The organism is Metapseudomonas cellulosilytica (assembly GCF_049334135.1).
Classification (GTDB): domain Bacteria; phylum Pseudomonadota; class Gammaproteobacteria; order Pseudomonadales; family Pseudomonadaceae; genus Metapseudomonas.
This window is the reverse complement of the sequence record NZ_JBHZGN010000012.1, coordinates 1-111,669: the sequence shown is the minus strand read 5'-3', so window position 1 is coordinate 111,669 and position 111,669 is coordinate 1. Positions and strand designations below refer to the sequence as shown.

At 64.7% G+C, this 111,669-nt stretch carries 105 protein-coding genes (1 of these 105 only partly in view); 38 read left to right on the top strand and 67 right to left on the bottom strand.

Annotated elements, in window-relative coordinates:
* On the top strand, window positions 1-172 hold the 3' portion of the coding sequence (locus ACFW0H_RS16825) for a CDGSH iron-sulfur domain-containing protein (protein WP_422915010.1). It extends 89 nt beyond the left edge of the window; 172 of the gene's 261 nt are visible here — the last part of the coding sequence; the start codon falls outside the window, past its left edge; it ends in the stop codon at window positions 170-172.
* Between the two features lie 171 nt (window positions 173-343).
* Complete coding sequence (locus ACFW0H_RS16820) at window positions 344-661, top strand: YqfO family protein (protein WP_422915009.1); 318 nt, start codon at window positions 344-346, stop codon at window positions 659-661.
* A 93-nt stretch (window positions 662-754) separates the two neighbouring features.
* Here ACFW0H_RS16820 and ACFW0H_RS16815 read toward each other — a convergent pair whose 3' ends face one another.
* A complete protein-coding gene (locus tag ACFW0H_RS16815; protein ID WP_422915008.1) occupies window positions 755-1,627 on the bottom strand; it encodes a helix-turn-helix domain-containing protein in 873 nt (290 codons plus the stop codon).
* A gap of 148 nt (window positions 1,628-1,775) precedes the next feature.
* Between ACFW0H_RS16815 and ACFW0H_RS16810 the strand changes: the two genes are divergently transcribed.
* Window positions 1,776-2,681: a DMT family transporter gene (locus ACFW0H_RS16810; protein WP_422915007.1), complete on the top strand. Its 906-nt coding sequence runs from the start codon at window positions 1,776-1,778 to the stop codon at window positions 2,679-2,681.
* The gene (locus ACFW0H_RS16805; protein ID WP_422915006.1) at window positions 2,678-2,998 is read left to right on the top strand and encodes a cupin domain-containing protein; all 321 of its coding nucleotides are present in this window, start codon (window positions 2,678-2,680) and stop codon (window positions 2,996-2,998) included. The genes ACFW0H_RS16810 and ACFW0H_RS16805 overlap by 4 nt, the downstream gene beginning before the upstream one ends.
* A 26-nt stretch (window positions 2,999-3,024) precedes the next feature.
* Here the strand turns inward: ACFW0H_RS16805 and ACFW0H_RS16800 are convergent, their stop codons facing one another.
* The 16 genes from ACFW0H_RS16800 to yaaA all read right to left on the bottom strand — a co-directional run bounded on the left by ACFW0H_RS16800 (window position 3,025) and on the right by yaaA (window position 22,795).
* Window positions 3,025-3,393 (bottom strand): hypothetical protein, encoded by a 369-nt coding sequence (locus ACFW0H_RS16800; protein WP_422915005.1) that lies wholly within the window; start codon window positions 3,391-3,393, stop codon window positions 3,025-3,027.
* Window positions 3,394-3,493: 100 nt separating this feature from the next.
* Window positions 3,494-4,324, bottom strand: coding sequence for an SDR family oxidoreductase (locus tag ACFW0H_RS16795; protein ID WP_422915004.1), 831 nt, complete (start codon window positions 4,322-4,324; stop codon window positions 3,494-3,496).
* Window positions 4,325-4,470: 146 nt separating this feature from the next.
* Entirely contained in the window at window positions 4,471-4,935 is a 465-nt protein-coding gene (locus ACFW0H_RS16790; protein WP_422915003.1) for a multidrug transporter, read from the bottom strand.
* Between the two features lie 78 nt (window positions 4,936-5,013).
* Window positions 5,014-6,456 (bottom strand): mannose-1-phosphate guanylyltransferase/mannose-6-phosphate isomerase, encoded by a 1,443-nt coding sequence (locus ACFW0H_RS16785; RefSeq protein WP_422915002.1) that lies wholly within the window; start codon window positions 6,454-6,456, stop codon window positions 5,014-5,016.
* A gap of 136 nt (window positions 6,457-6,592) precedes the next feature.
* The gene (locus tag ACFW0H_RS16780) at window positions 6,593-7,237 is read right to left on the bottom strand and encodes an alginate O-acetyltransferase AlgF (RefSeq protein ID WP_422915001.1); all 645 of its coding nucleotides are present in this window, start codon (window positions 7,235-7,237) and stop codon (window positions 6,593-6,595) included.
* 58 nt (window positions 7,238-7,295) lie between these two features.
* The gene (locus tag ACFW0H_RS16775; protein WP_422915000.1) at window positions 7,296-8,444 is read right to left on the bottom strand and encodes an alginate O-acetyltransferase; all 1,149 of its coding nucleotides are present in this window, start codon (window positions 8,442-8,444) and stop codon (window positions 7,296-7,298) included.
* Window positions 8,445-8,456: 12 nt separating this feature from the next.
* Window positions 8,457-9,950: an MBOAT family O-acyltransferase gene (locus ACFW0H_RS16770; protein WP_422914999.1), complete on the bottom strand. Its 1,494-nt coding sequence runs from the start codon at window positions 9,948-9,950 to the stop codon at window positions 8,457-8,459.
* Window positions 9,951-10,143: 193 nt separating this feature from the next.
* The gene (locus tag ACFW0H_RS16765; RefSeq protein ID WP_422914998.1) at window positions 10,144-11,241 is read right to left on the bottom strand and encodes a mannuronate-specific alginate lyase; all 1,098 of its coding nucleotides are present in this window, start codon (window positions 11,239-11,241) and stop codon (window positions 10,144-10,146) included.
* A gap of 14 nt (window positions 11,242-11,255) precedes the next feature.
* Window positions 11,256-12,674 carry an alginate O-acetyltransferase gene (locus ACFW0H_RS16760; protein ID WP_422914997.1) on the bottom strand — a complete coding sequence of 473 codons (1,419 nt, stop codon included), beginning with the start codon at window positions 12,672-12,674 and terminating at the stop codon, window positions 11,256-11,258.
* A gap of 11 nt (window positions 12,675-12,685) precedes the next feature.
* A complete protein-coding gene (gene algG, locus ACFW0H_RS16755) occupies window positions 12,686-14,245 on the bottom strand; it encodes a mannuronan 5-epimerase AlgG (protein ID WP_422914996.1) in 1,560 nt (519 codons plus the stop codon).
* A gap of 29 nt (window positions 14,246-14,274) precedes the next feature.
* The gene (locus tag ACFW0H_RS16750) at window positions 14,275-15,720 is read right to left on the bottom strand and encodes an alginate export family protein (RefSeq protein WP_422914995.1); all 1,446 of its coding nucleotides are present in this window, start codon (window positions 15,718-15,720) and stop codon (window positions 14,275-14,277) included.
* A gap of 15 nt (window positions 15,721-15,735) precedes the next feature.
* Window positions 15,736-17,109: an alginate biosynthesis TPR repeat lipoprotein AlgK gene (gene algK, locus ACFW0H_RS16745; RefSeq protein WP_422914994.1), complete on the bottom strand. Its 1,374-nt coding sequence runs from the start codon at window positions 17,107-17,109 to the stop codon at window positions 15,736-15,738.
* Window positions 17,110-17,122: 13 nt separating this feature from the next.
* On the bottom strand, window positions 17,123-18,283 hold the full coding sequence (locus ACFW0H_RS16740) for a PilZ domain-containing protein (protein ID WP_422914993.1): 1,161 nt from the start codon (window positions 18,281-18,283) through the stop codon (window positions 17,123-17,125).
* A gap of 29 nt (window positions 18,284-18,312) precedes the next feature.
* The gene (gene alg8 / locus ACFW0H_RS16735) at window positions 18,313-19,794 is read right to left on the bottom strand and encodes a mannuronan synthase (RefSeq protein WP_422914992.1); all 1,482 of its coding nucleotides are present in this window, start codon (window positions 19,792-19,794) and stop codon (window positions 18,313-18,315) included.
* A gap of 61 nt (window positions 19,795-19,855) precedes the next feature.
* On the bottom strand, window positions 19,856-21,166 hold the full coding sequence (gene algD / locus ACFW0H_RS16730; RefSeq protein WP_422914991.1) for a GDP-mannose 6-dehydrogenase: 1,311 nt from the start codon (window positions 21,164-21,166) through the stop codon (window positions 19,856-19,858).
* Between the two features lie 849 nt (window positions 21,167-22,015).
* On the bottom strand, window positions 22,016-22,795 hold the full coding sequence (gene yaaA / locus ACFW0H_RS16725; RefSeq protein WP_422914990.1) for a peroxide stress protein YaaA: 780 nt from the start codon (window positions 22,793-22,795) through the stop codon (window positions 22,016-22,018).
* Between the two features lie 407 nt (window positions 22,796-23,202).
* Between yaaA and ACFW0H_RS16720 the strand changes: the two genes are divergently transcribed.
* The 5 genes from ACFW0H_RS16720 (at window position 23,203) to ACFW0H_RS16700 (ending at window position 27,002) form a co-directional block, all read left to right on the top strand.
* Window positions 23,203-24,594, top strand: coding sequence for a PhoH family protein (locus ACFW0H_RS16720; protein WP_422914989.1), 1,392 nt, complete (start codon window positions 23,203-23,205; stop codon window positions 24,592-24,594).
* A gap of 82 nt (window positions 24,595-24,676) precedes the next feature.
* Complete coding sequence (gene moaC / locus ACFW0H_RS16715) at window positions 24,677-25,150, top strand: cyclic pyranopterin monophosphate synthase MoaC (protein ID WP_422914988.1); 474 nt, start codon at window positions 24,677-24,679, stop codon at window positions 25,148-25,150.
* A complete protein-coding gene (locus tag ACFW0H_RS16710; protein ID WP_377693613.1) occupies window positions 25,150-25,398 on the top strand; it encodes a MoaD/ThiS family protein in 249 nt (82 codons plus the stop codon). Before moaC ends, ACFW0H_RS16710 begins: the two co-directional genes overlap by 1 nt.
* A gap of 1 nt (window position 25,399) precedes the next feature.
* A complete protein-coding gene (moaE, locus tag ACFW0H_RS16705; RefSeq protein ID WP_422914987.1) occupies window positions 25,400-25,849 on the top strand; it encodes a molybdopterin synthase catalytic subunit MoaE in 450 nt (149 codons plus the stop codon).
* A gap of 376 nt (window positions 25,850-26,225) precedes the next feature.
* Complete coding sequence (locus ACFW0H_RS16700; protein ID WP_422914986.1) at window positions 26,226-27,002, top strand: ABC transporter substrate-binding protein; 777 nt, start codon at window positions 26,226-26,228, stop codon at window positions 27,000-27,002.
* A gap of 281 nt (window positions 27,003-27,283) precedes the next feature.
* On the opposite strand, the gene ACFW0H_RS16695 is transcribed toward ACFW0H_RS16700, so the two are convergent.
* The 4 genes from ACFW0H_RS16695 to ACFW0H_RS16680 all read right to left on the bottom strand — a co-directional run bounded on the left by ACFW0H_RS16695 (window position 27,284) and on the right by ACFW0H_RS16680 (window position 31,488).
* Complete coding sequence (locus ACFW0H_RS16695; protein WP_422914985.1) at window positions 27,284-28,045, bottom strand: amino acid ABC transporter ATP-binding protein; 762 nt, start codon at window positions 28,043-28,045, stop codon at window positions 27,284-27,286.
* A gap of 10 nt (window positions 28,046-28,055) precedes the next feature.
* Complete coding sequence (locus ACFW0H_RS16690) at window positions 28,056-29,153, bottom strand: amino acid ABC transporter permease (RefSeq protein WP_422914984.1); 1,098 nt, start codon at window positions 29,151-29,153, stop codon at window positions 28,056-28,058.
* 10 nt (window positions 29,154-29,163) lie between these two features.
* Window positions 29,164-30,351 (bottom strand): amino acid ABC transporter permease, encoded by a 1,188-nt coding sequence (locus tag ACFW0H_RS16685; protein WP_422914983.1) that lies wholly within the window; start codon window positions 30,349-30,351, stop codon window positions 29,164-29,166.
* 108 nt (window positions 30,352-30,459) lie between these two features.
* Complete coding sequence (locus ACFW0H_RS16680; RefSeq protein ID WP_422914982.1) at window positions 30,460-31,488, bottom strand: amino acid ABC transporter substrate-binding protein; 1,029 nt, start codon at window positions 31,486-31,488, stop codon at window positions 30,460-30,462.
* 475 nt (window positions 31,489-31,963) lie between these two features.
* On the opposite strand from ACFW0H_RS16680, the gene ACFW0H_RS16675 reads away from it, so the two are divergent.
* The 4 genes from ACFW0H_RS16675 to rhlB all read left to right on the top strand — a co-directional run bounded on the left by ACFW0H_RS16675 (window position 31,964) and on the right by rhlB (window position 36,951).
* A complete protein-coding gene (locus ACFW0H_RS16675; protein ID WP_422914981.1) occupies window positions 31,964-32,623 on the top strand; it encodes an alpha/beta hydrolase in 660 nt (219 codons plus the stop codon).
* A gap of 451 nt (window positions 32,624-33,074) precedes the next feature.
* Window positions 33,075-34,013 carry a GGDEF domain-containing protein gene (locus tag ACFW0H_RS16670; protein ID WP_422914980.1) on the top strand — a complete coding sequence of 313 codons (939 nt, stop codon included), beginning with the start codon at window positions 33,075-33,077 and terminating at the stop codon, window positions 34,011-34,013.
* A 209-nt stretch (window positions 34,014-34,222) separates the two neighbouring features.
* The gene (locus ACFW0H_RS16665) at window positions 34,223-35,380 is read left to right on the top strand and encodes a dipeptidase (protein WP_422914979.1); all 1,158 of its coding nucleotides are present in this window, start codon (window positions 34,223-34,225) and stop codon (window positions 35,378-35,380) included.
* Between the two features lie 98 nt (window positions 35,381-35,478).
* Entirely contained in the window at window positions 35,479-36,951 is a 1,473-nt protein-coding gene (gene rhlB / locus ACFW0H_RS16660; protein ID WP_422914978.1) for an ATP-dependent RNA helicase RhlB, read from the top strand.
* Window positions 36,952-37,203: 252 nt separating this feature from the next.
* Here rhlB and ACFW0H_RS16655 read toward each other — a convergent pair whose 3' ends face one another.
* From ACFW0H_RS16655 to ACFW0H_RS16630, 6 genes are read right to left on the bottom strand one after another with little or no spacing between them, the layout of a single operon-like run.
* Window positions 37,204-38,535, bottom strand: coding sequence for a DUF58 domain-containing protein (locus ACFW0H_RS16655; protein WP_422914977.1), 1,332 nt, complete (start codon window positions 38,533-38,535; stop codon window positions 37,204-37,206).
* Window positions 38,532-39,560 (bottom strand): AAA family ATPase, encoded by a 1,029-nt coding sequence (locus ACFW0H_RS16650; RefSeq protein ID WP_422914976.1) that lies wholly within the window; start codon window positions 39,558-39,560, stop codon window positions 38,532-38,534. Before ACFW0H_RS16650 ends, ACFW0H_RS16655 begins: the two co-directional genes overlap by 4 nt.
* A complete protein-coding gene (locus tag ACFW0H_RS16645) occupies window positions 39,557-40,858 on the bottom strand; it encodes a DUF4350 domain-containing protein (RefSeq protein ID WP_422914975.1) in 1,302 nt (433 codons plus the stop codon). Before ACFW0H_RS16645 ends, ACFW0H_RS16650 begins: the two co-directional genes overlap by 4 nt.
* On the bottom strand, window positions 40,855-42,438 hold the full coding sequence (locus ACFW0H_RS16640; protein ID WP_422914974.1) for a DUF4129 domain-containing protein: 1,584 nt from the start codon (window positions 42,436-42,438) through the stop codon (window positions 40,855-40,857). Before ACFW0H_RS16640 ends, ACFW0H_RS16645 begins: the two co-directional genes overlap by 4 nt.
* Window positions 42,425-43,405 (bottom strand): stage II sporulation protein M, encoded by a 981-nt coding sequence (locus ACFW0H_RS16635; RefSeq protein ID WP_422914973.1) that lies wholly within the window; start codon window positions 43,403-43,405, stop codon window positions 42,425-42,427. The genes ACFW0H_RS16640 and ACFW0H_RS16635 overlap by 14 nt, the downstream gene beginning before the upstream one ends.
* A complete protein-coding gene (locus ACFW0H_RS16630; RefSeq protein WP_422914972.1) occupies window positions 43,402-44,136 on the bottom strand; it encodes an RDD family protein in 735 nt (244 codons plus the stop codon). The genes ACFW0H_RS16635 and ACFW0H_RS16630 overlap by 4 nt, the downstream gene beginning before the upstream one ends.
* Window positions 44,137-44,456: 320 nt before the next feature.
* On the opposite strand from ACFW0H_RS16630, the gene sbcB reads away from it, so the two are divergent.
* A complete protein-coding gene (gene sbcB / locus ACFW0H_RS16625) occupies window positions 44,457-45,887 on the top strand; it encodes an exodeoxyribonuclease I (RefSeq protein WP_422914971.1) in 1,431 nt (476 codons plus the stop codon).
* An 84-nt stretch (window positions 45,888-45,971) separates the two neighbouring features.
* Here sbcB and mvaT read toward each other — a convergent pair whose 3' ends face one another.
* Complete coding sequence (gene mvaT, locus ACFW0H_RS16620; RefSeq protein ID WP_422914970.1) at window positions 45,972-46,352, bottom strand: histone-like nucleoid-structuring protein MvaT; 381 nt, start codon at window positions 46,350-46,352, stop codon at window positions 45,972-45,974.
* Between the two features lie 324 nt (window positions 46,353-46,676).
* Here mvaT and purU point away from each other — a divergent pair, with 324 nt between their 5' ends.
* Genes purU through ACFW0H_RS16605 form a run of 3 tightly spaced genes read left to right on the top strand, consistent with a single transcriptional unit; the run spans window position 46,677 to window position 48,187 of the window.
* Window positions 46,677-47,528 (top strand): formyltetrahydrofolate deformylase, encoded by an 852-nt coding sequence (purU, locus tag ACFW0H_RS16615; protein WP_422914969.1) that lies wholly within the window; start codon window positions 46,677-46,679, stop codon window positions 47,526-47,528.
* Between the two features lie 48 nt (window positions 47,529-47,576).
* A complete protein-coding gene (locus ACFW0H_RS16610; RefSeq protein ID WP_422914968.1) occupies window positions 47,577-48,002 on the top strand; it encodes a CBS domain-containing protein in 426 nt (141 codons plus the stop codon).
* 11 nt (window positions 48,003-48,013) lie between these two features.
* Window positions 48,014-48,187 (top strand): hypothetical protein, encoded by a 174-nt coding sequence (locus tag ACFW0H_RS16605; RefSeq protein WP_422914967.1) that lies wholly within the window; start codon window positions 48,014-48,016, stop codon window positions 48,185-48,187.
* Between the two features lie 236 nt (window positions 48,188-48,423).
* On the opposite strand, the gene ACFW0H_RS30165 is transcribed toward ACFW0H_RS16605, so the two are convergent.
* A complete protein-coding gene (locus ACFW0H_RS30165; protein ID WP_459077310.1) occupies window positions 48,424-50,301 on the bottom strand; it encodes a methyl-accepting chemotaxis protein in 1,878 nt (625 codons plus the stop codon).
* Between the two features lie 126 nt (window positions 50,302-50,427).
* Here ACFW0H_RS30165 and ACFW0H_RS16590 point away from each other — a divergent pair, with 126 nt between their 5' ends.
* On the top strand, window positions 50,428-51,921 hold the full coding sequence (locus ACFW0H_RS16590) for a helicase HerA-like domain-containing protein (protein WP_422914966.1): 1,494 nt from the start codon (window positions 50,428-50,430) through the stop codon (window positions 51,919-51,921).
* 270 nt (window positions 51,922-52,191) lie between these two features.
* Here the strand turns inward: ACFW0H_RS16590 and ACFW0H_RS16585 are convergent, their stop codons facing one another.
* The 8 genes from ACFW0H_RS16585 to ACFW0H_RS16550 form a co-directional block, all read right to left on the bottom strand.
* The gene (locus ACFW0H_RS16585; RefSeq protein ID WP_422914965.1) at window positions 52,192-53,664 is read right to left on the bottom strand and encodes an inorganic phosphate transporter; all 1,473 of its coding nucleotides are present in this window, start codon (window positions 53,662-53,664) and stop codon (window positions 52,192-52,194) included.
* A 155-nt stretch (window positions 53,665-53,819) separates the two neighbouring features.
* On the bottom strand, window positions 53,820-54,017 hold the full coding sequence (locus tag ACFW0H_RS16580) for a hypothetical protein (protein ID WP_069082487.1): 198 nt from the start codon (window positions 54,015-54,017) through the stop codon (window positions 53,820-53,822).
* Between the two features lie 302 nt (window positions 54,018-54,319).
* Window positions 54,320-55,741: a GntR family transcriptional regulator MpaR gene (gene mapR / locus ACFW0H_RS16575; protein ID WP_422915089.1), complete on the bottom strand. Its 1,422-nt coding sequence runs from the start codon at window positions 55,739-55,741 to the stop codon at window positions 54,320-54,322.
* Window positions 55,742-55,822: 81 nt separating this feature from the next.
* Window positions 55,823-57,238 carry a cytochrome c oxidase accessory protein CcoG gene (gene ccoG / locus ACFW0H_RS16570; protein ID WP_422914964.1) on the bottom strand — a complete coding sequence of 472 codons (1,416 nt, stop codon included), beginning with the start codon at window positions 57,236-57,238 and terminating at the stop codon, window positions 55,823-55,825.
* 269 nt (window positions 57,239-57,507) lie between these two features.
* A complete protein-coding gene (locus tag ACFW0H_RS16565; protein ID WP_422914963.1) occupies window positions 57,508-57,681 on the bottom strand; it encodes a hypothetical protein in 174 nt (57 codons plus the stop codon).
* Between the two features lie 44 nt (window positions 57,682-57,725).
* A complete protein-coding gene (gene nudE / locus ACFW0H_RS16560) occupies window positions 57,726-58,310 on the bottom strand; it encodes an ADP compounds hydrolase NudE (RefSeq protein WP_422914962.1) in 585 nt (194 codons plus the stop codon).
* Between the two features lie 101 nt (window positions 58,311-58,411).
* Entirely contained in the window at window positions 58,412-59,542 is a 1,131-nt protein-coding gene (locus ACFW0H_RS16555; protein ID WP_422914961.1) for a helix-turn-helix transcriptional regulator, read from the bottom strand.
* A 114-nt stretch (window positions 59,543-59,656) separates the two neighbouring features.
* Entirely contained in the window at window positions 59,657-60,703 is a 1,047-nt protein-coding gene (locus ACFW0H_RS16550) for a Rieske 2Fe-2S domain-containing protein (RefSeq protein WP_422914960.1), read from the bottom strand.
* Window positions 60,704-60,884: 181 nt separating this feature from the next.
* On the opposite strand from ACFW0H_RS16550, the gene ACFW0H_RS16545 reads away from it, so the two are divergent.
* From ACFW0H_RS16545 to ACFW0H_RS16520, 6 genes are all read left to right on the top strand, one after another.
* Window positions 60,885-61,070 carry a hypothetical protein gene (locus ACFW0H_RS16545; RefSeq protein ID WP_422914959.1) on the top strand — a complete coding sequence of 62 codons (186 nt, stop codon included), beginning with the start codon at window positions 60,885-60,887 and terminating at the stop codon, window positions 61,068-61,070.
* Window positions 61,071-61,081: 11 nt separating this feature from the next.
* Window positions 61,082-62,008: an alpha/beta hydrolase gene (locus tag ACFW0H_RS16540; protein ID WP_422914958.1), complete on the top strand. Its 927-nt coding sequence runs from the start codon at window positions 61,082-61,084 to the stop codon at window positions 62,006-62,008.
* Between the two features lie 11 nt (window positions 62,009-62,019).
* On the top strand, window positions 62,020-63,108 hold the full coding sequence (ribB, locus tag ACFW0H_RS16535; RefSeq protein WP_422914957.1) for a 3,4-dihydroxy-2-butanone-4-phosphate synthase: 1,089 nt from the start codon (window positions 62,020-62,022) through the stop codon (window positions 63,106-63,108).
* Window positions 63,109-63,110: 2 nt separating this feature from the next.
* Window positions 63,111-64,322: an NADH:flavin oxidoreductase gene (locus tag ACFW0H_RS16530; RefSeq protein WP_422914956.1), complete on the top strand. Its 1,212-nt coding sequence runs from the start codon at window positions 63,111-63,113 to the stop codon at window positions 64,320-64,322.
* A gap of 166 nt (window positions 64,323-64,488) precedes the next feature.
* Window positions 64,489-64,866: a hypothetical protein gene (locus tag ACFW0H_RS16525; RefSeq protein WP_422914955.1), complete on the top strand. Its 378-nt coding sequence runs from the start codon at window positions 64,489-64,491 to the stop codon at window positions 64,864-64,866.
* Between the two features lie 41 nt (window positions 64,867-64,907).
* Window positions 64,908-65,468: a nuclear transport factor 2 family protein gene (locus ACFW0H_RS16520; protein ID WP_422914954.1), complete on the top strand. Its 561-nt coding sequence runs from the start codon at window positions 64,908-64,910 to the stop codon at window positions 65,466-65,468.
* Here ACFW0H_RS16520 and ACFW0H_RS16515 read toward each other — a convergent pair.
* From ACFW0H_RS16515 to ACFW0H_RS16495, 5 genes are all read right to left on the bottom strand, one after another.
* Window positions 65,465-66,853 carry a DUF1329 domain-containing protein gene (locus tag ACFW0H_RS16515; RefSeq protein ID WP_422914953.1) on the bottom strand — a complete coding sequence of 463 codons (1,389 nt, stop codon included), beginning with the start codon at window positions 66,851-66,853 and terminating at the stop codon, window positions 65,465-65,467. The genes ACFW0H_RS16520 and ACFW0H_RS16515 overlap by 4 nt on opposite strands.
* Window positions 66,854-67,649: 796 nt before the next feature.
* A complete protein-coding gene (locus tag ACFW0H_RS16510) occupies window positions 67,650-69,206 on the bottom strand; it encodes a DUF1254 domain-containing protein (RefSeq protein WP_422914952.1) in 1,557 nt (518 codons plus the stop codon).
* A 342-nt stretch (window positions 69,207-69,548) separates the two neighbouring features.
* Window positions 69,549-70,541 carry a 5'/3'-nucleotidase SurE gene (gene surE, locus ACFW0H_RS16505; RefSeq protein ID WP_422914951.1) on the bottom strand — a complete coding sequence of 331 codons (993 nt, stop codon included), beginning with the start codon at window positions 70,539-70,541 and terminating at the stop codon, window positions 69,549-69,551.
* A gap of 114 nt (window positions 70,542-70,655) precedes the next feature.
* Window positions 70,656-72,032 carry a DUF1329 domain-containing protein gene (locus tag ACFW0H_RS16500; protein WP_422914950.1) on the bottom strand — a complete coding sequence of 459 codons (1,377 nt, stop codon included), beginning with the start codon at window positions 72,030-72,032 and terminating at the stop codon, window positions 70,656-70,658.
* Between the two features lie 23 nt (window positions 72,033-72,055).
* Window positions 72,056-73,693: a DUF1302 domain-containing protein gene (locus ACFW0H_RS16495; RefSeq protein WP_422914949.1), complete on the bottom strand. Its 1,638-nt coding sequence runs from the start codon at window positions 73,691-73,693 to the stop codon at window positions 72,056-72,058.
* Between the two features lie 235 nt (window positions 73,694-73,928).
* On the opposite strand from ACFW0H_RS16495, the gene ACFW0H_RS16490 reads away from it, so the two are divergent.
* The 4 genes from ACFW0H_RS16490 to ACFW0H_RS16475 all read left to right on the top strand — a co-directional run bounded on the left by ACFW0H_RS16490 (window position 73,929) and on the right by ACFW0H_RS16475 (window position 78,463).
* Window positions 73,929-75,680 (top strand): FAD-binding protein, encoded by a 1,752-nt coding sequence (locus ACFW0H_RS16490; protein WP_422914948.1) that lies wholly within the window; start codon window positions 73,929-73,931, stop codon window positions 75,678-75,680.
* A gap of 52 nt (window positions 75,681-75,732) precedes the next feature.
* Window positions 75,733-76,569, top strand: coding sequence for an SDR family NAD(P)-dependent oxidoreductase (locus ACFW0H_RS16485; RefSeq protein WP_422914947.1), 837 nt, complete (start codon window positions 75,733-75,735; stop codon window positions 76,567-76,569).
* 37 nt (window positions 76,570-76,606) lie between these two features.
* Window positions 76,607-77,485, top strand: a complete 879-nt coding sequence (locus ACFW0H_RS16480) for an SDR family NAD(P)-dependent oxidoreductase (protein ID WP_422914946.1) — start codon at window positions 76,607-76,609, stop codon at window positions 77,483-77,485.
* A 72-nt stretch (window positions 77,486-77,557) separates the two neighbouring features.
* A complete protein-coding gene (locus ACFW0H_RS16475; protein ID WP_422914945.1) occupies window positions 77,558-78,463 on the top strand; it encodes an NAD-dependent epimerase/dehydratase family protein in 906 nt (301 codons plus the stop codon).
* Window positions 78,464-78,820: 357 nt separating this feature from the next.
* On the opposite strand, the gene ACFW0H_RS16470 is transcribed toward ACFW0H_RS16475, so the two are convergent.
* The 3 genes from ACFW0H_RS16470 to ACFW0H_RS16460 all read right to left on the bottom strand — a co-directional run bounded on the left by ACFW0H_RS16470 (window position 78,821) and on the right by ACFW0H_RS16460 (window position 81,121).
* Window positions 78,821-79,414: a nuclear transport factor 2 family protein gene (locus tag ACFW0H_RS16470; RefSeq protein ID WP_422914944.1), complete on the bottom strand. Its 594-nt coding sequence runs from the start codon at window positions 79,412-79,414 to the stop codon at window positions 78,821-78,823.
* Between the two features lie 10 nt (window positions 79,415-79,424).
* Complete coding sequence (locus tag ACFW0H_RS16465) at window positions 79,425-80,198, bottom strand: SDR family NAD(P)-dependent oxidoreductase (protein WP_422914943.1); 774 nt, start codon at window positions 80,196-80,198, stop codon at window positions 79,425-79,427.
* Between the two features lie 170 nt (window positions 80,199-80,368).
* Entirely contained in the window at window positions 80,369-81,121 is a 753-nt protein-coding gene (locus ACFW0H_RS16460) for a helix-turn-helix domain-containing protein (protein ID WP_422914942.1), read from the bottom strand.
* Between the two features lie 434 nt (window positions 81,122-81,555).
* On the opposite strand from ACFW0H_RS16460, the gene ACFW0H_RS16455 reads away from it, so the two are divergent.
* A complete protein-coding gene (locus tag ACFW0H_RS16455) occupies window positions 81,556-82,218 on the top strand; it encodes a dihydrofolate reductase family protein (protein WP_422914941.1) in 663 nt (220 codons plus the stop codon).
* A 77-nt stretch (window positions 82,219-82,295) separates the two neighbouring features.
* Here the strand turns inward: ACFW0H_RS16455 and ACFW0H_RS16450 are convergent, their stop codons facing one another.
* From ACFW0H_RS16450 to ACFW0H_RS16415, 8 genes are all read right to left on the bottom strand, one after another.
* Window positions 82,296-82,940 (bottom strand): hypothetical protein, encoded by a 645-nt coding sequence (locus tag ACFW0H_RS16450; protein ID WP_422914940.1) that lies wholly within the window; start codon window positions 82,938-82,940, stop codon window positions 82,296-82,298.
* Between the two features lie 335 nt (window positions 82,941-83,275).
* Window positions 83,276-84,166, bottom strand: coding sequence for an EamA family transporter RarD (gene rarD / locus ACFW0H_RS16445; RefSeq protein ID WP_422914939.1), 891 nt, complete (start codon window positions 84,164-84,166; stop codon window positions 83,276-83,278).
* Window positions 84,167-84,203: 37 nt separating this feature from the next.
* Window positions 84,204-85,145, bottom strand: a complete 942-nt coding sequence (locus ACFW0H_RS16440) for a LysR family transcriptional regulator (RefSeq protein ID WP_422914938.1) — start codon at window positions 85,143-85,145, stop codon at window positions 84,204-84,206.
* Between the two features lie 288 nt (window positions 85,146-85,433).
* A complete protein-coding gene (locus ACFW0H_RS16435; protein WP_422914937.1) occupies window positions 85,434-86,333 on the bottom strand; it encodes a hypothetical protein in 900 nt (299 codons plus the stop codon).
* Window positions 86,334-86,615: 282 nt separating this feature from the next.
* Window positions 86,616-87,629 (bottom strand): alpha/beta hydrolase, encoded by a 1,014-nt coding sequence (locus tag ACFW0H_RS16430; RefSeq protein WP_422914936.1) that lies wholly within the window; start codon window positions 87,627-87,629, stop codon window positions 86,616-86,618.
* Window positions 87,626-88,081: an organic hydroperoxide resistance protein gene (locus tag ACFW0H_RS16425; protein WP_422914935.1), complete on the bottom strand. Its 456-nt coding sequence runs from the start codon at window positions 88,079-88,081 to the stop codon at window positions 87,626-87,628. The genes ACFW0H_RS16430 and ACFW0H_RS16425 overlap by 4 nt, the downstream gene beginning before the upstream one ends.
* Window positions 88,082-88,287: 206 nt before the next feature.
* On the bottom strand, window positions 88,288-88,689 hold the full coding sequence (locus tag ACFW0H_RS16420) for a helix-turn-helix domain-containing protein (RefSeq protein WP_422914934.1): 402 nt from the start codon (window positions 88,687-88,689) through the stop codon (window positions 88,288-88,290).
* A 164-nt stretch (window positions 88,690-88,853) separates the two neighbouring features.
* Window positions 88,854-89,540, bottom strand: coding sequence for a hydrolase (locus ACFW0H_RS16415; protein WP_422914933.1), 687 nt, complete (start codon window positions 89,538-89,540; stop codon window positions 88,854-88,856).
* A 259-nt stretch (window positions 89,541-89,799) separates the two neighbouring features.
* Between ACFW0H_RS16415 and ACFW0H_RS16410 the strand changes: the two genes are divergently transcribed.
* Window positions 89,800-90,261 carry a RidA family protein gene (locus ACFW0H_RS16410; RefSeq protein WP_422914932.1) on the top strand — a complete coding sequence of 154 codons (462 nt, stop codon included), beginning with the start codon at window positions 89,800-89,802 and terminating at the stop codon, window positions 90,259-90,261.
* 20 nt (window positions 90,262-90,281) lie between these two features.
* Here ACFW0H_RS16410 and ACFW0H_RS16405 read toward each other — a convergent pair whose 3' ends face one another.
* Window positions 90,282-91,250, bottom strand: coding sequence for a LysR family transcriptional regulator (locus tag ACFW0H_RS16405; protein WP_422914931.1), 969 nt, complete (start codon window positions 91,248-91,250; stop codon window positions 90,282-90,284).
* A 443-nt stretch (window positions 91,251-91,693) separates the two neighbouring features.
* Here ACFW0H_RS16405 and ACFW0H_RS16400 point away from each other — a divergent pair, with 443 nt between their 5' ends.
* Window positions 91,694-92,158: a BRO-N domain-containing protein gene (locus tag ACFW0H_RS16400; protein WP_422914930.1), complete on the top strand. Its 465-nt coding sequence runs from the start codon at window positions 91,694-91,696 to the stop codon at window positions 92,156-92,158.
* Window positions 92,159-92,353: 195 nt separating this feature from the next.
* Here the strand turns inward: ACFW0H_RS16400 and ACFW0H_RS16395 are convergent, their stop codons facing one another.
* The 5 genes from ACFW0H_RS16395 to ACFW0H_RS16375 are packed head-to-tail and all read right to left on the bottom strand — an operon-like array spanning window position 92,354 to window position 95,964.
* Window positions 92,354-93,130, bottom strand: coding sequence for an SDR family NAD(P)-dependent oxidoreductase (locus tag ACFW0H_RS16395; RefSeq protein ID WP_422914929.1), 777 nt, complete (start codon window positions 93,128-93,130; stop codon window positions 92,354-92,356).
* An 11-nt stretch (window positions 93,131-93,141) separates the two neighbouring features.
* Entirely contained in the window at window positions 93,142-93,897 is a 756-nt protein-coding gene (locus tag ACFW0H_RS16390; RefSeq protein ID WP_422914928.1) for an SDR family NAD(P)-dependent oxidoreductase, read from the bottom strand.
* 26 nt (window positions 93,898-93,923) lie between these two features.
* Window positions 93,924-94,688 (bottom strand): SDR family oxidoreductase, encoded by a 765-nt coding sequence (locus ACFW0H_RS16385; protein ID WP_422914927.1) that lies wholly within the window; start codon window positions 94,686-94,688, stop codon window positions 93,924-93,926.
* Window positions 94,685-95,542, bottom strand: coding sequence for an SDR family NAD(P)-dependent oxidoreductase (locus ACFW0H_RS16380; protein WP_422914926.1), 858 nt, complete (start codon window positions 95,540-95,542; stop codon window positions 94,685-94,687). Before ACFW0H_RS16380 ends, ACFW0H_RS16385 begins: the two co-directional genes overlap by 4 nt.
* On the bottom strand, window positions 95,539-95,964 hold the full coding sequence (locus ACFW0H_RS16375) for a nuclear transport factor 2 family protein (RefSeq protein WP_422914925.1): 426 nt from the start codon (window positions 95,962-95,964) through the stop codon (window positions 95,539-95,541). Before ACFW0H_RS16375 ends, ACFW0H_RS16380 begins: the two co-directional genes overlap by 4 nt.
* 181 nt (window positions 95,965-96,145) lie before the next feature.
* Between ACFW0H_RS16375 and ACFW0H_RS16370 the strand changes: the two genes are divergently transcribed.
* A complete protein-coding gene (locus tag ACFW0H_RS16370) occupies window positions 96,146-96,625 on the top strand; it encodes a nuclear transport factor 2 family protein (RefSeq protein ID WP_044871850.1) in 480 nt (159 codons plus the stop codon).
* A gap of 18 nt (window positions 96,626-96,643) precedes the next feature.
* Here the strand turns inward: ACFW0H_RS16370 and ACFW0H_RS16365 are convergent, their stop codons facing one another.
* Complete coding sequence (locus tag ACFW0H_RS16365) at window positions 96,644-97,603, bottom strand: GlxA family transcriptional regulator (RefSeq protein ID WP_422914924.1); 960 nt, start codon at window positions 97,601-97,603, stop codon at window positions 96,644-96,646.
* 98 nt (window positions 97,604-97,701) lie between these two features.
* On the opposite strand from ACFW0H_RS16365, the gene ACFW0H_RS16360 reads away from it, so the two are divergent.
* From ACFW0H_RS16360 to pbpG, 3 genes are all read left to right on the top strand, one after another.
* A complete protein-coding gene (locus tag ACFW0H_RS16360) occupies window positions 97,702-98,142 on the top strand; it encodes a thioesterase family protein (RefSeq protein WP_422914923.1) in 441 nt (146 codons plus the stop codon).
* Window positions 98,143-98,154: 12 nt separating this feature from the next.
* A complete protein-coding gene (locus ACFW0H_RS16355; protein ID WP_422914922.1) occupies window positions 98,155-98,541 on the top strand; it encodes a DUF488 domain-containing protein in 387 nt (128 codons plus the stop codon).
* Between the two features lie 165 nt (window positions 98,542-98,706).
* A complete protein-coding gene (gene pbpG, locus ACFW0H_RS16350; protein WP_422914921.1) occupies window positions 98,707-99,603 on the top strand; it encodes a D-alanyl-D-alanine endopeptidase in 897 nt (298 codons plus the stop codon).
* A gap of 83 nt (window positions 99,604-99,686) precedes the next feature.
* On the opposite strand, the gene ACFW0H_RS16345 is transcribed toward pbpG, so the two are convergent.
* The 4 genes from ACFW0H_RS16345 to ACFW0H_RS16330 form a co-directional block, all read right to left on the bottom strand.
* Entirely contained in the window at window positions 99,687-100,952 is a 1,266-nt protein-coding gene (locus ACFW0H_RS16345) for an MFS transporter (RefSeq protein ID WP_422914920.1), read from the bottom strand.
* A gap of 52 nt (window positions 100,953-101,004) precedes the next feature.
* The gene (locus ACFW0H_RS16340) at window positions 101,005-102,078 is read right to left on the bottom strand and encodes a sugar phosphate isomerase/epimerase family protein (RefSeq protein ID WP_422914919.1); all 1,074 of its coding nucleotides are present in this window, start codon (window positions 102,076-102,078) and stop codon (window positions 101,005-101,007) included.
* 117 nt (window positions 102,079-102,195) lie between these two features.
* Window positions 102,196-103,692 carry a MocR-like pyridoxine biosynthesis transcription factor PdxR gene (gene pdxR / locus ACFW0H_RS16335; protein ID WP_422914918.1) on the bottom strand — a complete coding sequence of 499 codons (1,497 nt, stop codon included), beginning with the start codon at window positions 103,690-103,692 and terminating at the stop codon, window positions 102,196-102,198.
* A gap of 696 nt (window positions 103,693-104,388) precedes the next feature.
* Complete coding sequence (locus tag ACFW0H_RS16330) at window positions 104,389-105,315, bottom strand: LysR family transcriptional regulator (protein WP_422914917.1); 927 nt, start codon at window positions 105,313-105,315, stop codon at window positions 104,389-104,391.
* Between the two features lie 119 nt (window positions 105,316-105,434).
* Between ACFW0H_RS16330 and lysA the strand changes: the two genes are divergently transcribed.
* Both lysA and zapE read left to right on the top strand, forming a co-directional pair.
* Window positions 105,435-106,673 (top strand): diaminopimelate decarboxylase, encoded by a 1,239-nt coding sequence (gene lysA, locus ACFW0H_RS16325; protein WP_422914916.1) that lies wholly within the window; start codon window positions 105,435-105,437, stop codon window positions 106,671-106,673.
* Window positions 106,674-106,912: 239 nt separating this feature from the next.
* Window positions 106,913-108,019: a cell division protein ZapE gene (gene zapE / locus ACFW0H_RS16320; protein WP_422914915.1), complete on the top strand. Its 1,107-nt coding sequence runs from the start codon at window positions 106,913-106,915 to the stop codon at window positions 108,017-108,019.
* Window positions 108,020-108,028: 9 nt separating this feature from the next.
* Here the strand turns inward: zapE and ACFW0H_RS16315 are convergent, their stop codons facing one another.
* Window positions 108,029-108,514: a GlcG/HbpS family heme-binding protein gene (locus ACFW0H_RS16315; RefSeq protein WP_422914914.1), complete on the bottom strand. Its 486-nt coding sequence runs from the start codon at window positions 108,512-108,514 to the stop codon at window positions 108,029-108,031.
* A gap of 288 nt (window positions 108,515-108,802) precedes the next feature.
* Between ACFW0H_RS16315 and ACFW0H_RS16310 the strand changes: the two genes are divergently transcribed.
* Complete coding sequence (locus tag ACFW0H_RS16310) at window positions 108,803-109,186, top strand: hypothetical protein (RefSeq protein ID WP_422915088.1); 384 nt, start codon at window positions 108,803-108,805, stop codon at window positions 109,184-109,186.
* Between the two features lie 60 nt (window positions 109,187-109,246).
* Here the strand turns inward: ACFW0H_RS16310 and ACFW0H_RS16305 are convergent, their stop codons facing one another.
* Together ACFW0H_RS16305 and ACFW0H_RS16300 are read right to left on the bottom strand one after the other, a co-directional pair.
* Entirely contained in the window at window positions 109,247-109,966 is a 720-nt protein-coding gene (locus ACFW0H_RS16305) for an EthD domain-containing protein (protein WP_422914913.1), read from the bottom strand.
* A 206-nt stretch (window positions 109,967-110,172) separates the two neighbouring features.
* Window positions 110,173-111,300 (bottom strand): LLM class flavin-dependent oxidoreductase, encoded by a 1,128-nt coding sequence (locus ACFW0H_RS16300; RefSeq protein WP_422914912.1) that lies wholly within the window; start codon window positions 111,298-111,300, stop codon window positions 110,173-110,175.
* Window positions 111,301-111,669 lie beyond the last annotated feature (369 nt).

Below are 111,669 nucleotides of genomic sequence, written 5' to 3'. Positions count from 1 at the left end.
CGATTGCCCATCTGGTTGCCCCGACGGCCTGGCCCTGACCGTCCGCCGCGAACAGCGCCTGCTGCTCTGCCGCTGTGGCCAGTCCGCGCGGCTGCCATACTGCGATGGCAGCCACAGCCCGCCCACCGCGACCTTCGGCCAGCGCTGGCGGCGATTCTGCAAAGGTGAGTAGGGCGTCTCACTTATCGCCAGTTTGACTGGACCCGTGGAGAACGCTTTTCTGAGTCGCGGGTCCATATCGCGGTGTGTGAACGGCGCCGCGGCAAGTTTGAAATCAAAGTGCCACTATTCTTGGCGTCCTTGCCGGGCCTGATCCAGTCATCCGATTCATGCGGAGAACCTGATGTACAAGCTGTGCTTCTACGTTCCGGAAAGCCATCTGGAACCCGTGAAAAAGGCCGTGTTCGCCGCAGGCGGCGGGCGCATTGGCGCCTATGACAGCTGCTGCTGGCAGGCTCTTGGCCAGGGCCAGTTCCGTCCGCTGGAGGGCAGCAAGCCCTTCCTGGGGCAGACCGGGGCCGTGGAGCACGTGGCCGAGTGGAAGGTGGAGATGGTGGTGGCCGACGAACTGATCCATGAGGCGGTCAAGGCGCTGAAGAAGGCCCATCCCTACGAAACCCCCGCTTTCGAGGTCTGGCGCCTCTCCGACATGGTGTTCTGATTACCCGGTCTTGCTGTGGCCAGGTGGTCTTGGGGCCGAGCGCGGTGAACTCCGCTGGTGGGCTGAAGCCCACCCTACGATTGCAGTCCCTGATCAGCGCAGTGCCGCCCTGAAAGTTCCGGGTGAGCCGCCCAGCGCCGCGCGGAAGCGGTTGCTGAAGTGGCTGGCACTGGCGAAGCCGCAGGCCAGGGCGATCTCCCCCAGGGGCAGCGCGGTATCCCGCAGCAGCGTGCGCGCCCGCGCCAGGCGGCGCGCAAGTACGTACTGGTGCGGCGGCATGCCGAAGCTTTCGCGGAACATCCGCGCGAAGTGGTACTCGGAAAGTGCGGCGAAGGCCGCCAGTTCGCCCAGGCTGACGGGCTCCGCCAGGCGGTTCTCGATGTAGTCCACCAGGCGCTTGCGCAGCGCCGGCGCCAATCCGCCTTTCAGTCGCAAGCCATCGCGCAGCCCAGCCTGGGTCAGCAGGCTGTGGTGGATCATTTCATGGGCCAGGCTCGAGGCCCGCAGGCGCTCGGCGGGCTCATCCCAGTCCAGGCGAATCAGCTGGTGGAAGTTTCGTGCCTGCTGCGGATCGTCGAGGAAGGTCAGCTCGCGCAACTGCAACTCACGGGGTTCGCGATCCAGCAGGGTAACCGCGGCTTCGGCGAAGTGCTCGGCGCTGAAGTAGAGGTGGACCAGGCGGATCTCGCCGTTGATCACCCAGGACGATTCGTGGCCAGCCGGCAATACGCACAGCTTGTCCGGCGCGCCCTTGGTGCCCGGCTGCTCGCGGCGGTAGGTACCGGTACCGCCGGCCAGGTAGCAGGACAGGGTGTGGACCTTCGGCCCATGGTAATCCCGCGCATCGTGGTGATTGCTCCAGAGCGCCGCGCCCAGGCCATCGCCCAGCTCAGCACTGTGCTCCAGGCGAGCATTGGGCGAACTGCTGAGGGATTGGAAGACCTGATTCTGTTCGAGTAGCGACATGGCAGGAGCGGGCCGTTGTGCAAGTGGGGTTCATGCTAGCGCGGGTGCGCGGGGCTGGGCAGTGCTCCGACGAGATAAGCGCAAGTTTGTGCAAGCGGGCCGGCAGGGGCGGGCGGAGACTGATTCCATTGCAACCGGAGTCGCCCTGATGAACCTCTCCCTCTACCTGCTCACCGTCCTGATCTGGGGCACCACCTGGATCGCCATCAAGTTGCAGATGGGCAGCGTCGCCATTCCCGCGTCCATCGCCTACCGCTTCGCCCTCGCCGCTGCCGTGCTGTTCGCCCTGTTGCTGCTCAGTCGTCGCCTGCAGAAGCTCGACGGCCGCGCCCAACTGATCTGCCTGGCCCAGGGCCTGTGCCTGTTCTGCGTCAACTTCATGTGCTTCTACACCGCCAGCCAGTGGATTCCCAGCGGGCTGATCGCCGTGGTGTTCTCCACCGCCACCCTGTGGAACGCCCTCAATGCGCGGATCTTCTTCGGCCAGCGCATCGCCGCCAATGTGCTCGCCGGCGGCGGTCTCGGCCTGCTGGGGCTGGCGCTGTTGTTCTGGCCGGAGCTCTCGCACCATACCGCCAGCCGCGAAACCATCGTCGGCCTGGGCCTGGCCCTGCTGGGCACGCTGTGCTTCTCCGCCGGCAACATGCTGTCCAGCCTGCAGCAGAAAGCCGGCCTCAAGCCACTCACCACCAACGCCTGGGGCATGCTTTACGGCGCCCTGTTGCTGAGCGCCTGGTGCCTGGCCAGCGGCACGCCCTTCGCCATGGAATGGAATGCACGCTACGTCGGTTCGCTGCTTTATCTCGCCATTCCCGGTTCGGTGATCGGCTTCACCGCCTACCTGACCCTGGTGGGGCGCATGGGACCGGAACGCGCGGCCTACTGCACCGTGCTCTTCCCCGTGGTGGCGCTGAACATCTCGGCCTTCGCCGAAGGTTATCAATGGACCCTGCCGGCGCTGCTCGGCCTGGCCCTGGTGATGGCCGGCAACCTGCTGGTGTTTCGCAAGCCCAGGCCGGCGGCCCAGGTTGTCGCGACGGCGGGTCGCGCATGAGCGCCGGTCGCGTGGTGCGCAGCCGCGACTTCACGGCGGAACGGGCCTGGGGCGCGCTGGATATCGCCAACCTGGACGGCACCACCGTGCGCCTGCACTGGACCGACCAGCCCTATGTCTGGCACGTGAATGACGGGAGCGAAGTCTTCGCCGTGCTGGATGGCGAGGTGGAGATGCGCTACCGCGAGGCGGGTGAAGAAAGGCGCGTGCTGCTGGGCGTGGGGGACATCTTCCATGCCGAGGTCGGCTGCGAACACGTCGCCCATCCCCGTGGCGCGGCACGCATCCTGGTGGTGGAGCGGGAAGGGAGCGTCTAGCCGCCGCGCCGATTCCCGATCGTCGCTCAGTGGAGCTTCGCGAAGAACCGCTCCGATAGCAGCACGGCGGCCAGCACCGGATAGCACAGGTAATGAACCAGGAACAGCAGGACGCCCATGGGGCTGGGGGTGTCCTGCAGCGTCATCATCGCCAGCAGCCCGAGGTACAGCAGCCCGAGCAGGCCGCCGTAGGCGAGGACGATGCGCCAGCGCTCGCCTGGAGCCGGGGCGCGGCGCTGGATCAGGCGGAAGGCCAGGGCCAGCAGGGCCGCCGTGGCGGCGGCGATCAACAGGGTGGCGAGTATCCCGCCGAACTTGACGAAGCTGCGCAGCAGGACATTCAGGATTGTGGCCAGGACCACGCCGCCGATGGCATAGCGCATGGGGAGTGACATGGATTATTCCTCGGGGCCCGACAGATGGCGTTGTAGGATGGGTGGAGCAACGCGATACCCATCGACCGCCCCTGATGGGTATCGCTGCGCTCCACCCATCCTACAGGTTCACGCCGAGGCCGAAGCGCTTCTTCAACACCCGGTCCAGCAAACTCCTCGGCACCCAGCGCGCCAGCAGGGGCAGGGCGCGGCTGCCGTTGCCGATGCGCACCAGCGCCGGACGGGGTTTGCGTTGTACGGCGGCGAGCAGGGCGCGGGCGAAGTCATCGGCCGGGGTGGGGTTGTCCTGGGAGGCGCGGGCCCGGGCGCGGATGCCTTCGCGCAGGGGCCACCAGGGCGAGCCTTCGGCGATCAGGGCTTCGGCCTCGCGGCTGGCGTTGGCGCCGAAGCTGGAGGCGATGGCGCCGGGCTGTACTTCCATCAGCTCGATGCCGAAGGGCGCCAGCTCCAGCCTGAGGGCGTCGGAGAGGGCGTGGACCGCGGCCTTGGATGCGCAGTAGGCCCCGGCGAAGGGGGTGACCAGGATGCCGGACACGCTGCCGATGTTTACCACCAGGCCACGGCGCTGGCGCAGCAGCGGGAAGCAGGCACGGGTCAGGTCCACCAGGGCGAAGACATTGGTTTCGAACTGCTTGCGTAGCGCGTCGGCACCACCGTCGAGCAGGGGCCCCATGGCGCCATAGCCGGCATTGTTCACCAGCACGTCGAGACCACCTGCCTCGCGCTCCAGGCGCTGGGCCATGGCGGCGACGGCGGCCTGGTCATTCACGTCCAGCTCGACGGCGATAAAGCCGGCGGCGGCAAGCTCTGCGAGGTCCTGCGGCTTGCGGGCGGTGGCCCAGACGCTGTAGCCGGCGGCGTTGAAGGCGTCGGCCAGGGCGCGGCCGATGCCGCTGGAGCAGCCGGTGATCAGGGCGGTGGGAGTAGGCATCTCGAGTCCTTTGCAGAGGTGGCGTCCGGTTGCCCTCTCCCCCGGCCCCTCTCCCTGAAGAGGAGAGGGGAGACAAGCGATCCGTGCGGCACGGACAACTCCCTCTCCCGCTTGCGGGAGAGGGCCGGGGAGAGGGTGCTTCTTGTTCAGTCGACGAATTTGCCACGCAGATTGGCGGCGCGAAACTCCAGGGATTGCGCACGATAACCCTGGCGAATGGGCGGCAGGGGCAGGCAGTCCTGCCATTGCGCGCCGGGCTGCAGCTCGGCCGGGCCGAGGTAGCGTGGGTGGTCGTAGCTGGGCTGGGCCAGGTTGATGGTGTCGCCGGGGCGGAAGGCCTGCACCTGCCAGGCGAAATCACGCAGGGTGGCGTCGCCGCCATTGCGCACCCGGATGGCCAGCGGGCGGTCGGCGGGGCAGTTCTCGGGGGTGTAGTTGAGCTGGACGTCCAGGCGGGCGAAGCGACGTTCGACACCGCGTTCCTCCCAGAGCACCCAGAGCGCGATGAGGCCTACGCCGAACACCGCCGCGAGTGACAACGGCAGGGCCTTGGCCGGGTAACGCAGCAGCAGGATCAGCCAGGTGAGGGCGAGGATGGCGCCGATAAGCATGGAAAGACCTCCTTGAGGCCCTCCATGCTAGCGCAAGCACGTGGCCCGGTATTGCACCGGGCCGCGCGATGCGGTCTTTCAGCGGGCGATGCTGACCACGTTGTCGGCTTGCGGCGCGCGGCCGTAGACGTCATCCAGGCGCTCGATGTCGTCTTCGCCCAGGTAGCTGCCGGACTGTACTTCGATGATCTCCAGCGGGATCTTGCCCGGGTTGGCCAGGCGGTGCACGGAGGCGATCGGGATGTAGGTGGACTGGTTCTCGGTGAGCAGGAATACCTTGTCGTCGCAGGTCACCTGGGCGGTGCCGGAGACCACGATCCAGTGCTCGGCGCGGTGATGATGCATCTGCAGCGAGAGCTGTGCGCCGGGCTTGACGGTGATGTGCTTGACCTGGAAGCGGCCGCCCATGTCCACCGAGTCGTAGGAACCCCAGGGGCGGTAGACCTGGCAGTGGTTCTGGGTTTCGTTGCGGCCATCGGCGTCGAGCTTGTTGACCAGCTTCTTCACGTCCTGCACGCGGTCCTTGTGGGCGATCATCATGGCGTCCTTGGTCTCGACCACCACCACGTCATCCAGGCCGATCACCGACACCAGCTTGCCGTTGCCGTGCACCAGGCAGTTATGGCTGTCCTGCACCACCACGTCGCCCTTGGTGACGTTGCCGTCCTGGTCCTTGTCGTGCACTTCCCAGATGGAGCTCCAGCTGCCGACATCGTTCCAGCCGGCGGAAAGCGGCACCACGCAGGCGCGGGCGGTCTTCTCCATCACCGCGTAGTCGATGGAGTTGTCCGGGCAGCAGGCGAAGGTGGCCGCGTCGATGCTCACCGCGATGCCGTCGCGCTTGCTGCGCTCCAGGGCCAGCAGGCAGGTGTCGTAGATGTCCACGTCATGATGCTTGAGCTCTTCCAGGAAGCGGCTGGCGCGGAACAGGAACATGCCGCTGTTCCAGAAGTAGTCGCCGGATTCCACATACTGGCGGGCGCGGGCCTCGTCCGGCTTCTCGACGAACTGGGCGACACGGCTGATGCCATCGGGCAGGGCGGCGTCGGCCTTGCTGCGGATGTAGCCGTAACCGGTTTCAGGGCGCTCGGCGGGGACGCCGAAGAGCACCATCTCGCCCTTCTCGGCGGCGATGGTGGCCAGCGCCAGGGCCTGCTGGAAGGCCTTCGGGTCGCGCAGTACGTGGTCGGCCGGCATTACCAGCATCAGCTCGTCACGGCCCTCGGCCACCAGCTGCATGGCGGCCATGGCCACCGCCGGAGCGGTATTGCGGCCGAAAGGCTCCAGCAGCATGGACTGGGCCTGCAGGCCGATGGCGTCCAGCTGCTCCTGGACGATGAAACGGTGGTCCTGATTGGCCACCAGCACGGCCGGCTGCATGCCTTCGAAGTTCAGGCGCTGCAGGGTCTGCTGGAACAGGGTCTGCTCGCCGGTGAGGGCGAGGAACTGCTTGGGATATTGCTTGCGCGAAAGAGGCCAGAGGCGAGAGCCGCTACCGCCAGAGAGGATCACGGGAATCATGGGTGTTTCTCCTAACTCATTCATGGGTTTTGGGCACTGCTTCCATCGATCACATTTCTTTCTTTCCCGCCCTCTGCGTGGCGGGTAATGACCGGCGCGGTTCGGCCCGCGCCGGTAACTGCTCGGTTGCCGCGTCTCAGGATTCGGCCGGGCGCTTGACCCAGACCGGCGAGAACTTGCCGCCGCTGCCGGTGATGTACAGGCACACCACTTCGCCGCGCTGCAGGGAGACCGGCTTGAGGTCGCTGACCTTGCGGTCGCCGTCGAACAAGGCGAGGCCGACTTTCACCGGGTTGATTTCGCGCTCGCCGCGACCCTGCGGGGCCACGCCCTCGACCACCGGGGTCTTGCCGTCGGCGGTCTTCAGGGTGAGCTTGGCGTCTGACAGGTTCTGCACGCGCAGCAGGGCCTTCTGCTTGTTCTTGAAGGCCGGTTCTTCAACCAGCTGCGGCTCCTTGCCGGCCTGGTTGACCAGGGTGTAGTAGTGGTCGGCCTCCAGCTTCACCGCGAGGCTGCCGGTGCCTACCTTGGCGCTGTAGTTGCCCGCCGGGAGGAACTTGAAGTCACTGGAGCCCAGCGGCGGCACGTCGGTCAGCGCCGTGTTGCCGACATTGACGCTGAGTTCGCTGCTGCCGGCGTTATAGGCGCGGACGAAGGCAGATCCCTTGGGCGCTTGCGGGCCGTACAGGCCGCCTTCATCGGCGTTCGCCTGGAGGGCGCCGAGGCCGAGGACCAGGGCACAGGCGTACGACGTCCAGCTACGGTTGTTCTGTCGTTTCATGGGGTGTACCTCCATCATTTCTCTTGAAAAGGGCGTGATCGCCTTGTGTGGTAACGCTTCAGTTGCCCGACCGTGCGGCCAGGCGTTGGTCACCGGCCGCGCCCTTGCGCAGGCCGGCGACCCATTCGGGGTCGAAGTCGGACAGGTCGCTCTGCATCGGCAGGTAGCGTTCGGGGAATTCCCAGATCACCAGTTGCGGCGGGGCATCCTTCAGTTCGTCACTCTTCAGGTACTTGAGCATCGGCAGGATCGGCCCATGGCCATCCTCGGCGTGGTTCACCAGGTCGCGCTGCAGGGCCTGGCGCAAGGCACCGGCGAAGTTCCAGCGGTCGTTGGCGCTATAGCTGGTGCCCACCAGCACCACCGGTACCTCGCTCTCGCCGAACAGGGCGTCGTCGCCCGCGCTGCCGTCGTCCTGGCTGCGGGTGGCGCGCTTCTGCAACTGGTCCGGGGCCGGCATCAGGTTCTCGAACAGCGGGTCCAGGGGCAGGAAGCGGGTCAGGTCGCCCTTGTAGGCATCCTCGCCCTGGGTCTCGGTTACGAACTGCTGCGGGGCGCCGCGCAGGTCGAAGGTCTGGCTCACGGTCCGGCCCAGGCGCCCGGCCGCCACCTCGGCGCCCAGCGGGGTCCAGTGGGTGTCGGTGCGCAGGAAGACCTGGCCCTGGTTCTTGGCGTCCTCCAGGGTGGTGAGCAGGTCGGGGGCGCTGATCCCGGCCTTGAGGGCCGAGTCGCGGAAGCGCTGGTAGAGCTCCTGGCGCAGGGCGCTGGGAGTGGCCTGGCCCATGTGCTCCGGGTAGATCCGCGACTTGGCCGGGATGATCGCCAGCACCAGCTGCACGTCACGTCGCGCCAGCTCGTCGCGCACGCCCTGGATCAGCGCCAGGTTGTCGTCCATGTGCCGGCTTTCGTCGGCCACCGGGTCGAACTCCTCGTCCGAGTAGAGCCAGCCATCCTGGCCGATGACCACGCCCTGGCGGCCTTCGCCGAACAGTTTGAAGTCCACCAGCGCCCAGAGGTTGGTGCCCAGTTGCTTGACCGGGAACTCCTCGTCGTAGTGCTTCTCGAAGGCGTGGGTCAGCTTGCCGTCCAGCACGCTGGTTTCCTGGGCCACGGAGAAGCCGAAGAAGGCGCGCATGGACCAGAGGCCGAGGGCCAGCAGCAGCCCGCAGAAAAGCACGATGTAGAGCAGGTTCAGGGTTCTGTTCATGGTCGGCTCCACTCAGAACTGGAAGTACAGGAAGGGCGAGAAGCTCTGCGCCGAGAGCTTCAGCACCGCGGCGGCGAACAGCAGGAGCACGGCGGCGTGGAAGGCCAGTGCGCCGATCTGGATGCGGGCGCGGGGCAGGGCGGCGCTGCCATCGGCATTGATGGCGATGCCGTCGTCGTCCTCGCGGGCGCGGGCCTTGGGGGCTCCGGCCAGGGGTTGGGCATGGAACTGGCGGATGCCGAAGACGGCCAGCACCACGTAGGCCAGCACCAGGGTGGCGATCTGCAGGCTGGTGAGCTGGGCGCGGTTGAGCTCGGAGAGCTGCCAGTCGCCGAAGCTGAACATGGCGGCGTACATGCGCCAGGCGACGTCCAGGTTCTCGGCGCGGAAGATCACCCAGCCGATCACCACCAGCAGGAAGGTGAAGGCCCACTTCAGCGGGTTGATCACCCGGGGCGCGGCGTTCACGCCCAGGGCGCGCTCGATGGCCAGCCAGGTGCCGTGCCAGGCGCCCCAGATGATGTAGGTGAAGTTGGCGCCGTGCCACAGACCGCCCAGCAGCATGGTGAGGAACAGGTTGCGGTAGGTCTGGAAGGTGGTGCCACGGTTGCCGCCCAGGCTGATGTACAGGTAGTCGCGCAGCCAGGTGGACAGGCTGATGTGCCAGCGCCGCCAGAACTCGGTGATGGACTGGCTGACATAGGGCTGGTTGAAGTTCTCCATGAAACGGAAGCCCATCATCAGGCCGAGGCCGATGGCCATGTCGCTGTAGCCGGAGAAGTCGAAGTACAGCTGCGCGGTGTAGGCCAGGGCGCCGAGCCAGGCGTCACCCGTGGTTGGGTCGGAGAGGGCGAAGCAGTGGTCGGCGATGGGCGCGATGCTGTCGGCGATGAAGACCTTCTTGATGAAGCCCTGCATGAAGCGCGTGCAGCCTTCGGCGAACTTGTCCACCGTGTGGGTGCGGTGGTTGAACTGGTCCACCAGGTCCTTGAAACGCAGCACCGGGCCGGCGATCAGATGCGGGAAGATCGCCACGAAGGCGGCGAAGTCCACCAGGTTGCGGGTGGCCGGGGTGTCGCCGCGGTAGACGTCGATGATGTAGCTGATCGACTCGAAGACGTAGAAGGAGATCCCGATCGGCAGCAGGATATGCGTGAGCACGAAAGGCTCCATGCCGAACGAGGTGACGATGGCGTTGAGGCTGTCGACGCCGAAGTTGGCGTACTTGAAGTAGCCGAGGACGCAGAGGTCCACCACCACGCCGAGGATCAGCCATTTCTGCGCCGTCTTCGTGCGCACCCCGGCCGCGCCGATGCGCAGGCCGATCCAGTAGTTGAATACCGTGACGGCGGCGAACAGCGCCAGGAAGTCGATGCGCCACCAGGCATAGAAAATGTAGCTGGCGACCAGCAACAACAGGTTTCGATAGCGTGTCCCGACCAGGTAGTACATGCCGAGGAAGATCGGCAGGAACAGGAACAGGAACACGTTGGAAGAAAAGACCATCCGAGTCTCTCCATTGAACGTTTGATATCAGGCCCGCCGTGTGGGCGGGGGCGAATGTCTCCCCTCTCCCTCCGGGAGAGGGGTCGGGGCGGGCCGCGTTCGGGTGAGGGATGCCTGGCTCCGCGCGGAGTCCGACTTCCCCCACCCCAACCCTCCCCCGGAGGGAGAGGGGGCTGTCCGTGCCGTGGTCGACCTAGCTCTCTCCTTTCTTCTTCGGATGGAACACCTGGGTCACGTCGCCGCCGAGGCGGAAGCTCTTGTAGGGGCCCATCTCGTCCTTCCATTCGAGGGTTTCGGCGGAGCAGCGGTAGAGCGAGCACCAGGGCTCCAGCCAGGAGAACTTGCTGTGTTTCTTCAGCTCGCTCATGTCCTGGTCCTTGCCGGTCTTCCTGTCGAAGTCCTCCTGGTCATCCACGCCGGCGATCACCTTCTCGCCGAGGCGGCGCAGGGCACCGTGGTTCTCTTCGCGCAGGTCCACGCCGTTGGCCTGGGCGAAGCTGGCGATCATGGCCAGCGGCGGCAGGCTGTAGTTGTGGTAGGCGAGGGCGCGCTGGCGGCGCTTGAGCTCGTTGGGCAGGAAGCCGTCCTTGTCCACCTGGCCGGCGGCGACGCGGAACTGCGCCACCGACCAGTCGAACAGGTCCTTGCGGTCGGTCGCCACGGCGGTGGCCATCACCGACCAGGCGGCCCAGTAGGAGTGGTTGTTGATCTGCTTCAGCGGCAGGTCGCTCCAGTCGTGGACGACCTGGTCGCCCAGGCGCGAGAACCACGACTCGATCACCCGGGTCTGGCTCTGGTAGGGCGCCAGGGGCCGGGAGTCGGAGAACTTCAGGCGCAGGTAGGCCGAGGCCATGCTGCCCAGGGCCCATTTGCGCATGGACTTGCCGGTGTGGTTGTACTCGGTGCTTTGCAAGGCGTTGGCCTGGGCCCAGCTGCCCAGCCACTGCAGGGTGCATTCGAGCTGGCTGCGCTGGCCCTTGCGCATGTACTCCATGACCATCTTGCTGACGCCGCGCTCCATCTCGGTGATGGTTGCGGTCTTCTCGCGAAAGGCCTTCTCCGCCGCCGGGTTGAGGGTGGCGCGCGCCTTGTCGGAGCCTTCGTATTTGCTGCGGAACTCCAATTTGTCGGTGTAGGGCGCGGGCGGCGCCTTGCAGCTGCCACCGGACTTGGCGTCGGTGACCACGGGCGCGAAATAGCCCTTTGGCGGCACCAGGTCGGCGGCGTGGGCCTGTCCGGCGAGCAGGATGCCCGCGAGCAGCGGAGCGATCAGCCAGGGTCTGGTGTTCATGGGTTCCTCCTTCCTCACTCGGCTTTCGCCGTGAGGTTGCCTCCGCCCTTGCCGGGACGTGCGCAGAGGCTCACCTCGACGCTGAGGTCCTGGGGCATGGGTTCGGGGCTGTGGATTTCCAGGGAGAGCATGTTCAGATCCGCCCAATCCGCTTCGTTGCGCAGCTCGAAGGCGTAGCGCCCGCCGGTGTCGATCCGGTCGCTCTGTTCGAGCTTGAAGTTCTCGCGGCGGCCGTTGAGGTACCAGACGGTGGTCTTGAGCTCATGCACCGACGGATCGCTGAGGCGCAGGTCCACCTGGTAGTCGCGGCCGCGCAGGTGCGAGCCATCGCTGTTGACCAGCACTTCGTTGGTGCCGGGCTTGAGCTTGACCTTGTTCTTCAGCACCGTCGGGCGGCCTTCGCAGCCGTTGTTCACCATGGGCACCGCCTGGCGGTAGAAGCTCGCCTGGGCCATGTCGTAGTGGGTGGCGAATTCCCAGATCAGCACCTTGGGCGGGTTCTCGTGGAATTCCTTGCTGCTCATGTACTGCATCAGTGCGCTGTCGAAGCCGCCGCCGCTGACCGCCAGGTTGAGCACTTCGGCGCCGCTGTACTGCTGCAGGAAACCGGCGAAGTTGTAGGCCGGGCCGCTGTTACTGGTGCCCACCAGGGCCACCTTGGGATTGGACTCGTCGCCGAACAGGCTGTCGCCACCGCCGCTGCCCGCCGCCTCGGTCTCGTAGCGGTCGACGTACTGGGTGGCGTAGCCGGTGCCGCAGAACTGGGCGGCGGTCTTGTGGAGGGTGCCGGCCTTGGGCAGCAGGCCGACCACCTTGCTCTGGTACTCCTGCTTCGGGATGTCGTCGAAGCCGGGGATCTGCTTCAGGGTTTCGGCCACCAGCTTGGCGGTACGGTCGGCGCCGGCCGGAGTCCAGTGGTGGTCGGCCTTGAAGTAGTAGTCGGTGGCGACGCCTTTCTCGTCGAACAGCGGCGAGAGGTCGGTGACCCAGATGCCGGCCTTGCGGAACTGGTCCACGGCGGCCAGGTAGTTCTTCCTGGCCAGCTCGTAGTTGAAGTGGGCCTTCTCTTCAGGGGTGAGCTTTTCGCGGTTCACCAGGCCGCGGGTCGGTTGGTAGACCACCATCAGCTCGACGCCCCTGGCCTTCAGTGCGTCGTGCAGGCGCTTCAACTGGTTCCAGCCATAGGCCGTGGTGCCGAAGTCGGTGCGCAGGTCGTACTGGGTACGGAACATCCAGTCGCCCTGGCCCTGCACCAGGGTGGTGAAGAAGCTCAGGTACTTGGTGTTGTAGTTGGCCGGATTCTGGGCCGCGGCGCAGAGCGGAGCGGTGCGCTGCACGCTGTATTCGGGCGCCGCCTGTACGCCCTGGGCGGCTGCCAGCAGGCCGGCGGCCAGGGCGGAAGGGGTGAACCACTTGCGGGAAAGTCTTTGCATGATCGGGTACCTCAATCCTGGAGTTCGGCCTGGGTTTCGATGGGGTCGATCAGCACCGCCTGCTTGCGGCGCACCATCAGGTCGAGGATTTCTTCCTGCTTTTCGCCGAGGACGCCGGCGAAGCTGATGCCGGTGGACTTGCTCGGCGCGAGGAGCTCGACGTTGTAGAGTTCGACCGACAGCGGCGAGTCGATGGACAGGGGGCTGGAGCCGTTGCCGGCAAGCTTGCCGCCCACCAGGATCAGCGAGACCTTGGTATCGAAGGGGTCGAGCTTGATGTTGCGGTCGGTGTTGGAGAGGTCTTTGATGTGGCCGTATACGCCGGTCAGGCCGTTGGCGGCCGAGAGGTTCTCGTAGAGGCGGATGTTCACGCTGTTGCGCACGCGGATGCCGTGGCGCTGGTTGCCGAGGATCTTGTTGCCCCAGATCAGGTTGTTCGAGCTTTCGTAGACGGTGATGCCGTCGGAGTGATTCTGGTAGACCTCGTTCCAGGCCACGAGATTGTTCACCGAGCTACGGTCGATGACGATGCCCGAGAGCTTGTTGTCGAAGGTCTTGTTGTTGACTATCCAGCTGTCGTCCACCTCGCGGGAGATGATGATGCCGTGCTTCTTCTTGGTCCCGAAGACGGTGTTCTCGGCGATCAGCAGGCGGCGCGAACGGTCGTGGGGGTCGATGCCGTAGACGATGTTGTCGCGGTAGGTGTTGCCCCTGATCACCACGTCCTCGGCCTCGAAGCAGTAGAAGCCGTACCAGTGGTCGACGAACTCCGAATCCAGCAGCCAGCCGGTGGGCGCCGGGCGCTTCAGGCGCTTGGCCTGGCCCGGGGTGTACTGGGTGATGGAGACGCCATAGGACTTGGAGTTGTCGTAGCCGAGGCTGGTGACCTTGCTGCCGACTATGTAGAGCTCGCTGCCGCCCCAGGACACCAGGAACGGGCGGAACTCCTCCGGCTTGCGGAACCAGGCCGGGGTCTTCTGCCCCTCGTTCCAGGCAGTGAGGTGCGTGTCGACGATGAACATCTTGCCGTCGTTGACCAGGAAGGCACCGCGCTCCTGGGAGAGGCGGAAGTCCTTGGTCGACTGGCCGATCTCGAGGCTGGCGTCGTGGGCCACCACGACCGGCAGGCGGGCAAGGTAGACGCCTGGCTCGGTCTCGCTGAATTGGCTGTCGGGCAGTGCCTTGGCCAGGTCCGCGGGGGTCACGTAGCCGCCCTCGATGAAAATCGCCTGGGGCATGCCGTGCTGGCGCTTGACCCACTCGCGCAGGCGCTCGTTACCACCGGTGAAGTCCTTCAGCGCATCCTGCTGGAGCATGCGCCGGACCACCACGCGGCCGCGGGTCTTGCGGTCGATCTTCGCTGCCACCGCCTCGCGGGTGTAGCCGGACATGTCCGGCGCCTTTGGGCGCTCCAGTTGCAGTTGTGCCGGGTCGGCGGTGAGGACCTTGTAGTTCTTGATCTCCTTGAGTACCTGCACCTCCTCCGCACCCTGGACCCAGGGTGCGGCGAATTGCAGGGCGCCAAGCACGATGCCACTCGCCAGCAATGTGGTTCCCATGCCACGTTTCATGGCTGATCCTCCCTTGCGCCGAATGCCCATCAGAAGCGCCAGATGAAATCGACGAAGGCGCGGTGCATCAGCGAGTCGGTGCCGCTGCCGTAGGCATCGCCCGGCTTGAACACGCCACCACGCAAGCGCACCAGGGCGGAACGCTCATCCAGATGCTCGGCCATGGAGGCCGGCAGCAGGCCCTGCTTGAAGTACTTGGTGACCACCAGGTCCATCTCCTGGCCGATGTCCTTCTCGCCGTCTTCCAGCGGCGCGATGATCCCGCTCTGGCCCACATCCTGGTTGTCGTCCACGCGCCAGAAGCGGTGGTAGACCAGGCTCGCGTCGTAGTCTTCGCCCATCTGCCAGGAGGTGAAGGCGCTGGCCACCTGGAGGTTGCTCAGCTCGCCGCGGAAGGCCTCGCCGAAGCGGTGCATGCGCGCCTCGGTGCCGGTGAAGTTGGAGCGGTTGCTTTCCAGGCCGGTCTGGCGGAACTGCTCGGAGCTGTCGTTATCGCCGCCGCCGCTGCCACGGGCGTAGGCGCCGCCGACCTTCCATTGCTCGTCGATGTTCCAGCGCAGGCCGAGGTCCACGGCCCAGGCGTCCACGTCCACATTGCGCTTGCCGGCGGCGAGGTTCTGGTTGCCCACGGTGGCCTGCTGCAGCTCGTCCACGTCGCCGGTCAGCCAGGTGGCCTGGGCCCAGTAGTTCAGCGGCAGGGTGGAGCGACGGTCGAAGAAGCCGCCGTCGGCTTCCAGGCCCAGCCAGGTGAGGTCGCCGGTCTCGCGCTTGGACAGCTCATCCACTTCCTCGCCCGCGTTGGGCAGGTCGCCGCTGTCATGGATGTGGTGGACCTTGGCGCCGACCCAGTGGCCGGGGCGCCATTGGGTGGAGATGTCGCCGAAGAAGTGCTGGCGGTCCTCGTCTTCCGGGGCCAGCTCGTCGATATCGGTGCGGTACTCGCTGAAGCGTTCGGCAACGCCGGCATGGGCGCGCAGCAGGGTGGTGTCGAAGCTCCAGCGCAGGGCCTCGATATTGGTGTCCCACCAGGTGCCTTCCTCGCTGCGTACGCGCTGGCGGCCGAAGCGCAGGTGCTCGCCCGGGTAGGCGGTGAGGCCGCCGTAGTCGACCCAGAACTCACGCATGGCCAGGTAGTTCTTGTCCGGCTCGCGGCCGTTGTTGCGCTGGCCGGCATCGGCTTCGATATCGCTGCCTTCCAGGGTGTCGGTCTCGACGATGTCGGTGGCGGTGACTGCCTGGCCCATGGCGAAGGCGCTCCATTCTCCACGCTCGCCATAGACCCAGGGGCGCAGGTCGAGACCGATGCCGTTGACGTCGCCGCCGTCGCGGGTGCCGAGATCGCGGTCGTCCTCCGACTGGGCGGTGATCTTCACGTCCAGGCCGAAGTTCTTGCCGTCGGTCTGGGCGGCGTGGGCGATGCTCGCAGCGAGCAGGGTCAGGCCAAGGCCGGCGCTCATCCAGGGTTTCATATTCATCGTCGGTATCGGTCCTTATTGGGTCTGCATCGCTTGCATCTGGGCCGCGCCCTGGGCGCTGGAGCCGCGCACCTGGCGTTCTTCGCGCAGGAGCTGTTCGGCGCGGGCGCGGTCGGCCGGTGCGAGCTGCTGTTCCACTTGTTGTGCAAGTTCCAGGGCCTGCGGGGTGTTCTTGGGCAGGGCCAACTGGCTGAAGACGTAGGCGTTGACCAGATTGCGCTGGACCCCCTTGCCCTGGACGTACATCTGCCCGAGTGCGAAGTCGGCGTTGATCTGGCCGCTGCGCGCGGCGCTGAGCAGATGGCTCAGGGCCTTGTCCGGGTCGATTTCGCCCAGGTAACCGCGCAGGTAGAGCTGGCCCAGCAGGTAATCGGCTTGCGGCTGGCTGGTGGCGGCCTTCTGCAGGTGCTGCTCGGCCTTCTTCGGGTCCAGCGGCACCAGCTTGCCTTCGTAGTAGAGGCGGCCTTGCAGCAGTTCGGCCTGGGGCAGGTTGGCCGCGCGGCCCTTCTCCAGGTAGCCCAGCATCTGCTCGGTATCGCCGAGCTCGGGGTACTCGTAGAGCAGCTTGGCCAGGCTGACCCAGGAGGCGGGGTAGGCCGGGGCCACTTCGTCCAGCAGCTCACGGGCCTTGCCTTCATCGGGCTTGCCGAGGTCGGCGTCGGCCAGCACCACGGCCACCGAGTCCACCCGCTGGGCGGGTATACGCCCGGCGTGGTAGCCGGCCATCAGGCCATCCAGCAGCTTCTGCTGGGCGTCGGTGTTGCCCTGCTTCTGGTAGACGGTGGCCAGTTCGATGTAGCAGAGGTCGGCCAGGGCCAGGTTGCGGGTGCAGATCTGTTCGATTTCGTCCAGGTGCTGATCGTAGGTGCCCTGGGTGCGGTAGAAGACGATCTGCGCCAGTTCGGCTTGGGTGTGGCCCTCGGCGCGCCATTTGGCGATGCGTGCCGGCACGTCCACCGAGGGGAAGTCCTGCGGGTACTGCAGGTAGAGCATCACCAGGGGCAGCAGGCTGCTCTCCTCGCCTGCCGCGAAAGATTCCTCCAGCAGCTGCGCGGTTTCGCGGCGCTCGGCCTGGCTCAGTTCGGTCTTGCGTGCCAGCAGCTTGCCCAGGCGGGCCTTGGCGCGGGGCGACTGGTCCATGGCCTGGCGGTAGGTCTGCTCGGCTTTCTGCAGTTGCGCGGGGTCGCCGCTGGCCACCTGCAGGTCGGCCAGGCCGACGGCGGCATCGGCGTAGCCGAGGTCGGCCAGCTGGCGGAAGTTCTGCTCGGCGGTGGCGCTGTCGCCGTTCTTCAGCGCTTCGCGGGCGAGGCGCTCATCGGGCAGCCCGGCGCAGCCGGCCAGGGCGACGGCCGCGGCCAGCAGCAGGAGCGGGGTGGCGTGATGGGCCATGGCTGTACCCTCCTCAGAAGCCCGCGGCCAGGGCACGGTCGATCAGCCAGTCGAGGGACGGTCCGCGATCGACGCTGAGTTCCACCGGCTGGCCGGCGAGGGTGCTGGGCAGCGGCTCGTCGGGCTGGATTACGGTGCGGATGTCGGCGGACATGCTGCCGTCATGCAGGTTGCTGCTGATGATCTTGCCGTGGCGCACCACGTCTTCGCCGGCCACCTGGAAGGTGACGCTGGCGCCGGGCTTGGCCTGGGCGATGTTGCGGAAGGGGAAGCGCGCCTGGACGGTGGCCTGGGTGTCCTGGGGCACCAGTTCGAAGATCACGTCGCCCTTGCTGGCGAACTGGCCGTCGGCCACCAACTGGCGGGCGATCTTGCAGTTGCAGGGGCTGGTGAGGGTGCCCTTCATCTGCTTGCCGAAGAGATCCTCGACGTTCTTCGGCGAGAGCTGCTGGTCGGTCAGGTGGCCCTTGAGCATCTCCAGCATGGTGGCGGAGAACGAGGCGATGGGCGCGCCTTTCTGCACGGTGGCATCCGGGCCCACCAGGCTCTGCACCGTACCTTCGCGGGGCATGGTGATCTGCATGGAAGGCACCGCCACCATGGCCGAGTCGGCATGGGTGACGAAGTAGAGGCCGTAGAGGGACTTGAGGATGTAGGCGAAGGCGCCGACGCCGACGATGAAGAAGCCGGCGCTGAGGGTCACGGCCTTGAGGCGCCCCAGGGGGCCCATGCCGCCACCCGCGCCATTCTTGCGCGCCTTGGTGAAGTTCTCGCGCTGCAGGGTGTTGAGCAGGTCGCCGGCGCTGACCAGTTCCCCCGAGAGGTGGGCGCTGATCAGGTAGCGCAGGGTGGCGATGTCGCGCGGCTGGAGGTTGTGGAACATGCAGCCGACGCGCTGGTGGCGGGGATCCACGAAACGAATCTGGAACTCCACGTCCAGGCCGAGGCTGAGGCCGTCGATCTGGAACAGCAGGCGGCCCCTGTGGTAGTCGCCGACAGTGGCGGAGGAATTCCCGGAAGTGAAGGCGAAACCGCCGGCGGAGACGTCCACCAGCGATCCCTCGAAGCGTTCGCCGCGGGCGATGTAGCGGACTTTGCCGGGGATCTTCACCCGCGCGTGCTGGCGCTGGGCTTCGGATTCATGCACCACATTGAGATTGACGGCTGTATTCATGGCTTCGATTCCTGTCAGGTTCCTTGTGTTCACACGATCGCCATCAGTGCGGCGATGAAGACGCTGGTTGCGGAGAAGGTCATGGCGCGTGAAGACCAGGTGTTGAACCAGCGCGTGAAGCTGGCGAGGTCACGTTTGAGCGTGGTCGGTTGGCGGGTCCAGGACTGCTTGTCGAGGCGGAAGAACACGTAGATCTTCACCAGGGCCCCGACGATCTGGTTGTAATAGAGGATCAGCGGATAGGCCGGTCCGATCCGGTGCCCGGAAACGCTCAGGAGCAGGGTGAGGACCAGGCGGGTGATGCCGATCCACAGCAGGTACACCAGCAGGTAGGCGATGCTGTACTTGATGCTGGCGATGATGGCCACGGCCAGGCCCAGCAGGCAGGTCCACATGGACAGGCGCTGGTCGTTGAGCACGATGGTGGTGAACAAGCCGAGGCGGCGCGGGCCCAGGGCCAGGGCGCGGCTGTTCTGTCGCAGGTTGTTGCCGTACCAGCGGAACATCAGCTTGCGACTTGCCTTGATGAAGCTCTTCTCTGGCGGGTGCTCGACCGTGTTGATCGCCGCATCCGGCACGTAGAAGGTGTCGAAGCCCAGGCGCATCAGGCTGTACCAGCTGGACTTGTCGTCGCCAGTGAGGAACTGGAAGCGACCCAGGCGCCAGTGGTCCAGGTGATCGCTTTCCACATCGGCGATGAAATCCGGGTTGGTCACCACCTTGGCGCGGAATACCGACATGCGGCCGGTCATGGTCAGCACGCGCTTGGACAGAGCCATGGAGCACATGTTGATGTGGCGCTGGGCGAAACGCAGCTTGTGCCACTCGCTCATGATGTAGCTGCCACGGACTTCGCAGAACTCGTTGGTAGTCAGGCCGCCGACATTGGGGAAGAGCTTGAACCAGGGCACGGTCTTCTTCACCACGCCTTCGGCCAGCACCGTGTCGCCGTCGATCACCGCCACCACGGCGTTCGCGTCCGGCAACTGCCGCGAGATGGCGCGGAAACCGTAGGCCAGGCCGTCGCGCTTGCCGGTGCCAGGAATGCGCACGAAGTCCAGCTTGACCCGTTCCGGCGGCTTCAGTTTGGACCAGATGTTCTTCACCAGCAGTTCATCGGACAGCTCGACGATGGAGCAGACCACTGTGGTGGGGTAGCCGCAGTCGATGGCTTCCTGGATCACCGAGCGGTAGACCATGGCGGTGGTCAGCGCCTCGATGCGGAAACTGGTCACCATCAGGAACACGTGGGACGGGTCCGCCGCGCTGCCGAGCTTGGCCAGGCGCCGCTTGTACCAGGGGTAGACGACGTAGAGGAACAGCGTGCCGCGCAGGAAGTGCAGGCCGCCCATGGAATAGCGCCAGATGCCCACGACACCGACCAGCAGCAGGAAATGCTTGGAATCGGGGTCGAAGACCGACTTGGGCAATGCCAGTGCCAGCAGCATCAGCGCGATGAGGTAGAAGAGCCAGCCCGAGGCTTCGAGCAGGCCATGCTTGATCTTTTCCATAGGTACTCGTCCTGGTGGTTCCGGGCGTGCCCCCTCCCGCTAGGGGAGGGAGCAGGGGCGCTTACCAGCAGATACCCTCGGCATTGCCTTGGGTGGCCTTGGGCATGAAGCCCACCAGGTCGATCACCTGCTTGCCGGCCGGTGCGCGCTCGGCCAGCGGGGCGAACAGCTCGTCGCGGTTGCCGAGGACGATGATGTCGGCCTTGTCCACCACCGCGTCGAAGTTGCTGTCCAGCAACGAGGAAACGTGCGGGATCTTCGACTCGATGTAGTCCTTGTTGGCACCGTGGACACGGGCGTACTCGACGTTGCGGTCGTAGATGCTGAGATCGAAACCCTTGCCGATCAGCATCTCGGCCAGTTCCACCAGCGGGCTTTCGCGCAGGTCGTCGGTACCGGCCTTGAAGGACAGGCCGAGCAGCGCGACCTTGCGCTTGTCATGGCCGGCGATGATGTCGAAGGCCTTCTGCACCTGGCCGGCGTTGCTGCGCATCAGCGAACCGATCAGCGGCGAATCCACGTCCAGGGAGGTGGCGCGATAGTTCAGCGCGCGCACGTCCTTGGGCAGGCAGGAGCCGCCGAAGGCGAAGCCCGGACGCATGTAGTACTTGGACAGGTTCAGCTTGTGATCCTGGCAGACCACGTCCATCACCTCGCGGCCATCGACACCCACGGCCTTGGCGATGTTGCCGATCTCGTTGGCGAAGGTGACCTTGGCCGCGTGCCAGACGTTGCAGGTGTACTTGATCATCTCGGCGACTTCGATGTCCTTGCGGATGATCGGCGCGTCCAGTTCGAGATAGAGGGTTTCCAGCAGGTCGCCGGAAGCCTTGTCCAGCTCGCCGATGACGGTCATGGGCGGGAAATCGTAGTCCTTGATCGCGGTGCTTTCGCGGAGGAACTCGGGGTTCACCGCCACGCCGAAGTCCACGCCCGCCTTCTTGCCGGAGCAGTCTTCGAGGATCGGGATCACCACGTTCTTCACGGTGCCCGGCAGCACGGTGCTGCGTACGACTACCGTGTGGCGCTCGGCCTTGTTGCGCAGGGCGAAACCGATCTCGCGGCAGACGCCTTCGATGTATTCCAGGGACAGGTCGCCATTCTTCTTGCTCGGGGTACCGACGCAGATGAAGGACACCTGGGTCTCGAGCACGGCGGCGGCGACATCGGTGGTGCCGCGCAGGCGGTTGGTCCTGAGGCCTTGTTGCAGAAGTTCTTCCAGACCGGGTTCGACAATGGGCGATTTGCCATTGTTGATCAGGTCGATCTTGGTCTGAGAAACGTCTACGCCGACAACTTCATGACCACGAGCAGAGAGGCAGCCGGCGCACACTGCACCAACATAGCCCAAACCAAAGATGCTGATTCGCATCGTATTCACCTCGTCCATTCAGCACGCTGTTTAATATGTGACGTTAGTGTCACTTCCGTTCGCACCAACATGTTGCGTTAGGCAACTTTGCGGTGCACAGGCATGAGTAATACCGGACGCCAAAGTTAGGGCGCCTGAACTGGGCATGTAACTACGCTTGCCCGGGTAGAGTCCTGAGCTGATCGCCGAAATGGCTCTGGCTCGTTGGTTTTGTCCAGTAGGTCGAGTTTGTTGCGAGTCTCCTTAATCAACTTGTTTGGCTTTCGCCAGATAAAAACTACCCCTCGACTTGCGTCGATAAGTTATCAAGGCAGTTTGAGATCGCACCGAAACATGGTGCGAGGAATTAGGTCACGGGGGGTATGAGTGTCCGGCTTTTCGGATAGTTCCTACCGTTCGTCCCCAATTTGATTTATTGCAATTTCTTGACTATGGCCGCTTTCATCTTGCTGGCACTCTCAGAGCGGGGCGGCTCTGGAAAAGTTCCACGCAAGGCAAAATGCAATTTTTCGGTGATTGCATTTTGCAAGTTGGCCACTATTGGAATTCAAGTTGGCCAGCATGAAATTCCAGATTATGCAGGCGATATGATCTTGAAGTGATATTGAGTTTTTAATATCAATCAAGTGGCACGGAACGGCCGTACGAAAAATCGGACCGATGCTGCTCGGCGGGAGATGTCGCGGACCGGACGGTAGGGTGCGCTGTGCGCACCAAGGCTATTGGCATCGGTTTCCAGCTGCCGCCTGACCGCAGGAGGCGGTGCGCACGGCGCACCCTACGAAGGGCTTTCGAGCTTTATCCCGGGCCGCAAACGAAAACCCCGCCAAAGGGCGGGGCTCGTTTGCTTCAGTCCTGCGGCTCTTCGCGCAGGAACACCAGGCTGTCGGGCCCTGAATGTTCGACCGAGTAGCGGTAGCCCTGGTAGTTGAAGTCCTTCAGGCCTTCCGGGTCGCGCAGGCGTTCCTTGATCACGTAGCGGGCCATCAGGCCACGGGCCTTCTTGGCGTAGAAGCTGATGATCTTGTACTGGCCGTTCTTCAGGTCCTTGAACTCGGTGTCGATGATGCGGGCGTTCAGTGCCTTGCGTTTCACCGAGCTGAAGTATTCGTTGGAGGCGAGGTTGAGCAGGATGTCGTCACCCTGGGCGGCCAGGGCCTCGTTCAGCCAACCGCTGATGCGTTCGCCCCAGAAGGCGTAGAGGTCCTTGCCGCGGGCGTTGGCCAGCTTGGTGCCCATTTCCAGGCGGTAGGGCTGCATCAGGTCCAGGGGGCGCAGCAGGCCATAGAGACCGGAGAGCATGCGCAGGTGCTGCTGGGCGAAGTCGAAATCGGCTTCGCTGAAGTCCTCGGCGTTGAGGCCGGTGTAGACGTCGCCCTTGAAGGCCAGCAGGGCCTGCTTGGCGTTGTCCGGGGTGAAGTCCGGGTGCCAGCTGCCGTAGCGCGCGGCATTGAGGCCGGCGAGCTTGTCGGACAGGTGCATCAGCTCGGCGATCTGCGCGGGGCTGAGTTCACGCAACTGCTGGATCAGCTCCTGGGCGTGGTCGAGGAATTCAGGTTGGGTATGGCGCGGGGTGACCGGCGGGGTCTCGTAGTCCAGGGTCTTGGCGGGGGAAATCACCAACAGCATCGAATCGTCTCCTTCGGGAATGCGGCGATTCTAGGGATTTGCCGCATTCGGCTCCAGCTATCCCGCCGATAGGTCAGGACCCCTGGGGCGGGCCGACGGGGAGAAGGATGAGATTCGCGGGGAGGGGACTTTCGACTTTAACGGGCGCTTTTCTACACGCCAAGGTCTTTTTTTCCTGATGTGAAAAAAGATCCAGACCGTTCAAAAAGTTCTTTTTTCTGTCATCCCAAATGGAGTATTAAAAAAACAGACCGCCGAACCCTGCAGACAGGTGGCGGCCATCGGCCCTCACCTTGTTGGCACCATCCCCAGCCCGGCATGACCCGGAACGGGGAGGTCGGCGGCCCTCCGCGGCGGAGAGCCTGTCTGGCATTCCGTCGCCTGGCCCTATAAGAAGGTGACCGAGTATGGATGACCACGGACGCTCCAGCCCTACCGCTCCAACCTTGTACGCGCTCGACACCAACGTCCTGATCCATGATCCCAACGCGCTGTTGAATTTCCAGGAACACCACGTGGCCATCCCGATGACCGTGCTGGAGGAACTGGACAAGCTCAAGACAGGCAAACAGGGCGTTGCCGCTGAATGCAGGCAGGCGATCCGTAACATCGACAAGATCCTCAGCGGTGCCACCCCCGAGGAAGTGGAGCACGGTGTACCCATCCAGCGAGAAAAGAGCGGCCCCTGTGGCTTCCTCTCGATTCTCATGAGCAAGCGCGCGGCCCCGATCACCTGGCTGCCGGAAGACCTCAACGACAACAAGATCATCAACCAGTTGGTGGAGCTGAAGAGCCGCAAACCGGGCATGTCCGTGGTGCTGGTGACCAAGGACATCAACATGCGCCTGAAGGCGCGGGCCTGCGGAATCGACTCGGAGGACTATCACACCGACCAGTTGGTGGACGACGTGTCCCTGCTGTCCCGTGGCTACCACGACATGCAGGGCTCCTTCTGGGACCGCGTGAGCAAGGTGGAGACCCGCCAGGACCACGGTCGGACCTGGCATCGGGTGCAGCTCACCGACAACCTGCCGGCGGTGCACGTCAACGAGTACATCGTCGACGAGCAGGGGTTCGTCGGCTGGATCAAGGGCATCAAGGCCGATGAGCTGCTGATCCTCGACCTGCACCAGGAACCCCTGCTGCACCAGGAAGCCTGGGGCCTGCGTCCGCGTGACGTGTACCAGGCGCTGGCGCTCTACGCGCTGCTGGACCCGGACATCCACCTGGTCAATCTCACTGGCGCGGCGGGCTCGGGCAAGACCATCCTGGCGCTGGCCGCGGCCATCGAGCAGACCATGGTGAGCAAGCGTTACCGGCGCATCATCGCCACCCGCAGCGTGCAGGGTCTGGACCAGGAGATCGGCTTCCTGCCCGGTACCGAGGCGGAGAAGATGGAACCCTGGCTGGGGGCGATCACCGACAACCTGGAAGCCCTGCACATGGACGATGAGAACACCCACGGCAGCGTGGACTACATCCTCAGCAAGGTGCCGTTGCAGTTCAAATCCCTGAACTACATCCGCGGACGCAGCTTCCAGCAGAGCCTGATCATCATCGACGAGTGCCAGAACCTGACGCCGCATCAGATGAAGACCATCATCACCCGTGCCGGCACCGGGTCCAAGGTGATCTGCCTGGGTAACCTGGCGCAGATCGACACGCCCTACCTCTCGGCGCCGAGTTCCGGCCTGACCTACCTGACCGAACGCTTCAAGGACTTCCCCCACGGCGTGCATATCACCCTGCAGGGTGTGCCGCGCTCCGTGCTGGCCGAGTTCGCCGAAGCCCACATGTGACCTTCAACTCCCGCCGGGCGGCAACTGCCGCCCGGTTCGGGTTTCTGTATACAATCTGTCTCCTGCCCCGAGGAGACTTGCAGTGCTTACCCATCTCGATTCCGAAGGTCGCGCCAACATGGTCGACGTCACCGACAAGGCGGTGACCTCCCGTGAGGCGACGGCCGAAGCCCGTGTGCGCATGCGCCCGGAAACCCTTGCCATGATCCAGGCCGGCGGCCATCCAAAGGGCGACGTGTTCGCCGTGGCGCGCATCGCCGGCATCCAGGCGGCGAAGAAGACCTCCGACCTCATCCCCCTTTGCCACCCGCTGATGCTCACCAGCGTCAAGGTGGAACTGGAAGCGGAAGGCGATGACTGCGTGCGCATCGTCGCCCGCTGCAAGCTGGCCGGGCAGACCGGGGTGGAAATGGAAGCGCTGACCGCCGCCAGCGTCGCCGCCCTGACCATTTATGACATGTGCAAGGCGGTGGACCGCGGCATGACCATCGAAAACGTCCGTCTGCTGGAGAAGCTGGGCGGCAAGAGCGGCCACTACCAGGCCGGGGAGCAATGATGATTCGCGTGCAGTATTTCGCCCGTTACCGTGAAGCGCTCGGTATCGATGGCGAGCAGCTCAGTTGGGACTCGGCGTTCGCCAGGCTGGATGACCTGCGCCGGCACCTGCTGGCCCGCGGCGGCGTCTGGGAGGTGCTCGCCGAGCAGAACCTGATGTGTGCCCGCAACCAGGAGCTGTGCAGCCTGGACGAGGCGCTGGCCGATGGCGACGAGGTCGCTTTCTTCCCCACCGTTACCGGAGGCTGAGATGGCCATTCGCGTGCAGGAAACCGCCTTCGATCCCGGCCATGAACTCAACGCGCTGCATGCGGCCAACGTGGGCATCGGCGCGGTGGTCGGATTCGTCGGCTACGTGCGCGACTTCAACGACGGCCAGGACGTGGCGGGGATGTTCCTCGAGCATTACCCGGGCATGACCGAGAAGGCCCTGGAGAAGATCGCCGCCGAGGCCCGGGAGCGTTGGCCGCTGCTCAATGTGGACATTCTTCACCGCATCGGCCGGCTGGAACCGGGCGAGCCCATCGTCTTCGTCGGCACCGCCAGCGCCCACCGTCAGGCAGCGTTCGATGCCTGCAACTTCATCATGGACTACCTCAAGACCCGCGCGCCCTTCTGGAAGAAGGAAGACACCGCCGAAGGCCCACGCTGGGTGGAAGGGCGCTGCAGCGACAAGGCGGCGGCCGAGCGCTGGAAATGAACCTGGCACGGACTTCTTTTCTGTAGGGGCGAATTCATTCGCCAAGGGCTGCGCAGCGGCCCCATGGGAGCCTGAAGGGCGGACCTTCGGCCCGCTTGGCGAATGAATTCGCCCCTACAAGGTTCCATGCCCCGATAAAACAAGCCCGGCCCCGCCGGGCTTTTTTCTGGGTCATTGACGATCTGTACATTTAAGTCCAGTATGGACTCACAAGTACAAATTAGCGGCGCACCTTGATGATCCACAGCCAGCTATCCCCCCTTTCGATCCCATGCCGGCCAGCCCTGGCGGCGTCTTCTTCTGCCTCGCAATCCATTTTCGAACCTGCTCGCCAGACACGCCGGCGGGCATCCATCCGTACTGCGGGAGTCGCACCATGAAGAAACTCGTTCTGCTGGGCAGCCTTGCCCTGAGTCTGCTGGCCTCCAGCGTTTTCGCCGCCGACAAGCCCCTGCGCATCGGCATCGAAGCCGCCTATCCGCCCTTCGCCTACAAGACTCCGGAGGGGCAGATCGCTGGTTTCGACTACGACATCGGCAACGCAATGTGCGAGGAAATGAAGGTCAAGTGCCAGTGGATCGAGCAGGAATTCGACGGCCTGATCCCGTCGCTCAAGGTGAAGAAGGTCGACGCCGTCCTTTCCTCCATGACCATCACTGATGAGCGCAAGAAGTCGGTGGACTTCACCGGCAAGTACTACTACAGCCCGGCGCGCCTGGTGATGAAGAAGGGCACTGTGGTCGATGACCAGTTCAAGAGCCTGGAGGGCAAGACCATCGGCACCCAGCGTTCCACCACCACCGACCGTTTCGCCGCCGAAGTGCTGGAGCCCAAGGGCGTGAAGGTGGTGCGCTACAGCACCCAGAACGAGATCTACCTGGACGTGCTCTCGGGTCGCCTGGACGGTGTACTGGCCGATGTCTTCCCGCTCAACGAGGGCTTCCTGAAGACCGAGAACGGCAAGGGCTACGAGTTCGTCGGCCCGGTGCTGAATGACCCCAAATACTTCGGCGAGGGCGCCGGTATCGCCGTGCGCAAGGGCGATAACGCGCTGCGGGAGAAATTCAACAACGCCATCAAGACCCTGCGTGAGAACGGCAAGTACCAGCAGATCCAGGCCAAGTACTTCGACTTCGATATCTACGGCGAGTGAGTTTCGCCAGGGAGAAAAAGCCGCGCATCTGCGCGGCTTTTTCGTTCGAGGTGGCAGCCCTGCGGGCTGCTTGGCGAATGAATTCGCCCCTACAAGCTCGTGCAGCGTCATTCCCGGTGCACGAACCGCCCCCTCTCCCTCTGGGAGAGGGCTGGGGTGAGGGTTGCATCCGGTCGGCTCGGAGCTCGGCCATTTCGCGAATGAATTCGCTCCTACATAGGCATTCCACGCACCATCAAAAAAGGAGCCCGAAGGCTCCTTTTTAATTCAACGGCCAATCCTCAGTGCAGGATCTGCCCGAGGAACAGCTTGGTGCGCTCGTTCTGCGGGTTGTCGAAGAAGGCGTGGGGCTCGTTCTGCTCCACGATCTCGCCCTTGTCCATGAAGATCACCCGGTCGGCCACGGTGCGGGCGAAGCCCATCTCGTGGGTCACGCAGAGCATGGTCATGCCGTCGTGGGCCAGGCCGATCATGGTGTCCAGCACCTCCTTGACCATCTCGGGGTCGAGCGCCGAGGTGGGCTCGTCGAACAGCATGATCTTCGGCTTCATGCACAGCGCGCGGGCGATGGCCACGCGCTGCTGCTGGCCGCCGGAGAGCTGCCCCGGATACTTGCCGGCCTGCTCCGGAATGCGCACGCGCTCGAGGTAGTGCATGGCGATCTCCTCGGCCTGGCGCTTGGGCATCTTGCGCACCCACATGGGCGCCAGGGTGCAGTTCTGCAGCACGGTGAGGTGCGGGAACAGGTTGAAGTGCTGGAACACCATGCCCACTTCGCTGCGGATCGCCTCGATGTGCTTGAGGTCGCCGGTCAGCTCGGTGCCGTCGACGATGATGCGCCCCTGCTGGTGCTCTTCCAGGCGGTTGATGCAGCGGATGGTGGTGGACTTGCCGGAACCGGACGGGCCGCAGAGGACGATGCGCTCGCCCTGTTGCACGTCGAGGTTGATGTCCTTCAACACGTGGAACTGGCCGTACCACTTGTTCACGCCCTGCAGGCGGATGATCGGCTCGCCGGCGACTTTCTTGCTTGCTTCAGTCATGGGATGACTCCTAACGCTTGTGGCCGGTGTCCAGCTTGCGCTCCAACTGTTGGGAGTAGCGGGACATGCCGAAACAGAAGATCCAGAACACCAGGGCGGCGAAGACGTAGCCTTCGGTGGCCATGCCCAGCCAGGCCGGGTTGGTGGTGGCTTGCTTGATGCTGTTGAGCAGGTCGAACAGGCCGATGATGATCACCAGGCTGGTGTCCTTGAACAGCGCGATAAAGGTGTTGACGATGCCGGGAATCACCAGCTTCAGGGCTTGCGGCAGGATCACCAGGCCCATCATCCGCCAGTAGCCCAGGCCCATGGCGGCGGCGGCTTCGTACTGCCCCTTGGGGATGGCCTGCAGGCCGCCGCGCACCACTTCGGCAATGTAGGCCGACTGGAACAGGATCACCCCGATCAGTGCCCGCAGCAGCTTGTCGAATGACAGGCCCTCCGGCAGGAACAGCGGCAGCATCACCGAGGACATGAACAGCACGGTGATCAATGGAATGCCGCGCCAGAACTCGATGAAGGTCACGCAGATGACCTTGATCGCCGGCAGGTCCGAGCGCCGCCCCAGTGCCAGCAGGATGCCCAGCGGCAGAGCGCCGACAATGCCCACCGCAGCGATCACCAGGGTCAGCATCAGGCCGCCCCACTGGCTGGTGGACACCTGGGACATGCCGAGGAAGTCGCCGTGCAGCAACCAGTAGGCAATGATCGGGAAGATCGCCAGGAAGGAGAGGCCGTACACCGCCTTGTGCTGGAAGCGTCGCACGAACAAGGGCGCGGCGCCGATGATCGCGATCCACACGGTCAGATCCACCCGCCAGCGCAGGTCCTCGGGGTAGAAGCCGTAGATGAACTGGGAAAAGCGCATCTTGATGAACACCCAGCAGGCGCCGTCGCTGGTGCAGTCGGCGCGGGTGCTGCCGTTCCAGTCGGCCTCGAGGAAGGCCCACTTGATCAGCGGTGGCAGGATCAGCCAGACCAGGTAGATGGCGAACAGGGTCAACAGGGTGTTGAACCAGTTGGAGAACAGGTTGCCGCGCAACCAGCCCAGAACGCCCACGCTCAGACGGGGTGGCGGTTGGTCGGGCTTGAATACGTGTGTCGTCATGGCTCGGCCCTCACCGCTCGATCAGCGCGATGCGCTTGTTGTACCAGTTCATCAGGATCGAAATGCTGATGCTGATGGCCAGGTAGACGCTCATGGTGATGGAGATCACCTCGATCGCCTGGCCGGTCTGGTTCAGCACCGTACCGGCGAACAGCGAGACCATGTCCGGGTAGCCGATGCCGGCCGCCAGGGACGAGTTCTTGGTCAGGTTCAGGTACTGGCTGGTGAGCGGCGGGATGATCACCCGCAGGGCCTGCGGGATGATCACCAGACGCAGGATCTTCGGCGCCGGCAGGCCGAGGGAGCGCGCGGCTTCGGTCTGGCCATGGCTGACCGCCTGGATGCCGGAGCGCACGTTCTCGGCGATGAAGGCCGCGGTGTACACCGTCAGTGCCAGGGTCAGGGCGATCAGTTCGGGAATCACCACCCAGCCGCCATGGAAGTTGAAGCCCTGCAGTACCGGAATGCTCCACTCGAAGGGCCGGCCGAAGACCAGGGCGACCAGTCCGGGGATCACCACCAGCAGCACCAGCGAGGTGATCAGCACCGGGAAGCGCTGGCCGGTGGCCTCACGCTTGCCCTTGGCCCAGCGGGCCACGGCGATGATCGCCAGCAACACCAGCCCCAGGCTGACCAGGAAGGGCCAGAAACCGTCGGCAATGGTCGGCGCCGGCATGTACAGGCCGCGGTTGTTGATGAAGAAATGCTCGCCGATGGCCAGGCTCTGGCGCGGCCCCGGCATGGGCAGCATCACCGCGAAGTACCAGAAGAAGATCTGTAGCAGCGGTGGGATGTTGCGGAAGGTCTCGATGTAGACGGTCGCCAGCTTGCGGATCAGCCAGTTCGGCGACAACCGCGCCACACCCAGGACGAAGCCGAGGAGGGTGGCGAAGAAGATGCCGATACCCGAAACCAGCAGCGTATTGAGCAGACCGATGACGAAGACCCGGCTGTAGCTGTTGCTTTCGTTGTAGTCGATCAGGTGCTGGGAGATCCCGAAGCCGGCGCTCTGTTCGAGGAAATCGAAGCCGGACAGGATGCCGCGTTGCTCAAGGTTGTGCTGGGTGTTCTGGAACAGGTACCAGCCCATGGCGACCACCGCGATGACCGCGATGATCTGGAATAGCCACGCGCGTGCCTTGGGATCGGTCCAGACCGACCCTTTCGGGGCACGCGGGGCGTTGGCATTTTTTTGCATGACAGCCCTCTGGGAACCACTGGCCGACCGGATGGGGGACGGTGGCCAGGGCTCGCGTTGTACGGAACTCGAACCCGGCGGCCACATCATGTGGCCGCCGGGAGACGGTCAGCGCACCGGCGGTGCGTACTGCAGACCGCCCTTGTTCCACAGGGCGTTGAGACCGCGCTCGATCTTCAGCTCGCTACCGGCACCGATATTGCGATCGAAGATTTCACTGTAGTTGCCGACTTGCTTGACGATTTGCACCGCCCAGTCCTTCGGCAGCTTCAGGTCCTTGCCGAACTCGCCTTCAGTGCCCAGCAGACGGGCAATGTCGGGGTTCTTGGTGGTCTTGGCCATTTCTTCGACGTTCTTCGAGTTCAGGCCCAGTTCTTCCGCGTTGATCATGGCGAACAGGGACCAGCGCACGATGTCGAACCACTCCTCGTCACCCTGGCGCACGGCCGGGCCGAGGGGCTCCTTGGAGATCACTTCCGGCAGTACCACGTACTCGTCCGGCGCGGCCAGCTTGATGCGCTGGGCATAGAGCTGGGACTGGTCGGAAGTCAGCACGTCGCAACGACCGGACTCCAGCGACTTGGCGCTCTCGTCGGAGGTGTCGTAGGTGATGGGGGTGTATTTCAGGTTGTTGGCGCGGAAATAGTCGGACAGGTTCAGCTCGGTGGTGGTGCCGGCCTGGATGCAGACGGTGGCGCCATCGAGTTCCTTGGCGCTGGAGACGCCGAGCTTCTTGTTCACCAGGAAGCCCTGGCCGTCGTAGTAAGTCACGCCGGTGAAGTTCAGGCCCATGGCTGCATCGCGGGAACTGGTCCAGGTGCTGTTACGCGAAAGGACGTCGACTTCGCCGGACTGCAGCGCGGTGAAACGTTCCTTGGCGGTCAGCGGGCTGAACTTGACCTTGCTGGCATCGCCAAATACGGCAGCGGCAACAGCACGGCAGACGTCGACGTCGATGCCCTTGTAGTTGCCCTTGCCGTCGGCATAGGAGAAGCCCGGGAGGCCGTCACTGATGCCGCATTGCACGAAGCCCTTCTTCTTCACCGCGTCCAGGGTGGCGCCCGCCTGAGCGAAACCGCTGACACCGAGAACGGTTGCCGCGGTCAGCACGGCCAGGGTGGATTTCACCATCTTCATCAAAACCTCCAGTTGCTCTTATTGGTGTTGGAGTCTCGATCCCACCGCCGTACCCTCGTGAGGCAGGTTCAACCTTTATGCACTGGAAAAGGTCAACCGGGGTGTCGGACCTAAGGAAGGAGTCTAGTTGGCGCTGCTCCGCTCGCCACCAGACCTTTCCTCGCCCATTGGTCGAATGGGCTGGAGACGGATTGCGTCCACCCCTGCACCATGAATGGCGCCGGATGATCGCTTGCAAGGTGGCGACCGGAGTCGCCGCCCAACCCGTTGCACGCCGGGGTTTGTGTTACCGCCCCAGGCTGTGAATCAGTCAGGTGCCGAGTAGCAAAGGCCGTACCAGCCAGGTGCCAGTAGGCCTATTCCGATAGGTCAATAGGAAAAGTTTTAACCGTGCGACATATTTTTCAGTTATTAATCCCCCCCTTTTTAGCCGCTTGCCCCACAACTGTGCAGAAGCACCACAACGGAGCCACACATGAGTGACACACTGATCCTGGAGCCCACACACCGCGCCGATGCCTGCGTCATCTGGCTCCATGGCCTGGGCGCGGATCGCTATGACTTCCTGCCGGTGGCCGAGGCCCTGCAGGATGTCCTCGGCACCACCCGCTTCGTGTTGCCCCAGGCGCCGACCCGCGCCGTGACCATCAACGGCGGCTGGGCCATGCCGTCCTGGTACGACATCCTCGCCATGAGCCCGCAGCGGGCCATCGATGAGGCGCAGTTGGAAGAGTCGGCGCAGCAGGTGCTGGCCCTGGTGCAGGCGCAAGTCGACGCAGGCATCGAACCGCGCCGTATCTTCCTCGCCGGTTTCTCCCAGGGCGGCGCCGTGGTCCTGCATGCCGCCTTCCTGCGCTGGCCGGGCGAGCTGGGCGGCGTGCTGGCGCTGTCGACCTACGCGCCGACCTTCAGTGACGACATGCAACTGCCGGATGCAAAACGACAACTGCCGGTGCTTTGCCTGCATGGCACGTTCGACGATGTGGTGCTGCCCGCGATGGGGCGCGCGGCCCACGATCGCCTGGCCGCCGCCGGGGTTCCCGTGGAGTGGCGCGACTATCCGATGGCCCACGAGGTATTGCCGCAGCAGGTCCGTGACATCGGCACCTGGCTGGTGGAACGGCTGCACAGCTGATCTCCCAGCCCCAGGACCAGAACCGGCCATGGCCCAGACCTCCGCTCTGCCCATTGCAACCCGGCGTGACATCGAGATCGTCTTTCACTGGAAGAGCCCATGGCGGGCTGCTCGCTGAAATTCCGCTTGATGGCCTGAGGCCATCTATACTCACTGGCAAGAGGCCGCCTACGGGGCGGCCTTCTGGTCTTTGCCACATCGATGGAGCGCATTGCCGGCCGGAGCCATGGGCTTCCGGTCTTTTCGCGCACCCAGAAAAATGTTGCGAATTTGTGGCGAATGCCAGGAATCGTCGCGTTCCCTACCGAGATCCGGCCGTTTGTCGGCCCAACTTTTGGCGGGCATTGCCAGACAAAAAGTACGGGAATAATTTCACCACCGGGTTAACAGCTCAGACAGGGATCGTTAGCGGTGCCGTCCGCTTCGACTGCCATCCGAGGCCGTTGCAGCCATGAAGCATGTCCACTGGCAAGAAGACTTGGCTCTATTGAGCCGACTGCGTCTGTTCCAGAACGTCACCGCGGGCTGTCTCGAACAGCTGCTCAAGGAATTCCGCGCCTGCGACCTGGAGGCGGGCGAAGTCGTATTGTCACCCTTCAACCGAAACCAGTACCTCTACCTGGTGTTGAGCGGGCGGCTGAAGGTGTACCTGGGCTCCCTGGACAACAACCCGGTGAGTTCCATCGAGCCGGGCGATTGCGCGGGAGAGATCAGCTTCATCGACGACGACCATCCTTCGGCCTATGTGGTGGCCAGCGAGCCCACCAGTGCGCTGCGCCTGCACCGCCAATCCCTGGTCAGCCTGTTCCAGCAGTCGCCGCAGCTGATGCAGAACCTCCTGGAACTGCTCTGCGACCGTGTGCGCCAGGGCAACCGGATCATTCTCGATACCGAACAGAACGCGAAGATCGACACCCTCACCGGGCTGTTCAACCGTCGTTGGCTCGAGCATGTCTACCAGCGGGAAAGTACCCGTTGTGCCTTCAACGAGCAGCCACTGTCGATGCTCATGCTGGATGTCGATCACTTCAAGGCCTACAACGACAACCACGGCCACCTGGCCGGCGACTACGCCCTCTGCCTGGTGGCCCACACCTTGCGCAGTCAGTTGCGGCCCACGGACAGCATGGCGCGCTACGGTGGCGAAGAGTTCGTCATCCTGCTGCCGGAGATGGGTAGCGGTGAGGCCCGCGCCATCGGCGAACGCCTGCGCTGCAGCCTGGAACAGATCTCCTCCTTCTATTCGCCGCTGGGGGTGCTGCCCGGGGTGACCGTCTCCATCGGCCTGGCCGAGATGCGTCAACCGGACAGTCTGCAGGGCCTGATCGCACGCGCCGACAGCGCGATGTACCAGGCCAAGCAGGACGGGCGTAATCGGCTGAACGGCTGACTGCTAGCAGGACCTGTGCTTGTAGGGGCGAATTCATTCGCCAAGCAGGCCGAAGGTCTGCCCAGAGGGATAGCAGGGGCAGCTGCGCCGCCCATGGCGAATGAATTCGCCCCTACAGACGTGACGCCTCAGATATCCGAAGTTTCCCAATCCCCTCAAACGCCTGTTTGCTAAAGTCCGTTCACGACAAGACAGCCGGGATGCTGGATATGCGCAAACTCCTGATCGCTTTGCTGGTGCTGGTGGTCGTTGGCCTGGGCATTTTCTTCTACCTGCCGGGACTGCTCGACCGCCTGATGAACAGGGTGGCCGCGCCGCCGCCCTATCACGCCTCGATTGAGGCCCAGAAGCTGCACAAGACCCTGTTCGTCGCCGACCTGCACGATGACGCCCTGCTGTGGAATCGCAACCTGCTGGAGCGCCATGACTTCGGCCACAGCGATCTGCCGCGCCTGCTGGAAGGCCACGTCGGCCTGCAGGTGTTCTCCACCGTCACCAAGACCCCGCGCTTTCTCAACTACGAGCGCAATGACTCGGACACCGACAACGTCACCCTGCTGGTCATGGCCCAGCGCTGGCCCCGCGCGACCTGGAGCAGCCTGCTGGAGCGCGCCCTCTACCAGGGGCACAAGTTGGAAGTCGCCGCCGCCGGTAGCCAGGGCAAGCTGACCCTAGTGCGCAGTCGCGACGACTTCGCCAGGTACCTCGCGGCCTGGGAAAAGGACCCGAACCGCGTCGCCGCCATCCTCGCCACCGAAGGCCTGCATCCGCTGGAGGGCAAGCTGGAGAACGTCGACCGCCTGTATGACGCGGGCTTTCGCATCGCCGGCCTGACCCACTTCTTCGACAACGAAGTGGGCGGCTCCGCCCATGGGCTGGAAAAAGGCGGGCTGACCCCCTTCGGTCGGCGCGTGATCGCCCGTCTGGAAGAAAAAAAGATGCTGGTGGACCTGGCACACGCATCCCGCGCGCTGATCGAGGACGTGTTGGATATCGCCGAGCGGCCGGTGCTGGTGTCCCATACCGGGGTCGAAGGCACCTGCCCGGGCACCCGCAACCTGAGCGACGCCCATATCCAGCGCATCGCGGCCAGCGGCGGGGTGATCGGCATCGGCTACTGGGATACCGCCGTCTGCGAGACCTCGGTGAAGGCCATCGTCAAAGCCATCCGCTACACCGCCGACAAGGTGGGCGTGGAGCATGTCGCACTGGGTTCGGACTTCGATGGCACCGTCCGTACGCCATTCGATACCAGTGGCCTGGCGCAGCTGACCCAGGGCTTACAGGAGGCCGGTTTCAGTGAATCGGAGATTGCCCTGATCATGGGCGGAAATGTGCGGAGGTTGCTGTTAGAGACCCTCCCTTAGTTCAAGTCAAGCCCGCAAATGCCCGCAGCTCTTCGCCCTGCGGGCATCTTGCTTTACACTGGCGGCCGTTCATTCCTTAACCAATCGACGAGACGACCGTGCTCAAGGCACTCAAGAAGATATTCCGCAAGGGTGAAGAGCCGCAGCCCGGCACCACTCCTACCGCTCCAGCCCCCGCCCGTGCCGAGAAGGAAGAGCGTCCGGCCAAGCCGAAACATGCGCCTCGTGAAACCGGCGAAAAGGCCGAAGGCTCCAGCGAACGCCCGCCCCGTGGTGAAAAGAAACCCCGCAGCGACAAACCCAAGTCCGACAAGCCGCGCCGTGAGCGTCCGGCCAAGGCCGCCGCGGTGGATAACTGGAAGCTCGAGGATTTCGCGGTGGAGCCCCAGGAGGGCAAGACCCGCTTCCATGACTTCGACCTCGATCCGCGGCTGATGCATGCCATTCACGATCTGGGCTTCCCCTACTGCACCCCGATCCAGGCCCAGGTCCTCGGTCACACCCTCAAGGGCAAGGACGCCATCGGCCGTGCCCAGACCGGTACCGGCAAGACCGCCGCATTCCTCATTTCCACCATCACCCAGCTGCTGCAGACCCCGCCGCCGAAAGAGCGCTACATGGGCGAGCCGCGCGCGCTAATCATCGCGCCGACCCGCGAGCTGGTGGTGCAGATCGCCAAGGACGCCCAGGCCCTGACCAAGTACAGCGGCCTCAGCGTCATGAGCTTCGTTGGCGGCATGGACTTCGACAAGCAGCTCCGCCAGCTGGAGTCGCGCTTCTGCGACATCCTGGTCGCCACCCCGGGCCGTCTGCTGGACTTCAACCAGCGCGGTGAGGTGCACCTGGACATGGTCGAGGTGATGGTGCTGGACGAAGCTGACCGCATGCTGGACATGGGCTTCATCCCGCAAGTGCGCCAGATCATCCGCCAGACCCCCTACAAGGGCGAGCGCCAGACCCTGCTGTTCTCCGCCACCTTCACCGAAGACGTGATGAACCTGGCCAAACAGTGGACCGTGGACCCGGCCATCGTCGAGATCGAGCCGGAGAACGTCGCCAGCGAGACCGTCGAACAGCATGTCTACGCCGTGGCCAGCAGCGACAAGTACAAGCTGCTGTACAACCTGGTGGCGCAGAACAACTGGGAGCGGGTGATGGTCTTCGCCAACCGCAAGGACGAAGTGCGCCGCATCGAGGAACGCCTGACCAAGGACGGCATCAGCGCCGCCCAGATGTCCGGTGATGTGCCTCAGCACAAGCGCATTCGTACCCTGGAAGGCTTCCGTGAAGGCAAGATCCGCGTGCTGGTGGCCACCGACGTCGCTGGCCGCGGTATCCACATCGATGGCATCAGCCACGTGATCAACTTCACCCTGCCGGAAGATCCGGACGATTACGTCCACCGCATCGGCCGTACCGGCCGTGCCGGCGCCAGCGGCACCTCCATCAGCTTCGCCGGTGAGGACGACGCCTTCGCCCTGCCGCCGATCGAAGAACTGCTGGGCCGCAAGATCAACTGCGAAATGCCCCCGACCGAACTGCTCAAGCCGGTGCCGCGCAAGCACCACTAAGGCTGGGTGGAATGAAGAAAGGCGAAGCGAAGGCTTCGCCTTTTTCTTTGGGCGGGAGAAGGGGAGACCTTTGGTCTCCTTGGCGATTGAAATCGCCCCTACAGGGAACAGACCAGGCTGGGCGATGAACAGTCGTAGGGTGGATCACGCTTCACCGATCCACCATCGGGGTTCGGCATGGCGCCGCTGGTGGACAGAAGAGCGCTGTCCACCCTACGGCTACACGCTGAGCGCAGTGTTCTGCCGAAGTCTCTACAACGCTCCCGCCTTCTTCCATGCCAGGTAGCGGCTCACCAGTTGCGGGCCCAGCTCGCTGGGGCGGGCGTCGAGCACGGGCACGCCGTGGGCGGCCAGGCGTTCGTGGAGGCTGCTGCGGGCGTTGAGGTAATCCACCGTGCCGCAGTAGGCGAGAGCGTCATCGAAGTTCTGCACCGGGCTGTGGCGCAGGCTGTCGAGTATCTCCTCGCGCAGGCTGACTACCAGCAGCCGGTGTTGGCGGCCGAGGCGTTTCACCGCGGCGAACAGCTCGGCGTCGTCCTCGTCGCGCAGGTTGCTCACCAGTACCACCAGGGCACGGCGGTGCTGGCGCGCCAGCAGGGCATCGGCGGCGGCGCCGTAGTCGGCCGGGCGCAGGGTGCTGTCCAGGTCGTAGACGCCATTGAGCAGCACATTGAGCTGGGCCGGGCCCTTCACTGGCGCCACATGGCGATCGCGCTCGGCGGCGAAGGTGGACAGGCCCACCGCGTCCCCCTGGCGCAGGGCGACGTAGCTGAGCAGCAGGCTGGCGTTGAGGGCGTGGTCGAAGTGCGACAGGTCGCCGTCCTGGCTGCGCATCCGCCGGCCGCAGTCGAGGAGGAAGATGATCTGCTGGTCGCGCTCGTCCTGGTACTCGCGGGCGATGGGCGTGCGCTTGCGCGCGGTGGCCTTCCAGTCGATCTGCCGCAAGGTGTCGCCGTCGCGGAACTCGCGTAGCTGGTGGAACTCCAGGCCCAGGCCGCGACGCGGTCGCTGGCGCACGCCAAGTTGGCTGAGCCAGTCGTCGACCGCCTTCAACTGGGCGCCGTAGAGGTGGGCGAAATCAGGGTAGACGCGCGCCTCGCCGGGATGCGCGAGGATGCGCCTGTGCCGCCAGAGCCCAAGGGGGCTGGGCAGCTGCAGCTCGCAGGCGGGGAAGGCGAAGTGGCCGCGCTTGAGCGGGCGCACGCGGTAGCCGAACTCGGTCAGCTCGCCCGGATGCAACGCCACCTGCTGCGGCAGCGGCTCGAATTCCATGGCGTCCGGCACCTGGTCGAACACTTCGACCTCCAGGGCCTGGCCATAGCCATGGTGCAGGGTCAGGCGCACCTCGCTCCAGCGCCCCAGGGCGAGGTTGCCCGGTAGCTGGCGCTCCAGTCGCGGCGACGGCATGCGCCGCAGCCACCAGGCGTCGAGCAGGGCGAGCAGGGCCAGGGCGCAAAGCAGGCCCCACCAGAGGGTGGGCAGCTGCGCCGGCAGGCCAATGCCCAGCACCGGCAAGGCGCCGAGCAGCACGGCCAGGCCGAAGAGCCCGGCCACCATCGCGAGCAATCCGCGGGAGGGCTTCATAGGCGCGGCGCCGGCACCTGGTCGAGGAGTTGCTGGAGAACCTGGTCCACGGACAGGCCTTCGATATCCAGTTCCGGCGACAGCCGCACGCGATGGCGCAGCACCGCCAGGGCGCAGCCCTTGATGTCGTCGGGCAGCACGAATTCGCCGCCGCGCAGCAGGGCGCGGGCGCGACCGCCACGGACCAGGGCAATGGACGCACGTGGACCGGCGCCCATGGCCAGGCCTGGCCAGCTGCGGGTGGCACGGGCCAGGCGCACGGCGTAGTCCAGCACCTGGTCGTCCACGGGGAGTTCACTGGCGATCTTCTGCAGGGCCAGCACGTCGCGGGCCTGGAGCAGGGTGCGCAGGGGCGCCACTTCGAGCATGTCGGCTCGGGCCGAACGGCTGACCTGGCGCACCAGGTTGAGTTCTTCGTCGGCGGCCGGGTAGTCCATGCGCAGCTTGAGCATGAAGCGGTCGAGTTCGGCTTCGGGCAGGGGGTAGGTGCCTTCCTGCTCGATAGGGTTCTGGGTGGCCATCACCAGGAACGGCTGGGGTACTGGCAGGGCGCGACCTTCAAGGGTGACCTGGCGCTCCTGCATCACTTCCAGCAGGGCGGCCTGGGTCTTGGCCGGGGCGCGGTTGATCTCGTCGGCCAGCAGCAGGTTGGTGAACACCGGCCCCTTGCGCAGCTTGAACTGTTCGCTCTGCATGTCGTACACGGCGTGGCCGGTGACGTCGCTGGGCATCAGGTCGGGGGTGAACTGGATGCGCGAGAACTCGCCGCCGAAGCAGCGCGCCAGGGCACGCACCAGCAGGGTCTTGCCGAGGCCCGGCACGCCTTCCACCAGCACGTGTCCGCCGGCCAGCAGGGCGGTGAGAACGTCGTCTATCACCGCCGCCTGGCCGATCACGGCCTTCTGCAGTTCCAGGCGCACGGCCTGGGCCAATTGACTGGCGCGCTGGCGCTGGCTGGTTGCCGAGGGCGCGGTGGCGCTGGAGGCTTCGGGTTGCGACGGGTCGGAAATCTGTTCGCTCGTCATAGGGCATTCCTGAGGGTTTGCAGGTGGGCGACCTGGCGGGTGAAATCGGCGGCGTTGAGCCGTTGCCGGGGCAGCGGGCGCATGGCTTGGCTGATGGCGCCGGGCGGCAAGCGGGTCAGGCGACCCAGCACCTGCCACTGTTCGGCTACCGGCAGGCGTTCGAAACCGGGGTGGCGGTGCCGCGCGCGGCGCTGGATATCGCGCTGCAGGCCTTGCAGCAGGCTGGCCTGGCCGCTGCGGCGAAGCAGGAAGTCGGCGCTGCCGCGCAGGTGTTCCTCCAGTTGCCGGCGGGCTCGACTGGCCGGCGCCTGTAGCGGCCCCTGGCGTTGGCCGATATGCCAGAGCACGAGGGCCGCGAGCAAGGCCAGGGCCACCAGGGCCTCGGGGAAGTTCCGCCCGAGCAAGGTGGCCAGGCCGTCGCGATCGGCGCGGTAAAGCAGGGTGACGCTGCTGTCCTGGGTGAGGTACCAGAGCAGCCAGGCGTTGTCGTATTTGTCGATGTCGCGGTTCTGCCAGATCCAGCCGTCGGTGAGCACGGTGACCAGGCCGTCGCCGTGGTTCAGCTGCAACATGTGGGTGGCCTTGGCGCTGTTGGCCCAGGCGTGGGCGCGGTTCTGGCTGTCGTAGAGGTGGAATTGCGGATCGAAACTGGCGTAGGCCGGCGCCTGTTCGTTTTCCAGGTAGAGTTTGGTCAGTTCGGGATAGGGGTCGTCTGCGATCCGGGCCTGTTCGTCTTCCTCGGTGCTGGCGTTTTCCGCCTGCTGGTCGGCGGGCTCGTCGGTTTCGTCGGCCTGAGCGACCTCCTCGGCCTGGCCGGTCTGCTCCGTCTGGTCGGCGCTCTCCTGCGCCTCTCGCGCAGCGTTTTCGTCGTCGTCCAGGTCCTTGGTTTCGAATTGCTGGATACCCAGGCGGTCAGCCAGCAGGTCACTGCTCTTGCCTTTCTTTTCCTCATACAGGGCCTCGGCGATGAACAGCAGGTGCCCGCCCTTGCTCACCCACTCCAGCAGGCGATCCGCCTGGCGCGGCGTCATGCGCTCGCGGCTGCCGAGCAGCAGCAGGCTGTGACCGGCACTGGGCAGCTTGCCCAGTACGTCCAGGCCATCGGCGCGTGCCACTTGCAGTCCTTGCCGGCGCAGGAAGTGTTCGGCGGCGAGGTAGGGGTTGCCCGTGACCTCCGGGGATGGGCCGTGTTCGACGGTGTCCTGGTAGGACTGCAGGTGCCCGGCGATGTAAATCGCCAACAGTCCCAGCAGCAGGAACAGGCTGGCGCCGATGAGGACGCGCGGACGCAGGCTCATGGCGCGACTCCTGTGGCAAACAGCCGCCGCCAGTGGTCGCAGAGGCTCTGGTGCAGTTCCGCGGAGGGCAGGCGATGACCGTAGGCCAGGTTCTGCCAGTGTCCCATGAGGGCCTGGCTGAACCCTTCCAGGTCGGTGTTTTCCAGACGACGCACCAACTGCAGCACCTCGCCCTCGGTATGGGATTGCCTGAGCGGCAGGCGGAAATCGTGCAGGAGGCGGCTGAGCAGGGCGCGGTAGAGCAGGCCAAGGGCTTCGCGGGGCTGGGTCGCCCAGAGGCGCTCGGACTCCCCGGCGACGTCGTCGGGCAGGCTCTCCGGTGTCAGTTCCAGGCCAAAGAGCACCGAGGGGGCTTCGCGCGGGCGGCGCTGGGGTAGGCCGAGGCGGCTGGCGAAGGCGCTCAGCCAGTCGCGGTAACGCCAGAGCAGCAGGACCAGGAGGCTGATCACCAGGCCCCAGAGCAGCACCTTGATCACCAGCGCGAGGGTATCCAGGCTCCTGGCGTACTCGGCCAGCTTGAACAGGTTACGGATGAACTCGGCCCAGCCCTCCGCATCCTCGGGCGTGTCCTGCTGGTCGGCGCTTTCCTCGCCCAGGCGCCAGCGGGTGACTGTTTCGCGGTTCTGGAAGGGCGGCGCGTCTAGCTGGGCGTTGATGGCGTCCTTCGCGGCCTTGCTGGTCAGCGCCTGGTGGGTGAGGCGTTCCGTGTCGGGGCCATCCAGGAACGCCTGGGGGGCGGGGCAGAAGGCCGGGGCCTCGTCCGCCATGGCCGCTTGCGGCAACTGGCTGAGCAGCAGCGCCAGCCCCAGCAGCAGGGCATAGGCGGTGCCGGTCAGGCGCTGGCGCATGCGGCGGAACTGCAGCTCGATGTCCCAGCCTTCCAGGGCGGTGCGGCGGTTGAGGTAGAGGGTGAAGCCACAGGCCACGTATACCGGGCCCCAGATCGTCAGCACCAGCAGGTAGAGGCTGTTGGAAAGGTGCTCCAGCCAGAGCCAATCGCCCGAGGCGACCTCCAGGAGCTGTTGCCAGTCCCAGTCGACCGCGACCTGTTTGGGCAGCATCAGGTAGAGCAGGGTGGCCAGGCCGAACCAGAGGGCCGATTCCAGGTGCACGCCGATCACCGTCAGCCAGGTCGCGCCACCCGCGTCGCGTTGCCCCAGGACCACCAGGCGCTGGCTGCGGGCCTGACCGGCGAGCCCTTCGAGTTGCAGCACCGGCAGATCGAAACTGCGGGTGGTGCTGAGCCGGCGCCAGGTTAGGCTGGCGATCAGTTGTGGCTTGAGTAGCCGCGGATAGGCGCGCAGGGCTTCCTTGAGGGTGGGCGTGTCGCCGAACAGGGCGCGGGAGAGGATGTACAGCGGCAGCCGTTCATAGGCCGGCTTGAGCAGCCAGAAGATGAAGATCGCCAGGCCCGGGTAGTTCCAGCAGATCAGGCTGAGCAGACCGAACACCGGCAGGGTGACCATTGCCCAGCTGGCCATCAGTAGCCCGGCGTGGCGGCGCGCCAGCAGCACGCCGAGGTCCATGGCCTCCCAGGCGCTGCGTGGGCGAATGGCGACGCTGGCGTCAGTCAGCCGCATGGGCCCTCCTGCCGACCAGTCCGAAGTAGACCCCCACCAGCAACCAGAGGCCCGCGCCCACCAGGTATTTCACCTGGGGTTCCACCAGGCGGATGGACGACCAGTAGGCCTCGATGAAAGCCGCGATCACCAGCAGCAGGATCACCCCGGCCACCAGCTGCACGCTGCGTCCGGCGGCCAGGCGCAGGGCTTCGGCACGGGGCAGGCGGCCGGGGGCGAGCAAGGCCCAGCCCAGCTGCAGGCCAGCAGCGCCGGCGAAGGCGATGGCGGTGAGTTCGAAGGCACCGTGGCCGATGACGAAGGACCAGAAGGTCTCGCCGAAGCCGATCTGGGTCAGATGGCCGGCCACGGCGCCTATGTACAGCCCGTTGAAGAACAGGAAGAACAGGCTGCCGATACCCAGGAGCAGGCCGCCGGCATAGGTCTGAAAGGCGATGCCGATGTTGTTCATGATGTAGTGGCCGAACATCATCCAGTCGTCCCCCGCGTCCCGTTCGCTCATGGGGCCGATGCGCCGGGCATCCGGATCGTACATGGACTCCATCGACGACACCTGCTCCGGGTCCAGCAGGCTGTAGACCAGGTCCGGCCAATTGTGGACCAGCAGGCCCATCACCAGCAGGCTGCCGTAGAACAGCAGGCTGGCGGCGGCGATGCTGCGCCACTGGTCGCGCACCAGACGCGGGAAACCGCCGAGGACGAAGCCCAGCAGGCGCGCGCCGAGGTGGCTGCGGTGACGGTAGAACTGCTGGTGGCCGCGCATGGCGAGGCGTTGCAGGTGGTCCACCAGGTGGCTGCTGTAACCGCGCTCCTGGGCCAGGGCCAGGTGCTGGCAGATCTGTCGATAGTCGCCGGCAAAGGATTCGCAGGCGCGGGCGTCGGCCTTGCCGCGTTCGAGGCGATCGAGCAACTCGGCGAAGGCTTTCCAGTTGGCCTGGTGATGGCGTTCGAAGAGGTTCTGTTTCATGGCGCGTTCGACCCCAGCAGGCCACGGGCGATGCCATTGATGCGTGCTTGCGCCTGCTCAGGTGGCACCGCCAGCGGCTCGGCCAGTATGGCGGCAAGCTCGGTGCGGCGCGCCTGGGACAGACTGGCCTGGCGTTCCGCGAAGCCGAGCAGGGCACGCTGGTCGGCGAGGCTCAGGGGGAAGGGCGCGCGTTCCGGCTCCGCCTCCGGCAGTTCCGGGCGCTGGGCCTTCTCGTCGCGGTAGACCACCAGGCTGCCGGCGGCGATGTCACCCAGGCGCTTGAAGCTCGGGTGCATGAGGCAACTGAGTATGCCGAGGGTATAGGCGAAGGGCAGCAGGTCGACGAAGCGCAGCAGGTTGCGCACCAGGGAAGCCGACCAGCCGATGGGGGTGCCGTCGTCGTGGATCACCCGCAGACCCATCACCTGCTTGCCCGGCGAGCGCCCCTGGTTGAGCACTTCGAAGAGCACCATGTACCACCAGTTGAGCAGGAACATCAGGATCAACCCGAGGCCGAAACCGAACTGCCCGAGCAGGGCCAGGGCGACGAAAAGCAGCAGCATCACGGCGCCGCGGATCGCCAGGTCGATCGTATAGGCCAGGGCGCGCGGCAGCAGGCCGGCCGGTCGCAGGACCAGGTCGATGCCTTCGGGGGTTTCCACCTGGTAGCGGGTGTCCAGCGGCTGGGCCGTGGCATCGGCGGGATGGGAAGGAGCTCGGGGTGCGGGCATCGGCGGGGCGCCAAGGGGAAAGCCCGATGCTAGCGAGCGGCCGGTATCCAGGCAACCGGACAGGGCGGAGTCATGCCGCATGCTGTGAAGGACTTGGGGCTTTCGACGGGGCAGCCGTTGCGCAGGCGCATCCGAAAGCGGCATGAGGCACGGGCATGTCGGTCAGTCCTTGTCGAGGCGAGCGTGCGGAGGCGCGATTCTAGGCGCGCCGGAAAGTACGCAGCAAGCGGGGCCGAAGGCGAAATTTCCCCGCGCGTTCGGCGCCGTTGAGAGGTGCAGCCCGGTGTTAGACTGCCGGCCTCACGTACAAGGGGAACGCCGTGACTTCCAGCATTTTCTGGCACGACTACGAAACCACCGGGATCAATCCCCGCTGCGACCGGCCGCTGCAGGTGGCCGGAATCCGTACCGACGAGGCGCTCAACGAGATCGGCGAGCCGATCAATCTCTACTGCAAGCCCAGCGATGACATCCTGCCGCATCCGGCCGCCTGCCTGGTTACCGGAATCCTGCCCTCCACCCTGGCGGCGAAAGGGCTGGGGGAAGCGGAGTTCATGCATCGGGTGCACGCCGAGCTGGCACTGCCGGGCACCTGCGGCGCCGGCTACAACAGCCTGCGCTTCGACGATGAGGTCACGCGCTACAGCCTCTACCGCAATTTCTACGACCCCTACGCCCGCGAATGGCAGGGCGGCAACAGCCGCTGGGACCTGATCGACCTGGTCCGCACCGCCTATGCATTGCGTCCCGAGGGGATCGAATGGCCGCAGCAGGATGGTCGCGTCAGCCTGCGCCTGGAGCTGCTCACCGCAGCCAACGGCATCGACCACGGCCAGGCCCACGACGCGCTGTCGGACGTGCGCGCGACCATCGCGCTGGCGCGCCTGCTGCGCCAGCGCCAGTCGAAACTGTTCGACTACCTCTATCAGCTGCGCAGCAAGCACAAGGTGCAGGAGCAGGTGCGGCTGCTGCAGCCGCTGGTGCACATATCCGGGCGCTTCTCCGGCGAGCGGCATTACCTGGCGGTGGTACTGCCGCTGGCCTGGCACCCGCGCAATCGCAACGCACTGATCGTGCTTGACCTGCAGGCCGACCCGGCGCCGCTCCTGGACCTGGATGGCGATACCCTGCGCCAGCGGCTCTATACCCGTCGCGACGAACTGGCGGAGGGTGAACTGCCGGTGCCGCTCAAGCTGCTGCATATCAATCGCTGCCCGGTGGTGGCGCCCCTGACGGTGATGCGCGAGGCCGATCGACAGCGCCTGGGCGTCGATCTCGACCTGTGCCGGCATCGCGCAGCCCTGCTCACTGAGCACGCCGCCCTCTGGCAAGCCAAGTTGCCGGTCATTTATGCGCAAGAGGAATTCTCCTCGCTGGATGATCCGGAGCAGCAGTTGTACGACGGATTCCTCGGTGACCGTGATCGCCGGCTCTGCGAACAAGTACGGCGTGCCGATCCGCAGCAGCTGTCGCGGGAGAACTGGCCATTCGACGACCCGCGCCTGCCGGAATTGCTGTTTCGCTACCGCGCCAGAAACTTCCCTGAAACTTTGTCGGAGTCAGAGCAGGGGCGTTGGTTGGAATTTTGTCGAAATCGGCTGAAGAGCCCGGAATTCGGCGCGCCTAATACCCTGGCGAGTTTTTTCCAGGTACTGGATGAATTGCTGGCAAAGACTGAGCCGGCACAACATGCGGTGTTGCAGGAATGGCGCGGATATGCCATGGAACTGGGCCGCCGCTTCGGGGTGTGAACGCGGCCGAAAAACTTTCCGGGCTTAAGTCCGGGCCAATAAAAAACGCCAGCGGTTGCTGGCGTTCTTTCTATTGCGCGAGGCTTAGCCCAGAATCGTGGCCCAGCTCTCGACGGTGTCGGCGCCCCACTTGGCTTTCCACTCTTTCAGGGTCTTGTGGTTGCCGCCTTTGGTCTCGATGACTTCACCGGTCTCGGGGTTCTTGTACTGCTTGACCTTGCGGGCACGCTTGCTGCCGGTGCTGGCGGCCTTGGCGGCGCGCGGCAGCTTGCTGGTGCGGGCATCGGGGTCGAGCAGGGCAATGATGTCACGCAGGGACTTCTGGTATTCGCCCATCAGCGTGCGCAGTTTGCCTTCAAATTCCAGTTCTTTCTTGAGCTTGTCGTCCTGGGACAGGTTCTTCAGGCGCTCTTGGAGCTCTTTGATGGCTTCTTCCGTTGCCCGGTATTCGTTGATCAGCGACATGTCGGCGTCCCTTGTTGGAATCTGGTGGTGACTTGTGTTTACGAAGTGTCAGCAATAATAGACAGCGATAAACCGCAAGTAAATAAGCAGGAAAACTTTTGTTCCCATTGATGGTGGCTTCTTTTATCTCATATTAGTCCCGCTCCCGCGCCAACGCATAATTGCGCTGCGAAGGCCGCTATATCAGCGGTCTGGCGCCCCTTAGTTGTGCGCGGCGAGTTGTAGGAGAGCGCCGGTAATCCCCTCCAGGCTACGAGGTTACTGAAGTTTTCTCGCGCACTGGCTAGAATGGCCGCCTTTGCGAAGTCTCTGGAGTGTTCCCCCATGCGCACATTTCGTCTGGTGATTGCCTGTCCGGACGGCGTCGGCATCGTAGCCAAGGTCAGCAACTTCCTGGCTACCTATAACGGCTGGATCACCGAAGCCAGCCACCACTCGGATAATCAGAGCGGCTGGTTCTTCATGCGCCATGAGATCCGGGCCGATTCCCTGCCGTTCGATCTCGACGGTTTCCGCCAGGCGTTCGCCCCCATCGCCCGTGAGTTCTCCATGGAATGGCGAGTGACCGACTCCGAAGTGAAGAAACGCGTGGTGCTGATGGCCAGCCGCGATTCCCACTGCCTGGCCGACCTGCTGCACCGTTGGCACAGCGGCGAGCTGGACTGCGAGATTCCCTGTGTGATCGCCAACCACGACGATCTGCGCAGCATGGTGGAATGGCACGGCATCCCTTACTTCCATGTGCCGGTGGATCCGAAGGACAAGCAGCCGGCCTTCGACCAGGTCTCCCGCCTGGTGGAGGAGCACAACGCCGATACCGTGGTGCTCGCCCGCTACATGCAGATCCTTCCGCCCGAACTCTGCCAGCGCTATGCCCACCAGGTGATCAACATTCACCACAGCTTCCTGCCGTCCTTCGTCGGCGCCAAGCCCTATCACCAGGCATCGCTGCGCGGCGTGAAGCTGATCGGCGCCACGTGCCACTACGTCACCGAGGAACTGGATGCCGGCCCCATCATCGAGCAGGACGTGGTGCGGGTGAGCCATCGCGACAGCGTCGAGGACATGGTCCGTTTCGGCAAGGACGTGGAGAAGATGGTCCTGTCCCGTGGGCTACGCTATCACCTTGAAGACCGGGTGCTGGTCCACGACAACAAGACCGTCGTGTTCAACTGATGCCGTTGGCGGGCACCCGCGCCGGTCCATCGGCAGAGGAGCCCGCCCATGCTCAAGTCCATCAGGGTGCGTGACTGCATGAGTCACCATCTGGTGACCTTCAGGTCCGACACCGACCTTCTAGATGCCATCGACCGCCTGCTGGAGCACCACATATCCGGCGCGCCGGTGGTGGACTCCCAGGGCCATCTGATCGGCATGATCTCCGAAGGCGACTGCCTGCGCGCTGTACTTTCGGGCGCCTGCCGCGAAGCTGCTGGCGGCAGCGTCAGCGGCTACATGTCCACCCCGGTGGAATCCATTTCGCCGGAGGCAGACATCATCGACCTGTGCCAGCGCTTCCTGCGCGACAAGCGCCGGCGCTTCCCGGTGGTGGAAGACGGCAGGTTGGTCGGTCAGATCAGCCGCCGCGATGTGCTGCGCGCGGTCAAGGCCTTCGCCCGGCACGAAGCCGGCCAGCCCCCTGAAGTCTGAGGAACCCGCCCATGGCCGATCCACGCGACCGCGCTACCTCCAGCCCGCCGCCCATCCTGGGCGAGGGCTGCGTACGACGCTATGACCCGGATGAGCTCGGCGAGGACAATGGCACCGAGTTTCCCGGTGCAGCCGAGTTGTGGCGCAAGGTGCAGGAAGAGGAAGAAAAGAAGAAGGCGCCCTAGGGCGCCTTTCCGGTTTAGCTGGGGACGGCTCTTGTAGGTTGGTGCTGAGCGAAGCGAAGCCCAACACGCGGAGCTGAAACCAGGACCGTTGGGCCTCGCAGGCTCGGCGCCAACCTACGGTCCTGACTCAGTTTCGTAGGGTGGATAACGCTCTTTTTATCCACCAGCGGCGCCATGCCGAACGACGATCGGTGGACCGCAAGAGCGTGGTCCACCCTACGCGAGGCTCCCCTGCGTCAGATCCGGAAGCTCCCCACCAGTTGCTGCAGGCGCGCGGCCTGCTGGTCGAGGTCGGCGCAGGCGCGCAGGGTGGCCTGGAGGTTCTCCACGCCCTCCTGGTTGAGGGTGTTGATCTCGGTGATGTCCATGTTCAGCGAGTCGACCACGGCGGTCTGTTCCTCGGTGGCGGTGGCCACCGACTGGTTCATGCCGTCGATCTCGCCGATGCGCTGGGTCACGCTGCCCAGGCGCTCGCCGGCCTGGTTGGCGATGGCCACGCTCTCTTCGCTGTAACGCTGGCTCTCGGTCATGGTGCTGACCGCCTCGCGGGCGCCGACCTGCAGCTCCTCGATCATCTGCTGGATTTCCTGGGCCGACTCCTGGGTGCGGTGGGCCAGGTTGCGCACCTCGTCTGCCACCACCGCGAAGCCCCGGCCGGCTTCACCGGCGCGGGCGGCTTCGATGGCGGCGTTGAGGGCCAGCAGGTTGGTCTGCTCGGAGATGCCCTTGATCACTTCGAGGATCTGGCCGATGTTCACCGTCTTGCTGTTCAGCGTTTCGATGTTGCCGCAGGAGGCGCGGATCTTCCCGGACAGCTCGTTCATCGCGGCGATGGTGCGTTCCACCACCTGGCGGCCGTCCTCGGCCAGGGTGCGGGCGGAGGAGGCCTGGTGCGAGGCGTCGGCGGCATTGCGGGCGATCTCCTGGGCGGCGGCGCCCAGCTCGTTGATCGCCGCGGCCACGCTGTTGGTGCGGTTGGCCTGCTCGTCGGAGTTGCTCATCGAGGAGTTGGAGGCGCTGAGCACCAGGCGTGCCACCTGGTTGACCTGGGTGGTGGCCGAGGACACTTCGCGGATGGAACCGTGGATCCGCTCGACGAAGCGGTTGAAGGCGCTGGCCAGTTCGCCGAACTCGTCCTGGGCGTGAATGGCCAGGCGGCGGGTCAGGTCGCCTTCGCCCTGGGCGATGTCCTGCATGGCGCGGCCCATGGTGTGCAGCGGTTGCATCAGCACGCGGATCAGCATGCCCAGCAGCATGATGATGAGCACCACGGCGATCAGGGTGGCAATGATGGCCGAGGCGCGGAACTCGCTGAGCAGGCTGTAGGCCTTGCCCTTGTCGATCGACAGGCCGAGGTACCAGTTGACCGAGGGCAGGCCCTTGATCGGAGTGAAGGTGACGATGTGTGTGGCGCCATCCAACTCCACTTCGCTGAAGCCGCTGCCGATGGCCGGGGTGTTCCGCGGGAAGGCGTCCCGCAGGGTCTTCATCACCATGTCCTTGTTCGGGTGCACCAGGATCTTGCCGTCGGCGCTGACCAGGAAGGCGTGGCCCGTGCCGCGGAAGTCCAGGGCGTTGATGATCTTCACCAGGGTATCGAGACCCAGATCGCCACCGGCGACGCCCAGGGACTGCACCGGCGTGGCGATGGTCATGATCAGATGACCGGTGGCGGCGTCCACGTAAGGTTCGGTGAGGGTGGTGCCGCCGGCGCTCTTGGCGCCCTGGTACCAGGGGCGGGTGCGCGGGTCATAGCCGTCCGGCATCGGGCTGTCCGGGCGCATGGTGAACTTGCCGTCCTGGGCCCCGAAGTAGGTGAAGGCGAAGGTGGAGGTCAGCGCGCGCTGTTGCAGCAGGGCCGGCACCGCCTCGTCCGAGGGATTGGCGGCGAGGGATTCGGCCACGCTCTCCACCAGCAGGATCCGGCCGGAAAGCCAGTTCTGGATGTTGCTGGCGGTCACATCGCCCATTTCCTGCAGATAGTTTTGCAGGTCGTCACGGAGCGCATTCCTTTGCAGGTAATCGTTGTACAGGGTGAACAACGAGAAGGCTGCGATTACCACCAGCGAGGCGGCCAGCAGGATCTTGTGGCTGAACCTGAGGTTTTTGATCATGTTTGCTTGCGTCCGGTTGGGTCAGGCACCAGTCTTTCATGGCACTCAAGTGCAGAAAAACTGAGTAGAAACGTCGGTTTAGTTATCGGCGCGGTCCTGTGAAAGCTTTAATCCGAGGAAGGCAAAATGCCCGAGCAACTTTCCCTGATTCTTGGCGCTGACCCTGCGGGCAATGCCGTTTCCCAGGCCATGAAACTGGCCAACCGCCATGGCCTGGTCGCCGGTGCCACCGGCACCGGCAAGACGGTGACGCTGCAGCGCCTGGCGGAGGCCTTCAGCGACGCCGGTGTCGCCGTGTTCGCCGCGGATATCAAGGGCGATCTCTGCGGCCTCGGCGCTGCGGGCAATCCCCAGGGCAAGGTGGCCGAACGCATTGCCGCCATGCCCTGGCTCGGCCATCAGCCACGGGCCTATCCCGTCACCCTCTGGGACGTCGCCGGCCAGTCCGGCCACCCGCTGCGCACCACCCTCTCCGAGATGGGGCCACTGCTACTGGGCAACCTGCTGGAGCTCACCGACAGCCAGCAGGCCGCGCTCTATGCCGCCTTCCAGGTGGCCGACCGCGAAGGCCTGCTACTGCTCGATCTCAAGGACCTCAAGGCCCTGCTCAACCACCTCAAGGCCAATCCGGACCTCCTCGGCGAGGACCGCGCCCTGTTCGCCGGCGCTTCCGCCCAGGCCCTGTTGCGGCGCCTGGCAACGCTGGAGCAGCAGGGGGCCGAGGCGCTTTTTGGCGAGCCGGCGCTGCAGTTGGAGGACATCCTCCAGCCCGACCGCGACGGTCGCGGGCGCATCCACCTGCTGGATGCCAGCCGGCTGGTCCACGAAGCGCCCAAGGTCTACGCCACCTTCCTGCTATGGCTGCTGGCCGAGCTCTTCGAGCAACTACCCGAACGCGGTGATGCCGACAAGCCGGTGCTGGCGCTGTTCTTCGACGAGGCCCACCTGTTGTTCGCCGATACCCCGAAGGCATTGCAGGAGCGCCTGGAGCAAGTGGTGCGGCTGATCCGCTCCAAGGGCGTTGGCGTCTACTTCGTCACCCAGTCTCCCAGCGACCTGCCGGACGACGTGCTGGCCCAGCTCGGGCTGCGCATCCAGCATGGCTTGCGCGCCTTCACTGCGAAGGAGCAGAAGGCCCTGCGCGCGGTGGCCGACGGTTTCCGCCCGAACCCGGCTTTGGACACCCTGGCCGTGCTCACCGAACTGGGCATAGGTGAAGCCCTGGTGGGCACCCTGGAAGAAAAGGGCACGCCGGCCATGGTCCGGCGCGTGGCTATCGCCCCGCCGCAATCGCGCATCGGCCCGCTGAACGAGACCGAGCGAGCTGCCCTGGTGCGCAATTCGCCCCAGGCCGGCCATTACGACAAGGCCATCGACCGTGAGTCCGCTTATGAAATGCTCACCGCCCGAGCAGCCCGGAAGCCGGTCGAGGAGCCCGAGCCGCGCGGTGGCAAGCCGGCGGCGAGCCAGCCCGGCATGGGCGACCTGGCGGGCGAGCTGCTTGGCACTTTCGCCAGTCAGGCCATGAAAACGGCGGTGCGCCAGGCTGCCAACCAACTGGGCCGGCAACTGGTACGCGGGCTGATGGGCTCGCTGCTGGGGGGCAGCAAGCGCCGCTGAGGGACGGCAGGGCGCGTCCTTGTAGGGGCGAATTCATTCGCCAAGCAGGCCGAAGGGCTGCCCTTCGAGTCACCAGGGGGCAGCGCGTAGGGTGGAAATCCCTTTGGGGATTTCCACCATCGGTGCCTTGCGTGGCCTCGCTGGTGGATAGAAAAGCGCTATCCACCCTACACGGCTGAGTTCCATTGGTGGGCTGAAGCCCACCCTACCCAGCCAGAGTCCAGAACGAAAAAGGGCGCCACAAGGCGCCCTTTTTCATGCTCGTCCAGATCAGACGATAAAGGTATTGGCCAGCCAGAACAGACCGGCGGAGAGCGCCATCGAGGTGGGCAGGGTAAGGATCCAGGCCATCAGGATGTTGCGCACGGTGCTGCCCTGCAGGCCGCTCTTGTTGGCGACCATGGTGCCGGCGACGCCGGAGGACAGCACGTGGGTGGTGGACACCGGCAGGCTGTAGATGTTGGCCATGCCGATGGCGCAGGCGGCGGTGATCTGCGCGCTCATGCCCTGGGCATAGGACATGCCCTGCTTGCCGATCTTCTCGCCGACGGTGCGCACCACGCGCTTCCAGCCGACCATGGTGCCGATGCCCAGGGCCAGGGCCACCGCCAGGATCACCCAGAACGGGGCGTATTCGGTGGTGGCGGTCAGGTCCTTGCGCAGCTTCTCCAGGTCGGCCTTTTCACGCGCCGGCAGTTCGGAGAGCTTGCCCACCTTCTTCGCGGTGTCGTCCAGGCAGAGCAGGTAACGGCGTACCTGCACGCGGGTGTCATCGCTCAGGTCGTTGTAGCTGGCGACTCCGTTCAGCACCTTGAGCAGGGCGGCGATGGTCGGCTCGGTCTGCTTCGGATCGCAACGATAGAGCTGCGGCATCTCGCTGCCGTTGCTCTTGCCGAGCGCCAGCATCTCGCCGAGGGTATCGGTGTGGCGCTGGTAGAACTGGCTCAGGTGAGTGGCCGCATCGCGGGTGCGCTCGATCTGGTAGGTGGTGCTGTTGAGGTCGAGCACGAACTTGGCGGGAACGATGCCGATCAGCACCAGCATGATCAGGCCGATGCCTTTCTGACCGTCGTTGGAACCGTGCACGAAGCTCACGGCCATGGCGGAAAGCACCAGCACCAGTCGGTTCCAGAAGGGCGGATGCTTCTTCTCGTCCAGTTCCTTGCGGGTTTCCGGGGTCTTGTGCATCTTCGACAGCGGGTACAGCCACTTCAGGCCCAGCAGCAGCAGGGCCGCGATCATGAAACCCGCGGCCGGGGAGAAGATCAGCGACAGGCCGATGTCGATGGCCTTGCCCCAGTTCACGCCTTCGCCCAGGGGCAGGTCGGTGAGTACCGCGTTGGCCAGGCCGACGCCGAGGATCGAACCGATCAGGGTGTGGGAGCTGGAGGCCGGGATACCGAAGTACCAGGTGCCCAGGTTCCAGGCGATCGCTGCGGTGAGCAGGCTGAACACCATGGCCAGGCCGTGGCCGGTGTTGACGTTGATCAGCAGTTCCACGGGCAACAGGTGGACGATGGCATAGGCCACGCCAACACCGCCCAGCAGCACGCCAAGGAAATTGAAGATCCCTGAGAGGATCACCGCCCGGTAGGGCGACATGGCCTTGGTGTAGATGACGGTAGCCACCGCGTTGGCGGTGTCATGGAAACCGTTGATGAATTCGAATGTCAGGACGAATGCCAGGGCGAGACAGAGGCTCAGCACCAGCCAGGCATCTAGCCCGCTGAATAGATCGAACATGAAGGTTGTGTGACTGGCTCATGAAGGGGCGGCGATTATGCCAGAAAACCGGTCGTCGCCCAGACCCGGACGTCGAGCGGTTTCCGGCATGCCACCCGCAAGTTGTCGCAAATCAATACGAGTGATTCCCTCCGCTGGAAGGGTGCGACAAATTGTCAGGGTTCCTGGCCGAGCTCTTTTTCGATCTTTTCCAGCTCTTTTTCGAAGCTTTTGTCGAGCAGGCTGGGTTTTTTGCGCCAGGGTTTTCGCTCAGGATCCCTTTGCGCGGCATAGGTCGTGACCTCGCCGCCGTATACATCCTTGTAACGTTGCGCCTGGCGCTCGAGTTCGGCGCGCAGTTCGTCTTTCGTCACGTGATTTTTCCGTTTTCTTGATTAATGGTCTTGATGGCAATCGGGCAGTCTAGAGGCGTTGGCCGAGGTTCCGCAGCCCACCCGGCCTGGGCCGTTGGCACGGCCTTCTTGTAAGAAAAAGTTCAACTATCGCAACTTCGGGCACTTTCCTGCGCACTACGGAAAGACCCTGTCGTTAATCCGGGAATAGACGCCGAATTTGCGGGAACCCCGGAAAGAACGATTGAAAGTATAACAAGCCAACGGGAAAGCTCCATTGCAGGATTATCCCGTCAGCTCGAACGATAGCGACTCCAGCTCTGTCAGGGATTACCCATAAGAGACCGAATAATTCTGCCGAGAGTTTCCATTGCCTGTTCGCTGGAGTTGCTCCAGGGATGACCAAAGTTGAGGCGGGCGCAATGGCTGAAACGCCGTGTTGCGGAAAAAATCGGACCTGGCGCGATGCTGATCCCTTGGGCCAGGGCGAGTTGGAACAGGCGTAGCGAATCCACCTGCTCGGGGAATTCCAGCCAGAGGAAGTAGCCCCCCTCCGGCCGGCTGACGCGGGTTTCTTCCGGGAAATGCCGGGCGACCGCCGCGAGCATGGCGTTGCGCTGGCTTTCCAGGGCATAGCGCAGCTTGCGCAGATGGCGGTCGTAACCGCCGTGCTGCAGGTAGTCGGCAATGGCGGCCTGGGCCGGCACCGAGGCGGAAATGCTGGTCATCAGCTTGAGCCGCTCGATCTGTCCGGCGAAACGGCCGCCGGATACCCAGCCCACGCGATAGCCGGGGGCCAGGCTCTTGGAGAAGGAGCTGCAATGCATGACCAGGCCTTCGCTGTCGAAGGCCTTCACCGGCTTGGGCGCGTGCTGGCCGAAATACAGCTCGGCGTAGACATCGTCCTCGATCATCGGCACCTGATGCTTGGCCAGCAGGGCCGCCAGTTGGCGCTTCTTGTCCTCGGAAAGGCTGGCGCCCATCGGGTTCTGGAAGTTGCTCATGAACCAGCAGGCCTTGATCGGCAGCCGTTCCAGGCTGTCTTCCAGCACCTGCAGGTCGATGCCGTCGCGGGGGTGAACGGGGATTTCCACCGCCTTCAGTTTGAGCCGCTCCAGTACTTGCAGGCTGGCGTAGAAGGCCGGCGCCTCGATGGCCACCAGGTCGCCGGGGCGGGCGACCACCTGCAGGCAGAGGTTCAGCGCTTCGAGCGCACCATTGCAGATCACCAGTTCCTCGATGGGCAGCGGCAGGCCGCCGACCATGTAGCGTAGGGCGATCTGCCGGCGCAGGGCGTGGTTGCCGGGCGTCATGTCGGCCACCGTGGAGCGGGGGTCCATCTCCCGCACCGCATGGGCCATCGAGCGGGCCAGGCGCTGCAGGGGAAAGAGTTCCGGGCTGGGGAACGCGGAACCGAAGGGCACGGTGTCCGGGTCCTTGATGGAGCTGAGGACCGAGAACACCAGTTCGCTGACGTCGACCTCGGTGGTCGCCGCTTCCCGCGGCCCCGGTTGGGGCTCGGGCAGCGGCCGGCGCACGTGTTCGCAGACGAAGTAGCCGGAGCGCGCGCGGGCCATGATCAGCCCGCGGCTCTCCAGCAGGTAGTAGGCCTGGAACACCGTGGACGCGCTCACGCCGTAGGTGCGGCTGGCGTGGCGCACCGAGGGCACCTTCTGTCCGGGCGCCAGCACCCCGGTGCGGATCAGTTCGGCGATCTCGTCGGCGAATTTCTCGTAACGCTTCATCTTTTCCTGGTTGGGCAGCGGCCAGTGGGTGCCCAACTCTAAGCGCTCGGCGTGTGCCCCGCCACGGTCACGAGCCATGCTTCAGCGCCTCGGGCTGACGAAGGTGCTGCTGGCGCTGGCCTCGTTTTCCGGCGCATCCAGGCTGCGCACCACGAAGCGCAGCGGACGCGAGCCGGCCGGTCCGCTGTCATCGGTTTGCGCCACCGAGACCGGCAGCGAGAGGATCTCGCCGGCGCCGATGCTCACCTCGTGCTCGCCCTGCAGGCGGAAACCGGGGGCGTCCGCCAGTTCCACGACATAGCGCTGGTCCTGCTGGGTCTTGTTGATCAGCTTGAGGTTGTAGATGTTCTCGACCTCGCCGGCGGCGTTCTCGCGGAACATGCCGCGGTCCTTGATCACGTCCACCGACAGTTGCGGGCGGGCGCTCCCCATCCAGATCAGGGCGATGATCATCAGCAGCAGGGCGATGGCGTAGCCGACCAGGCGCGGGCGCAGCAGCCGGGTCCTGCCACCCTCCAGGGCGCGTTCCGAGCTGTAGCCCACCAGGCCGCGGGCGTAGCCCATGCGGTCCATGATCGAGTCGCAGGCGTCGATGCAGGCGGCGCAGCCGATGCAGGCGATCTGCAGGCCATCGCGGATGTCGATGCCGGTGGGGCAGACCTGCACGCACATCTGGCAGTCGATGCAGTCGCCCAGGCCCTGGGCCTTCGGGTCGCTGTCCTTCTTGCGCGGGCCGCGGGACTCGCCGCGGGCGGCGTCGTAGGAGACGATCAGGGTGTCCTTGTCGAACATCACGCTCTGGAAGCGCGCGTAGGGACACATGTGGATGCACACCTGCTCGCGCATCCAGCCTGCATTTATATAGGTGGCGGCGGTGAAGAAGATCACCCAGAACAGCGCGGTGCCGCCGACCTCCCAGGTGGCGAGGTTCGCCACCAGCTCACGCACCGGGGTGAAGTAGCCGACGAAGGTGATGGCCGTGGCCACGCTGATGGCCAGCCACAGGCTGTGCTTGGCGCTGCGGCGCAGCAGCTTGCCGGCGCTCCAGGGCGCGGCGGCCAGCTTGATGCGCTGGTTGCGGTCGCCCTCGGTGACCTGTTCGCACCACATGAACATCCAGGTCCAGACGCTCTGCGGGCAGGTGTAGCCGCACCAGACGCGGCCGGCAAACACCGTGATGAAGAACAGACCGAAGGCGCAGATGATCAGCAGGCCCGAGAGCAGGATGAAGTCCTGCGGCCAGAAGGTCGCGCCGAAGATGTAGAACTTGCTGTCCTCCAGGCTCCAGAGCACCGCCTGGCGGCCATCCCAATCCAGCCAGAGCGTGCCGAAGAACAACAGGCACAACAGGCCCGCGCCGATACGGCGCAGGTCGCGATAGAAGCCGGTGAAGCGGCGGGTGTGGACAGGTCCGTTGGAAGCGGACAGGGGTTTGTTTGCAGCGGGCGGCAGGGAGGGGGTGACCTCGATGACCTGCGCCGGGATTCTCTCGCTCATGATCAGTGCCCATCAGGCTGTTACGGCGAGACGGACTATAGGAAGGCACTGATCGGCAAAACAGATTCAGGTAGGTCGGCAAAAACCATATCAGATGGCGGCGACCAGGGTTCCAGGCCGCAAGGCGCGTGGATTGGGCAGCCGGCGGCCGAACCCGTGGCAGCTGTGCGGCATCCGGTCGCGGGCCGCCGGGCAGCCTGGCCGGTGTGCGGGCTGGGCGAGGGCCTCGGCGTGGCGCGCAAGCGTTCGCTGGCGTCGGGGCACCCCGATCAGGGCAATAGCGAGCCTATGGTCGGTACCGGCATGAAACAGCTGGGGTAGGCGGGCGGGCAGTACTGGGTGGCGGCCAGGGGCGGCGGCAGGGGGCGCATGATCACGGCGGTGTAGGCGGCAGCGAAGGCGCAGACGACAAGGGCGAGACACAGTTTTTTTCTTGTTTTCATGATCATTCCTCTGCACAGGAGGGACATGTTGTTATGGGGCAAGACTAGAAAGGGCTGCGACTTGCCGCCTCGTCCGAACGGACTAGATGCCGGTCTGACCTGCTGAGTGCCATGAACAGCGCGGCAATGGCGCGTGCTTCCTGCAGTTCCCCCGAGGCCACCAGGGCCGGCAGCTGCGCAAGGGGCACGTGGATGACCTCCAGCGGTTCCGGTTCGTCACCCTCGGCCGCGCAGGGCTGCAGGTCTTCGGCCAGCACCACGCGGCAGCTGTGGCACAGGTGGCCTGGCGCCAGGGTCAGGAGGCCCAGTTCCCGCACGCGGTTGGCACGCAGGCCGACTTCCTCCATGAGCTCGCGGTTGGCCGCCTGTTCCGGGGTCTCGTCGCCGTCGACGCCGCCCTTGGGCAGGCCCAGGACCCGCTGCTCGACGCCCACCGCATACTCGCGCACCAGCAGCACATGGTCCGGGTCGGGCTGTGCGACCACGATCACCGACTGGTAGCCGGAGCCGCGCAGGCGCTCGTAGATCCGTTGCTGGCCGTTGCTGAATTCCAGGTGCAGGGCCTCGATCTGGAACCAGTCGCTCTTGGCCAGGAGTTCGGTCTTCAGGATGGTGGGCAGGCTGCGCATGGCGGGCTCCCGTGACGTGTCCTGGCAGAGGGTCGCGCGCATCGGGAGCGGGGGCATCGTCTGGATGGACTAGCGGGAGGCGGAACGAGCACCGCCGCCCGTCACCCCAGGGTGGCGACACTCCTGAGGATCAGCCGCACCAGCATGGTCTGGCGGGTCACCCCGGTTTTGGAGAAGGTCGAGCGCAGGTGCGCCCGCGCGGTGTTGCGGCTGATGCCGAGGGCGTCGGAGGCCTCGTCCAGGGTCAGGCCGTTGGCCAGCAGCATGGCCAGTTGCGCCTCGGCCGGGGTCAGGTCGAACAGGGCCTTGACGATCTCCTGCGGGGCGCTGGACTCCTGTTCCGGATCGCTGATGAAGATCACCACGGTCGGGCACTGCTTGCCTTCGCTCCAGGCGCTGGGCGGCACCGAACGGACGATGATGCCCAGGTCCGCCCGCCCGGACGGGCGCTGCACGCGCATGGCCTCGACCACCGAGGGGTTGCTGCTCTTCTGCGAGGCCAGCGCCTGCTTGACCAGTTGGCGGAAGACCTGGCTGTCGCGCGCGGTACCTACCTGCAGGCCCTCGTTGACCAGCTTGATGCCATCCTTTTCCTCCAGCAGCCGTTCGGCCAGGCGATTCTTCTGCAGCACCTTGCCGTCCTGGTCGAGGATGATGGTCCCCACCGCCAGTTGATCCACCGCTCCGGCATAGAGGTTGCGCTCGCTCTCCACCCGGTTCAGGTGCATGTGCAGGATCACCGCCTGTTCAAGGTGAGGCAGGAACAGGGTGAGCAGGTCCTTGTCGCGTTGGTCGAACGGGGGATCGCTCTTGCCGCGGGAGATACGGATGCGGCACTGCGCGCCATCGCTGCCAGTGATATCGGCACCGAGGATGTGAAACACGTCCACCGGCTCCATGAAGCTCTTGTAGAACTCGGAGTTCTGCCAATCGCTGTCCGAAACGAACTCGGCCAGGGTGATGACCTGGCGGTTGGGCAGGCCGACGAAGGGGTCGAGGCTGTAGAAGTGCTGGTTGTAGGAGGCCGTTACCTCCGCCGAGGAGCCGATGGTGGAAATACTCAGGCCGTCCACATGCTGGCTCGGCGGGCGCAGGATGAAGGTGGCGTATTTGGATGAAAGGCAGTTCTTCAACTGATCGAGGAAAGTGGTCCACGGAATGTGTTCCAGCGGTCCTTGATAGAGGTTGCGGAGCATTCCGCTGAACTCGTCGAGCGTAAGTATCTGTGCCATGTCTGAACCGGTTTCTTATTTTTATGTATAAGCCGATTCATACATAGGAATCGGCATTCTCCACAAGAGAAATCGTCTGCCGCTGATCGACAGACGATTGGCTCAAGGGAGGGGTCAAGCGGTCTCGGTGACGTCGAGAACAACGAACGAGCGGGGTTCGGCCGCTGCGGCGTCCAGGTTGGCGACATCGGTGTAGAACTGGTCGTACCACTTGCGCAGCTGGTACACGGGGCCATCGCCATCGCACAGCAGCGGGTTGTCCACGCGGGTCTTGGTGTGCCAGATGGCGACGTCTTCATAGAAGGCGTCCTGGGCCTGTTTCACATAGGCCTGGGCCATGGCGCGGTTCTGCTCGTCGGTCAGGCCGGCAACCTTCTTCACCAGCACGCCGTAGCGCAGGGTGAAGCTGTGCATGTCGATGGGCACATGGCAGTTGAGCAGGATGGACTCGATCGGCACGCCGCCCATGGCACCGGTCATCTCGGTGATCTGGTAGGCCGGACCAAAGTAGGTGGCGACCGTGGTCAGTTCGCTTTCACCGGAAAGGCGGGCGCTGCCGCCGCGCATGTACTGGATCGCCAGGTGCCCGACGAACTTGTTGCTGAAGTGGGTCAGCTCGGTGCCGTGTACCGAGTCGAAGTGCGCCATGTCGGCCACGTTGTCGATCAGCTCGCGGCAATTGGTGTCGATCTTCAGTTCGGCCACTTCCCACTCGGCCCATTCGTCGCTGAAGCAATGGTCGATTCGGGGAATAGCCTGCTCGGCGATGGGTGGATTGCCTTCCGGGTCGTTCCAGACGAACAGCAGCTTGTTCTGTTCCATCACCGGCCAGGATTTGATCTTCGCCCGGGGCGGAATGCGCTTGGCGTAGGGAATGTCGTCGCAAACGCCGTCACCGCGCCAGCGCCAGTCGTGGAACGGACAGCGCACGGCATCCCCTTCCACGCAGCCTTCGCTGAGGTCCGCGCCCATGTGCGGGCAATAGCCGTCGAGGATGCGGATCTGCCCATCCTCTCCGGCGAACGCCACCAGGCGGGTGCCGAATGCATCCAGGCGGTGGGGCTTGCCGTTGCGATACTGGTCGGCCAGGCCCAGGCAGTGCCAGCCACGGGCGAAACGGGGTTCCAGCTGCTTGGCTTCGATTCGATGCAGCGTCGTCATCTTCTTGTTCTCCCTTCGGGGTCCTTGAACGCTGCATCCGACTCAGGCGTGCCGCCGCAGCTCGTATTCCTACGGGATTCTGCGGAGCCGGCATTTTCCGGCATCGTCTGATCGGACGATGGCCCCGCCCGACGCCACGGTTTTACTGGCGAGCACTACAACAACACGAGGTGATTCAGCCATGCGAATCGAACCTGGCCTGGTGGCGGTGATCACCGGCGCGGCCGGCGGCATCGGCCGTGGCCTGGCGGAAGAGGCCCGGCGCTTCTGGCTGCTGCCCCGCAAGAACTTCAAACCGGCGCTGGAACGGCGCCTGTCCAGCTTCCTCGACGAGACCAATCCGGTCTTCCAGATGGCCGACGCCTAAGGAGCTCCAGCATGTCCCTCGACCCCCAGATCGCCGTGGTGCTCCAGCAGTTCGCCAACATGCCGCAGCCGGACTACAGCCAGCTCGACCCGGTGCAGTACCGCCAGTTCAGCGACAACCTGATGTCGCCCATGCCCGGCGAGCGCCTGTTCGAGGTGCGCAACCTGCCCCTGGCCGGCGCCGAGGGCGAGCTGGATGCGCGCCTCTATCGCCCGGAAGACCGCAATGACCTGCCCTTGCTGGTGTTCTTCCACGGCGGCGGCTTCGTCATCGGCAACCTCGACACCCACGACAACCTCTGCCGCAGCCTGGCCCGCCTGACCGGCGCCGTGGTGGTCTCGGTGGCCTACCGGCTGGCGCCGGAGCATCGCTTCCCGGCCGCTCCCCATGACTGCTATCGCGCCACCTGCGACCTGGTGGAACGTGCCCGCGAACTGGGCTTCGACGCCAGCCGCCTGGCCCTGGCCGGGGACAGTGCCGGTGCCAACCTGGCCATCGCCGTAAGCCGCCTGGCGCAGATCCGCAAGGGCCCGAGGATTGCCTGGCAGTGCCTGTTCTACCCGGCCATCGATGCCCGCTGCGACAGCGCCTCGCAGCATGAATTCGCCGAGGGCTACTTTCTTACCCGCGAGCAGATGCGCTGGTTCTGGGAGCAGTACCTGCCGCGTGCGGAGCAGTTCGATGACGCCCTGGCGTCCCCTCTGCGTGCCGAGGATCTGGCGGGGCTGCCGCCCACCACGCTGCTCAGCGCCGAATACGACCCGCTGCGCGACGAGGGCGAGGCCTTTGCCCGGCGCCTCGAACAGGCGGGGGTCAAGGTCCGCCTCGAACGCTGCGAAGGCATGATCCACGGCTTCGTCAGCATGGCCGCCTTCGTCGCCCGGGCCCAGGCTGCCCTGGAGTCCGCCGCCGCCGACCTGCGCCACGCGCTGAATTGAAAGGAGCGCCCATGGATAGCCCACAACGACTGATCGAGGCCATGGCCAGCGGTGCGATGCTGGTGGTGACCGATGACGAGGGCGAAGGTGAAGGCTCGCTGGTGATCGCCGCTGGCAGTGCCGATGCCGCCGCCATCAACTTCATGGCCCGTGAGGCGCGCGGGCTGATCTGCCTGGCGCTCACCGAGGAGCGCTGCCAGGCCCTCGGCCTGGAACTCATGGTGCCCAACTCGCGGGCCCGCCACGGCATGGGCTTCACCCTCTCGATCGAGGCGCGCACCGGCGTTTCCACCGGCATCTCCGCCGCCGACCGCGCACGCACCATCGCCGTCGCGGTGGACCCGGCCAGCGGCGCTGCCGATCTGGTGCAGCCCGGCCATGTTTTCCCCCTGCGTGCCCAGCCCGGCGGGGTGATGCAGCGCGCCGGCCATGTGGAAGCCGCCTGCGACCTGGCGCGCCTGGCCGGGCTGATGCCCGCCGCCGTGCTGGTGAGCATCCTCGACGAGCAGGGCGAACCGGCGCGCGGCCAGGCCTTGCGCGACTTCGCCCAGCGCCACGGCCTGCCGCTGGGCAGCGTGGCCGACCTGATCCACTACCGCATCCTCCACGAAGGCACCATCCGCCGCTCGGGCGAGTACCCCATCAGCAGCCGTCACGGCGATTTTCGCGTCATCACTTACCTGGACGACTACGAGGGGCAGTTGCACCTGGCGCTGGTGCGCGGCGAGGTGCGCCGCGACACCCCGGCCCTGGTACGGGTGCAGTCGGTGGAAACCCTGCGCGATCTGCTGGACAGCCATCCCGACCAGTGGAACCTGGAGCGCGCCCTGGCGCGGGTGGCGAAGGAGGGCGCCGGCGTGGTCGTGCTGCTGGCCCATCAGGAAACTCCCGGTTCGGTTATCGAACAGCTTCAGCAAAGGGTCGGACAAAAGCCGCGCCCGCCCAGCTTTCCGCAGCGTACCTTGGGCATCGGCGCGCAGATCCTCCGTGACGTCGGCGTGCGCAAGATGCGCCTGTTGAGCTTCCCCGTGAGTTACAAGGCTGTTTCCGGGTTCGAGCTGGAAGTTGCGGAGTTCGTCCCTTTCGAACCGCAGGAGTGAACATGAGCAATGCACTGGACAGGCTGCTGAGCCCCGCCAGGCTGGCCGGCCTGACCCTGCGCAATCGCGTGATCAAGACCGCGACCTTCGAGGGCATGTGCCCCGGTGGCATCCCTGGCGACGACCTGATCAACCACCATGCCGGCATGGCGCGCGGCGGCGTCGGCCTGACCACCGTGGCCTACTGCGGCGTGTCGCCCGATGGCCTGACCTTCCCCGACCAGATGTGGATGCACAGCGGCGTTTTCCCGCAGCTGCAACGTCTGGCCGCCGCCGTGCATGCCGAAGGCGGTGCGCTCTCCGCGCAGCTGGCGCACTGTGGCTATTTCAGCCGCAACAAGCCGCGCGGCATTCCACGTCCGCGCGGCCCGAGCGCCTGCATCAACCAGTACGGCGTGTTCTCCGGCGTGCCCTTCGGCGGCGCCATGGACAGCACGGACATCGCCCGTACCGTGGCCGAATACGCTTCGGCGGCCAGCCTGGTACGCGACGCCGGCTTCGATGCCATCGAGATCCACATGGGGCACGGCTACCTGCTCAGCCAGTTCATCTCGCCGCTGCTGAACAAGCGTCGTGATGCTTACGGCGGCAGCCTGGAAAACCGCATGCGCTTCCCGCTGCAGGTCCTGGCGGCGGTACGTGCGGCGGTGGGCAAGGATTTCCCGCTGCTGGCCAAGCTCAACCTCAGCGACGGCCTGGCCGGCGGGCTCGGTATCGACGAATCCTGCCGCGCCGCGCAATTGCTGGAGCAGGGCGGGCTGGATGCCATCGTCATGAGTGGCGGGCTGGTCAGCCGCACCTCGATGTTCCTGTTCCGTGGCGAAAGCCCGCTGCCCTACATGATCCCGCTGGAGAAGAACCCGCTGCAGCGCACGGCGATGAAGTGGTTCGGCGGCGCGTCCTTCCCCGAGATGCCGTACGAGGAGATGTACTTCCTCGAAATGGCGCGGCAGATGCGTCGCGCGGTGAGCATGCCGCTGGTCTACCTGGGCGGCGTGGCCACGGCTGACAGCATGGGTCGGGCCATGGCCGAGGGCTTCGACTTCATCGCCATGGGGCGCGCCCTGCTCAACGACCCGCACCTGGTGCAGCGTGTGTCCGAGCAAGGCCCAGGCTGGAAGAGCGCCTGTACCCATTGCAACCAGTGCGTCGCCAGCATGGGCCTGCCGGGTGGCATCCGTTGCACGCTGGGCCAGCCGAATGCTTTTCACTGAGTCGGAACAGGCTCTTCTGTAGGGGCGAATTCATTCGCCAACCGGTCCGGAGGACCGGCCTTCACGCTTGCCTGGGGATGCTTCGCATCCCTTGGCGAATGAATTCGCCCCTACAGATGGTCCGCGCCAGAGGACAAGAGGGCGCGTCCGTGAACCCACAGGCGGCGTGGGCCAGGCGATCTGCGAGCGCCTGGCCGAGGCGATCCAACTGACCCTCGGCGACGAGGCGACCGTTAACGCGGCGCTCCAGGAACTCGCTGCCAACCAGCGTATCCACACCCTGGTCATCGCCTCCGGTTCCGATATCTCCCAGCCACGGATCGGCGAATTGAACCTCGCGCAACAGAAGCGGGTGATCGATGCTGGCATTTTCCACCGCCTCTGGGCCGACGGCACCTTCGACGAGAAGTGGAAGGACGCGGTGCAGGCCAAGCTCTGCATCAAGCATTGGGGCATGGCCGAGGCCGCGGCCTTCCTCGCGTCCAACCGCGCTGGCTACACCACCGGGCAGATCCTGGCGGTGGACGGCAGCTACGGCGTCTGAGCACCGCCCTGCACAGTCTTCCCACCGCCAAGGAGGTTGCCATGGACCCGATGCAGGCGTTCATCGACAGGCACGAAATCGAACAGCGCTATGTGCGTTACTGCGAGCTGATCGACCACGGCAAGCAGTTCGAGGCCATGGGCGAGGTGTTCACCCCCGACACCCATGGCGAGTATGCGCAGTACGGCACCGTCGTCAGCGGTGTCGACCAGCTCATCGCCGCCATGCGGCACAACCTGGGCACCGGCTCCAACTGCGGCGCCACCCAGCACTACGTGAACAACTTCCGCATTGCCGTCGACGGCGACCGCGCTACTGGCAGATGCCACTTCTACGCCGTGCACCAGGGACTGAATCGATACGCGGGCAGATCTATTCGATGTGGGGCGAGTATGAGGACGAATGGGTGCGTGGCGCGGAAGGCTGGCGCGTCGCCCGGCGGGTCTACCATGTGTTCGGCCGGCGGGGATCGTTTCTCGGGATGGGCAGTGACCCGGTTGCGCTCCCGATTTTGGCGCGTCTTCCGCAAGGCTCACCCTGTCCAGCGCCGGGGCGCTGGACAGGGTGACCGACATCGCGGCCATGGGCGGCGTTGGAGTTAGCGGCCCAGTTTGCGCAGGTTGGCCGGTGTGAAGTCATCGGCTTCGAAGGTGCTGGCGTTGAGCTTTGCCGGCGCGCTGTCGTTGACCAGGCGGTCGGCCAGGTAGGCGCCGCTGATCAGGTCGTGGAACAGGGCAACCCGGGCCTGGAAACTCTGTGCATCATAGGCGTACTGAGTGGTTTGCATGTTGCTGCGCCAGAGCAGGCCCTTGCCGTCATAGTTATCGGCCATCACGCCAATCCAGGAGTCTTCGTCGATGTAGATCACCCGCCGCGCGTAGATGTGACGCGCGCCCGGCTTCAGGGTGGCCTCCAGGACCCAAACCCGATGCGGCTCGTAGCGCATGTACTGCGGGTCGAGGTGCCCGCGTGTACGGGTCAGCTGGGCCACCGATACACCGGGTTGGTCCAGCGCGTAGTTGTTGTAGGGAATGAAGAGTTCGCGCTTACCCAGCAGCTTCCACTCGTAGCGGTCCGGGGCCCCGTTGAACAGGCGATCTTCGTCCACTACGCGAAAGCCGCCGGCGCCACGGGGCGTGTCGTAGGCGATGGTGGGCGCGCGGCGCACGCGGCGGGTGCCTGGCACGTACTGCCAGCTCTGCGCGGGCTGGAGAATGGGGTTGATGAAGGTCTGGGAAAGGATGATCTCGCCTTTCTTGCGCGCGGGCTCGAGGGTGGTCAGCAGCGCATAGGCGTGACGGCCTTCGATGCTCTCCGGCGTCTGCCCGGGAATGTCCCAGACGTTGAGTATCTTGTAATCCACCGACTCGAATACCTGATTGCCGTTGGACAGGGTCAGGACCATCTTGTAAACGGCCTCCTCCCGAGTCGGCCGAGCGGGGAGGATGAGGTTCCACATCAACTCGTAGCCGTTCTTCGGAATCGGGAAAGGTGAGGCGCCGACTGCGCCCTTGACGCCGTAGCCGTCGCTGACAAGGGTGGCATTGATAGCGTTGGCGGCGATGTTCCCTTCTACCCGCTCGGGGAAGCGGAAGTCGCGGTGGCTGGGGAAGACCGGCATCCGGAAGCTGTCCGGATAGCGCTTGAACAGGGCCAGTTGGCCATCGGAAAGTTTGTCCCGGTACTGCTCCACATTGGCTGCGGTGATGGTGAACAGTGGTTTCTCATCGGAGTAGGGGTCCTGGTAGTGGCTGCTATTGCCGGCATGGGTGATTCCGGGCGGTGCCCCCAGCCATTTGCCGCTCCAGGCGGGGATGCTGCCATCGGCATTTCCGGCCATCTCGGCGCCCATGGGCGTCAGGTCCTTGCCCAGGCGGGCGGCTTCTTCGGCGCTGACCTCGGCCAGGGCCTGCGTGCTCGCGAAGCTGACGGCGAGCAATATGACAATCTGTGCCACAGCTGCCAGGGGGCGTGTTGTTTTTGTCATTCCAACCTCCGGTCATGGCGGCACCCACGGCCGCCAGGGTGTGATGGGTGGCCCACTATCGAAATGCGGCCTGGCAGCCGCCATGGTCTGTTTGGACTAGTGACGGGCCCGAAGGGATGTGGCGGGCGGAGGGGCAGTTCGGCGCCAGTGGCCGGCTGGCGGTGCTTTCGGCGAAATGGAGAGTTTTGCTGGGTGGTTGCGATGGGAGCTTTCGCCAACAGGAGTGGGAAATTTCAGATGGTGTTTTCAGTCGTGAAAAAGGGGGGCGTGGATGGTTGGGGAGGACCGGATTGGCAAATTGGTGTGAGTGCCCGTGATTGGCAGCGTGCCGTCGGAAACTACCCTCACCCCCGCCCTGCGCCCCGGCCCGATCGCTTCGCGCTCAGGCGCTCATCGGCACCGGAAGCGGTGCTTCCAAGAGCGTGCCTCTTCGCCCCAGAGGTAGCGGGATGACTCGCGCCTGCAAGGCACGAGCAAGTCTGAATCCAATAGCCGCCTGAAACTGCGCGAAAGCGGTGGGGCAAGGACCCGCCCCTTCAGGAGGGAAACGCAGTAACAGCCAAAGGCTGGTCACTCGGCGAAGTCGAGCCGGATGTCGGGGCAAGCCTTTTTGGTTCCTGTTGGGTGGGCGGCACTCCGTCGACTGCCAAAAAAGGGGCTCGCCCGGAAGGGCGAAACAGAGACCCGGAGCCCACTCGGCAATGAGTTGGCCATCAGAATCCCAGCCCCGCATACCGGACTGCCAATCCAGGTTGAACTTCTTTCCCCGCAACTCCGTACGGGTGGCGCGTCCCTGTCAGTCAGCCACGCGAACGATCTTCGGCATCGGGTAGGAGCCGTCGATCAAGGCCGAGGTCGGTCCGTAGAAACGTGGCGCCAGGCGGAACCGGCCGCTACTCGGCGTCGGTAGCCAGTTGCGCGCCTGCTCCGGGTCATTTGGCCGGGCGCTTTGCAGGTAGAAGGTGAGCTTGCCGTCATGGACGACGAAATCACCATTGCGCTGCATGTAGCTGGTGGCGCTGTAGCGGTCGATGGGGTTGTCGACGAAATAGCCGTGGTCGTCGTACACCGGCAGCTCCCAGAACTCGGTCACCGGCGGCAGTTGGTCGAGATCGAAGGTCAGGGTGTAGCGGTGCCGGCCATCGAGGGGCTGGCCGTCGGCATCCTGCAGGCCGTAGGCGATGGTGTGCGACTGGTAGGGCACCGGGCTGCCCCAGGCGATCTCGGCTGCGCCGGCGCGCAGCACGTAGTCGTTGTCGTCGTAGCCGAGGCTGGTTTGCAGCTTCCAGCCGTTCATGTCGCGCAAGGCTGCCTGAAAGGCCTGGCGCGCCTGCTGGTGGGCCTCGAGGAAGCCCGCTTCGAGGGCGTCACGCTGGCTGTCGCTGAGGCGCGCGGGGTCAAAGATCACTCCCCTGCGCAAGCCGAGGCGCTCCAGGCTGCGTAGGGTTTCCAGCTCCTTTTGCGAGTCGCGACGCGGGGTCATCGAAGCGTCGTTGAGCACCAGGCTGACCAGTTGCAGGTAATCCATCGGCGTCATGCTTTTGGCCAGGTCGCCGATCTGCGCCATGCGCGGGAAGCTGGCATAGCTCGCCTTGACGATAGGTTGGCGTTCCAGGGGCGGTGCGTGGCGGTCGTGCCGCAGCCAGAGTTCGAGCGGGAGGATGGCGACGCCGTCCATGATCTTGCCGGCGGCCGCCAGGTCCGCGGCCGAGTGCTTGTCCTTCACTGCCAGGCGCAGTGTCATCACGATGGCGTTGGATGGCGCGCGGACGATCTCGGTGGCGCTGAAACCGGCCGGGAAAATGCCGTCCCAGTCCGGGCCAACGATCAGGTACCGCTGCGGCTCGTTGCCGCTGAACGGACTGCCGCTCATGAAGAACCAACGGGCATACTGGTCCATACCCTGGATGCTCCAGTAGCGGCCGTCCTTCACCTGCGGGGAAAGGACTAGCACCGGCCCTTCGCGCAGGTCGAAAAAGCCGCCGGAATACAGCGTCGAGGCATTCGGTGTGGTCGCGAAGCGTTGTTTGGCGGTGAACAGCTGGCGGCCGTGCTGCAGACGATTCAGCCCACGGAAAGTCGGTGCCTGGTCCTGCTGGGTGAACAGGTAGCGCAGTTCGTAGAAGCCCGCTTGCTGCATGCCCCAGAAGAAGGCCTGCTTGCTCAACTGGCGGATTTCATCCGGTGCCAGGGCCGGGTCGAGCTGACTTGCGGGCGCTTCGCCGGCCTCTAGCAGGGAGCCCTGCACGAGACACCACGCGGCTAGGGCGAGTGACTGCAGCAGGGGCGAGGTCCGCAGGTTGCGACGGATCGAGGTGATCCGGGCGGGGATAGAAGATTCTGTTGTTGTCATTCCGGACTCCGCTCAGGTTGTTGTGGGCGGTCCACTATCGAAATGCACTGGTCGTGGCACCATCGTCTGATGGGACTAGTCATGTTCCTGGTGGGGCCCGGCGGGCTGGCCGGGAAACTGGCGAAAGCCACATTTCACGGGGCTTGCAACCAGGTGGCGGGCGGCCGGTGGTGACCAGGGATGGGACGGTTCGCTTGCCTGAATGGGAAAATTCACTCGTAGGGATAAGGCATGAGAACGAGCCGGGACGAGGGGACCGGCTTGCTGTCTAGTCGCCTATGACAGGACATGAAAAAGCCCCCGCACCTCACAGCTGCGGGGGCTTTCTTTTATGCCCGGGAATCAGGGCTCGACACCCTCCAGCAACAGCTTCGCCTGGGCCTGCACGATGGCCGAGGCGGTGAAGTTGCCGTCGATGGGGGTGATCACCGCCTTGCCGAGGCTGAGCTGGTAGGCGTCGCCCTGCTTCTGCGTCGCGGTGGGGGCCGGCGGCGGCACCAGGTTGACGCGCACCACGCCATCGGCGCCTTGCTGCGGGGCGAAGACCACGTTGCCCCAGTCGCCGATGGGGGCGAAGGCCACGCCTGTCACCTGGCCGGCTTCCAGGGCCGGGTAGTTGATGTTCAGCCCGGTGTTGCCCGGCAGGCCGATCACGTTGGTCTCGCAGTAGGGCCTGGCCTTGCCGCCGCTTTTCTCGCACAGCTTGCGGGCTTCGGCGCCCATCGCGGCGGCGCGGTCGATTACGCGCACGGCGAAGCGCGCGGTGTCATCCATCGCGTTGAGGGTCTTGAGGTAGCCGGCCTGCGGGTCCTGGGCGATGAGCTGCAGGTCGATGGCGGTGGACACGGCAACCGCCGGCACTCCTTTGAACATGGCGCGCACGGCGGCGTTGACGGTGCCGGACATCTGCGTCAGCGGGCCGACGTTGTCGCCGAAGTTGGTGCCGGAGACCACCAGGTCCGGGCGATTGTCCTTCAGCAGCAGGTCAAGGCCGACGTTCACCGCGTCCACCGGCGTGCCGATGGCCGAGGTCTTGCCGGCCGGCGGGGTATAGCCGGCGGGTGCGCCGACGCAGTACTTGCCCTGGGCCAGCTGGGTGATGGCGACGGCCTGGCCGGGTACCACCACGCTGGCGGCGCCGATGCCGCTGCTGTCGTTCTGCGGGCCGACCAGGGTCACCTGGTGGCCGGCGGCGACCAGCGCCTGGTAGACGGCATCGATGCCCGGGGCACGGCAGCCGTCGTCGTTGGTGAGCAGGATATTCAGGGCGCTGGCCTGGAGCGAAAGGGACAGGGCGGCCAGGCCGATGGCGGATTTCAACAGCGTGTGCGTCATCGTCGTTTCCTTTGTGGCGAGAAGGGAACCTTGGGTCGACTGCTGGCTGAACGAAGGTGGTTTTCGGGGGACACAAAAAAGCGAGGCCCGGGGGGCCTCGCTCGATCAGTGGGCTTATTTGCCCAGCTTGCGCAGATTGGCGACGGAGAAGTAGTCAGCTTCGTAATTGCTGCTGTTCAGCTTCGCCGGCGGCTTGCCGTTGAGCAGGCGGTCGGTCAGGTAGGAACCGGCGATCAGGTCGTGGAAGATCGCCACCCGTGCCTGGAAGCCTTGCAGGTCATAGGCGTAGGCCGTGGTCTGCATGTTGCTGCGCCAGAGCTGGCCCTTGCCGTCGTAGTTGTCGGCCATCACGGCGATCCAGGAGTCCTCGTCGATGTACAGCACGCGTTTGCCATAGATGTGGCGCTTGCCGGGCTTGAGCGTGGCTTCCAGGACCCAGACACGGTGCGGCTCATAACGCATGTAGTCGGGGTTGACGTGGCCGTTGGTGGACAGCAGGTCGTCGAGCTTCAGGCTCGGGTCGTCCAGCTTGTAGTTGTTGTACGGGATGTACATTTCCTTCTTGCCCACCAGTTTCCACTCGTAGCGGTCCGGGGCGCCGTTGAACAGGCGGTCCTCGTCCATCACGCGGAAACCACCGGCGCCGAACGGCGTGTCGTAGGCCACGGTCGGTGCGCGGCGCACCCGGCGGTTACCCGGCAGGTACTGCCAGGCCTGCGACGGCGAGGCGATCGGGTCGGTGAAGGTATGGGCGAGGATGATCTCGCCTTTCTTGCGGGTCGGCTCCAGGGTCTGGACCAGGGCGTAGGCCTGCTGGCCACCGAAGGATTCCACGGTCTCCTTGGGCGAGTCCCACACCGAGAGGATCTTGTAGTCCATGGACTCCATCGAGCGGTTGCCGTTGGAGAGGGTCAGCGCCATGGTGTAGATGGCGTCTTCCTTCCAGGCACGGGCCGGCAGGTTGAGGTTCCACATCAGCTCGTAGCCATTCTTCGGGATCGGGAAGGGCGAGGCGCCGATGGCGTTGACCACTCCATCGCCGCCGTGGACCAGCTCGGCGCTGGTGGCGTTGGCGAGGGTGCGCTGCAGGACCCGGTCGGAGTAGCGGAAGTCGCGATGGCTTGGATACACCGGGATCTTGAAGCTGCCCTTGTAGCGCTGGAACAGTGCCTTCTGGCCGTCCGAGAGCTTGTCGGCGTACTGCGCCATGTTCTCCGCGGTGATGACGAACAGCGGCTTCTCACCGGCATAGGGGTCGCCGTAGGCAGTGCCCGAGCCTGCATAGTTGACCTGGGGCGGAGCGCCCAGCCACTTGCCGCTCCAGGCAGGAATGCTGCCATCGGCGTTGCCGGCCTTTTCTGCCCCCATGGGGGTGAGGTCGTTGCCCAGGCGTTTGGCCTCTTCCGGAGAAACCTTGGCCAGAACCGGGGTGCTGGCGAGAGCGGCGGCGAGAACGCCAGCCAGGAGCGGGGTCTTGTTGTTCAGTTGCATGTTGAGTCTCCTGCGGCAGTGGATCAGAAGCTGTACTTGACGTTGATGCCGAAGTTGTCGCGGTCCGCGAATGGGGTGTCGCCGGCGTCGCCGAGGAAGGCGTTGTAGCGGGCTTCCACCGTGAAGTTGTTGAGGTAGCGCCAGGTGGTGCCGACGCCCAGGCGGTTGTCGCCTTCACCCATGCCGAAGGTGCCCGGCATGGACGAATCGCCGCCCAGGTTCTGGCTGAAGATCAGCGGCACGGTCAGGTCCCAGCCGTTGAAGATGTTCAGGTACTCCAGGGACAGGTTGACGGTGTAGCCCCAGGAGCTCTTGTCGAAGAACAGCTTGTCGGTGTTCGGCGTGACCAGCGGGAAGGCGCCGCCCTGACCGTCCGGGACGAAGGCGGTGAAGCTGGGCGCCTTGTCGTTGTCGAGCACCTCGTTGTAGCCAACCTCACCGGTCAGGGTGGCGTTGTCGGCGAAGGGCGTGGTGCCGATGGAGTGGATGAAGGACATCTGCGCCTGCATGGTTTCGGCGCGCACCGGGTGCGGCACCAGGCCGGTATCCACCAGCACCGGCTGACCGTCGCGATAGCTGACCTCGCCGCTGATGTTGGTGTCGCCAACCACGGTGGAGAAGCTCGCGCCGTACAGGTCGATGTCGTCGAAGTAGCGCACCCGGTAGTTGGCGGTGTTCCAGTCGGTGAGGAAGTCGATCTGCGGCGCCTTGTCATGGAAGCGCACGTAGTAGAGGCCGAACTCGGTGTTGTTCAGCGACTCGGCCACGTAGTTCAGCGCCACGCCGTACTGGCCGCTGTCACTGGGTTTGTCGTCGTGCAGGCGGCGGGTGATGCCGAAGGCATCGGTGAAGCCGCCTTCATCGATCTGGTCGGAAACGGAGAAGAAGCTGCCGACGCCGTCAATCTCGGTCTTCTCCCACTCGTACTGGTAGTAGGTCTGGAGGCTCAGGGCGTCGGTCAGGTCGATCTGGCCGAATACCTGGCCCACCGGCAGGAACAGTTCCTTGAGCTCCACGCCCGGGGTGTTGGCCTTGGTGGCATCCACCGGGGCCATGGCGCCGGAAATGCCGTTGCCGATGAACAGGCTCTCGCCCCAGCTCACTACCTGGTCGCCCACCCGCAGGTTGAGGTTGTGGCCGCCCAGGTCCCAGGCGCCATAGACGTAGTGATCCAGCAGGCGCAGGTCCTTGCCGTGCTGGTCGATGGTGCCGTGGGGGAAGTGGTTGGCCTGGGAGCACTGGCCGCCGGCGAAGCAGTTGGAGGTGCCGGTGTGGTTGTCGTTGCTGCGGTTGTAGACGTCGTCGTAGAAGCCGCTGGCGCGCACGAACAGGCCGAAGTCCTGCTTCCAGTTGAAGTTGGCTTCGGTGAGGAAGCTGGAGCGGTTGGTGATCAGGCTGCCCTTGTCGAAGGCGTTGTTGCCGTCGTCGATGTTGGCGATGGCCGGGTTCGGGAAACCGTTGGACAAGGCGTGATCGCGGGACTCGGTACGCCAGGCCAGGGCGTAGGTGAGGGTGGTGTCCCAGGAAATCTTCAGGTCGTCGCTGGGCTCGAAGGCCATGGCCTGGCCCTGCCCGGCATGCCCCAGCGCCAGACCCAGGCAGGCGACGCGGATCGCTAGGTGAAGCGGCTGAAGTGGTTGGCCTTTTGTTGTTCTTATCATGATGTCGCTCTCGGCAAGGCTGGGCACTGCTCGGACTACCAGGCCCACGGTTGAGTTGAGTGTGGCGGGCCTGACTATGTGGTCACCGCCGGCGGGCAACATCGTCCGAAAAGACTACGCGCCTCGTGTTATCCACAGCCCCTGGGCGCTAGTCCCAACGGACGATGCTGGCGGTGGGTGGGGCTGCCGAGAATCCGGCTGGACAGCGCAAACAGAACAACAAGGGAGCAACCCGATGAGCGCGAACAGCCTGCAGTGGGACGACAGCTGCGACGTACTGGTGGTGGGGTCGGGAGCCGGCGCCATGACCGCTGCACTGCGCGCCCATGACCTGGGATCGAAGGTGCTGGTGGTGGAGAAGAGCGACCGCTACGGCGGCACTTCCGCGATTTCCGGCGGCGGTATCTGGATTCCCTGCAACCACCGCATCGAGGCCCTGGGCGGGCGGGATTCGGCCGAGGAAGCCATCGCCTACATCCGCGCCGTGACCCATGGCGAGATCGACGACGGCCGCATCGAGGCCTACGTGGAGAAGGGCCATCAGGTGGTGCGCTACCTGGAGGATCGCTCCCGCGTGCGCTTCGAGGCCCAGCCCCGCTATGCCGACTACTACCCGGAAGTACCCGGCGGCAAGCCCGGTTTCCGCTCCATGGATCCGCTGCCCTTCGATGCGCGCCAGCTGGGCGAGGAATTCGCCCGGATGCGCGAGCCATCCCCCGGCACCCTGATGATGGGCCGCATGGCCATGACCATGAAGGAAGCCCAGGTGCTGCTCTGCCGGGGACCGGGCTGGGTCGGCCTGACCATGAAGATCCTCTGGCGTTACTGGCGCGACCTGCCGGGCCGCCTGCGCAGCAAGCGCGACCGTTTCCTCACCCTGGGCAATGCCCTGGTTGCCGCGCTGCGCTGCTCGCTGCTGGACCGCCAGGTGCCGGTCTGGCTGGGCTGCCGCCTGGAACGCCTGATCGAGGAAGAGGGCAGGGTGGTCGGCGCCGAGGTGATCCGCGCCGGCAAGCGTGTGCTGATCCGCGCCCGCCGCGGCGTGGTGCTGGGGGCGGGCGGCTTCGAACGCAACCAGGCGATGCGCAGCCAGTATCACGCCCAGCCCTCGCGTAGCGACTGGAGCGCCACGCCGCCCTACAACACCGGCGACGCCATCCGCGCCGGCCAGGAACTGGGCGCCGCCACGGCGCTGATGGACCACAGCTGGTGGGCGCCGACCACCCATGTCGAGGGCGAGGAAAAGCAGCGCGCGCTGTTCGTCGAGCGCACCTTGCCCGGCTGCATGATGGTCAACTCGGCGGGTCAGCGCTTCGTCAACGAAGCGGCACCCTATACCGACATCGTCTACGCCATGTACGACAACAATCGCGAGGGCGCTACCAGCGTGCCGTGCTGGCTGATCTTCGATGCCGAATTCCGCCGCAAGTATCCCTGCGGCGCGCTCCTGCCGGGCTACGCCATGCCGGACGGCCGCTTGCCGAAGCATCTGCTCAGATACTTCCACAAGGCCGACAGCCTCCAGGAGCTGGCTGCAAAGATCGGTGTCGACGCAGCCGGACTGCAGCGCACCGTCGATCGCTTCAACCCCATGGCCGAAGCGGGCAAGGATCTCGATTTCCACAAGGGTGACTCGCTGTTCGACCGCTACTACGGCGACCCGACGGTAACGCCCAACCCCTGCCTGGCACCCCTGGTGAAGGCGCCGTTCTACGCGGTGAAGATCGACGCCGGCGACATCGGTACCAAGGGCGGCCTGCTTACCGACGTGCACGCCCGCGTCCTGCGCGAGGATCGCACGCCCATCGCCGGGCTCTACGCCATCGGCAACAGCGCCGCGTCCATGATGGGCCGCACCTACCCCGGCGCCGGCTCGACCATCGGCCCGGCCATGGTGTTCGGCTTCCAGGCCGCCGAGCACATCCACAGCACTGCGCCTGTAGGAGCGAATTCATTCGCGAAACAGGCCGAAGGCCTGTCCTCCTGAATCCGGGCCGCCTTGCGGCCCTTCGTCCACACAAGAACAAGAGGATGACGAAATGATCGATTTCACCGGCAAGACCGTCCTGATTACCGGCGGCGGCGTGGGGATCGGCCGTGCCATGGTCGAGGCATTCGCCCGCGCCGGCGCGCGCCTGGCGGTCGCCGAGGTGGACGGCGAGCGCGCCGCCGCCCTGTGCGACTGGCTGGCCAGCCAGGGTGCCGAGGCCCTGGTGGTGCAGACCGATGTCACCAACGGGGCCCAGGTGGCGTCGCTGGCCGAACAGATCGAAGCGCGCTTCGGCGGGCTCGACGTGCTGATCAACAATGTCGGCGACTCGCTGATGATCGCCAAGCCCTTCGACGGCTACAGCGACGAGGACATCGACCGGCTCTACGCCGTCAACCTGCAGCACATCTTCCGCGTGACCCGCACGATGCTGCCGCTGCTGCGCCGCCAGGGTGCCGGTGGCAGCATCATCAGCCTGTCCTCCATCGAAGCCTTCCGCGGCATTCCCAACTGCAGCGTCTATTCCGCCTTCAAGGCCGCCATCGGTGGCTTCACCAAGAGCCTGGCCCTGGAGCTGGGCCCGGTGGGCATTCGCGTCAACCAGATCGCCCCCGAGTCCACCGAGACTCCGCAACTGCCGATGTCACTGATGATCGCCCCGGAACACCGCGCGCAACTGCCGAACTGGATTCCCCTGGGCCGCTTCGGCCAACCGGAAGACATGGCCGGCGCCGCACTCTTCCTGGCCAGTCCGCTGTCCGGCTGGGTGACCGGCACCACCTTGCATGTGGATGGCGGCGCCCTGGCTGCGGCGGGTTGGTATCGCGACCCGAAAGGCACCTGGACCAACGTACCGGTGATCACGGGCAACGGTTTCAACTTCTAGAACCCCAGCTTTCGCTGACTGCAACAAGGAATCCCGAATGAACGCGAAGAACTCCAGAGTCGCTGTGGTCACTGGCGCCAGTCGTGGCGTCGGCAAGGGCATCGCCATCGCCCTGGGCGCAGCTGGCATGACGGTCTACCTCAGTGGCCGTTCCGCCACCCAGAGCAGCAGCCAATTGCGTGGCCAGACCCTGCCCGGCAGCCTGGCGGAGACCGCTGAAGCGGTGACCCGCGCCGGCGGCCGTGGCATCGCCGTGGCCTGCGACCACCGTGACGACGAACAGGTGCGCGAGCTCTTCGCCCGTGTAGAGCGCGAGCAGGGCCGCCTGGATCTACTGGTGAACAACGCCACTTACATCCACGAGAACCTGATCGATCCGGGCCCCTTCTGGCAGAAGCCCCTGGAGATGGTGGACATCCTCGACATTGGCCTGCGCTCGTCCTATGTCGCCAGCTACCACGCAGCAAAGCTGCTGGTGAAGAACGGCCACGGCCTGATCGCGTTCGTCTCCTCCTTCGGCGCCGGCTGCTACATGCACGGCCCGGCTTACGGCGCGCAGAAGGCGGGCGTAGACAAGTTCGCCGCCGACATGGCCATTGATCTGGAAGACACCGGTGTCGCCGCCGTCTCGCTGTGGCTCGGCCCGCAGCGCACCGAACGCACCGCCATCGCCGGTGCCGAGCGCGCCGACCAGTACGAGGAGTTCCTCGCCATGGCGGAGACCCCGGAGTTCAACGGCCGCGTGATCAACGCGCTGCTGAACGACCCGAACCTTCAGGCGCTGTCCGGCCAGACCCTGATCACTGCTGAAGTGGCCCCGGGCTATGGCATCACTGAAGCCGAAGGCCGTCAGCCACCGTCCTACCGCGAGATGCTCGGCGCCCCCCGCGCGCAGCATCCCGCCCGCGTCATTTGATCGAACTCCCGGCCCGGCCGGGAAGACTCAAGCCCGGGGCCGGAAGCGGCCCCAACAGGAGTGACTAACGCGATGAAGATTCTCGTGATCGGCGGGACCGGCCTGATCGGCGGCCACGCGGCGCTTTACCTGAAGGACCACGGCCACGACGTAACCATCGCCGGCCGCAAGCCGGCCGCCGCCGGCAGCGCCCTGGAGCAGCTGGAGCAATTGCAGGGCGACTATGTCGCCGGCACCTTCAGCCGTGACGACCTGGCCGGCTTCGATGCCCTGGTCTTCGCCGCCGGCAGCGATATCCGCCATGCCCCGCAGGGCGGCGACCTGGATGCCCATTGGCAGCGCGCCAACGTCGAGGCCATTCCGCGCCTCTTCGAGCTGGCGCGCAGCGCAGGCGTCCGCCAGGCGGTACTGGTGGGCAGCTTTTATCCACAGGTGGCACCGGAGCTGATCGACAGCATTCCCTACGTGCGTTCGCGACACCTCTCCGATCAGGCGGTACGTGCACTGTCCGGCCCGGATTTCCGCGTGTGCAGTGTCAACGCCCCCTTCGTGGTGGGCGCCGTGCCCGGCCTCAAGGTCGAGATGTTCGAGGCCTACACCCGTTACGCCGAGGGCAAGTTCGCGCCCCTGCCGTTCTTTGGTCCGGCGGGGGGCAGCAACTTCATCTCCACCCGCTCGCTGTCCCAGGCCATCCTCGGCGCGCTGCTGCATGGCGAGTCGGGCACGGCCTATCTGGTGGGAGATGAGAACCTCAGCTACGCCGAGTATTTCCAGACCTTCCTGCGTGCCGTCGGCAACGACGCCGAGGTGCCGTCGCTGGACCAGGAGCACCCGCTGCTGCCGGACATGGCCCTCTACACCGGGCGAGGCAATACCGTGAGCTACGAGCCGGATGCGGTGGAGACGGCGCTGCTGGGCTATGTGCGCAACGATATCCAGCGTGCCGTGAAGGAAGTGGTCGCGCAGTATCGGGGTTGAGTGGCGGGCCTGCGGCCCGCTTTCGCGAATGAATTCGCCCCCACAGGGTGGTGCCCGGAGGCAGTGCGGCGCCGGCGCGAGTCACCCCTCTACCTCTGGGAGAGGGGCCGGGGGTGAGGGATGCTGTGCCCCGTCGGAACTCCGAAGGGCAGACCTGCGGCCTGCTTGGCGAATGAATTCGCCCCTACAGGAAAGACACCGGGCTTAACCGCTTGCACAGTCCGCCCCCTCTCCCTTCAGGGAGAGGGTTGGGGAGAGGGGCGATGTTCGGGCGTGCGCGAATGCGCTCCTCCCCACCGAAAACCCACGAAAGAAAAGGCCCGCACTTGCGGGCCTTTCCCTTTCACACTCGCCAACTCAGGCAGGCGCGCCAGGCAGGCCCCTCTGCCGGCCGAACATGGCAAGCCGCGTGAAGCAGGCATCTTCAGCATCAGCCCTGCCTTTCTCGATGCCCTCATCCAGCGAAGGGCCGCTGCCTATCGGGGTGCTGCGCTCCTCCATCGAGTCGAGTACGAGCGAGCGCCGCAGGAAGCGCCAGATACCCTCGCGCTTCTCGTAGCGGTCGAGGTAGCGTCCCCGGGCAATGACCTCACGCGAACCCGGGGCAGGCGTGCGGTGGTAGGCCAGCACCGCCAGTTCGCCTTCGGCCTGATGACCATCGATCAGGAAGAGCATGTTCGAGATGACGTGCGAGGTGGCTTCCCAGTTGGCAAGCATGCTGGGCAGCCAAGCGACATACTCGTCGGGCGATCCGCGGAACATCGGGCCGTGGTCGTCAATCGCGTCGTCGTGGTAGAGGCTGCGCAAGAGCCTTAGATCGCCCCGGTCGATCGCGTGGCAATAGGTCCAGGCGAGCTGCTGGAGCGCGAATTTTTCGATCATTTCCGACATATCGACGACGTGCGGCTCCAGCGTCGCAGTCCTGGTCACCGAACTACGCAATGTAGTCATCTCGCATCTCCTAGATGCCGTACCCGCCGGACACGTTCAGTTGCTGCCCAGTGATGTAGGCCGCGTTGTCGGATGCCAGGAACACGGCGGCCCGACCGATTTCCTCGGGCTTGCCCCAGCGCTTGAGTGCAAGCATGTGCATCGTTTCGTCGATCCACCTCTGGTCGAACTGGCCCTGCTCCAGGAGCTGCGGGAACATGCCGGCCTCGATGACCCCGACCAGGATGGAATTCGCTCGGATGTTGAAGCGGCCTTCCTCACGGGCGAGACCTTTTACAAGCGATTCATTGGCGGCCTTCGGCGCGACCGACAAGCCGTCGCGATCCGGCCAGCGCAAATGGCCGGCAGAGCCCAGCGTGACGAACGAACCGCCCCCGGAGGCGCGCAGGTGCGGCAGCGCAGCCTTGGCCGCATTGAAGAAGCCCATGACTTCGACATCGATGGCGCGCTTCCAGTCGTCACGGCTCATTTCGCTGATATGCAGCTGGTTCACGAACGGGCCAGCCGCCCAGACGACGGTGTGCACGCGGCCGTGAGCTTCAATGGCGGCGTCCAGCATTGCCTTGACCTGGGCGGCATCGGTTACGTCGACCTGGTGGGTGCTCGCGTTGACGCCCTCATCCCGGATCTGGTCGGCGACGCGCTGTGCCACGTCGGCCTTGCTCCGGTAGCCGACTGCGACCGGTACTCCGGCGCGTGCGAACTCAAGGGCAACGCCTTGTCCGATGCCGCCGCTACCGCCAAAAACCAATGTGGCGCCTTCTGGGAATCCGCTTTTGCTCATCTTCGCTTCTCCTGTCCTCGGGATATCGACACGTTGTCGTCGAGGAAAAGTATCAGCGCTAGATCCTGAGCTAACAGTTCAACGCTGAGCTTTAGAGAAAGTATCTCGGGCTGATACTTGGCGGTGGCGCGTTACGGTACGTCGCATGAATGGCGGCACCGAGGCCGGTGTCACGTGGTCCAGAAGATTCGGGGATCGGTAAGGCGAGCCATGCACAGCATGCTGTACCAGTCTGTCTGTCCGTCGGGCAGGGAGCGATCGTCGGTCGCGAGTTCTCGCATGCGCTGCGAAAGCGACGCCATCATCTGGCGCAACTGGTCTATCGATCCGCGCGACAACTTGACCGTTTCGAGCTGCCAAAGCGACTGCGGATCGTGGAAATCCATCGCCTCAAAATGCCGGCGCATCGCGTCATGCACAGCCCGTCGCAACGGGCCTCCCGGAATCCACTCCGGATGCCGCACGGTCAGCAGACGGACACGGTTGCCGGGAAACAGGTCGAGCAAACGGAGTTTTTCGAGTCGCCGCAAGTGAAGGAAGATGCCCGGTTCGTCCAGCTCGAACTCCTGCTGTATCTCGCGGGGTGTCCAGTCATAGCGCAACAGCAGGAAGATGAACGCCGTGAAAGGGGCATCGGCCAGTCCCTGCTCCTGCTCGAGGCTCAATGCGTGAATCTTGCTATCGCTTCGCCGCGCCGCCAGCTCGGCAAGATCGATGAGACGGACGCCGGCAATGGCACAAACCGACTCGAGCATCGCGACGCTCAGACCATGCCCGGTCAGCTTGCGCTTGATGGTCGTCTCGCTCACGTTCAACTGCGCGGCGATATCGCAATAGCGGATATTGCGATCCTTCAATAAGCGCTTCAGCTCCGCGAGCAGCAGCGTTTCATCGGTGGCTCCATCGAGGTTCTTCGGATGCATTGTCGGGCGTCCTTCCAGTCGCACATTCGGAACGTTCGCAAAGCCGTGCCGAGTTGCGCTGCTCGGTGGGCATGAAGGGGGCACGCACTATATCTCCAGCCAACGTAGCTGAGTAGGCGATGCGCACCTGCGGGCACGCCCGCCATGGGGCCTACAGCGCTACCTGGGGGCTCGCAAGAAACACATCGATGTGCACGCGACCATCCGCCCACGGTCGTTGAGCGTTGTTTCTGGCCGTTCCCCAAACTGGCATTGGCGCGGATTTACCGCCTTCAATGGCGTCCGCTACATTAACCGTAGTCTCGAGACAGCTCGGAAAGGACTCGCCGTAACAGCAAAAGCTTACGCGCGACACAATCTGTCCCTGCCAAGTAAGCATGTCCGACCGCCGGCGTCCGTTGATTACCTGCCAGGCGTCCAAACGGAGGCAAACGATGACACGGGTTCGCGTTGAGGGCTTCACCATCTCGCTCGACGGATACGGAGCAGGTCCGAAGCAAGACATCGACAATCCGCTCGGCGTTGGCGGGACGGAACTGCACCAGTGGCTAGTCCCAACACGCACGTTCCAGCGGGCCTTGTTCGGCAAGGACGGCGGTACGACCGGGGTTGACGATGATTTCGCCGCCCGTGGCTTTCAGAATGTCGGGGCCTGGATTCTTGGCAGGAACATGTTCGGACCCATTCGTGGGAATTGGCCGGACACAAACTGGAAAGGCTGGTGGGGAAACAATCCGCCGTATCACGTTCCAGTCTTCATCTTGACCCATCATGCTCGTCCCCCCATCGAGATGGAGGGCGGCACGACGTTCCACTTCATAACAGGAGGCATTCGCGAGGCGCTCGACCGCGCGCGCGAGGCCGCTGCCGGAATGGACGTACGGATCGGCGGTGGGCCGGACACCATCCGGCAGTATCTTCGCGAGGGCCTCATTGATGAACTGCACATTGCTATCGCGCCGGTCCTGCTCGGCCGGGGCGAGTCGCTGTTCGAAGGGGTTGACTTGCGGGCTCTGGGATACGATTGCGTTGAATTCGTAGCGTCGCAGAAGGCCACGCATGTTGTCCTCCGGCGCCAAGGGCACGCGGACGGCTAACCGCTCGCTGAAGACCGACATCCCTGACGGGCCGCGGCCTTTGCGCACCGCCTCGAGTACGCATGCCGCGGACGGCGCTAACCGATATGCGTAAGGGATGTGGACCGCAGCAGATCCATCAGGGCCAGGACGATCAGGGTGGCGACGACGAACCTGGAAATGGCGATGAAGGTGGCCGGTAGCAAGGGTAAGTCGAGGAGCCGGCGCAGCAGGGCGATCTGCGAGAACAAGTACCAGATGCAGGCGAGGGCGGTGAGAAGCATCGCCAGCGCTACCTGGATGCCTGCCAGCAGGTTGGCCGCGATCAGCACGATGGCAAGCGGGGAGGCCAGGTAGCACTGGATGTAGAAGGGCTCGCGCAGGGTGGTGCGGCTCACGCGGACTCGTCGCACCCGCAGCATGGCCATGGCTGGCATCAGCGCGTACAGGCCGTAGCTGAAGCTGCGCACCAGCGGCGTCAGCCACTCGCCGGAAACCCATGGCGAAGGCCGATCCGGTATGGCGAAGCCGAGGAGTTGGGCAAGGGCGATGGAAAGGATCAGCATCAGCGGTGGGCTGAGCATGCCGCTGAAGCGCCGGTCAGGCTGCTGCTCGAGCTGTCGTCGGGTATAGAGCGAAACGGCGATGGGGTTGCGTAGCACTCGCCAGAGCGTTCGCGAAAAGGAAATGGGCCAGGTCACGACCTTCCAGAGGAATGCTTCGAGCGATTGCAGGCTGCGCAAGAAGACCACCCTCCGACAGGCATCTGGAGTGGCTGGAAGGTTGCCACGCGGCCCGTTCCAGGGACATCACGGGCAATCCACAGCTGATCTGCGCGATGCGATCGACGCAGATCCAGTTCACCTGAGCATAGCCGAACCCCCTCCGGTATTCGGTTCAGCGCCAGCCGGGAAGGGCGCCCGAGAGCGCTCCTTCTGAACAACCTGGGCCTTGAACGGTTTGGGGTAAGCGCTTCGTTGGCGCATGGAACTCCTGACATCAAGGACGATCACGTCCGCTTGAAAATACGCGGACACCATCGCCCTTGGTGCCGGAGTTCGGAAGGTGATGCGGACAGTCAATCCTGCGCTGCTCTGGTTCTACCCCGAATATGTCGCACGCCTTCTAGAGCCAGCAGTCCCACCGCAAGCCAGATGGGTATATAGGTCAGCCACTCGTGGGGCGCGATTCGTTCACCGATGAGCAATGCGGCGACCACCATCAACACAGGCTCCACATAACCCAGCAAGCCGAACAGGCTGAATGGAAGGAGACGGCTGGCTGTGGTGTATGCCATGAAGGCCGCTGCGCTGATCACCGCCAGGAAAATCACCAGGACGTACAGTCGAGGCGCCTGCTCGAATTGCGCGACCGTCGCCTGTTGCCCCAGCACGAACCAGCAGGCGAAGGGCAGCGTGAACAGCATGTCGAACCAAAGTCCCCCCAAGTTGGCGGTGTTGAGCTTGCGACGCAGCATGAAGTACACCGGGAAGCCGAACGCGACCAGCAATGCCTCCCAGGAGAAGCCACCCACCTGGATCAACTCGTGAGCGACGCCCAGCAGCGCAGAAGCGCCGGCGGCCTTCTGCAACCCGGTGAGCCGCTCCCGATAGAAGACTACCCCCACCATCAGCATGGTGAGCGGAAGCAGGAAGTACCCCAGGGAGACCTGCAGACCACGACCGTTGATGGGGGCCCAGAGGAACAGCCATTGCTGGACGCCGAGCAGAGCACTGCTACCCATCAGGCCAAGCAGCAGGTTGGGACGCTGTCGGATGCGGATGAAAATTTCCATGACCGGCTGCCACTCCCGGCCTAGCAGCAGAAACAGCGACACGCACGGCAGGGTGAGCAGCATGCGCCAGCCGAAGATCTCCTCACCGGTGAGTGGCTTGAGCAGCGTGGCGTAGTAATAGAGCCCGGCGAACGCGCAGGACGATGCGACGGACAGGGCGATACCTTTGAACACAAAGGCCTCCGCAAGCAATCAGGTAATGGGATGGCGGTCAGGGCTGGGGAGGTGACCAGGGCGGGCCGCCGGAAAATCTGCTTTCGATCCAGCTTTTGAATGCGAGCGTCGTTGCGGGAGAGAACCTGGCCGATGGGCGTACCAGGTAGACGCCACCTTCGCTGCCATCGAGCAACCAGTCCGGCAGTACTCGTACCAGCCGGCCGGCCTCCAGGTCGCGGCTCATAAGCCACTCGCCGCCGCCAAGAATGCCCATGCCGGCACGGGCAGCATCGAGCAGGGATTCCCCGTCGTTCGATGTCAGGCTGCCCTGGACCATCACCTTCTGATGGCGGTTTCCCTTGAAAAGACGCCATTCGGGAAAGGACGCGAGGCCACTGAAGCGCAGGCAGTTGTGATCGGCCAGCTCGGCCGGCGTGCCTGGTATGCCGTGCTGAGCGAGATAGTCCGGAGACGCGCAAAGCATGCGGCGGTGCTCGCTCAGCTTGCGGGCGATCAAGCGGTTATCGCTCAGCTCACCGATGCGGATCGCAGCGTCGTAGCCTTCGGCGATGATGTCGACGAAGCGATCACTGTAGTCGGCTACGACCGACACCTGCGGGTTGGCCCTGAGAAAATCGGGCAGCATCGGGGCAATCCACAACCGTCCCATCGCCGCGGGCAATGCGAGGCGTAGCACGCCCCTGGGCTCGGCGGCCCCTTGAGTTGCTTCCTGCTGCGCCTCGGCAATGGTGACCAGCGCGTTGTGCAGTCGGTCCACCAGTTGAGCACCGACCTGGGTGACTCGCAACTGGCGGGTCGTGCGCTCGATAAGCCGTACTCCCAGGCGTGCCTCCATGGCGGCAACCCTCTTCGAGATCACCGAGGGGTCGCGCTGCAACCGGCGCCCGGCGGCAATGAACGAGCCCTCGCTGGCGACGGCAAGTAGTGCCGCGATCTCGTCGCTGTGCTGGCTGTCGATGAGTGGATCTGAAGGCATGAGCGCATACCGATGCGGAGTTCGGGATGCAGTATGGAGCCCCCGTGTGAGGGCAGCAATTCGGGCGACTTGCATTTCATTGCTGCATGAGTTGCATGGATGTTGGCGAGAGCAATGTGCGCTTCTGGCCGATCTCTGCCGGTCGTGACCGGCAGAAGCCGACGCAGTGCGGACATTCAAAAAAGCCGGTGGACAGGATAAGCGTTGTCTACCAACTCCTATCCGGGCCACCCCGCTATTGCTGCAGGAGTTGTGCTCGCTCAGCAGTGGCAAACGCACAGGCCATGCTTATTCCTCCATGATTATTGAATCAGAGAGATATTGATTAATGGCTTTAAGTGCCAAATGAGCTTCGCGCAAATTCTCAGTGCTAAAGCTGATCCTGGCGGAGCCAGCGTTAAAACCGAAATCCCAAAACTCAACTTGGCATGAGACTCCGTGCTGCAGGCGACCTTGAAAGTCAATATTTTCTAATTCTTCCCGCGATAACAAAGCAAGGCTTTCACTATTCAAGCCTGACTTCTTAAGGCTACTTGTATTCAAGCCCCAGCAATTAATACTTCTAGGGGTGCCGTCCTGCCTCCGCCACTCGGTCATCACAAAGTTATCTACGGCATACCGGTTTCTGATACTTGGCGGAGGTGCATTCAACCATAGCTCCAAGCCAGGATAATTTTTGAGCTTCACGGTCAATTCGGCGGGCCATTCGGCTTTGCTAAGGCCGGTTTGAACCGCTCCCTTGAAGCCTGAACATTTTGGTAGCTCAATGTTTTCTTTGCACTCACGCGCCTTGCGTTGATTGCCTAGAACAGCGGCTACATTGTAAATTTGCCAACTTTTCGGAATTTCCGTCCGTTTACGTTTTATGTACTTAGGGCTGTCAGGCAGGATTTCCTCGCCGGTCCACCAGAATAAGAGCTGGAGCATGTCGGAGCCACACTGCCCGTCCTCATATCTAACGCTTGAGCCGGGATAACCAAAGCGACTCATATCCACATAGCCGCCACCGATAATTGGCACCTTCTCCGATTTTACAAGTTCCATGCGACAACGTTCTTGTTGCTGCTGATACGCTACCTGCTCGGGTGATGGCTCGCGCTTTTTACAGGCAATTAAGGTTGATGGCGAACTTACAACTAGAGCTAATGCCAGCCAGTGTCCCAAAGATTGTTTAGTCGTTAAACCCATCAGCAATATCCTTATTTTTCTAGGGCAACTCTGATTTGTTCGTCATTCCTGCGCAAGCTGTACCACTCCAACCCAAGTGGATTCTGCTTTCGTAGTCACACTTGGCCGGCCGCTTCTGGCCGATCTCTGCCCACCGTGACCGGAAGAGATCGACCCATAGGTGCCCTTGGCGGAGGGCTGCTAACGCTACACCGGAAACGAAAAAGCCCGCTGTTTAGCGGGTTTTCGTTTCCGGCGGTGATTACCAGTTCATGGCATACATCTCCGGTCTTGAGTGGGGGGTCACTTCAAATGAACCTTCAGCTCTTCGGAAGCCTGCAGCATTGCAGAGCGTACCGCCGGAACCTGGCTGACCACGTTCAGCAAGCCGTAGTCATGGATCATGCCGTTGTAGCGCACCGCAGTGACCGGCACGCCGGCTTGGTCCAGTTTGCGAGCGTAGGCCTCCCCTTCGTCACGCAGCACATCGGCACTCGCGGTCTGGACGAGAGCTGGCGGCAGGCCTTTCAACTGCTCAGTGGTAGCGCGCAGCGGCGAGGCATAGATCTCGGCACGTTGCTTGGGGTCGGTGGTGTAGTTGTCCCAGAACCACTTCATCATGTTCCTGGTGAGGAAGTGCCCCTCGGCGTACTGGTTGTACGACGCTGTCTCGAAGTTGGCGTCGGTCACTGGCCACAGCAGCGCCTGGTACTTAATGGCCGGGGTACCTTTATCCTTGGCCATCAGGCTGACCACGGCTGCCATGTTGCCGCCGACGCTGTTGCCCGCTACCGCCAGGCGCTTACCGTCTACATTGATTTCCTTGCCGTGCTCGGCCACCCATTTGGTTGCCCCGTAGGCCTGGTTGATCGCCGTCGGGTAGTGCGCTTCAGAGGACGGGGTGTAATTGACGAACACCGCCACCGCACCGGACCCGACGACCAGATCGCGCACCAGGCGCTCATGGGTCGGGAAGTCGCCGAGCACCCAGCCACCGCCGTGGAAGTACATGAACACAGGCAAGGTCCCCTTCACACCCACCGGACGCACGATGGTCAAGCTGATGTCCTGGCCGTCGACGGTGATGGTCTTCTCGCTGACATCCGCCTTGGGCAACGTCAGTTTTACCCCGGCCTGAGCGCCGGTCAGTACCGCGCGGGCGTCCTTCGGCGAAAGCTGCTCGATGGGTTTACCACTGCCTGAGTTCAGTGCATCGAGGAATGCCTGGGTGTTGTGTTCGACGCCAGAGTCAGCGAATGCGTTACCGATCGACAAGGCAAGGAGCGAGCCAACGAGTGTTTTGGTCAAAACGTTCATTTCATATCTCCTGTTTCTGGTGAGGCGGGAAGGTAGACGGTGACGTGCAGACGGACATCGACGTTGCCACGGGTTGCGTTGGAGTACGGGCACACTTGGTGGGCCGCTTCCACCAACGCTTGTGCATCGGCTTGCTCCAGGCCTGGCAGGTTGATGTTCAGGTCGATATCCAGGCCAAAGCCGCCTGGGATCTGGCCAATGCCGACCCGCGCAGTGATCGAGGCGTCGGCTGGAATGCTGCGTTTGCTCTGGCTGGCGACGAACTTCAGTGCACCGATGAAGCAGGCCGAGTAACCAGCGGCGAACAGTTGCTCAGGGTTGGTGGCATCACCACCGGCACCGCCCAATTCCTTCGGAGTGGTCAGTTTCACGTCGAGGTTCTTGTCGCTGGAGATGGCTCGGCCATCACGACCACCGGTTGCGGTTGCGACTGCGGTGTAGAGAACTTTCATGGCTTTCCTCACTTTTGAATGACTTCGGGGGGATTCTGTTATCGCTTTAAATGTTTGCGCGCTTATAATTCGCAATAAGTTGTCGCTCAATAATTTTGTGCGCAAGCTTTTTAAAAAATCATCTGCAGCTGTAACAAATTGATTTTCAAGGGGGTTACACCTCAGTCCGCTTGGGCTCGCCCGCGCGTTGATGATGCCTTACCGTCTCAAGCAACGACCGGAATCGGGCAGATTGCTTGTTGCTGCCAAGCCTGCGGTGTCATGCCTTCAGCCTTCACGAATGTACGGCAGAAGTGAGACTGATCGCAGAAGCCGCATTCCAGCGCGATCTCTGTGAGCAACATCGTGGAAGCCTTCAATAACTCTCTGCTCTTCATGACCCGCTGTTCACGCAGCCATCGCTGCGGGGGCATCCGGGTGCTTTCCTTGAACATGCGTGAGAAGTGACTGCGCGACAATCCGCAAGCTTCGGCTAGTTCAGTCACTGAAATGCCGGTATCCAGCCTGTCCAGCATCAGTTGTTTGGCAGTTCTTATCTGCCAGGATTTGAGTTGCCCTGTCGAAGCCAGTGTGAGAGTCGCCAGCACGGTAGATTTGTCCTTGTTCATACACATCCATTAATCCAGGTAACAGGATGCGAGTGCCTGACTCGAACAGCGCTGGGCATTGGAAATCCCCAGAGGTTCCAGGCCAGGCTCGTTGACTCGGTTCAGTCGACTGCGCACCCTTCGCAAGTCTGTGAACAGCCCCCAGGGCAGGGGCTGGCGATGGCTCAGACAGATGCAGCGACAGGCGCCAAGGTGGGGCCATGCTGAACGCGCTCAGGCGCCTTGTGCACCATGGTGTAGGCGTAGTCGACGCCCATGCCATATGCACCAGAATGTTCCTTTACCAGTTCCATTACGGCGTCGTAGGTGTCGCGGTTCTTCCAGTCCCGTTGCCATTCCAGCAGCACCTGCTGCCAGGTCACCGGTACCACGCCGGCCTGGATCATGCGCTGCATGGCGTAATCGTGGGCTTCTTTGGTGGTGCCGCCGGAGGCGTCTGCAACCATATAAATTTCATAGCCGGCATCGTTCATTGCCGACAGGGCGAAGGTGGCATTGCATACCTCGGTCCACAAGCCGGAGACGATGATCTTGTTGCGACCATTTCTCTCGAGTGCGTCGCGTACCTTCTGATCATCCCAGGAGTTCATGGAGGTGCGCTCCAGCAGCGGGGCGTCCGGGAACACAGCGAGTAGCTCGGGGTAGGTGTGACCTGAAAAGCTTTCTGTCTCGACCGTGGTGAAGGTGGTGGGGACATTGAAAATCTTCGCTGCCTTGGCCAGGCCAACGGTATTGTTCTTCAGCGTTTGCCGGTCAATGCTCTGAACGCCGAAGGCCATCTGTGGCTGCTGATCGATGAAGATCAGTTGGCTATTAAGCGGAGTCAGGACTTCAGTTTTAGGATTGCTCATTTTTGTTTCCTTTCAGCTCGATGATGTTCAATCGCATAAGTCTCGGGGCCCGCACCTTGCAGGCATTACCGTAGCCACAAGTGCACTCCTCAGCGTCACTGCTTGAGGACGAGCAAAAGATAACGAAACAAGACGCCTGTCGGTGGCGCACTTTTGCGCTCGTATTGGCTCATTTATGCGCCATAAAACCCACGGTCGCGCTGCTAGCATTCGCCCACCCATCCGGATCAAGCCGGTCCCTCATGTGCAGGAGAATGCAATGGCAGCTTCACAACCGTTCAACAAGCAGACCGCCTACTGGGGCGTTTCCTGGGAGGAGGCGTATGGCTATCCGCAGGCACGGCGGGTAGGAAACGAGATCTACGTATCAGGTCAATTCAACCATGATGAGGAAGGTCATCTGGTAGCCCCGGCGCCGCTGAACGCCGACGGTAAGCCCAGTGATTTCTCTACGATGGGAGAGCAGATGCGGGTCTCTTACGACAACATTTCGAAGCTGCTCGCCTTGTATGGCGCAACTCTGCAAGATGTTGTCGAGGAAACGCTTTATGTGCTGGACATGGACGCTGCGTTCGCAGTGGTCGGCAAAGTGCGCAAGGCGGCCTATGGCACTGAGCGGCCTCAGTGCGCGAGCAACATCATTGGGGTGTCGAGACTTGCCCAGCGTCCGCAGCTGATTGAGATCGTGTGCAAGGCCGTGATTGGCGCCCGAGACATCTGAGCTGCACTCCCGGTTTCGATCTAGGTGACCGGGAGTATCGATTGCCCCTCGACCAAGGGCTTTTGACTGGCCACGGCAGCGGCGCAGAAGGTCATGAATGCTTTGACTCGCCACGATTTTCGAATGTCCTGGTGAGTCAGCAGCCACAACTCATCCTGAAGCTCTGGCACCACCGGGCCGGCGCGTACCAACCCTGGGGTTATGTCGCCCAACATGCAGGGAAGGAATCCAAATCCCAGGCCCGCCGCGATTGCAGCGCTTGCGGCTGCAACAGAATCGGTGCGGTACGCAATGCGCTCAGCAGCGACTCTGCTTTCGACATAGCTTGTCGCCCTCAAACCACAGAGCGCTGCCGAGTAGGACACCCATGGCTGCCCCTCTTCGAAAAGGGGCGAGGCAGTCATCTGCTTGGCGCAGCAGTAAGGTGCCCAGGCAATGTTCGCCAGTTTACGGCCCACCAGGCTTTCTGCAGGTTTTCTCGTCGCTCGAATGGCGATATCCGATTCATCCCGGGCGAGGCTGAGGGTTTCATTGCCCACCAGCACCTCGATGGCGATCCCCTCGTTCAGGGCCTTGAAGTCCGCGATGATGGGGGTGAAGAAGTACAGCAGCAGCGAGTCGCTGGTGGTAATTCGAAGTTTCCCGAGGGGGCCTTGGCCTGAACGCGAAACACGCCGCGTGACGCTGACGATATCCAGCTCCACTCGCTCGGCGAGTGCTCGCAATTCAGCACCCTCGGCGGTGAGCAGATACCCTGATTTGCGGTGATCGAACAGCGCGATGCCGAGCGTTCGCTCAACTTGAGCAACTCGGCGCGAAACGGTGGATACATTGATGCCAAGCTTCTTGGCCGTAGCCGAACGATTGCCGCAATCACTGAGCGTCTTGATGATGCGCAAGTCGTCCCACGAGAGCTGATTGACAGCCTCGCCTACGTCCCACTTCGTCCCATCAGGGGCAGCCGGAGCTTTTCCAGTTGGCGATTTCACACAGTTCGTTCCAGATGCGAAGGCGCTGATGATACGAGAAGGGGTTGGGTGAAGCAGCCACATTGTTCCGGCGATTGGTTGAAAACTGTTATGCCGACTGGCTGCTGTGGGTCGAAAGCAGCCCCCAGCCACTCCCATGCCCTTGCCCTCCTGCACCCCCATCCCTATCCTGCTCCAGCCACGGTCAATCCCGTGGCCGGGTTTGACAGCCCGCTTACGTTGGCGCGATTGCGCCGCAAGGTGCATGCGAAAAACGGCGGACGTTTTTTGCAGGCTCTTGCTCGCATGCAGTTTTTAGCTGCACTGCTCTATGGCAGGTCGCGTGGGGAGGTCCTCGTGGCCTGCCGGCGCCAACGTACCGGTCTGTCAACCCTGCGCGATCTGCCGCCCTTCGATTGACAGCGAATGGCGGCAGCCTCCTAACCTTACGTTGGAGCTCCACCATGCATGACGCATACACCCCCCTCGTTTTCTTCCACCACAACCTCCGCCTGCGCGCCCTGATGATCGACAACCAGCCCTGGTTCGTCGCCCAGGATTTCGCCCAGTTGATCGACACCCGCCTTCCCCGCCTGCTCCGCGCCCTGGAGCCGTACGAGCAGCGCAGGGTCACGCTGGCATGCACCGGCGATTTCCTTGAGGAGGTGCAGGCGATCAGCGATGCCGGCGCATACAAGGCGTTCTATCGCTTCGCCCGCCCGGCGCATCGGGATGTCGGCCGCTGGCTGAGCGATGTGCTGGTGCCGACGCTGCATGACTATCACCGTGACCCGGACGCCTCGCCGCGACGGTCGTTCGTGAGCTGGGCAGGCCGGCAGGTCGGGGTGGTGAGGTGGCAGGGGGAGTTGTGGGTGGCCTGGCGGGACCTGCCGACCTTCATGGTGGAGGGCAAGGAAGTGTCGGTATGACTGCCGACCATGGGCAGCGGCGGCTGCTGGAAATGGCGAAATTGCCGGCGGGGATCAGGGCGTTGTGACCGGGGGCAACTGCGTTGCCCTTCGCGAATGAATTCGCCCCCACAGGAAAAGCAGGTAGTCGGGATTCCGATCCAGCAGAAAATGAAAGGCCCGCAATCGCGGGCCTTTCCCTTTCCACTCGCCAGCTCAGATCGGCGAGCCCGGCAGGCCCGGGTAGTAGGAACCGGCCGCCACGCCGCCGTCGACCGACAGCTCGCTACCGTTGCAGTAGCTGGCTTCGTCGCTGGCGAGGAACAGCGTGGCGCGGGCGATCTCTTCCGGAGCGCCAATGCGCTGTTGCGGCACGGTGCGGTACTGCGGGGCCAGCTCATCGCGCGAGACGCCGGTGGGGTTGGACATCACGGTATCCACGCCGCCCGGATGCACCGAGTTGACCCGCACGCCGTGCGGGCCGAGTTCCAGTGCCGCCACCTTGGTCAGCCCGCGCACGCCCCACTTGCTCGACACGTAGGCCGCCAGGGCATTGACCCCGCGCAGGCCGTCGACGGACGAGATGTTGACGATGGAGCCGGCGCGCTGCTCGCGCATGACCGGCGCGACGCTGCGGATGCCGAGGAAGGTGCCGGTGAGGTTGATGGAGAGGGCGCGCTCGAACTGCGCCTGGGTCAATTCCTCGATGGCGCCGAACACCAGCACAGCGGCGTTGTTCACCAGCACGTCGATGCGGCCGTGGCGTTCCACGGTTTCGTGGACCAGCTGCTGCCAGCCCTCTTCGTTGCTGACATCCAGGCGGCGGAAGCTGGCCGTCTCGCCCAGTTCCGCGGCCAGTGCGCGGCCTTCGTCTTCCAGCAGGTCGGCGATGACCACGGTGGCGCCTTCCTCGACGAACAGACGCGAGGTTTGCGCGCCCATGCCGCGGGCGCCGCCGGTGATGATGGCGACCTTGTTTGCCAGACGTTGCATTGCGTTCTCCTTTAACCCCAATAAGCCTGGCCGCCATCCAGCGGGATGGTGGCGCCGGTCAGGTAGCGGGCGTTGTCGCTGACCAGGAAGGCCACGGTGCGGCCGATGTCGTGTTCGCAATCACCCACCCGGCGCAGCGGAATGCTGCTGAAGAAGGCTTCTGCCTCTACCGGGTTGCTTTCGATCCAGCCGCGCAGACCGGGGGAGAGGGCGTGGGGGGCGATGACGTTGACGCGAATACCGTCCACACCCCATTCGCAGGCAGCCGCGCGGCTCAGGGAGCGGATGGCTTCCTTGGTCGCGGCATAGTGGCCGTAGCCCGAAGCGTCCCAGCGCACGGCGGCGGAGGAGGCCAGGTTGACCACGGAGCCTTCGCCTTTGAGGTGCGGGTAGCAGGCGCGCATCAGGCGCAGGGTGGCCATGGGACCTGAGTCGATGCCCTTCATGAAGGTTTCGTCCGTCACTTCGAGAATGCTGCCCAGCGGCACGATGTGAGCGTTGTTGACCAGGATGTTGAGGCCACCGAAGGCTTCCACCACCTCGGCCACGCAGCGATCGATATCCGCCGGGTTCATCACGTCGCATTCGACCGCCAGGGCGGTGCCGCCGCGACGACGGATCTCCGTGCAGGTTTCTTCCAGGGTGACGCGGGTGCGGCCGGCCACGGCGACCTTGGCGCCTTCGGCGGCCAGCGAGTAGGCGATACCCTGGCCGACGCCCTGGCCGCCTCCGGTCACCAGGGCGACCTTGCCTTGCAGCATGTTCATGGGTGTGTGCTCCCGAATCAGTTGGATTAGCCGGCGATGCCGGAGACCAGTTGCGCGTTGTCGATGCGCAACTCGGCGCCGTTGACGAAGCGCGATTCGTCCGAGGCGAGGAACAGCACCAGGTTGGCCACGTCCTCGGGCATGCACATGCGCGCCATGGGGTTGTCGCCGATGCCCAGGGCCACCGGATCGAGGTTGGGCACCAGGGCCTGGGTCATGGGCGTCCAGATGCCGTCGGGGTGAATGGAGTTGCAGCGAATGCGGTAGCCGTTGTTCTTGCAGTGCACGGCGATGCTGCGGGTCAGTGCGGTGACCGCGCCCTTGGAGGCGCTGTAGGCGCACATGGGCGGCAGGCCGCCGAGGGCGGCGACCGAGGACATCATGATGATCGAGCCACCGCTGGCGTTGCGCTTCATCGCCTCGATGGCGTACTTGCAGCCGAGGAAGTAGCCATCGGCGTTCACCCGCATCACGGTGCGCCATTGCTGCAGGCTGGCCTCCTCGATGGTGCCGAGGGGGCAGATGGCGGCGTTGTTGACCAGCACATCGAGGCGGCCGAAGGTCGCCAGGGTCTGTTCGATGGCCCGCTGCCAGTGTTGTTCCTCGGCGACATCGAGTTCGACGAACAGCGCGTTGGCGCCGATCTCGGCGGCCAGGGCCTGGCCACCCTCCCGGTCGATATCGCCCAGCACCACGCGGGCGCCTTCGGCGGCCAGCAGGAGGGCATCAGCCTTGCCGACGCCACTGGCGGCGCCGGTGATGAGTACGACCTTGTCTTGCACACGTTTCATGCGGGGCTCCTTGGGTATTCCTGGCCGGCCAGGGCGGCGCGCAGGGCGTCTTCGCCGAAGATGGCCGAAACGACCGGGTCCAGTTGCGGGTTGCGACGCAGCTCATGGCCGCCGTCGATGGCCAGGCTCTGGCCGGTGGTCCAGCCCGACTCCGGGCCGGCGAGGTAGCGGACGGCACCGGCGATATCCACCGGCTCGCCCAGGCGGCCCAGGGGAATCTGTTCGAGGAAGGCATTGCTCATGGCTTCATTGGCGAACAGGCCCTGGGTGGCTTCGCTCTGGAACAGGCCGGGGCGAACGGAGTTGACGCGGATGCCGGCACTGGCCAGTTCCTCGGCCGCGCAACGGACGAGGGTTTCCAGGGCCGCCTTGGCGACGCAGTAGCCGGACAGCCAGCGGAACGGCATGGCCGCCGCGGTGGAGGAAATGCAGACGATGGCGCCACCGCCATTGCGGGCCAGGTAGGGGGCGCCATGGCGGATGGCGAGGAAGGCGCTGGTCAGGTTGATGTCCAGGTCGGCGCCGAAGGTCTGCTGGTCGTGCTGCAGCAGCGGGCGAAAGGCTGCGCCGCCAACGGTCGGGATCAGGATGTCCAGCCGCTCTTGCAGGCCGTAGGCGAGCTCAAGGGCGCGGCGCAGGTCCGCTTCCTGGCAGGCGTCCCCGGCACAGGTTTCGATCCGTGCTCCGGGCACCCGGGCGAGGAGTTCCTCGCGTGCCTGGGCCAGCGCTTCGCTGCGGCGCGCGCTGAGCACCACACTGGCGCCGTCTTTGAGCAACAGTTCTGCGCAGGTCTTGGCCAGGGCGCCGGTTCCGCCGGTGATCAGTGCGGTCTTGCCGCTCAGCGCGCCGGTCATTGGGCGGCCCCTTGCAGCGGCAGGTCCTGGCTCCAGTCCAGCAGCAGTTCACGCCGGGTGATGTGCCACAGGCCATCGATGCAGGCGAAGCGATCCAGGTAGCGGATGCCCCAGTCGAGCTTGCGGGTGACGCCATCGACTTCGTAGAGGTGGTTGGCGACGCAGTAGGTCTCCGCGCTCGCCTCCAGTTCGTCGACTTCGGCCAGGTGGTTGTGGACATGGTGCTGGGTAACGCTGTAGCGACCCAGACCGCTCATTCCGGCGATGATCGCCTCGACTCCCTGGAATTCGAAACCGGGACCCTTGAGTACTGCTTCGGGCGTGAACAGGCGGGTCAGTGCCGTCCAATCCCGTTTATCCACCGCCTGTGCATAACGACAGACGAGTTCATAGAGCGCTTGCTTGTGCGATGCCTCGGACATGCCATGAGCCTCCTTGTTTGGCCTGCGCAGTTGCAGGTGCGGCGAAGCTCGCATCGCCGGGGCCGAGGGGCATCGGCCGATCGGACTATTGGCCGTCGCGCGGGGCGCTAGTCCCCTCGGACGATGAGGGGACGGGTAGCGCCGGCTAGGTTGGGCGTTCCCCTAACATGGAGCAGCAGAGATGGCCGACGCCGTTGAAACCCTTCTGGAAATCGAGCAGATCAAACAGTTGAAGTACCGCTATTTCAGGGCGATCGATTGCCATGACTGGGCCCTGTTCGAAACCTGTGTGGCCGAAGACGTGACCACCGCGCTGGACAGCGGCAAGTACGCTTTTTCCGGTCGCGCCGGTTTTGTCGAGGGCCTGCGTGGGCTGATGGACCGGCCGACCCTGCTGTCCAAGCATCAGGGGCATCACCCGGAAATCGAGTTGGTCGCGCCCGATCGGGCCCGGGGCAGCTGGTACCTGGAGGATCATGTGATCGACACGGAGAACGGCTGGATGGTGCACGGCACGGCGTTCTACCAGGACGAGTACGTCAAGCGCGACGGCGCCTGGCAGATTCTCTCCACCGGTTACCGGCGCGTGTTCGAAACGGTCACGGCGCCCATCCCGGAGCAGTTCAAGGTCATTTCCAGCTGGTTCGGCCTGCCCGAGTGAACGGATAGCGCCGGTGGTTCAGCCGGCGCGCAATTCGCGGATGCCCTTGCCCAGCCGCTTGCGCAGCAGGGTGCGCAAGGTCACGCCGTCGGCATAGCCCACCAGGCCGGCAACCTGGTCGACGCTGTGCTCGCTGGTTTTCAGCAGGTGCACGGCACGCTCGATGCGCAGGTCCTGCACATAGGCCAGGGGCGTCTTGCCCAGCACCTCGCGGATGCGCCGGGCGAGCGTGCGCTTGCTGGTGGCCAGTTCGCTGGCCGCCGCGTCGAGGTTGAAGCCCTCGGCCAGGCGTTCGCGCGCCCAGCGGTCGAAGCGCTGCACCAGCGGGTCGGCATGGGCCAGGTGATCGGAGAGGGCGTAGGCCGATTGCGAGGGGCGGGCGTCGACGATCAGGTAGCGCGCCACCAGGGCGGCCAGTTCCGGGCTGGTCTGGCGGATCAGCCAGAGCGTCAGGTCGAGGTGGCTGAGGGCGGCGCCGGCGGTCACCACCTGGCCGGCGCTGACGATCATCCGCCCGGCGTCCAGCCGCACCTGTGGATAACGTTGCCGGAACAGCGGCGTGAGCCACCAGGTGGTGGTGGCTTCATGACCATCCAGCAGGCCACTCTCGGCCAGCACGAAGGTGCCGATGCAGGCGGCGGCGATGCGCGCGCCTCCTTCGGCCCAGCCGCGCAGGGTGGCGACGGCATCGGCCACGTCCGCCCGTGCCAGGGCCGCCTGCAGCGGCTCGGGCATCTTGTAGCCCATGGCCGGGACCAGCACCCAGTCCGGCGCCGGGCATTCCGCCACCGGGCGCACCGGCACGCCGAATCCGAGGGCGCTGTTCACCTCGGGCCGGACCCCCGCCAGGGCCACCTCGAACCGGGGACAGGGCAGGCCGTGCAAGGCGGACAGCTCATTGGCGGTGGTCAGGGCGTCGAGGACGGCGGCCAGGCCGGTGTCGATAACCCCTTCGAGGGCGAGGACGGTGACTTTCATGGCGAGATCGGTACCAAAGTTGTCAATCGCGCCAGTATTGCAAAGGGTCCGGCGGTCATAAAGTGAGCCTCACCACCCACGCAGCGGAGACTCCACTCATGTACCAGAAGACCCTTATCGCCGGCTGGGGCGACATGGACTTCAACTCCCACATGCGCAACACGGCCTACCTCGACAAGTCCGCCGACGTGCGCATGATGTACTTCGCCGATTTCGGTTTCCCCATGTCCGAGTTCCGTCGCCTGCGCCTGGGCCCGGTGGTGATGAAGGACGAGATCGAGTACTTCCGCGAGATCCATCTGCTCGAGGAACTGGACATCACCATGCGCGCCGCCGGCCTCTCGGCCGATGGCAGCCGGATGCTGCTGCGCAACGAGTTCTTCCGCCAGGGCGTATTGGCCGCGCGGGTGACGTCCACCGTCGGCTGGTTCGACCTGGAACAACGCAAGCTGGCCAGGCCCACGGCCAAGCTGCTGGAGGCGCTGCAGGCCATGGACAGGAGTGACGACTTCCGCGAACTGCCCGGCAGCAGCCGCTGAGGAGGAGGGCAAATGAGCATCAGCATCGTTCGTCTGGGAGCGCCAAGGGCCGCCGATGAGGGGCCGCGCATCGGCACCGTGCGTCGGCCGCCCCGCGGCGTGCCCAAGGCCGAGTTCGCCAGCCGCGACTACTACGACACCTGGCTGCCCCTGCTGGCGCCGAGCGCCGAACTGATGGCGCAAGGCAAGGCCGCCGAAAACGAAGCGGACTGGGCGCGCTTCGCCAAGCGCTACCGCGCCGAAATGGAAGGGGGCGAGGGCGCGCGGGTGCTGGACCTGCTGGCGGCCCTGTCCCACAGCAGCCATTTCGCCGTGGGCTGCTACTGCGAGGACGAACACCGCTGCCACCGTTCCCTGCTGCGCGAACTGCTGGCCGAGCGCGGCGCCTCGATCCGCTGATCCGCACGTCCCGTCGCCGCCATCCTCCGGCACTGGCGATCATCCGACCAAAGGCGCAAAATCGCGCCCCGACGACAGAAGGTGCTGCGTATTTCGCCGTCTTCGTTCCTATACTTTTTCTTCGTGGGGCCCCACTTTCGCGGCCCCTTTTCCATTGGAAGCATCGTGAATATTCGTAGTTCGATCACTAAGCTGTTCGTTCTGGGTTCCTGCGTGCTCATGCTGGCAGGTACCCCTATTCAGGCTGCCGAACAGCCCCTGCCAGCGCGCGACCCGGCAAAACTGAAGCTGTCTTCCCGCAGCGCCGTGCTGGTGGACCTTGCCAGTGACCAGGTGCTCTATGCGCGCAACCCCGCGCGGGTGATGCCCATCGCCTCGGTGACCAAGCTGATGGTGGCGGTGGTGGTGCTGGAGGCCAAGCAGCCCCTGGATGAGGTGCTCACGGTCACCATCCGCGAGAACAAGGAAATGAAAGGGGTCTACTCCCGCGTGCGCCTGGGCAGCCAGCTCAGCCGTGGGGAACTCCTGCATATCGCCCTGATGTCTTCGGAGAACCGCGCCACCTCGACCCTGGCCCATAACTACCCGGGCGGCTACTCGGCCTTCATCAAGGCGATGAACGCCAAGGCCCGCGCCCTGGGCATGGCCAATACCCGTTACGTCGAGCCCACCGGCCTGTCGCCCTTCAACGTCTCCACCGCCAATGACCTGGTGCGCCTGCTCAAGGAGACCCGCAAGTTCCCGCTGATGACCCAGTACAGCACCACCTCGTCCAAGGTGGTGAACTTCGTCAAGCCGCGCTACAGCCTGGGCTTCCGCAATACCAACAACCTGGTGCGCAAGGCTGACTGGAGCATCCAGATGACCAAGACCGGCTACACCGACGAAGCCGGACACTGCCTGGTGATGCTGACCCGCATGAACCAGCACCAGATGGCCCTGGTGCTGCTGGACGCCTTCGGCAAGTACACCCACATGGCCGACGCCACCCGCATGCGTCGCTGGATGGAGACCGGCACCAGCGGTGCCGTCCCGGCCTCGGCCGTGGCCAATCGCCGATGACCGGGCGGCGCATCGCGCCGTTGCCCTGAAAGCAGAAGCCAGCCCCGGGGGCTGGCTTCTTCGTTTCGGCTGCCCGGCGGGCATCAGGCCTGGGCCGTCACCCCTTGCACCTGGCTGGCGGCGTGCTTGCGCACCGTCCGGTGCAGCAGGCTGGAGACCAGGAAGCCGATCACCGCCAGCACGCTCATCAGGCTGAACACGTAGGTGTAGCCCTGCTGGCCTGGATACTGGTCCAGGATGGAGCCGTAGATGATGTAGGCGAACATGCCCGGCGCATAGCCGATCAGGCAGCCGATGCCGAAGGCCGAGCCGGTGATGCGCGAGGGAATGCCCACTTCGCTCATGGGCGCCCAGAACACGCCGCGCATGGTGAAGACGATCAGCGCGAACGACAGGGTGGCGGCCATGCCCGCATAGATGAAGTCCGCCCCGGTGGGAATGGTCAGGATCAGTGCCATCATCGGCAGCAGCGCCAGGAACGCCCACTTCAGGTAGCGGCTCGGGCTCTTGAGGCCCTTGTCCGCCATGAAGCCGCCGGCCGGGCCGCCCAGCACCTTGAGGAAGTACTGGTTGATGATCCCATAGGCGCCGACGAGGGCCACCGGCAGCTGGTACATGTCCTTCAGGTAGGGGATGAAGTAGGTCAGGCCGCAGTAGACGATGTAGACCATGAACACGTTCAGGCTGACCAGCCAGATGCCCGGCACGCGCACGGCTTCCAGCAGGCCGGCCAGGCCGACGGTCTCGCCGCTGGGGCCGCTCGCCTTGCTGTCCCGGAGGAGGAAGAAAGTCAGCAGGCCGACGCCGATGTCGATCGCCGCGTAGAACAGGATGGCCGACTTCAGGCCGGCGGCGCCGGAGCCCATGGCGACGAACACGCCCAGGGCGGCGAAGGCCACCGCGGTATCGATCACGCCACGGCCGCCTTCGAGGAAGCCGAACATCCGTCCCTGCTCGCCGTCGTCACCCAGGTTGCGGATGGCCTTGAGCAGCGACGGCCAGAACAGGCAGTCGGCGCAGATGGCCAACAGGCTGAAGACGATCAGCAACTGGCTATAGCCAGGGAAGGTGGCCAGGTAGAGGCCCAGGCAGCCCGTGCCGATCAGGCCCAGGGGAATCAGCTTGCGGGTGGTGAAACGGTCCGCCAGGAAGCCGCCGACCACGAAGAGCGCGGTGGCGATGATGGCGTTGGCGCTGAGCAGGGCGCCGATCTCGGTATGGGTCAGCCCCATGTGCTCCTGCATGGGGATGTAGAAGGCGTCCTTGAGGTTCGCCAGCTTGTAGATGGTCCCGCCACCAAGGACGAGGACCAGCAACCTGAGCCATTTGGCTTTGGCCTGTGCTGTCATTGTTGTTCTCCACAGTTTCCGGATTGGAAGGTCACCTGTCGCCAGGGGCGGCTCAGGCAGGGGATTGGCCGGCTTCGGCCAGGGTCAGTTCGGCCAGCACGCGCAGCTCGGTGAGCAGGCCGCGCACATGGCGTACCTGGTTGTTCGCCCAGCGGTGCTCGTCGGCCACCATGCGTTCCACCGTGTAGCCTGGCGGCAGGCCGGTCTCGCTCATTTCCCGGTAGGGGATGAACGGATCTTCGGCCTCGTCCGACTGGCGGAAGGCCGGGGCGATGTAGTGGTTTTCCTGTTCCAGGATGAAGGCGACCACCTGGGGCGTCCCATCGCCGAGCATCAGCAGTTCGAACAGCATCCGCGCGCCGGGCAGGTCGTCTTCCGGACTGCCGTGCAGCACGCCGTAGTGGCCGAAGCCGTTCTGCTCGGGGACGATGCGCACGCCCTTGAGGTGCACCTGGCGGATATAGGGGGCCAGTGCCTGCAATGCCGGCAGCGGCTGCTCGCAGGCATTGATCATGTTGCCGAAGTCGAACAGCGCGTTCAGGCGCGGATTGCCGACCTGGCGCAGCAGCTGGGCGATCTCGAAGCTCTTGAGCTCCTCGTGCTGCTCGAAGTCGAAGTGCAGGTCGTAGCGGTCGGCCAGCTCGCTGAGGTAGCGCAGGTCCGTCTCGATTATCGCCATGACCCGCGACAGGTGGCCTTCGTAGCGGGAATAGACGCGAATGTTGCGGGTGCCGATGGCCCGTGCGATGGCCACCACCTGGTCGACGTCTTCGCGGCGCGTGCTGCTGATTTCCAGGTGAACGTCCAGGCCCAGGGCGCGGGCCTTGTCGGCGAAGGCCTGGAGCTGGGCGGGGATCATCCGCGACAGGCTGTTCTCTTCACCGTCCAGCAGATGCAGGGAAAGGCCCTGGAGTTCGTGGCGGTAGGCGAAATCCAGCATGTCTTCCGGTTTGATCCGCAGCTGCGTGAGGTTGGTCAGCAGCGGGTAGCCATGGGCGAACAGGCGGATGCCGTCGAGGCGTTCGAGGAGGCGGCCGGCAAGGGCGGGCGTCAGCAGCGGCGGTGGGGCTTCGCTGCCGGCGTTGTGGCGCAGCAGGGCCGCAAAGCGGGCTTGGATAGCGTTCATTCTTGTCATTCCTGAAAAAGGTGCCGGTTTGCCCGGCGCTGCCTTTATCTCTCCGGAATGGCGCTATCGATATAGCCATTATTTTTTAATTGTTATGACCACTTTGATCGTGGCCCGCTACAGACGGTGCCCGAGCCTTTCCAGGGCCCGGGCCAGGGCCTCGACCTTCTCCCCGGCCTGTTCCTCGGGGGTGCCGGCAAATCCGATGAGCAGCCCCGGTGGCAGGTAGCGCCTGAGGCAGTAGTCGCCCAGCGCATAGGTGTAGATCTGCTGCCGGGCCAGTCCCTGGGCGACGGCGTCATCGTCCACCTTCTCGCCCAGCCAGCCGATCAGGTGCAGGCCTGCCGCTACCGGGGCGACTTCGAGGAAACCGCCCAGTTGACCCCGCAACTGTTCCACCAGGCGTTCCTGGCGGGCCTGGTAGAGCGCGCGCATGCGGCGGATATGGCCGAGGAAGTGACCTTCCTCCATGAAGTCGGCCGTCGTCGCCTGGTGCAGCGTGGAGGGGCTGCGGTCCATCACCGCGCGGATGGCGCAGAAGGGTTCCACCAGCGCCTCGGGGAGGATCACGTAGCCCAGCCGCAGGGAGGGGTAGAGCACCTTGCTGAAGGTGCCGACGTAGATGACCTTCTGCCATTGGTCCATGGCGAAGAGCGCCGGCAGGGGGCGGCCGACATAGCGGAACTCGCTGTCGCAGTCGTCTTCGACTATCCAGCCGTGGCCGCGGCCCGCCCACTCGATCAGCTCCTGGCGGCGGGCATAGCTCATGGTGGTGCCCAGAGGATGCTGGCGCGAGGGCGTGGTGAAGGCCAGGCGGGCCTCGGGACATTCACGCAGGCCTTGCTGCACGTCCAGCCCCTGGTCGTCGATGCGCAGCGGGACCAGGCGGCCTCCCTGGGCCTGGAAGGCGATGCGCGCGGCGATGTGGCCGGGGTCTTCCATCCACACCCCGTCCTGGGCATCGAGCAGCATCATGCCGAGGATGTTGAAGGCCTGCTGGGCGCCGGAGACGATCACCACCTGATCGACGCTGCACTCGATGCCACGGGCATCGAAGACGTATTCGACGATGGCTTCGCGCAGGCGCAGCAGGCCTTTCAGCTCGCCGTAGCCGAGCAGGGGCTTGGTCGGCTGGCGCAGGTGGCGATTCATCAGGCGCCGCCAGACCGGCATCGGGAAAGCATCGTAGGCGGGATGGCTGGGCAGGAAGGAGGTCGGGCACTCGGGGTCCCAGGCGGCGTAGGACACGCCACCGAAGTGCTCGCTGCGCAGCGACAGCACGGACTGGCCCAGGCTCGACAGGCGCGGTGGCTTGGGCGGGGCGTCGGCCGCCGAGTCGCGGCCTTCCCACTCGCTGCCGACATAGGTGCCGGCGCCGGTACGCGGGGCCAGGAAGCCTTCGGCGGTCAGCTCGTCGAAGGCGTTGAGAATGGTGATCCGCGACAGCTCCAGCTCCTTGCACAGTGTGCGCGTGGAGGGCAGGCGCGTGCCGCCCGGCAGCCGGCCGGCGAGGATCTGCTTGCGTACCTGGAGGTAGAGCTGGCGGTAGAGGGGGACGCTGCTGGTGCGGTCCAGCTCGATGCCTGTCAGCAACATGCCGCCGGGGGACTTCATATTCTGCTTGCCTCGCGTTGTTCAGCCCGGCCCGAGGTGGGGCCGGAGTGTCATTGTTGGTGCTTCGGTGCGTGGCGGAAAGAGGCACTTCTAAGAATTCGGGGAGAGGACTTGGCTTGTTGTCCGGTGGTTCAGCTCATTGCCGAGTGGGCTTTGGGTTTCTGTTTCGCCCACCCGGGCGAGTCCCTTTTTCAAACGCCGGATGGCCGCCCCCCAAAAAGGAACCAAAAGGCTTGCCCCTGCATCCGGGTCCGGCTTCGCCGGACTCCCCTCCCTCCATCGTTGCTCCGGGGGCCCGGCGTGAGGGGCCATCCAAGGCCCCACACGCCTCTCGCGGCATCCATGCCGCTCGTCCCCCTACGCAACGATTCCGCTCGGCCTCCTGACGGGGCGGAGTTCCCGCCCCACCTTTTCTGCAAACTGGCAGACAGCGAGTTTGCATCAGGAATGATTCATCGCATCCGGCGCGAGTCACCCCTCTCCCTCCGGGGTGAAGAGGCACGTTTCGGAAGCACCGCTTCCGGTGCCGATGAACGCCTGAGCGCGAAGCGATCGGGCCGGGGCGCAGGGCGGGGGCCGGGGGTGAGGGCTGTGTCCGGCCGCGCGGATTCAACCTGGGTTCACTCACACCGAATTGCCAATCCGCGCGAGCCCCACCTGTTCCCTCAAATTCGCGTGGAACCCAGAAAGTGGGCATCAGCCCCGCCTGCCCAATTGCTCCTCCAGCCCCCGAATCATCCTTCCCGCCTGCAGCTGCAGCACCTCCTGCGCCTCATCCACCAGCGCCGAGGAGGGCCGGTATTCCGGCCGGATCAATTGCACCCGGAATGGAATCGAGGTCTGCAGCCGGCGGATCTGCAACCCGCGCCCGGCTTCGTCCAGGGCGCTCAGCGGGTTGACGATGGCCAGACCCAGCCCCTGGCGGACCATGGCGCAGACCGAGGCGGCGGTGCTGGTCTCCACCACCATCCGGCGTTCCACTCCGGCGGCGAGGAAGTGGGCGTCCAGGCTCTGCCGGTAGATGTCCAGGCCGGCCAGGCTGATGAAGGGCCGGCCGTGAAAATCCGCCAGGGTGAGTTCAGCCTTCGCCAGAAGCTCGTGGCCCTCCGGCAGGACACAGACCATATCCGCGGCGAACAGGGTCGAACCCCGGGTTCCGCGAGGCTGCACGTCGGTCTCCGACAGGCCCAGGTCATGGCGCTGGCCGCTCAGCGACTCCTCCAGCAGGGGCGATTCCTGGGCGCTGATGGCCAGGCTCACGCCGGGATGGCGTTCGAGGAAGGCCTGGCAGAAGGCGGGCAGCAGGGTCTGGGCGAATACCGGCAGGCCGGTGATGGCCAACTGGCCCTGGTCGAAACGGCGGATGGCCTGGGCCGCGCCGACGATGCGCTCCAGGCCGGCATAGGAGCGCTGCACTTCATCGAACAGCGCCAGGCCCTGGGCGGTGGGGGCCAGGCGACCGCCCTCGCGGTCGAACAGGCGAAAGCCCAAAAGGTGCTCGAAGCGCGCCAACTCGCGGCTCACCGTGGGTTGCGAGGTGAACAGCAGGCGCGCGGCGCCGGTCACGCTGCCGGCGGTCATCACCGCGCGGAAGACTTCGATATGGCGGATGGAAAGGTCCATGGGGCACTCGATTGCGGGCATCAATGCATATCAGCAATGAATGGTAGCTGAACAAATTGGTATTTTATTGAATTGCTCGTGCTCGCCATCATGACGCCATCCTGATTCCGGAGGCCGCCATGCGCCCGAATATCCCCGCCGCTACCCTCGCCAACCTCGCCCGTGAACACGGCACCCCGCTCTGGTGCTACGACGCCGCCGTGATCCGCGAGCGCATCGCCCAGCTCAAGGGCTTCGACGTGATCCGCTTCGCCCAGAAGGCCTGCTCCAACCTGAGCATCCTGCGCCTGATGCGTGAAGAGGGCGTGCAGGTGGATGCGGTGTCCCTCGGCGAAATCGAGCGTGCGCTGTTGGCCGGTTATTCGCCCAAGGGCGAGCCGGCGGGCGTGGTGCTGACCTGCGACCTGCTGGACCGCGCCACCCTGAAGCGCGCCGTGGAACTGGGCATCGAGGTCAACGTCGGCTCCATCGACATGCTCACCCAGCTGGGCCAGCAAAGCCCTGGCCACCGCGTCTGGCTGCGCATCAACCCCGGTTTCGGCCATGGCCACAGCCAGAAGACCAACACCGGCGGCGAGAACAGCAAGCACGGCATCTGGCACAGCCAGCTGGACGCCGCCATGGCGGTGATCCGTGACTACGGCCTGGTGCTGGTGGGCTTGCACATGCACATCGGCTCCGGTGTCGATTACAGCCACCTGGAAGAAGTCTGCGGCGCCATGGTGAACGCGGTGCGTGACCTGGGCTGCGATCTCGAAGCCATCTCCGCCGGCGGCGGCCTGTCCATCCCCTACCGCGAGGGCGATGCGCGGGTGGACATCCCGCGCTATGCCGAGCTCTGGAACCAGGCCCGCCGCGAGATCGAGGGCATCGTCAAGCACCCGGTGCGCCTGGAACTGGAACCGGGGCGCTTCCTGGTGGCCGAGTCCGGTTGCCTGCTCAGCGAAGTGCGTGCGGTCAAGGACGTGGGCGACAACCACTTCGTGCTGGTGGACGCCGGTTTCAACGACCTGATGCGCCCGGCCATGTACGGCAGCTTCCACGACATGACCCTGCTGGACGACGCCGGCAACCCGGTGTCCGCCCCGCAGCGCAAGACAGTTGTAGCGGGCCCGCTGTGCGAGTCCGGCGACGTCTTCACCCAGCATGACGGCGGCCTGGTGGCCCCGCGTCCGCTGCCGGCGGCCCAGGTCGGTGACCTGCTGCTGATCCACGACACCGGAGCCTACGGCGCTTCCATGTCGTCCAACTACAACAGCCGTCCGCTGCTGCCGGAAGTGCTGGTGGATGGAGATGAGGTCCGCCTGATCCGCCGCCGCCAGCCCCTCTCCGACCTGCTGGCGCTGGAGCAGTTCTGACTCGTTCCGAAGTTTCAAGTGGGTAGGGTGGAAATCCCTTTTGGGATTTCCACCATCGGCGTTCTGCATGGCTTCGCTGGTGGATAGAAAAGCGCTATCCACCCTACACGGCTGTAGGAGCGAATTCATTCGCGATGCGGACCCACGGGCCGCTGCGCGGCCCTTCGCGAATGAATTCGCTCCTACAATAGCCGGCGCGGCCCTTGCTTCTCCCGGCCCAACCCGCACAATGCGGCGCCATGACTTTCGAATCCCCCCTTGCCGCCTACCAGCATGCCCTGGAGCAGGGCGGCTTCCAGCCTGACCCGGCCCAGCGCCACGCGGTCGACTGCCTGCAGCTGTGCCACGAGGCGTTGCACCAGGCCGGCCAGGTGACCGGTGTCTACCTCTGGGGCCCGGTGGGGCGTGGCAAGACCTGGCTGATGGACCGCTTCCACCAGAGCCTCAAGGTTCCGGCACGGCGCCAGCATTTCCATCACTTCATGCGCTGGGTTCACCAGCGCCTGTTCCAGCTCACCGGCACCCCCGACCCGCTGCAGGCCCTGGCCCGCGAACTGGGCCGCGAGGTGCGGGTGCTGTGCTTCGATGAACTCTTCGTCAATGACATCGGCGATGCCATGCTGCTCGGCCGCCTGCTGCAGCTGATGTTCGCGGAGGGCGTGGCCATGGTCGCCACCTCCAACCAGCCGCCGCAGCAGCTCTATGCCGACGGCTTCAATCGCGAGCGCTTCGTCCCGGCCATCGCCGCCATCGAACGGCACATGGAGGTGGTGGCGGTGGACGGCGGCCAGGACCATCGCCTGCATCCCGGCGTCGCCCATCAGCGTTACTGGGTGGCCGAAGCGGGTCGACCCAGCGCCCTGGCGCAGGTGTTCGAGCGCCTGGCGGCCGGGCAGGAGGTCTGCAGCGAGCCGCTGGAGCTGGGCCATCGCCAGGTGCCGGTGGTGCGGCGTTGCCCGGCGGCGGCCTGGTTCCGCTACGCCGATCTGTGCGAGCAACCCCTGGCCGCGCTGGACTTCATCGCCCTGTGCGACCGCTTCCCGGCCATTTTCCTGGGCGAGGTGCCGAACCTCAGCGCCGCCCGCCGTGAAGGGCGCATCGCCCGTGGCACCGAGGACGGCGTCGAACGGGTGGCCGCAGGGGACCGGGAGCTGCCGCAGCTTTCGGTGCATGACGATGGCGTGCGCCGCTTCATCGCCCTGGTGGACGAGTGCTACGACCGGCGGATTCCCCTGCACGTGGAGGCGTCCGTGCCAATGGAGCGCCTCTACACCGAGGGTTACCTGGAATTTCCCTTCCGCCGCACCCTGAGTCGCCTGCGGGAAATGCAGTTGGCACGGTTCTGACCGCGGCCGCTACTTGAGCTGATCCTTCACCGCCGCCAGGCCGGCGTTGGCGCATTGCTCGTCCAGGTTCCCACCGGGGGCGCCGCCGACGCCCACGGCGCCGATCACGTCGTCACCCACTTTCACCGGCACGCCGCCGGCCACCACCAGGAAACCGTCGATCATCGGCAGGTGCTGGGCCGCGGGGTTCTTCTGCACGTTTTCCAGCATTTCGCTGGTGCTGCGCTTGGTGGAGGCGGCGGTGTAGGCCTTGCGCCGGGCGGAGTCGAGGGTGTGCGGGCCGGCCTTGTCGGCGCGGAGGATGACCCGCACGCCGCCGGCACGGTCCACCACCGCAGCCGTGACGTTGTAGCCCTTGGTGGCGCAGTCCTTCACCGTGGCGCTGGCGATCTCGCTGGCGATCTCGAGGCTCATGTTCTTTTCGATGGCGACTCCGGCCTGGCTGGATAGGCAAACCGCAAGGCTGCCCAGGGCAAGGAGCTGAAGGGGTTTCATGGCGTTTCTCCTGTCGCGACCAAGGGCGGCCGTCGCTTGGCCAGGTGACAGGGATGGCGGGACGATGTCGCCCGGGGGGCGCTGGCCGTGCATTACAGCCTAGCCAGCCTTGCGGTTTTTTGTGAGCGCGGGGCCCCATGCGCAACAGGCAATTGCTCCGCGTCGAGCGCTGCCTGACACTAGACTACTTTCTACTCCCCACCCAGAAGGAACACCCCCGTGTCTCCACGCGAACAAGACAGCTGGGCCCAGATCTGCCTGGCCGCCGGGCTCGACCCGGAAAAGCGCATGGCCGCCCGTCAGGCCGTGCTCGGCCATGCCGACGCACTGGACTGCACGCTCTATCGCCCCGACGAGAACGACCTGGATGCCGAGGAAGAGGACCTGGGCGATGCCCGCATCCTCTTCACCGGCCCGTTCCAGGTTCCGGCCCAATGGAGCCCCCAGGAGCGCGAGGACTATTTCGGCGATATCGACCCGGCCTCCTTCGTCACCGCCCTGATCGAGTGCCAGGCCTCCCCCGACAGCCGCGACTTCTTCCTCGCCGATGCCGGTGACTTCGTCGCAGTGGTCACCGCCGGCGGCGACGTGCAGATGTTCTACCTCTACGACAGCAATGAAGACGAAGACGGCCTGCACTGCGTGCTGGTGCGCGAGGACGAGGACGCCTGACTCAGCGACGCCGCGCGTGACGATCGATACGCGCGGCGCCCCTTGGCCGGGCTGAGGGCCTCAGACCGCCGCTGCGGTCTTGAGCAGGTACTGACTGGTGGGTAGTACGTCGATCTTGTCGAAATCGATGAAGCGCTGGCAGCTCTCCATCATCGCCGCGAGGTTGTGCTGGAACTTCGCCTCGTCCCCCGGCGCGTCGAAGAACGCCATGGGATCGGTCATGGCGGCCGGCGGGAAGGCTTCTTCCACGATGGCGTCCAGCGGCGCGGCGCCGTGGGTCAGGGCGCGCACCACCAGGTTCTGCACGTAGAGGAAGTTGTCCTGGGTGTCGATGGCCACCGGGGTGTGGTGATTGCGCCAGATATCCAGCCAGGCGTCCCGGGTCAGGCGTGGCGGGCAGCTGAGGAAGGCGATCTGCGAGAAGCCGTAGGTGCGCTCGCCAGGGCGGGCCGGGAAGCGGGTGTTGCGGATCGCGACCGACTCGCTCACCAGGTAGGCCGCCAGGCGGCTGGAGGTTGCGACCAGGACCTCGTCCACGGGACGGCGGAACAGGATGTTGGCGCTATCGACCCAGAGCGACAGGAGGGCGTCCGGCAAGGGCCGGTTGTTTTCCTGGCGCAGGCCGGCGGCAGGGGCCACATCGGCGTCCACCAGGTTCACCTGGAGACCACGGGCGCCGAGGGTGAAGAGTTGTTCGGCGACTTCGCCACGCAGGCGCTGGGAGAAGGATTCGAGACTGTCCTGGGGATTGCGCCACAGGGTGTAGATGATCTTTTCCACGGCAAGGGCCCTCATGAGGCAGTGATAGCGGCCGGGATTCGGCCGGGCACGCAGAACATGCAATGCGCGCCGGAGCTCTGCATCGTCCAGCCGGACTAACGGTCGCTGTCATCGCCAGATCGCCGGGGCCGCGCCCGTCCCCAGGCCGCCATAAAAGGAAAACGGGCCCGAAGGCCCGTTCTCCATTCCTCACTCCGCTGCTCAGGTCAGTCCTTCTGTTTGCGGAAGTAGGGAATCACGTGCTCGCCGATGTTCTTCAGCGTCTCCAGCTGCGCCCACTGGGGCACGGTGCCCATCTGGCAGATGAAGAGGATTTCGTCGGCGCCGGCATCGATCAGGCGCTGCACGTAGCCGATGCAGTCGTTCACGGTGCCGTAGGCATGGTTGGGGTTCATCATCGCCATGGTCGGATCGGAGAAGTCGACCTTGACCTCTTCGGAGGCGAAGCGCGACTTGATCACCGCCTGGCCGTTGCCGTCGACGAAGGTGTCGTCCTTCCACTTCTCCGGGTCCGGACGTTCGCCGCCGGCGTACCAGTAGGCCAGGGACTCCATGAAGTAGCGCTGGCCGCGGATGCCGATGTGGCGGGCCTTCTCGTTGTCGTCGAGAACGATGGCCGGGCACAGGGCGGCGATGTGGCGATTCGGGCGGAAGCCGACCTGGTTCTTCTCGTCACGGTTGTCCCAGGCTTCGTGGTACACGGCCACTTTCTTGGCGATTTCCTCGGGGCCGCCGAAGCCCAGCACCAGGGCGCCCATGCCGCGGCCGCCGGCGTTCTTCAGCGACTCGGTGTTGGTGCACGCCAGGTACATCGGCGGGTGCGGGTCCTGGTAGGGCTTGGGATGGATGGGGCGCTTGGGGATCTTCACGAAGTCGCCGTTATGTTCGATCTCGTCCTGCACGAACATCTTCGGGATCAGGTACATGGCTTCGTCGATCTGCGGCTGCAGGGTGGCCAGGTCGTAGCCGAAGGTGCCGGCTTCCTGCTGGGTGCCGCCCTTGCCCACGCCGAAGTGCACGCGGCCCTTGGACAGCAGGTCGAGGGTGGCGATGCGCTCAGCCACTTTCACCGGGTGGTTCATCGCCGGCGGCAGGCAGACCACGCCGTGGCCGATGCCGATGCGCTCGGTCTTGCCGGCAACGAAGGCGAGCATGGTTTCCGGCGCGGACATGTGCGAGTAGTTGGTCAGCGCGGTGTGTTCCACGCACCAGAAATTGTCGAAACCGAGCTTGTCGGCGAGCACGGCCTGCTCGACGGTTTCGTCGAAGATGCGACGATCGCCTTCGCGGCTGCTGTCGATCGTCTGTGCCTCATAGATCAGGGAGAATTTCATGCGCTTGGCCCTTGTTGTTCTTGATCCAGTCGACCCGTAGTTCCGGGGCTTGAACGCATGGTGTGGGATCGGCAGCGCGGCTGAATCCTCCAAAAAGACTAGTCACCTTGGTCCGCCGGAAAGCACGACGCCCGCGCGGGGCGGGCGTCGTGGGAGGGTGTTCCGGCTTGTGTAGGGTGGACAGCGTTTTTCTGTCCACCGGCGATGTCGGGCAGGACTCCGATGGTGGATAAAAAAGCGTTATCCACCCTTGTATCTCGACTAGCGTCCTTTCAAAGAGCGATAGTCCCCGACTGATCATCGGGGGAGGGTCAGGAAGCCGTATCCACCCTTAGGCCTCGAGCTTGCGACGTAGATAGTGCTCCGGCC

Coding starts and splice junctions, on each gene's coding strand:
- ACFW0H_RS16420 (WP_422914934.1), bottom strand. CDS start 88,689: ATGAACAAGGACAAATCTACCGTGCTGGCGACTCTCACACTGGCTTCG.
- ACFW0H_RS16610 (WP_422914968.1), top strand. CDS start 47,577: ATGCTCAAGTCCATCAGGGTGCGTGACTGCATGAGTCACCATCTGGTG.
- ACFW0H_RS16795 (WP_422915004.1), bottom strand. CDS start 4,324: ATGCCTACTCCCACCGCCCTGATCACCGGCTGCTCCAGCGGCATCGGC.
- lysA (WP_422914916.1), top strand. CDS start 105,435: ATGCGCCCGAATATCCCCGCCGCTACCCTCGCCAACCTCGCCCGTGAA.
- ACFW0H_RS16630 (WP_422914972.1), bottom strand. CDS start 44,136: ATGCCCGCACCCCGAGCTCCTTCCCATCCCGCCGATGCCACGGCCCAG.
- ACFW0H_RS16655 (WP_422914977.1), bottom strand. CDS start 38,535: ATGAAGCCCTCCCGCGGATTGCTCGCGATGGTGGCCGGGCTCTTCGGC.
- ACFW0H_RS16675 (WP_422914981.1), top strand. CDS start 31,964: ATGAGTGACACACTGATCCTGGAGCCCACACACCGCGCCGATGCCTGC.
- ACFW0H_RS16395 (WP_422914929.1), bottom strand. CDS start 93,130: ATGCAACGTCTGGCAAACAAGGTCGCCATCATCACCGGCGGCGCCCGC.
- ACFW0H_RS16800 (WP_422915005.1), bottom strand. CDS start 3,393: ATGTCACTCCCCATGCGCTATGCCATCGGCGGCGTGGTCCTGGCCACA.
- yaaA (WP_422914990.1), bottom strand. CDS start 22,795: ATGCTGTTGGTGATTTCCCCCGCCAAGACCCTGGACTACGAGACCCCG.
- ACFW0H_RS16385 (WP_422914927.1), bottom strand. CDS start 94,688: ATGAAACGTGTGCAAGACAAGGTCGTACTCATCACCGGCGCCGCCAGT.
- ACFW0H_RS16380 (WP_422914926.1), bottom strand. CDS start 95,542: ATGACCGGCGCGCTGAGCGGCAAGACCGCACTGATCACCGGCGGAACC.
- ACFW0H_RS16465 (WP_422914943.1), bottom strand. CDS start 80,198: ATGAGCAAAAGCGGATTCCCAGAAGGCGCCACATTGGTTTTTGGCGGT.
- ACFW0H_RS16300 (WP_422914912.1), bottom strand. CDS start 111,300: ATGAAATTCTCCCTGATCTATGAGGCACAGACGATCGACAGCAGCCGC.
- ACFW0H_RS16400 (WP_422914930.1), top strand. CDS start 91,694: ATGCATGACGCATACACCCCCCTCGTTTTCTTCCACCACAACCTCCGC.
- ACFW0H_RS16330 (WP_422914917.1), bottom strand. CDS start 105,315: ATGGACCTTTCCATCCGCCATATCGAAGTCTTCCGCGCGGTGATGACC.
- ACFW0H_RS16365 (WP_422914924.1), bottom strand. CDS start 97,603: ATGAAAGTCACCGTCCTCGCCCTCGAAGGGGTTATCGACACCGGCCTG.
- ACFW0H_RS16710 (WP_377693613.1), top strand. CDS start 25,150: ATGATTCGCGTGCAGTATTTCGCCCGTTACCGTGAAGCGCTCGGTATC.
- ACFW0H_RS16460 (WP_422914942.1), bottom strand. CDS start 81,121: ATGCATCCGAAGAACCTCGATGGAGCCACCGATGAAACGCTGCTGCTC.
- ACFW0H_RS16360 (WP_422914923.1), top strand. CDS start 97,702: ATGTACCAGAAGACCCTTATCGCCGGCTGGGGCGACATGGACTTCAAC.
- ACFW0H_RS16435 (WP_422914937.1), bottom strand. CDS start 86,333: ATGGGTTTAACGACTAAACAATCTTTGGGACACTGGCTGGCATTAGCT.
- ACFW0H_RS16765 (WP_422914998.1), bottom strand. CDS start 11,241: ATGAACACCAGACCCTGGCTGATCGCTCCGCTGCTCGCGGGCATCCTG.
- ACFW0H_RS16740 (WP_422914993.1), bottom strand. CDS start 18,283: ATGAATACAGCCGTCAATCTCAATGTGGTGCATGAATCCGAAGCCCAG.
- ACFW0H_RS16565 (WP_422914963.1), bottom strand. CDS start 57,681: ATGAAAACAAGAAAAAAACTGTGTCTCGCCCTTGTCGTCTGCGCCTTC.
- ACFW0H_RS16315 (WP_422914914.1), bottom strand. CDS start 108,514: ATGAAACCCCTTCAGCTCCTTGCCCTGGGCAGCCTTGCGGTTTGCCTA.
- ACFW0H_RS16520 (WP_422914954.1), top strand. CDS start 64,908: ATGGACCCGATGCAGGCGTTCATCGACAGGCACGAAATCGAACAGCGC.
- ACFW0H_RS16770 (WP_422914999.1), bottom strand. CDS start 9,950: ATGGTCTTTTCTTCCAACGTGTTCCTGTTCCTGTTCCTGCCGATCTTC.
- ACFW0H_RS16545 (WP_422914959.1), top strand. CDS start 60,885: ATGCGAATCGAACCTGGCCTGGTGGCGGTGATCACCGGCGCGGCCGGC.
- algD (WP_422914991.1), bottom strand. CDS start 21,166: ATGCGAATCAGCATCTTTGGTTTGGGCTATGTTGGTGCAGTGTGCGCC.
- ACFW0H_RS16485 (WP_422914947.1), top strand. CDS start 75,733: ATGATCGATTTCACCGGCAAGACCGTCCTGATTACCGGCGGCGGCGTG.
- ACFW0H_RS16430 (WP_422914936.1), bottom strand. CDS start 87,629: ATGAACGTTTTGACCAAAACACTCGTTGGCTCGCTCCTTGCCTTGTCG.
- ACFW0H_RS16760 (WP_422914997.1), bottom strand. CDS start 12,674: ATGCAAAGACTTTCCCGCAAGTGGTTCACCCCTTCCGCCCTGGCCGCC.
- ACFW0H_RS16785 (WP_422915002.1), bottom strand. CDS start 6,456: ATGATTCCCGTGATCCTCTCTGGCGGTAGCGGCTCTCGCCTCTGGCCT.
- ACFW0H_RS16530 (WP_422914956.1), top strand. CDS start 63,111: ATGAGCAATGCACTGGACAGGCTGCTGAGCCCCGCCAGGCTGGCCGGC.
- pdxR (WP_422914918.1), bottom strand. CDS start 103,692: ATGAAGTCCCCCGGCGGCATGTTGCTGACAGGCATCGAGCTGGACCGC.
- nudE (WP_422914962.1), bottom strand. CDS start 58,310: ATGCGCAGCCTGCCCACCATCCTGAAGACCGAACTCCTGGCCAAGAGC.
- ACFW0H_RS30165 (WP_459077310.1), bottom strand. CDS start 50,301: ATGATCAAAAACCTCAGGTTCAGCCACAAGATCCTGCTGGCCGCCTCG.
- ACFW0H_RS16515 (WP_422914953.1), bottom strand. CDS start 66,853: ATGACAAAAACAACACGCCCCCTGGCAGCTGTGGCACAGATTGTCATA.
- ACFW0H_RS16690 (WP_422914984.1), bottom strand. CDS start 29,153: ATGACGACACACGTATTCAAGCCCGACCAACCGCCACCCCGTCTGAGC.
- ACFW0H_RS16355 (WP_422914922.1), top strand. CDS start 98,155: ATGAGCATCAGCATCGTTCGTCTGGGAGCGCCAAGGGCCGCCGATGAG.
- ACFW0H_RS16480 (WP_422914946.1), top strand. CDS start 76,607: ATGAACGCGAAGAACTCCAGAGTCGCTGTGGTCACTGGCGCCAGTCGT.
- ACFW0H_RS16815 (WP_422915008.1), bottom strand. CDS start 1,627: ATGTCGCTACTCGAACAGAATCAGGTCTTCCAATCCCTCAGCAGTTCG.
- purU (WP_422914969.1), top strand. CDS start 46,677: ATGCGCACATTTCGTCTGGTGATTGCCTGTCCGGACGGCGTCGGCATC.
- ACFW0H_RS16475 (WP_422914945.1), top strand. CDS start 77,558: ATGAAGATTCTCGTGATCGGCGGGACCGGCCTGATCGGCGGCCACGCG.
- ACFW0H_RS16640 (WP_422914974.1), bottom strand. CDS start 42,438: ATGCGGCTGACTGACGCCAGCGTCGCCATTCGCCCACGCAGCGCCTGG.
- ACFW0H_RS16645 (WP_422914975.1), bottom strand. CDS start 40,858: ATGAGCCTGCGTCCGCGCGTCCTCATCGGCGCCAGCCTGTTCCTGCTG.
- ACFW0H_RS16375 (WP_422914925.1), bottom strand. CDS start 95,964: ATGTCCGAGGCATCGCACAAGCAAGCGCTCTATGAACTCGTCTGTCGT.
- surE (WP_422914951.1), bottom strand. CDS start 70,541: ATGACGCACACGCTGTTGAAATCCGCCATCGGCCTGGCCGCCCTGTCC.
- ACFW0H_RS16805 (WP_422915006.1), top strand. CDS start 2,678: ATGAGCGCCGGTCGCGTGGTGCGCAGCCGCGACTTCACGGCGGAACGG.
- mvaT (WP_422914970.1), bottom strand. CDS start 46,352: ATGTCGCTGATCAACGAATACCGGGCAACGGAAGAAGCCATCAAAGAG.
- ACFW0H_RS16780 (WP_422915001.1), bottom strand. CDS start 7,237: ATGAAACGACAGAACAACCGTAGCTGGACGTCGTACGCCTGTGCCCTG.
- ACFW0H_RS16500 (WP_422914950.1), bottom strand. CDS start 72,032: ATGCAACTGAACAACAAGACCCCGCTCCTGGCTGGCGTTCTCGCCGCC.
- ACFW0H_RS16720 (WP_422914989.1), top strand. CDS start 23,203: ATGGATGACCACGGACGCTCCAGCCCTACCGCTCCAACCTTGTACGCG.
- ACFW0H_RS16605 (WP_422914967.1), top strand. CDS start 48,014: ATGGCCGATCCACGCGACCGCGCTACCTCCAGCCCGCCGCCCATCCTG.
- ACFW0H_RS16390 (WP_422914928.1), bottom strand. CDS start 93,897: ATGAACATGCTGCAAGGCAAGGTCGCCCTGGTGACCGGAGGCGGCCAG.
- ACFW0H_RS16495 (WP_422914949.1), bottom strand. CDS start 73,693: ATGATAAGAACAACAAAAGGCCAACCACTTCAGCCGCTTCACCTAGCG.
- ACFW0H_RS16340 (WP_422914919.1), bottom strand. CDS start 102,078: ATGAACGCTATCCAAGCCCGCTTTGCGGCCCTGCTGCGCCACAACGCC.
- ACFW0H_RS16550 (WP_422914960.1), bottom strand. CDS start 60,703: ATGACGACGCTGCATCGAATCGAAGCCAAGCAGCTGGAACCCCGTTTC.
- ACFW0H_RS16680 (WP_422914982.1), bottom strand. CDS start 31,488: ATGAAGATGGTGAAATCCACCCTGGCCGTGCTGACCGCGGCAACCGTT.
- ACFW0H_RS16490 (WP_422914948.1), top strand. CDS start 73,929: ATGAGCGCGAACAGCCTGCAGTGGGACGACAGCTGCGACGTACTGGTG.
- ACFW0H_RS16700 (WP_422914986.1), top strand. CDS start 26,226: ATGAAGAAACTCGTTCTGCTGGGCAGCCTTGCCCTGAGTCTGCTGGCC.
- ACFW0H_RS16440 (WP_422914938.1), bottom strand. CDS start 85,145: ATGCCTTCAGATCCACTCATCGACAGCCAGCACAGCGACGAGATCGCG.
- ACFW0H_RS16750 (WP_422914995.1), bottom strand. CDS start 15,720: ATGAATATGAAACCCTGGATGAGCGCCGGCCTTGGCCTGACCCTGCTC.
- ACFW0H_RS16820 (WP_422915009.1), top strand. CDS start 344: ATGTACAAGCTGTGCTTCTACGTTCCGGAAAGCCATCTGGAACCCGTG.
- algG (WP_422914996.1), bottom strand. CDS start 14,245: ATGAAACGTGGCATGGGAACCACATTGCTGGCGAGTGGCATCGTGCTT.
- ACFW0H_RS16510 (WP_422914952.1), bottom strand. CDS start 69,206: ATGACAACAACAGAATCTTCTATCCCCGCCCGGATCACCTCGATCCGT.
- ACFW0H_RS16590 (WP_422914966.1), top strand. CDS start 50,428: ATGCCCGAGCAACTTTCCCTGATTCTTGGCGCTGACCCTGCGGGCAAT.
- alg8 (WP_422914992.1), bottom strand. CDS start 19,794: ATGGAAAAGATCAAGCATGGCCTGCTCGAAGCCTCGGGCTGGCTCTTC.
- ACFW0H_RS16310 (WP_422915088.1), top strand. CDS start 108,803: ATGGCCGCCCGTCAGGCCGTGCTCGGCCATGCCGACGCACTGGACTGC.
- ribB (WP_422914957.1), top strand. CDS start 62,020: ATGGATAGCCCACAACGACTGATCGAGGCCATGGCCAGCGGTGCGATG.
- ACFW0H_RS16810 (WP_422915007.1), top strand. CDS start 1,776: ATGAACCTCTCCCTCTACCTGCTCACCGTCCTGATCTGGGGCACCACC.
- ACFW0H_RS16455 (WP_422914941.1), top strand. CDS start 81,556: ATGACACGGGTTCGCGTTGAGGGCTTCACCATCTCGCTCGACGGATAC.
- ACFW0H_RS16415 (WP_422914933.1), bottom strand. CDS start 89,540: ATGAGCAATCCTAAAACTGAAGTCCTGACTCCGCTTAATAGCCAACTG.
- ACFW0H_RS16775 (WP_422915000.1), bottom strand. CDS start 8,444: ATGAACAGAACCCTGAACCTGCTCTACATCGTGCTTTTCTGCGGGCTG.
- ACFW0H_RS16685 (WP_422914983.1), bottom strand. CDS start 30,351: ATGCAAAAAAATGCCAACGCCCCGCGTGCCCCGAAAGGGTCGGTCTGG.
- ACFW0H_RS16345 (WP_422914920.1), bottom strand. CDS start 100,952: ATGACAGCACAGGCCAAAGCCAAATGGCTCAGGTTGCTGGTCCTCGTC.
- ACFW0H_RS16410 (WP_422914932.1), top strand. CDS start 89,800: ATGGCAGCTTCACAACCGTTCAACAAGCAGACCGCCTACTGGGGCGTT.
- algK (WP_422914994.1), bottom strand. CDS start 17,109: ATGGCCCATCACGCCACCCCGCTCCTGCTGCTGGCCGCGGCCGTCGCC.
- mapR (WP_422915089.1), bottom strand. CDS start 55,741: ATGAAGCGTTACGAGAAATTCGCCGACGAGATCGCCGAACTGATCCGC.
- ccoG (WP_422914964.1), bottom strand. CDS start 57,238: ATGAGCGAGAGAATCCCGGCGCAGGTCATCGAGGTCACCCCCTCCCTG.
- moaE (WP_422914987.1), top strand. CDS start 25,400: ATGGCCATTCGCGTGCAGGAAACCGCCTTCGATCCCGGCCATGAACTC.
- ACFW0H_RS16695 (WP_422914985.1), bottom strand. CDS start 28,045: ATGACTGAAGCAAGCAAGAAAGTCGCCGGCGAGCCGATCATCCGCCTG.
- ACFW0H_RS16470 (WP_422914944.1), bottom strand. CDS start 79,414: ATGACTACATTGCGTAGTTCGGTGACCAGGACTGCGACGCTGGAGCCG.
- ACFW0H_RS16650 (WP_422914976.1), bottom strand. CDS start 39,560: ATGACGAGCGAACAGATTTCCGACCCGTCGCAACCCGAAGCCTCCAGC.
- ACFW0H_RS16555 (WP_422914961.1), bottom strand. CDS start 59,542: ATGGCACAGATACTTACGCTCGACGAGTTCAGCGGAATGCTCCGCAAC.
- ACFW0H_RS16665 (WP_422914979.1), top strand. CDS start 34,223: ATGCGCAAACTCCTGATCGCTTTGCTGGTGCTGGTGGTCGTTGGCCTG.
- ACFW0H_RS16540 (WP_422914958.1), top strand. CDS start 61,082: ATGTCCCTCGACCCCCAGATCGCCGTGGTGCTCCAGCAGTTCGCCAAC.
- zapE (WP_422914915.1), top strand. CDS start 106,913: ATGACTTTCGAATCCCCCCTTGCCGCCTACCAGCATGCCCTGGAGCAG.
- ACFW0H_RS16585 (WP_422914965.1), bottom strand. CDS start 53,664: ATGTTCGATCTATTCAGCGGGCTAGATGCCTGGCTGGTGCTGAGCCTC.
- ACFW0H_RS16790 (WP_422915003.1), bottom strand. CDS start 4,935: ATGCTTATCGGCGCCATCCTCGCCCTCACCTGGCTGATCCTGCTGCTG.
- ACFW0H_RS16635 (WP_422914973.1), bottom strand. CDS start 43,405: ATGAAACAGAACCTCTTCGAACGCCATCACCAGGCCAACTGGAAAGCC.
- ACFW0H_RS16670 (WP_422914980.1), top strand. CDS start 33,075: ATGAAGCATGTCCACTGGCAAGAAGACTTGGCTCTATTGAGCCGACTG.
- ACFW0H_RS16425 (WP_422914935.1), bottom strand. CDS start 88,081: ATGAAAGTTCTCTACACCGCAGTCGCAACCGCAACCGGTGGTCGTGAT.
- ACFW0H_RS16370 (WP_044871850.1), top strand. CDS start 96,146: ATGGCCGACGCCGTTGAAACCCTTCTGGAAATCGAGCAGATCAAACAG.